The following is a 112,942-nucleotide window of genomic DNA, read 5'->3' on the forward strand; positions in this document are numbered from 1 at the left end:
GTGGGCGTACGTGCGGATGATGGGCCTCGACGGGCTCCGCGAGGCGACAGCCGCGGCGGTGCTGTCGGCGAACTACATCGCGTTCCGCCTCAAGGACCACTACCCGGTGCTGTACGCCGGTGAGGGCGGGCTCGTCGCGCACGAGTGCATCCTCGACCTGCGACCGCTGCGCGAGGCCACGGGTGTGACGGTCGACGACGTGGCCAAGCGGCTCATCGACTACGGCTTCCACGCTCCGACGATGTCGTTCCCGGTGGCGGGCACGCTCATGGTCGAGCCGACCGAGTCGGAGGACCTCGGCGAGATCGAGCGGTTCATCGAGGCCATGATCGCGATCAAGGTCGAAGCCGACGCGGTGGCCGCGGGGGAGTGGGCCGCCGACGACAATCCGCTCGTGAATGCGCCGCACACCGCGGCGTCGGTGATCGAGGGCGAGTGGGAGCACCCGTACCCGCGGTCGACGGCGGTCTACCCGGTGCACTCCCTGGTGCGCACGAAGTACTGGCCGCCGGTGCGCCGGATCGACCAGGCGTACGGCGACCGCAACCTCGTGTGCTCCTGCCCCCCGCCCGAGGCCTTCGCCTGACCGGCCGTCACGCCGACCCCCACGTCACGGCGTGGGGGTCGGCGTCGGCGTGGGCGTCGGGGCGGGGGCGAACACGCCGGGCCAGAGCGCGGCGGCCAGCGGGTAGCCGATGAACGCGACGATGTCGATCAGTGCGTGCGCGATCACGAGGGGCATCACCCGGCCCCAGCGGCGATAGCACCAGCCGAACACCACCCCCATCGCGAAGTTGCCGATGATCGGACCGAAGCCCTGGTAGGCGTGGTAGGCCGCGCGCAGTCCCGCGGTCGACAGGATGATCGTCCACCAGCCCCACCCGAGCCGGCGGAGGCGGTCGAACAGGTACCCGATGAAGATGACCTCCTCCGTGAGTCCGGCCCGGAGCGCCGCGAGGAGCAGAAGGGGAACCGTGAACCAGGAGGGGTCGAGCGGCGAGGCGTCGACCTGCACCGTGATGCCGAGCGCCCGACCTCCGGCATACAGGGCGAGGCCGGGCACGCCGATCACGACGAGCAGCAGCGCCGCCTTGCCGAGGTCGCCGAGCGGATGACGGAAGTCGAGCCCGATCCGGCGGAACGCAGACGAGCCCGGCTCCCACAGCAGCCAGAGTGCCAGGGCCACGGCGACGAGTCCGAAGCCCACCGCGAGGAACTGGTAGAGCACATCCCAGAAGGCCTGCGCGTCCGCTGACGGGTTGAGCGCGGTCGACTGATCCCCGAGCGACTGCTCCCGGGTGAGCGCCTGAACGAGGGCGAGTACGGAGTACAGGGCGGAGCGTCCGACCGACAGGGCGAGGAGGATGCCGATCTCCCACCACAGGCGCGTGCGAGCCGCGCGATCGAGCACGGGGCGATCTGGCACATTCAGATCCGGCGAAGCATCCACGTTGTCAGATTGTCACACGCACGTCGCTTCGAGTTAAGGATATGTAACGGTTTGTCGATCCGGTTTGGAATGGACGCTACCCGTGCTTAGTGTGTCCGTGTCCGTGTCCAGAGCTCCCACAGGCTGGACACTTAACCCTTGCACAGGAGGAAATGTGAAGATCGCACGTCTTACGGCGGGCGTGGGGATCGTGGCAGTGGGCGCAATCGTGCTCGCCGGCTGCGGGAACCCCTACGAATCCGAAGTCGTGGAAGGCACGGAGATCACGGTTGCGTACAACTCCGGGTTCTTCCACTTCAACGACGACAGCGGCGCCGGCAACAACACTGCCAACGGCAACGTCAAGTACATGACCGACACCGGTTTCTCGTACTACAACAACACGCCCGAGCTCGTGCACAACGAGGACTTCGGCTCGTTCGAGAAGGTTTCGGACGACCCGCTGACCGTCGAGTACACCATCACGGCTGACGCCGTGTGGTCCGACGGAGTGCCGATCGACGAGGCCGACATGCTCCTGCAGTGGGCTGCCATCTCGGGCAATGTCACCGACGCGTTCGCGCCGGCCGCCACCACCGGCTACGCGCTGGTCACCGAGACCCCCGAGATCGACGACAAGAAGATCACGCTCGTCTACTCGGAGCCGTACGTGGACTGGGAGCTCGTCGGCCCGCTCGGCGTCTCGGCTCACGGCACCTACGCGCTCGCCTTCCCGGACGAGTACGCCGATGTGCAGGCCGCCTACGACACCTACGTCGGCTCGGACGAAGAGGATGACCTCACCGCCTACCAGGACGCCGCCAAGGAGTTCGCCGAGACCGCCAAGGAGAAGGTCGTCACCGCCATCCAGGACGGCGACGAAGAGGTCCTCTCCGCTCTCGGTGAGGCGTGGAACACCGCTTACGGTTACACCACCCTGCCCGACAGCCCGGCTGCCGCGCTGACCAGCGGTGCGTACGTCATCGACGACATCGTCGAGGACCAGTACATCACCCTGGCCGCCAACCCGCTGTTCACCTGGGGCCCGTCGCCCAAGTTCGAGAAGATCACGGTTCGCACGATCACCGACTCGACCACGGCGCTGCAGGCTCTCGAGGCCGGTGAGCTCGACATCTGGACCGGTCAGCCGACCGCCGACATCCTCGCTCTCGCGAACGAGATCGACACCGCAACCGTGCAGACCGCCGTCCAGGCTTCGCACGAGCACGTCGACCTCACGGTCAACAACGGCGGCCCGTTCGACCCGGCCACCTACGGTGGCGACGAGGCCAAGGCTCTCGCCGTCCGCCAGGCGTTCCTGAAGACGGTCCCGCGCCAGGAGATCGTCGACAAGATCATCAAGCCGCTGCAGGCTGACGCCGAGGTGCGCAACACCCACCTCGTCAGCCCCGCCGACACCGAGCGCTACCCGGTGCTGTCGGAGGCCAACGGCTCGGCCGACTACGCCGAGGTCGACATCGACGGCGCCAAGGCGCTGCTCGCCGAGGCCGGCGTGTCCGGTCCGGTCGAGGTCGGCTTCTGGTACCCCGAGGGCAACGTCCGTCGTGGTCAGGAGTTCGAGCTGATCGCCGCTTCGGCTGCACTCGCCGGCTTCACGCTGGTCGACGAGAGCGAGCCCGACTGGCTGTTCACGGACCCCGCCGCGGTTCCGATCAACAACCACGACGCCACGCTGTTCGCCTGGTCGCAGACCAGCCTCGCAGTCGGTGGATCCGACCAGATCTACGCCTGCTACAGCGACCCGCTCCAGAAGGGCGGCAACTACAACGGCTACTGCGACGAGGACGTCACCGCGACGCTTCTCGAGCTGAACAAGACGTCGGACTTCGACGCTCAGACCGACCTGCTCGAGCAGGCCGAGACGGGCATCTGGGCTGACGCCGTGTCGCTGCCGATCTTCCAGTTCCCGGGTCTGCTCGTCTCGAGCGACCAGGTCAGCGAGGTCAAGTCGATGCCGCTGAGCCCGGACTACTTCTGGAACTACTGGGAGTGGACCCCGGTGGAGGCCGCTGCCGAGTAATCCTTACTCGGTCGACCTCTCCTGAGGGAGCGGCCCAGCCGCTCCCTCAGGACGACACCGAACCGACTGTGGGCGCCGTGGTGACCCCCGGCGCCCACAGTCACGTCGTCACGCGGACAGCCATACCTGTCCGTACATCGGCGTAGTAGCTTGAGCACACCGCTCCCGATCGGAACGAACTCCATGAGCAATCTGAACTCCCCGCGTGGAGGCCGGCGATGCTGACCTTCATCCTGAGGCGTCTGGGCGCGACCCTTCTGGTCCTGCTCGTCGCCTCATTCGTCGTGTACACGCTGACAGCGATCACGTCCGACCCGCTGAACGACCTGAGGGGGTCGAGCGCCCCCAACCGTGAGGAGCTCATCGCCTTCCGAACGGCTCAGCTCGGCCTCGACCAGCCGATCGTCGTCCGCTACTTCTCATGGCTCGCGGGGGCGTCGAAGTGCCTCGTGCCCTTCGTCCTGGAGTGCGATCTCGGAACCGCGTTCACGCGCAGCTATCAGCCGGTGACGGATGCCGTCGGCGCAGCAGCGTCGTCGACGATCCAGCTCGTCACCGCCGCGACCATCGTCGCCATCATCTTCGGCATCACGATCGGCATCCTGACCGCTCTGCGTCAGTACAGCGGCTTCGACTACACCGTCACGTTCCTCACGTTCATCGTGTACTCGCTCCCGATCTTCTGGGTCGCGGTGCTCCTCAAGGAGTACGGTGCGATCCGCTTCAACGAATTCCTGAGCGACCCCGTCGTCACGGTGCCTGCCGTGCTCATCACCGGCCTCGTCTGGGGAATCATCGTGATGAGCATCCTCGGCGGCAGTTGGAAGAAGCGCCTCATCGCCTTCGCCTCGGCGTTCGTCGCCACCGGCGGACTGCTCTTCCTCCTCGGCGCCACCGGCTGGTTCTCGGACCCGCGCATCGGCATCATCGGCGTCGCGATCACCGGCATCGGCGCCGCGATCGGCGTCACGGCGCTGTCGACCGGCCTCGCCAACCGCCGGGCGCTATACGCATCGCTCATCACCGTCGGCATCTGGCTGGCGCTGTACCAGCCGCTGCAGTACCTCTTCTTCTACGTCCCCACTGCATGGATGCTCCTCGGCGTCGGTGTCGTCGGCATCGCGTTCGCGATCGGGGTCGGCATCCTCGTCGGCGGCGACGGCAAGAAGGAGACGGCGCGCACCGCCGCGATCGTCAGCTTCATCACGTTCTTCGTGATCGTCGTCGACCGTGTCATGCTCGTGTACACGGACTACGTCGACCGCATCCCGCAGTCGGGCGTCATCGCGACCATCGGATCGCGCACGCCGGGTCTGCAGGGCGACATGTGGTTCGAGATCCTCGACGGCTTCGCGCACCTCGTCCTCCCGACGATCGCGCTGGCGCTGGTGTCGATCGCGGCCTACACGCGCTACTCGCGGGCGAGCCTGCTCGAGGTGATGAACCAGGACTACGTGCGCACCGCGCGGGCGAAGGGCCTCACCGAGCGCACCGTCGTGATGCGCCACTCGATGCGCAACGCGCTCATCCCGATCGCGACGATCATCGCGTTCGACATCGGTGCGCTCATCGGCGGCGCGGTCATCACCGAGACGATCTTCGCCTGGAAGGGCATGGGTGCACTCTTCGTCGACGGCCTCGAACTCGGTGACGTCAACCTCGTCATGGGCTTCTTCGTCGTCACGGGCATCCTCGCCGTCATCTTCAACCTCGTCGCGGACCTGCTGTACTCCGCACTCGACCCCAGGATCCGGGTGAGCTGACATGGCGACCACAATCCCCACAGACGCGCCGCAGGAAGACCGCGGCAGCGAGCAGAGCATCGAGCAGAAGGCGATCGCCGGCCTCAGCCAGGGCGCCCTCGTGCGCCGCCGGTTCCTGCGCCACCGCGGAGCGATGATCTCGCTCGTCGTGCTCGTCATCGTGATCGTGCTGGCCTTCACCTCGGTCGGCACCGTCGTCGGCGGCACGGGCAAGCTCACGGCGCTGTCCGACGGCACGCTGAGCATCGACGGCTACCGCATCCCGGGCTGGTGGCCCCTCAACTGGTGGACCAGCTACCCGATCGTCAACGGCGGTCAGCCCACGCTGACGCTGTGGCCGTTCAGCCTCGGCGAGCACCCGTTCGGTCAGGACACCCTGGGCAAGGACATCTTCGCCCAGGTCATGCGCGGCACCCAGCAGTCGCTGACGGTCATGTTCCTCGTCGGCGTCCTGTCGCTGGTGATGGGCACCCTCGTCGGTGCGCTCTCGGGCTTCTTCCGCGGCTGGACCGACTCGCTCCTCATGCGCTTCACCGACGTGATCATCATTATCCCGATCATCGTCATCGGCTCGATCTTCGGAAAGCTGTTCGGCGGCAACGCCATCGTGTTCGGCGTCTTCCTGGGTCTCCTCAGCTGGACGGGCCTCGCGCGTCTGGTCCGCGGTGACTTCCTGGCGCTGCGCGAACGCGAGTTCGTGGATGCCGCGCGCGTGGCCGGCGCCAGCAGCGGGCGGATCATCTTCCGGCACATCCTGCCGAACGCGGTCGGCGTCATCATCGTCAACACCACGCTCCTCATGAGCGCCGCGGTTCTGACCGAGGCGGCGCTGAGCTTCATCGGGTTCGGCATCACGCCCCCCGACGTGTCGCTCGGCCAGATCATCAGCGAGTACCGCGAGGCGTTCCGCACGCGGCCGTGGCTGTTCTGGTGGCCGGGTCTGTTCATCGTCATCCTGGCGCTGTGCATCAACTTCATCGGCGACGGTCTGCGCGATGCGTTCGACCCGCGCCAGCAGCGCACGGTGGGCCGCAAGGCGCAGCGCGCGGTGGCGGCGATCCCGTCGGTGCAGGCCGTGCAGATGGCCGACGTCCCGACGTCGTTCGACGACCCGGAGCTGCCGGACGCGTACCTCGAGGAGTCGGAGTCGCGCGCTGCGCGCGACGAGGACCCCGCCACGCGCCCCGACAGCGGCTTCGACGACGACGACACGCCCCAGGGCGGCCGGGCGTGAGGTCAGGCCAGGCTGAACAGGGCCGCCGCGACCAGCGCGACGGTCACCACGAGCGCCGGGATGTTCCACGTCGTGGCGGTGCCGCCCTCCAGGTCGGCACCGCCCTGGCGGCGGTACGTCTCGAGGGTGCGGCGCACGAGCGCCGCGGCTCCGCCCGACAGGCTCGACTCCGAGTCGGACGGGCGGCGGCTGTCACCCTCGCCGGGCACGCCGGCGACCTCCTCGCGCCTCGTCGACAGTGCCTGACGGGCGCCCGGGGCGGGAGCCGCCCAGGCGCGGATGCGGGCACCGGAGCGCGTCGTGATGGTGAGCGCGTAGCGCGAGTCCACCTCGTCGACGTCGCCCCAGGGCACGCGGTGGGTGCGCACGAGGTTGCGCACCTCGACGAAGCCGTCGGTGACGGTGACCCGCGGATGCACGTAGAGCAGGTACGCGAGCCACGCCACGAGGACGATCGGCCAGCCCCAGCGGGCCAGCGATCCGAGGCCGTCCGAGACGGCCATGAAGACGAGGGCTGTGACGCACACCGCGATCGCACAGATCGCGAGGATCACCCCGCCGCGCGGACGGAAGACGACCGGCTGGGACATTCGACCATCCTGACACGAGGGACCACACGATGAGTACGAGCAAAGAGGCGCGCGGCGCCTCCCACGCACCGCAGGAGGGCGGCCCCGTGCTGTCCGTGAAGAACCTCGGGGTCGAGTTCTGGGTGGGTGACCGCTGGGCGGCCGCAGCCAAGCACGTCTCCTACGACCTGATGCCGGGCAAGGTGCTGGCGATCGTCGGCGAGTCGGGTTCGGGCAAGAGCACGAGCTCCATGGCGATCATGGGCCTCCTGCCCAAGAACGCCCGCGTGACCGGCAGCGCGCGCCTCGCGGGCCGCGAACTGGTCGGCGCACCCATCGAGCAGCTCCGCAAAGTGCGCGGCGAGGGGATCTCCGCGATCTTCCAGGAGCCGATGACGGCTCTCAACCCGGTTTACACGATCGGGTTCCAGATCTCCGAGACCCTCCTCACGCATCGCTCGAAGATGACGCGCAAGCTCGCCAAGGAGCGTGCGATCGAGCTGCTCCGCCTGGTCGAGATGCCCGACCCGACCAAGGCGTACAACTCGTACCCGCACCAGCTGTCGGGCGGTCAGCGCCAGCGCGCGATGATCGCGCAGTCGATCGCGCTCGACCCGCGGGTGCTCGTCGCCGACGAGCCGACGACGGCCCTCGACGTGACGGTGCAGGCCGAGATCCTCGATCTGCTGCGCAACCTCCACCAGAAGCTGGACTCGGCGATCATCCTGATCACCCACGACATGGGCGTCGTCGCCGACATGGCCGACGACGTCATGGTCATGAAGGACGGCGCCGTCGTCGAGCACGCCACCGCGGCGAAGATCTTCACCGAGCCGGAGCACCCGTACACGAAGGCGCTCATGGGGGCGGTCCCGCACCTCGGCCTCGGTGAGGCGAGCCACGAGATCGCCGTCGACCGCAACGAGGAGACCGCCGCGCTCTACCTGAAGGACGTCTCGATCGACTACCCCAAGCGCGGCCGGGTGCCCGCGTTCCGGGCCGTCGAGTGCGCTTCGCTGGCGATCATGCCGGGCGAGGTCACCGGGCTCGTCGGCGAGTCGGGATCGGGCAAGACCACGATCGCGCGCGCCGTCGTCGGTCTCGTCCCGACCGCGGAGGGGATGCTCCGCGTCGCCGGCCAGGACATGGTGGGCGTCGACGCCAAGGAGCTGCGCGCGGTGCGCCGCAAGATCGGCATCGTGTTCCAGGACCCGGGTTCGTCGCTCAACCCGCGCTGGCCCGTCGGCGAGTCGATCGGCGAGCCCCTCGAGCTCGCCGGACGCGGACGCAAGGACATCTCGAAGCGCGTCGAGGACCTCCTCGACCTGGTGGAGCTGCCGCGCGACTTCCGCAACCGCTACCCCCACGAGCTATCGGGCGGTCAGCGTCAGCGCATCGGCATCGCCCGCGCACTCGCGCTCGACCCGACGGTGCTCGTGGCCGACGAGCCGACCAGCGCGCTCGACGTGTCGGTGCAGGCTCGCGTGCTGGAGCTGCTCCAGCAGATCCAGAAGGAGAAGCAGTTCGCGACGCTCTTCGTGACGCACGACCTCGCCGTCGTCGATCTGCTCGCCGACCGCATCGCGGTGATGCAGCACGGCAAGATCGTCGAGCAGGGCTCGAAGGAGCAGATCCTCCGCAACCCGCAGAACGACTACACCAAGCGGCTGATCTCGGCCGTGCCGGTGCCCGACCCGGTGGAGCAGAAGCAGCGCCGCGCGGCCCGCGCGGCCCTGCTCGGACGCACCGCGAGCTGACACCCGGCGGCATCCGTCATCCGCCTGAGGGCCCGCGCACCGCACGGTGCGCGGGCCCTCAGGCTTCGCCCCGCGGCCTGCGGTAGGCTTGACCGTCGCTCGTGTGCCGATCGCACCGACGGCATCCGAAACTTTCCCACTCTCGCAAGGATTCCCTCATGGCGCGCGCCCTCCGCCCGGACCTCCGTAACGTCGCGATCGTCGCGCACGTCGACCACGGCAAGACCACGCTCGTCGACGCCATGCTCCGCCAGACCGGCTCGTTCGGCGAGCACGCGCACGTCGAAGAGCGCGCGATGGACTCGAACGACCTCGAGCGCGAGAAGGGCATCACGATCCTCGCCAAGAACACGGCGATCACCTACAACGGCGTCCACACCGACGTGCCGGTGACGATCAACGTCATCGACACCCCCGGCCACGCCGACTTCGGCGGCGAGGTCGAGCGCGGCCTGTCGATGGTCGACGGCGTCGTGCTGCTCGTCGACGCGAGCGAGGGTCCGCTCCCGCAGACCCGCTTCGTGCTGCGCAAGGCCCTCGAGGCGAAGCTCCCCGTCATCCTCCTCGTGAACAAGACGGACCGCCCCGACGCCCGCATCGCGGAGGTCGAGGAGGAGGCGCACGACCTGCTCCTGGGCCTCGCCTCCGACCTCCACGAGGACGTGCCCGACCTCGACGTCGACGCCCTGCTCGACGTGCCCGTCGTCTACGCCTCCGGCCGCGCCGGCGCCGCCTCGCGCACCCGCCCCGCCAACGGCGACCTGCCCGACAACGACGACCTCGAGCCGCTGTTCGAGGCGATCCTCGAGCATGTCCCGGCTCCCGAGTACGACGATGAGGCGCCGCTGCAGGCCTGGGTCACCAACCTCGACTCGAGCCCGTTCCTGGGGCGCCTCGCGCTCCTGCGCGTGTTCAACGGCACGCTGAAGAAGGGCCAGACGGTCGCCTGGGTGCGCCACGACGGCTCGTACTCGAACGCCCGCATCACCGAGCTGCTCAAGACCCGCGCCCTCGAGCGCTACCCGGCCGAGTCGGCCGGCCCGGGCGACATCGTCGCCATCGCCGGCATCGAGGAGATCACGATCGGCGAGACGATCGCCGACCCCGAGGATGTCCGGCCGCTGCCGGCCATCACGGTCGACGACCCCGCCATCTCGATGACGATCGGCACCAACACGTCGCCCCTCATGGGCAAGGTGAAGGGGCACAAGCTCACCGCCCGCATGGTGAAGGACCGCCTCGACCGCGAGCTCATCGGCAACGTCTCGCTCAAGGTCGTCGACATCGGTCGCCCCGACGCGTGGGAGGTGCAGGGCCGCGGTGAGCTCGCCCTCGCCATCCTCGTCGAGAACATGCGCCGCGAGGGCTTCGAGCTCACCGTCGGCAAGCCCCAGGTCGTGACCCGCAAGGGCGAGGACGGCAAGGTCAAGGAGCCGTTCGAGCACCTCACGATCGACGCGCCCGAAGAGCACCTCGGTGCGATCACGCAGCTCATGGCGGCGCGCAAGGGGCGCATGGACACGATGACCAACCACGGCACCGGCTGGGTGCGCATGGAGTTCATCGTCCCCTCGCGCGGCCTCATCGGCTTCCGCAGCGAATTCCTCACGATCACGCGCGGCACCGGCATCGCCAACGCCATCTCGCACGGCTACGACGACTGGGCCGGCGCCATCACGACGCGTCAGAACGGTTCCATCGTCGCCGACCGCACCGGTGTCGTCACCCCGTTCGCGATGATCGCCCTGCAGGAGCGCATGAGCTTCTTCGTGCAGCCGACCGAAGAGGTCTACGAGGGCATGGTCATCGGCGAGAACTCGCGCGCCGACGACATGGACGTGAACATCACCAAGGAGAAGAAGCTCACGAACATGCGTTCGTCGACCTCGGACTCCTTCGAGTCGATGACCCCGCCGCGTCTGCTCACGCTCGAGGAGAGCCTCGAGTTCGCCCGCGACGACGAATGCGTCGAGGTCACGCCCGAGAAGGTGCGCATCCGCAAGGTCGTGCTCGACGCGACCGAGCGCGGCCGCGCCGCGTCGCGCCTGAAGCGCCAGGACGCGAACGCCTGACCTGAATCGCACGACCGGCACCGGGCCACCCGCATCGCGGCGGCCCGGTGTCGTCGTCTCCGGCCGTCGATAGCATCGGACGGTGACCGACGCGCACTTCGACGACGCCGCGGCGCCGGGCGAGGCCCGTCGCGCCGCCCGCGAGGCGGCGGGGGTGGCGATCGCCACGAGCGCCTACGGCATCTCGTTCGGCGCGCTGGCGGTCGCTGCCGGACTCGACGTCTGGCAGACCTGCGTGCTGAGCCTCCTGATGTTCACCGGCGGGTCGCAGTTCGCGTTCGTCGGGGTGATCGCCTCGGGCGGCCTCGCCGCTGCGCCGGCGGCGATCGCGTCGGCGGCCCTGCTGGGCGTGCGCAACGCGGCGTACGGGATGCGGATGTCGCCGATCATCGGCGCCGGGTTCTGGCGCCGCGCCGCGGCATCCGTCTTCACCATCGACGAGTCGACCGCCGTCGCGCTCGCGCAGTCCTCGGCCCGTGCGCGCACCGTCGGGTTCTGGGTGACCGGCATCGGCATCTACGTCGGCTGGAACATCTCCACCCTCGCCGGAGCGCTCCTCGGCGACGTGCTGGGCGACGTGCGCGCCTACGGCCTCGACGCCGCCGCTGCGGCGGCCTTCCTCGCGCTGCTGTGGCCGCGTCTGCGTGCACGCCAGCCGATCGTGGTGGGCGTCGCTGCGGCCGTCGTCGCGACGATGCTGACACCGGTTCTCATGCCGGGACTGCCCGTGATCATCGCTGCCCTGGTGGCGGTGGTCGTCGGCTGGGCGAACTGGTTCTCGTCGCCGGTGCGCCGCGCGAGCGGGCAGGACTGGGACGAGCCCGACGATGTGCCCGAGCGCGGAGGACTCCCGTGACGCTCTGGAACGCGATCCTCATCGCGTCGATCATCTGCGTGGCGCTCAAGACCGCCGGGTACCTCGTGCCGGCGCGCGTGCTCGAAGCCCCGCGCGTCTCGCGGATCGCCGACCTGCTCACGGTGGCGCTCCTCGCCGCCCTCGTGGCGGTGCAGACGCTCGGCGTCGGGCAGGAGCTGGTGGTGGATGCGCGCGTCCCTGCGCTGCTCGTCGCCGCCGGGCTCCTGCTGATCCGCGCCCCGTTCCTGGTTGTCGTGGTCGCCGCGGCCCTCACCGCGGCGCTGCTGCGCCTGTGGGGCTGGGCAGGCTGACCGCCGGCGCCTGCAGAGCCGGTGGAGCGGCAGCGGCGCGGGTAGCATCGGAGGATGCGCTCGCTCTCGCTCGCCCGCGTGGGCACCTGGCTCGTCGGTGGAATCGTCGGTCTCGTCTACGGTGCAGCGGGCACGGTGGCGCACGCCTACAGCGTCGGCTGGTTCCCCCTCGGGCTCGTGCTGGGGATCATCGGATGCGGCGCGCTCCTGGTCGCCGTGCGGCTGCTCACCGAGGATCGCTGGGCGGCGCTCGCGGCGGGGCTGGGCATGATGGTCGCGACGTTGATGTTCTCGGGCAGCGGCCCCGGCGGATCGGTCGTCGTCCCGCAGACGGGGCTCGCGATGGTCTGGACCATCGCGCTCCCGCTGATCGTCGCCGGAGTGGTCGCGTGGCCGCAGCGCATGGCCCCTGCGGACTGAGCGCACCCGCGGCTGGGTAGACTGGCTGCGTGACGTATGTGATCGCTCTTCCGTGTGTGGACGTCAAGGACCGCGCGTGCATCGACGAGTGCCCCGTGGACTGCATCTACGAGGGTGAGCGGTCGCTGTACATCCACCCCGACGAGTGCGTCGACTGCGGCGCCTGCGAACCGGTGTGCCCCGTCGAGGCGATCTACTACGAAGACGACCTCCCCGACGAGTGGCAGGACTACTACAAGGCCAACGTCGAGTTCTTCGACGACATCGGCTCCCCGGGCGGCGCCGCCAAGACCGGCGTCATCGCGAAGGACCACCCGATCATCTCGGCGCTCCCTCCGCAGGATCACTGATCGTGGGGGTCGCCGACCTCGCCGACTACCCGTGGGATGCCGTCGCGCCGTATGCGAAGCGCGCACGGGAGCATGCGGGCGGCATCGTCGACTTGTCGATCGGATCCCCGGTCGATGAGACCCCCGCGCTGGTGCGCGACGCCCTCGCGGCAGCGACCGATGCCCACGCCTACCCGCAGACGATGGGAACTCCAGCGCTGCGCGAGGCGATCGTCGCCTGGTACGCCCGCCGTCGCGGCGTGACGGGTCTCGGCACCGAGAACGTGCTGCCCACGGTCGGCTCGAAGGAGCTCGTCGCACTTCTGCCGCTGCTCCTCGGCCTCGGTCCGGGCGACGTCGTCGTGCATCCGCGGGCGGCGTACCCGACGTACGAGGTGGGAGCTCGCCTGGTGGGCGCGACGCCGTTCGCGTCGGACGACCCCGCCGAGTGGCCCGCCGCGACCCGGCTGGTGTGGGTCAACTCGCCCGGCAACCCCGACGGCCGGGTGCTCGACGTCCCGGCACTGCGATCCGCGCGCGTGCACGCGCGGGAGCTCGGAGCGGTGCTCGCATCCGACGAGTGCTACGCCGAACTCGGCTGGGACGCCCCGTGGGATGAGCAGCCCATACCGTCGGCGCTCGATCCTGCAGTGACCGACGGCGACCTCACCGGTGTGCTGTCGGTGTACTCGCTGAGCAAGCAGTCGAACCTCGCCGGGTACCGCGCCGCCTTCCTCGCCGGCGACGCGGACGTGGTCGGCGGCCTCCTCACCGCCCGCAAGCACCTCGGGCTCATGCTCCCGTGGCCCGTGCAGCAGGCCATGGAGGCGGCCCTCGCCGACGACGAGCACGTCGCGCGGCAGAAGGAGCTGTACCGCGCTCGGCGCGCACTGCTCAAGCCCGCTGTCGAAGCCGCGGGATTCCGCGTCGACGCGAGCGAGGCCGGGCTCTACCTCTGGGCGACGGAGGGTCGTGACGCGTGGGAGAGCGTGGGCCGGCTCGCCGATCTCGGAATCCTCGCCGGCCCCGGCCACTTCTACGGGGCGCACCACCCGAATCACGTGCGCCTGTCGCTCACGGCGACCGACGAGCGCATCGCCGCGGCGGCGGCTCGGCTCCACGGGGCCGGGTGACCGGAGGAATCCTCCACGTCGGGCCGTGAGCCTTTGGCCGTGTCAACAGTAGGCGTGCGCGCCCACTAGGCTGTAGAGGCGCACAGGTGCGGCTATCTCGCCCATCGTGCGCACCGGCCGCCCGGCCGCGCATCCCACATCGCGTCCCGGCCGAATGACCCCCGGAACGACCAGAAATCGCGAGGAGGCGCCGTGAACGACGCGGGCACCCAGCAGGAGAAGGCCACACTCACGGTCGACGGCAAGGCCGTCGAATTCCCGATCCTGCACGCCACAGACGGCTCGTCGAGCATCGACTTCGCGAGCCTGACGCGCCAGACCGGCCACACGGCGCTCGACTACGGATTCGTCAACACCGCGGCGACGAAGTCGGCGATCACGTACATCGACGGCGACAAGGGCATCCTGCGCTACCGCGGCTACCCGATCGAGCAGTTGGCGAAGAACAGCACGTATCTCGAGGTCGCCTGGCTGCTCATCTACGGTGAGCTCCCGACGGCCGACGAACTGGCCGAGTTCGACAACAAGATCCGCCGGCACACACTGCTGCACGAGGACCTCAAGCGCTTCTTCCCCGCGCTCCCGCACACCGCGCACCCGATGTCGGTCCTCTCGGCCGCCACCGCGGCGCTCTCGACGTACTACGAGAACGAGTCCGACCCGAACAACCCCGAGCACGTCGAGCTCAACACGATCCGCATGATCGCCAAGCTCCCCGTGATCGCGGCGTACGCGCACAAGAAGAGCGTCGGCCAGGCCTTCCTCTACCCCGACAACTCGCTCGGCTTCGTCGACAACTTCCTGAAGCTCAACTTCGGCGTGCTGTCCGAGGTCTACGAGGTCAACCCGGTCATGTCGCGCGCCCTCGAGCGCCTGCTCATCCTCCACGAAGACCACGAGCAGAACGCCTCGACGTCGACGGTGCGCCTGGTGGGCTCGACCGGGGCGAACCAGTTCTCCTCCATCTCGGCCGGCATCAACGCCCTCTACGGTCCGCTGCACGGTGGAGCCAACGAGGCGGTCCTCGACATGCTCGGCCGCATCCGCGACTCGGGCGAGAGCGTGCAGCGCTTCGTCGAGCGGGTCAAGAACAAGGAAGACGGCGTGAAGCTCATGGGCTTCGGGCACCGCGTCTACAAGAACTACGACCCGCGTGCGAAGCTCGTGAAGGAGTCGGCCGACGAGGTGCTCGAGGCGCTCGGCGTCAGCGACCCGCTTCTCGACCTCGCGAAGGAGCTCGAGGAGATCGCCCTCAACGACGACTACTTCCGGGAGCGTCGCCTCTACCCGAACGTGGACTTCTACACGGGCGTCATCTACAAGGCGATGGGCTTCCCGACCCGCATGTTCACCGTGCTGTTCGCGATCGGCCGCCTTCCCGGCTGGCTCGCCCAGTGGCGCGAGGCCACCCGCGACCCGCAGACCAAGATCGGCCGCCCGCAGCAGCTGTACATCGGCGCGGGCGAGCGCAATTACCCCGGTCAGGGCTGACACGCCGCACGTCCGCACATGACAAGAGGCCCGGGAGCACCCGGGCCTCTCGTCATGCTTGCACGTCAGGCGTGCAGTGCCTCGTTGAGGGTCACGCCGACCCCGGCGCGCCCCACGGCTTCGACGGCGCCCGATACGGAGTTGCGCCGGAAGAGGATGCCGTCACGGCCTGAGAGCTCGGCACCCTTGACGATCGGGCGGCTGCCGTCGGCGGTGGGAGCCGCGTCGGCGAGGACGATCTTCGTGCCGGCGGTGACATACAGGCCCGCCTCCACGACGCAGTCGTCGCCGAGCGAGATGCCGATGCCCGAGTTCGCGCCGAGCAGGGTGCGGGCTCCGATGGAGACCTTGTGGGTGCCGCCGCCCGACAGGGTGCCCATGATCGAGGCGCCGCCGCCGATGTCGCTGCCGTCGCCGACCACCACGCCCTGCGAGATGCGGCCTTCGACCATCGACTGGCCGACGGTGCCGGCGTTGAAGTTGACGAACCCCTCGTGCATCACGGTGGTGCCGGGGGAGAGGTGGGCACCGAGACGGACGCGGGATGCATCGGCGATGCGCACGCCCGCGGGGGTGACGTAGTCGAGGAGCCGCGGGAACTTGTCGAGGCCCTGCACCTGGATGCCGGCGCGGAGGAGCGCCGGGCGCAGCCGCGTGAGGTCGTCGGGGTGAACGGGTCCGGCGTTCGTCCAGGCGACGTTCGGGAGGTGCCCGAAGATGCCGTCGAGGTTGACCTCGTTCGGCTTCGCGAGCAGGTGCGAGAGCGCGTGAAGTCGCAGGTAGGCGTCGGACGTCGATGCGGGGGCGGCATCGAGGTCGATCTCGACGAGCACCGCTGCCACGGTCACGCCGCGCCGCTCGTCGGCACCGATCAGGTGGCCGAAGCGACCCGCAGCCGCGTCGAGGTCGAAACCGGCCGGCGCGGCGCCCGCCTGCGGCTCGGGGTACCACGTGTCGAGAACCGTGCCGTCGCCTGCCGTCGTCGCGAGGCCGACGCCCCACACCCATCGTTCACTCATGCTGTCAACGCTAGCGCGCCGCTGCGCGCCGTCGTGTCCGATGACGGCTGGCTAGACTCGGGGGATGCCGGTGCTCGATCTGTCAGCCTCCTCTCTCGACATCACGCGCACGATCTGCGACATCCCGAGTGTGTCAGGCGATGAGGTCACCCTCGCCGACGCCATCCACGAGGCGATCGCCGACCTGCCGCATCTGCAGATCCACCGCGACGGCGACACGATCGTCGCGCGCACCGACCTCGGGCGGGCGCAGCGCGTGGCGATCGCGGGGCACATCGACACCGTGCCGATCAACGCGAACCTCCCCACACGCGACATCGAGATCGACGGCGTGCCGCATCTCTGGGGGCGTGGGACCGTCGACATGAAGGCGGGCGTCGCGGTTCAGCTCAAGCTGGCCGCGGAGCTCGCCGACCCCCGCGTCGACATCACGTGGATGTGGTACGACCACGAAGAGGTCGACGCCGACCTCAACGGACTGACCCGCCTCGCGCGCACGCGCCCCGACCTGTTCGCAGCCGACTTCGCGATCCTGGGTGAGCCGTCGAACGGCGCCGTCGAGGGCGGCTGCAACGGCAACCTGCGCGCAATCGCCCGCACCCACGGCGTCCGGGCGCACAGCGCCCGCGCATGGATCGGCGAGAACGCCATCCACCGTGCGGCGCCCATCCTCACCCGCCTCGCCGAATACCGCCCGCGCGAGATCGAGGTCGAGGGTCTGGCATACCGCGAGGGACTCAACGCCGTGCGCATCGGCGGGGGCGTGGCAGGCAACGTCATCCCCGACCTGTGCGAGGTCGAGGTGAACTACCGCTTCGCTCCGAGTCGCAGCGCCGCCGAGGCGGAGCAGCACGTCCGCGACGTCCTGGAGGGCTTCGACGTCGAGATCGTCGATCTCGCCGCGGGTGCACGCCCCGGGCTCGACGCGCCGCTCGCGCAGGAGTTCCTCGCGGCGGTCGGCGCCGAGCCGCGCCCGAAGTACGGCTGGACCGATGTCGCGCGGTTCAGTGCGATGGGCGTCCCCGCCGTGAACTACGGCCCCGGCGACCCCCACCTCGCCCACCACGACGAGGAGCGGGTGCCGGTGGAGCAGATCGCCTCGGTCGAGGCCGGTCTGCGGACGTGGCTGGCGAAGCGCTGACGTCGGCGGCGGCGACGCGGTCGGGAGGGTGGAAGCACCTTCCCGCGGCGCTGCGCATCGGCATCCTCTATCTCTCGGCGCGCGTCGTCACGACGATATTCCTGGTGACGGCCGCCGAGCAGTCGGGCTTCGACTCGCGTTTCGGGCCCGACGCGACCCTCACCGACCTCATCCTCGGATGGGACGCCCGCTGGTACTGGATCGTCGCGGAGACCGGCTACCCGGCCGATCTGCCGCTCACCGACGGCGGGAGCGTCGCCGAGAATCAGTGGGCGTTCATGCCGCTGTTCGCATACCTCGCGAAGGCCGTCGCGCTCCCGTTCGGAGGCACGTGGGCGGTCGGCGCGTTCATCGTCGCGATCGTCGCAGGCTACGGCGCGTCGTACGTGCTGTACCGGATGCTGCGCGAACGCCTCGACGAGACCGCAGCCACCTGGGCGACGGTGTTCTTCGCCGCGGGGCCGTTGGCGGCGCTCTTCCAGGTCGGATACGCCGAGGGGCTGTTCCTCTTCTGGCTCTTCCTGGCGCTGTGGGGCGTGCAACGGCGTCGGTACGGCTGGCTGTACCTGCTCGTCCCGCTCATGGGATACACCCGCCCGGGCGTGCTCGCATTCGCCCTCTTCCTCGGGCTCTACGGCATCTGGCGCTGGGTCCGCCGTCGGCAGGAGCCGCTGCCGGTGCGCGAGATCGTGCACATCATCGCGCTCGGCGCGCTTGCCGTCGCGGTGGGCTTCTCGTGGCAGCTCATCGTGGGGTGGGTGACCGGTGACCCCGGTGCGTATCTCGCAACCGAGCTTTCGTGGCGGCGCAACTGGATCCCCGGGGAGGCGGTCTTCGTCCCGTTCGAGGGCGTGATCTCGGCAGCGGGCTTCTGGTTCGGATCGGTGTGGGGATCGACGGCGACCGTCGGCTACGTGGTCCTCGCACTCGGAGTCGCGGCGATCGCGGCGGTGCTGATCTTCGAGCCGCACGTGAAGCGCCTCGGAGTGGAGGTGCGCCTCTGGTCGGCCAGCTACCTCGTGTACCTCCTGCTCGTGTTCTTCCCGCAGTCGAGCATCTTCCGCCTCCTCCTGCCGCTGTCGCCGCTGTGGGGTGCGGTCGCCGCACCCCGGTCGACCCTGTGGCGGGTGACGATGCTCGTCGCCTGCGTCGCCGGCCAGTGGTGGTGGATCCACGAGATGTACGCACTCGGGAATGAGTTCTGGCGCGTGCCCTGAACCGGACGCTGTCCACCGGTCCGACGTCGTGCGAAACCAGGGTGCCGGGCGCGGGATAGACTGGACGTCGCAGACCATCGATGAAAGGGAGCCGCAATGGCAGCCATGAAGCCGCGAACCGGAGACGGGCCGATGGAGGCGGTGAAGGAGGGTCGCCTCATCATCGTGCGCGTGCCGCTTGAGGGCGGTGGGCGCCTCGTCGTGTCGGTGAACGACGCTGAGGCCAAGGAGCTCTACGACGTCCTGGGCGGCGTCGTCAACGCAGCCTAGACGCAAAGAAGCGGAGAACGGCCGGTCCTTCGGGACCGGCCGTTCCGCGTACCCGGATGCCGGGCCCGCCGCACCGGGCGGCCGGCGGTCAGTCGCGCTCGGGGACCGTGGTGAGCTGGAGCAGGCCCTCGCCGACGATGGACAGCGCGCCGATGACGGCGGGGGAGCCCTGCGTCTCCTGGATGAGGGAGCGGTATGCGGTCGTGACGGCGTCGCGCTTGACGGGGTCGGCGACCGCGCCACCGGCCATGACGCGCGGGACGAGGACCGTGCCGCCCGAGCGCACCAGACGCAGGCCGTGCTCGACGTACTCGATGACGCCCTCCGGGTCTGCGTCGACGAGGACGATGTCGTATGACGCCTCGTTCATGCGCGGGAGCACGTCGGCCGCGCGGCCGGTGATGAACCGGGCACGTGCGGGCGGGATCTTCGCCTCGGCGAACGCCTGACGCGCTGCGCCCAAGTGCTCCGGCTCCTTGTCGATCGTGGTGAGGGTCGCGCGGGGCGCGCCGTGGAGCAGCCACAGGCCCGATACGCCGGCGCCCGTGCCGATCTCGACGATGTTGAGCGCCTGCGAGGCCGCCGCCAGCACCGCGCACTGCGCGCCGATCGTCGCGCTGATGGGTGCCGCGCCGAGCTCCAGCGCATGCGCGCGGGCGCGCGAGATGTGCTCGGGTTCGACCGTGGCCTCGTCGGCGAACCGCTGGTTCGCGCTCTGCTCTGCCATCGTCATTCCTCCGCGTCACAGCCTACGCGGCGACGTGGCGCGGACCGACCAGGCGCGACGGGTAACCTGATCCCATGTTCTTCGGCCTCACGATCGAGAAGCTGCTGCTGATCGGCGTCATCGCAGCCTTCGTCATCGGCCCGGAGCGTCTTCCCCGCTACGCGGAGTCGCTGGCGAACTTCACCCGACGTGCCCGTGACTGGGTCAGCTCCGCGAGGACGCGGGTGCGCGACGAGATGGGCGAGGACTTCGACGACGTCGACTGGAAGACCCTCGACCCCCGTCAGTATGACCCGCGGCGCATCATCCGCGAGGCGCTGCTCGATGATGCGCCGGGGGTGGCATCCGTCCCTGCGGTCGCCGCGCCGGCGCCGATCACCCCGCCCGTCGCCTCCGCGCCCGCGCGGGAGCCGTTCCGGGCCGGCGAGCGTCCGCCGTTCGACGCCGAAGCGACCTGACCCGAGCTCGCGTCACTGCAGACGCAGGGGGAGCGATCGCCCGGCGAGTCCGCGGCGAGACGTGGCGAGGGATGCCGCGATGCGGCGGATCTCCTCCGCCGCGGCATCCGTCGGCGCACCCACGACCACGGGGGCACCCGCGTCGCCACCGGCTCGCAGCGCCGGGCTCAGCGGGACGGAGCCGAGAAGGGGCACCGATTCGCCACCGGCCGACAGCGACTCGGCCACCTCCGCGCCGCCGCCGGCGCCGAACAGGTCGAGCGTCGATCCGTCGGGGAGCGTCATCGCGGCCATGTTCTCGATGACGCCGATGACACGCTGACCGGTCTGCCGCGCCACCACGGCGCTGCGCACAGCGACGTCGGACGCCGCGGACTGCGGCGTGGTCACGACGAGGACCTCGGCGTGGGGGAGCAGCTGACCGACCGAGATCGCGACGTCGCCGGTGCCCGGCGGCATGTCGAGCAGCAGCACGTCGAGGTCGCCGAAGTGCACGTCGGTGAGGAACTGCTGCACGGTGCGGTGCAGCATCGGCCCACGCCAGGCGACGGCGCCGAGGGGCCCGTCGCTCTCGGAGCGCCGGAGGAACATGCCGATCGAGATCACTTTCACGCCGTGCGCGACCGGCGGCAGCATGAGGTCGTCGATGCGTGTCGGCTGCGGCACCGACCCGTCGGGGGAGACCAGTCCGAGGAGCCCCGGGATCGAGAACCCGTGCACGTCGGCGTCGATGAGCCCGACGGCGAGGCCGCGCTCGGCCAGCGCGACGGCGAGATTGGCGGTGAGGGTCGACTTGCCGACGCCGCCCTTGCCGCTGGTCACGGCGATGATGCGCGTGAGGGAGTCGGGACCGAACGGCATCTCGCGGGGCGCGCGACCGTCGCGCAGCTTCTCCGTGAGGGCACGCCGCTCCTCGGGTGTCATGACGCCGACCTCGAGCTCGACGTCGTCGACGCCGGGGACGGATGCCGCGGCCGCGCGGACGTCGCTGCTGATGCGCTCCGCCGCCGGGCATCCCGCGATCGTGAGCACGATCCCGACGCGGGCCACCGCGCCGTCGAGGTCGATCCTGCGCACCATGTCGAGATCGCCGATCGGGCGGCGCAGCTCCGGGTCGGTCACCGCGGCGACGGCACGCCGGACGTCGTCGACGGACGGCGTGCTCATCGCGAGCCCTCGCCCGCCTCGGCCGAATCGAGGCGATCGAGGGTGGCGCGCAGCTCGGTGCGCAGCACGTCGCGGGTGAGGACCTCTCCGGTCAGGTCGGTGAGCGCCATCCGCAGGGCCACGATCTCGCGCGCCAGGTATTCGGTGTCGGCCAGGTTGCGCTCCGCGCGCTGGCGGTCCTGCTCGATCTGCACGCGGTCGCGGTCGTCCTGGCGGTTCTGCGCGAGGAGGATGAGGGGCGCGGCATACGAGGCCTGCAGCGACAGCATGAGCGTGAGCGCGGTGAAGCCGTTCGCGGCGGAGTCGAACCGGTACTGCTCGGGCATGAGCGTGTTCCACGCGATCCACGCGACGCAGAAGAGGGTGAGGCCGAGGAGGAACGCCGGCGTGCCCATGGCGCGCGCAACCCACTCGGTGAATCGGCCGAACCGATCGCGCGAGGGTGCCGGCGGGCGCGACAGCATGCCACCGCGCCCGCGGGGGGCGTCGAGGGCGGGCCGGCGCGACGCCTTCGCCATCATCGGGTGGCTCCGATCGGCGTGTTCGGCTGGTCCTCGTCGTGCGAGCGCCAGTCGTCGGGCAGCAGGTAGTCGAGCACGTCGTCGACGCTGACCGCGCCGACGAGGCGGTGCGCCTGGTCGATCACCGGCACCGAGACGAGGTTGTAGCTCGCGAGCATGCGCGCCACCTCTGCGGCGGTCGCCTGTGCGGGCACCGCGTCGATGGCGTCGTCGATGATCGCGCCGAGGCGCTCGTGCGGCGGGTAGCGCAGCATCCGCTGGAAGTGGACGGTCCCGAGGAGGCGCCCCGTGGGCGTCTCGTACGGCGGCAGGGTGATGAACACTGCCGCGGCGAGGGCGGGGTGCAGCTCATGGCGGCGGATGAGAGCCAGGGCCTCTGCGACGGTGGCGTCGGCGGAGAGGACGATCGGCTCGCTCGTCATGAGTCCGCCGGCGGTGTCGGGTCCGTACTTGAGGAGCGCGCGCACGTCTTCGGCCTCTTCGGGCTCCATGAGGTCGAGGAGCTCCTCCGACCGCGCCTCGGGCAGCTGACCCAGGAGGTCGGCGGCGTCGTCGGGCTCCATCGCATCGAGGATGTCGGCGGCGCGCTCGTCGCCGAGGGCCTCGAGGATGTGCACCTGCTCGTCTTCGGGCATCTCTTCGAGGGCATCGGCGAGTCGCTCGTCGGGGAGCTCCTCGACCACCTCGATGAGCCGCTCCTCGGGGAGATCGAGGAGCGTGTTCGCCAGGTCGGCGGCCTTGAGGTCGGAGTAGGTGGCCACGAGCTGCTCGGCGGACTGCGCTTCTCCCGGGCTCTGCGATTCGCGGACGTCGCGCCAGGCGGCGAACGTGGTCGGCCCCTTCGCGAACGGCGCGGCGCTGGTGCGGGGACGGCGCAGGAACAGCTGGCCGACATCCCACTCGCCGAGCCGGCTGCGCTCGATGGCGACGTCCTCGATGACGCCCTCGCCCGAGCCGTCGGCGAGGAACACGCGGCGGCCGAGCATCTCGGCCATGACCCGCACCTCGCCGCCGCGCTGCTGGAATCGGCGCACGTTGATGAGTCCGGTCGTGATGACCTGGCCCGTCGCGATCGAGGTCACGCGGCCGATCGAGAGGAACACGTGCCGACGGCCCGGGATCTCGACCACGAGTCCCACGACGCGCGGCGGATCGTCTTTTCGATAGACGACGACGACGTCGCGGACCTTGCCGAGACGGTCGCCGGAAGGGTCGAAGACCGAGCACCCTGACAGGCGCGCGACGAATACCCTCTGCGTGCTCACGCGTTCCAGCGTAGTGCGGCGACCGTGGGAGGATGGGCAGATGAGCATGATCGGAGGGCGCCCGGCATCGGGCTCGACCGAGGTCGGCGAGACCGTGGCGCAGTTCCCCACGTACGAGGGTGCGCAGAAGGCCGTCTCATCGCTGATCGCCGGTGAGGTGCCCGCCCGCGACATCGCGATCGTCGGCTCGGGACTGCGCTCCATCGAGAGGATCACCGGCCGGCTCGGCTATGCCTCCGCTGCGCGCTCGGGTGCGGTCAACGGACTCCTGCTCGGCCTGCTCTTCTCGGCGATCATCGTGATCGGGTCGCCCGATGTGCCCATCCAGGCCTTCGTCGGGGTGCTGTTCGTGGGGATCGCGATCGGGATGCTGCTGAGCATCGTCACCTACTCGTTCGTCCGGCGCCGCCGCGATTTCGCGTCGGTGGTGCAGGTCGTGGCGGATCATTACGAGGTGACCGTCGCGGCCGGCAGCATCCACAAGGCCCGCGGCGTGCTCGGCGGCGGCACGGCGCCGGCCCCTGCCTCGGCCCCGCTGGCCGCACCCGCCGCGACGCCCGCCCCCGGCCCGGCCGCGCCGGCGGACGAGGAGCCGCCGCGCTATGGGGAGCGCGTGGCGCCCGACAGCGCTGCGACGGGCTCGGAGAGCACGGGGTCGGCGAACACCGGCTCGGCGCCCACGGACTCAACGCCCTCCGCCACCGATGACGGCGCTGACGATGCGCACGACGCCCCGTCGCCCGACCGGGCGGCTGCGGAGGACTCCGGTGACCGACCGGCCTGACGCCGGCCTCGCGCTGCGCATCCCGGTCGAGCTGCCGTCGGGGGCGACCACCGTCTCGGGGGTGCTCGAGGCAGCCGATGAGCCGTGGGCGGCGCTCGCCGTGACCCACGGCGCCGGCACCCGCTTCGACCACCCGGGCGTGACCGGCTTCGCCGGTGCGCTGGCGCGGCTCGGGGTGACGACCCTGCGGTTCAACCTGCCGTACGCCGAGGCGGGGCGACGGATGCCGGGGCCGGCGTCGCACGCCATCGCCGGCTGGACCGGCGCTCTCGCCGCGCTCGCCGAGGCGGCGCCCGGGCTCGCGCTCTGGGCCTCCGGTCGCTCGTACGGCGGTCGCATGGCCTCGATGGCCGCTGCCGAGGGAGCGATCGCTCCCGCCGGGCTCGTGTACCTCGGCTATCCGCTCCACCCGCCGGGACGACCCGACAAGCCGCGCGTCGAGCACCTTCCGCAGGTGAACGCGCCGCAGCTGTTCGTGTCGGGCACGAAGGATCCGTTCGTCGATCCGCACGAGCAGCTCGAAGCGGCGGTCGCCTCGTGCCGCGACGCGGAACTCCTCTGGATCGAGGGCGCCGGCCACTCCTTCGACGTGGCCGGGCGTCGCCGGCCCGCCGCAGAGACCGCCGCCGACCTCGCCGTGCCGGTCGTGGAGTTCCTGCGCCGCCAGGGCTGACGCCCCCAGCGAGCGACGATGTCGCCGGGCCGCACGCGGCCCCGGGGACGGGCTACGACACCAGCTGCACGACGAACAGCACGATTCCGGCCGCACCCGCGGCTGCGAGCACTCCGAGGTAGAGCAGCACGAGCCGCGTGTCGCGCAGCCAGCACCGCGAACGCTTCAGCCCGCCGCGCCAGGCGCGCCAGTACCCGGCGAATCCGATCACCGCGAAGACGGTCAGGGCGAGCGGGCCGAGCAGCCAGCCGAGCGCTGCGATGGTGGCATAGATGCACAGCCGGAGCGGATCGTAGGGCGGAGCATCCGTCGCCGAATCGGCACCGGCGGCCGCCCCCGCGGGGCCCCCGCCCCCGACGACCGCGTCGCGACGGGCGATGATGTCGGCCGGCCGCGGGCCGCGCGAGATTCGCGCGGCGGCGGCTGCCGCATCCTCGCCGTCCCGGATGGTCACGGCGTTCTCCGCACCGATGCGAGCAGCTGGTCGGCGCTGGCGACGACCGTCGGCGCACCCGACGAGGCCCGGGCGTGCGACGCCGTGCTCACCCGCTGGCGTGCGAGCGGCCCCCAGGCCTGCACGGCGCAGAACGGGGCGCACTGCTGCCCGCCGTCGTCGCCGATCGTGCCCACGTGCACGCAGCACTGCACCAGGCGCTCCTCGAGCATGTTCGAGATGTCCTGGAACGGCTTGATCGTGATCCGCTTGACCCGCTCGCCCATGAGGCGACGCATCCGGTCGCGCTGCCCGGGGAGCCGGCTGGCCGCCAGGGTCGCGAGGGTGCTGATGCCGAGGTCGCACTGCTGGCAGACGTTCTGCCAGAGCGCCGCCGTGCGCGAGTCCGCCGGCGACGCCTGCTCGCTCAGCAGGTCGAGGAACGACGTCTTGACCAGCTCGCGCAGCTGCAGCGGGATCGACCGGTCGGCGACCCGGTTCGCGAGGCCGTCGGGGTCGATCTCGAGCCACTGCAGCAGCTCGTCGTGCCCGACGAGGGCGACGAGCGATCGCCAGACGCCCGAGTCGTCCTTGAGCAGGTAGCCGACCGAGGCGCAGTGCGGGTGCGAGCAGGGCAGCGCGGTGAGATCGTGCCAGTTCACCACGCCGCCGGTCTGCGGACCGAGCCGGGCGAGCACGCCGGTGTGGGTGAGCCTGTCCATCGGGTCGATGGGGTTGCCGCGCCCCGAGCCGAACACCGGCTGCAGGGCGATCCCACTGACGAACGGCGTTTCGAGGGCGCGCATCACCACGTCGCCGATCTCGTGGTCGTTGACCCCGAGGGCCGCGGTCATCGTGAGGGTCGTGAAGATCTCCGCCTTCGACAGACGCTCGATCGCCGCGTCCTTGAACCGGGTGAGATCGCCGCCGCGGTGGTGGACGGATGCCTCGGCAGACGGCCCGTCGTACTGCAGGTAGACCTCGAGCCGGTCGCGGTGGCGGGCGAGGAGTTCGACCATGCGGTCGTCGCTCGCGATCAGCATCCCGTTCGTGTTGAGCATGATGCGCACGACCGGGCGCTCGACCAGCTCGGCGAGGAGCTCCTCGAGCTGCGGGTACAGCGTCGGTTCGCCGCCGGAGAGCATGAGCACGTCGAGGCGGCCGTTCTCGCGCGCCAGCCGCGCGTCGACATTCGCGAGCACGGTCTCGAGCGGCGCGACGCCGGTGAGCTGCGGCCCCGACGCCGTGAAGCACGTCGGGCAGCGCAGGTTGCAGTGCTCCGTGACGTCTTCGAGGAGGATGCAGGTGTGCTGCGTCTGCATCGCCGGCAGTCCGTACGCGTAAGCCTCGGGGATCTGCCGGTAGTTGTCGGGGCGGTCGGGCACGTGCTGCTTCGTCGGCGCCTGCCACTGCTCGAGGTAGCGGAGGATCTCGGGGTCCTCGTCGTAGAGCGTTCGCACGAGGCCGTGGTCGGGGCATCCGCGCTCGAGCCACACCCGCCCGTCACGCACCATGAGCATGCCCGACAGCCGCCGGACCGACGCGAGGTCGGCATCGGGATCATGACACTTCGGGCAGTACGCGGTCACGTACCGGTGGATGCGGTCGCCGCGCAGCGGCTGACCGTCGCCGAGCGTACGGCCGCGGAACGGGGTCGTCATCGTCACAGGGTCTCCCAACGGATGTGGCGGAGGTGCGTCTTGAGGGTGGTCGTCTCCGCGGTCAGTACGTCGTGAGCAGTGCCACGCACACGCCGCCCACGATGAGCACCCCGGCGCCGACCGCGATGAGGATGCCTGCACCGGTGCGCCGGGTGCGCGGGATGACCGCGAGGATGATCCCCGCGATGAGCAGCAGCGGCGGCATCCCCAGCCAGGCCATGATCGGGATCCAGTACATGTCGGTCCCGCCGACGAGGAGCGAGAGCGCCCACACGAGGAGGAACGCGGCGACGCCGATCCCGATGCCGAGCCACAGCGACCCGTGCCCGCCCGGTGACGGCTGCGGTGCTCCCGGCGGCTCTTCGCCGGGAGGTGGGGGAGGTCCGGGGGGCTGTCCACCGGCCGGCGGCGGTGCGCCGGGAGGCGGCGTGAAGCCGGGAGGCGGGCCGTATCCGGCGGGAGGGCCGTACCCGGGCGGTGGGGCGTCAGTCATCGCGACCTCCGAGGGGGGATGGGACGGGGGATGCCGCCGGCAGCGGCCGGGCGATGCGCACCACGCGCCAGGCGAGCAGCGGCAGCATGACGAGGAGGAACCACTGCGGACGCGTGAGCCCGAGCCAGACCTGCTCGTTCGCGCGCGCGAACTCGACGAGGAACCGGAACAGGGCGTAGGCGGCGACGTAGGCGACGAACAGCTCGCCGGGCCGGCGCATCCGGTCGCGCATGCGCCAGAGCACGGCGAACGCGGCGATCTGGAACAGCGCCTCGTAGAGGTATGTGGGATGAAGACCCACGCCGGCTGGTCCGCCGAGCGCGGCGGCGTGCTCGGGTGTGAGGATGATGCCCCAGTCGCCGCCCGTCGGGTGTCCGGGCAGCTCGGTGAGGAGGCACCCGATGCGGCCGATGCCGATCGCGAGGGCGACGGCGGGCGCGAACAGGTCTCCGGTCGAGGGGGAGTAGCGGGTGATGAGCTTGCCGACGTGCACGCCGATCCATGCGCCGACCAGTCCGGCCAGCACACTGCGGTTGCCGTCCATCCACCACTGGGCGAGGGTATCGTTCGCGCTCGGGTCGACCTGCTGCCACCAGGTGCCCACGCGCGATCCGATCGCGCCGAAGGCGAGGCAGGTGCCCGCGATGATCCACAGCCGATCGTCGTGGAGGCCCCGGCGGCGCACCTCCCACGCGAAGACGGCGATCCCGGCCGCGATCCCGAGCGCGACGAAGACCGCGTGCACGACGCCGTCGCCGGCGGCCGGAAGGCCGATCATGCGCGAACTCTATCGCCGCGCACGCGGTCAGGGTGGGAATGACGGCGACGACGTTCGCGTCAGCGTCCGGCGGCGTACCCCTGCATCCCCCGCGCGTTGGCCGCGCCCCACAGGAGCCCCGACTCGCGATCGATTCCGACGGCCGAGAGACGCCCCAGGCGCCAGTCGCCGGCGCGAACGACGTCGTGTCCCCGGCGCCGCAGCCCGTCGATCACATCGTCTCCGAGGCGGTCCTCGACCACGACTCCCGCCGGCTCCCACGTGCGCGGCCAGAACGAGTCGACGAGCGCCGTCGTGTGGAGGGTCGGTGCGTCGAACGCCTCCTGCGCGGTCCATCCGCCCACGAGCATCCGCAGCAGCGCGGGCAGCTGCCACTGGTCCTGCTGGTCACCGCCGGGCGTGCCCAGTGCCGCGATGGCGGCGCCGTCGCGCAGCACGAGGGTGGGCGTCAGCGTGGTGCGCGGGCGTGCCCCGGGGCGCAGCGCGGAGGGCGCCGACTCGTCGAGCCACATCATCTGCAGCCGCGTGCCGAGGCAGAACCCGAGCTCGGGAATGGCGGGCGAGGACTGCAGCCAGCCGCCCGACGGCGTCACGGCGACGATGTTGCCCCAGCGGTCGACGACGTCGATGTGGCAGGTGTCGCCGCGCGTCTCGCCGGTGCGCGCGACCGTCGGCTCGCCCGTTCCGGCGAAGGCCACCTGCTCGTCGGCGGTGCGACGCAGCGGCGGGCGGAACCCGGGGTCGCCGTCGACGATGCCCGGCCGCCACTCCCGCGACGCCTCGGCGCCGATCGATTCCCGGCGAGCCGCGACGAAGTCGTCGCCGAGCAGCGTGGTGAGCGCGGCGCCGTCGCCGAAGTGCGCGTCGCGGTCGGCGAGTACCAGCTTCAGCGTCTCGATCACGGTGTGCGCGCCGTCCGGCGTCGAGACGTCGAGCAGATCGTCGGGGAGGGGCTCGAGGATGCGGAGCGCCTCGAGGAGCGCCGGTCCCTGGCACCACGCGCCGGCCTTGGCGACGACATGGCCGCGGAACGGTGCGGTGACTGCCGCCTCGTACCCGGCGCGGAACCCGGCGAAGTCGTCGGCGGTGATCACCGCCGCGTGCTCGCCTCCCGACGCGTGGCGGTGCGGCGCGCGGAGGAAGGCCGACGCCGTCTGTGCGACGAACCCGGTGGCCCACTCGTCGCGGGCGGCGTCGATGCGCGCCTCGCGCGTCGGAGCCTCGGCGCCTGCGGTGATGAGTCGTTCGAGCACACCCGCGTACGCGGGGTTGCGGTGCAGACTCCCCGCCGCCGGCACGCCTCCGTCCGGCAGCCACAGCTCGGCGGAAGAGGGCCAGTCGACGCGGAACAGATCCTGCACCCGCTCGATCGTCGCCACCGTCGTGGGCAGCAGCGGCACGCCCGCCCGGGCGTACCCGATGGTCGGTGCGAGCACGTCGTCGAGCTCCAGCGTGCCGTGGTCGCGCAGCAGCAGGAGCCAGGCGTCCACGGCGCCCGGCACGGCGGCCGCGAGGCCACCGGCGCCGGGCACGAGATCGAGACCTTCGGAGCGGAAGTGCGTGATCGTCGCGCCCGCCGGCGCCGGGCCCTGGCCCATCAGCACGCGTGCGGTGCCCGGCTCCCCGGCGGTCGCGAAGATGCCGACGAGGTCGCCGCCCGGACCGTTCAGGTGCGGCTCGACCACGTGCAGCGCGAAGCCTCCGGCGACCGCGGCATCGAACGCGTTCCCGCCGCGCTCGAGCATCGACTGGGCGACGGCCGTCGCGATCCAGTGCGTCGACGCGGCCATGCCGAACGTGCCCGACAGGGTCGGGCGCGTGGTGAACGCGGGAGGTGCCGAGAAGCTCACGCCGCCGGGTTCAGGCGCGCGATCCAGGTCTCGACCTCGTCGGCCGTGCGCGGGATGCCGGCCGACAGGTTCACCGCGCCCTCCGCCGTCATGAGCACGTCGTCCTCGATGCGCACGCCGATGCCGCGGTACTCCTCGGGGACGGTCAGATCGTCGATCTGGAAGTACAGTCCCGGCTCGATCGTGAACACCATGCCCGGCTCGAGGATGCCGTCGTAGTACATCTCGCGACGCGCCTGGGCGCAGTCGTGCACGTCGATCCCCAGGTGGTGGCTCGTGCCGTGCACCATGTACCGACGGTGCTGGCCGCCGCTGTCGGCATCCAGCGCCTCCTGCGCGGTCACGGGCAGCAGTCCCCACTCGGCGGTGCGGGCCGCGATCACGCGCATGGCGGCCTCGTGCACCGAGCGGAACGTGACGCCCGGCACCGCCGCGGCGAACGCCGCGTCGGCCGCCTCGCGGACGGTCTCGTAGACGCGGCGCTGGATGTCGGTGAACCGACCGCTCACCGGCAGCGTGCGGGTGATGTCGGCGGTGTACAGGCTGTCGACCTCGACGCCCGCGTCGACGAGGATCAGGTCGCCGGGAACCACGGCGCCGTCGTTGCGCGTCCAGTGCAGGTAGCAGGCGTGGGGGCCGGATGCCGCGATCGTGTCGTAGCCGACCGCGTTGCCGTCGGTGCGGGCGCGTCGGTGGAAGACTCCCTCCACCACCCGCTCGCCCCGCGCATGCGCGACAGCGTCGGAGAGGTGCGCGACGATGTCGTCGAAGCCCTGCGCGGTCACGTCGACGGCGAGGCGCATCTGGGCGATCTCGTACTCATCCTTGACGAGGCGCAGCTCCGACACGGCCCGGGCGAGGTCGGCGTCGTCGTCGAGCACCACGTCGTCGTCGCCCGCGGCGAACTCGTCGATGTGCGCGGTCGCGATGCCCAGGTCGGCGGCGACGCCGGGGAGCGCAGGTCGCGGTCCGATCCAGAACTCGCCCACCGAAGCGTCGGAGTAGAACTCCGCGGTGGTGCGGTCTGCGCGCTCGCGGAAGTAGAGGGTCACGTCGTGACCGTCGGCAGCAGGTTCGAACACGAGCACGGCGCCGGGCTCCGAGTCCGCTCCCCACCCGGTGAGGTGCGAGAAAGCCGAGTGCGCGCGGAAGGCGTAGTCGGTGTCGTTGCTGCGCTGCTTGAGGTCGCCGGCGGGGATCACGAGCCGCTTGCCGGGGAACAGGGCCGACAGCGCATCACGGCGCGCTGCGGCGTACGGCGCCTGCGCGCGCTCGACCGGCAGCGAGTCCGGCCGCTCGGACCAGCCCGTGGAGATGGTGTCGAGGAAGCCCTGTCCGTACGGCTGTCGACGGTTCGTGCTCGTCGTCGTGGCCTGCGTCGGTTCCTGCGCGATCGTGTCGCCTTCGCCCGTGGTGCTCATCGTCCCAGTCTCGCACGCGGGAGCCGTCGTCGCCGCCGGAATGATGCGGTCAGCCGAGGGGCTCCAGCTGCACCACGAGGGGGCGGTGATCGCTGGTGGAGCCGCTCGAGGCGTCGAGCACGAGCGAGCCGGTCGCCCGCCAGTGGCCCGAGGCCAGAACGTGGTCGATCGGAGCGCCCGCGAGCGCCGGCATGGCCGTCGTCCAGGTTCCGACCGCGCCGTTGCCGGTCTCGACTGCGGCGTCGTGGCAGCGGCCGAGGGTGCCGTCTTCGACGCCGAGCTGCCCCATGTGGTCGACCGTCGCGTTGAAGTCGCCCGCCATGATCACATCGTCCTGGCCGCACTGGTCGGCGAGCCATTGCAGGTCGGCGCGCCAGTGCTCCATGTCGTCGGGCCGCGGCGCCACCGCGTGCGCGGCGACGATGGTCGGGCCGGTGCCGTCGACGGGCATCGCCACGACGCTCGGAACGGTGGATGTGTTGCTCGTGCCGTCGGCGGAGGACGCGATGACCGAGTAGTCGCCGAGGGCGGGGGAGATGAGGAGCGTGGTCGACCGTGCGTCCCAGCCGTCTTCGCCGTATTCGGCGTGGTGCACCCACATCGGATGCCCGAGCTCGCGCATCGCGATCGCCACCTGCTCGCCGGATTCGACCGTCGTCTCGGGGAGGGTGACGATGTCGGCGCTCATCGCCACGGCGATCTTCGCGACGCGCTGCGGGTCGGTGGCCTCGCCGCCCGACGTGTTCCACGTCAACACGCGGATGCTCTCGTCCGTCTCGGCGGGAAGCCCGGTGGTGCCGATACCCCGGCTCACCATGATGACCGAGCCTGCGACCGCGGCGACGCCGAACACGATCGCCAGCGACAGCGCGAAGGCCCGCATCGGACGGATGAGCGACATCAGCATCGCGAGCACCAGCAGGGCGACGAAGACGCCGACGAGGATGCCGCGGAACGACACGATCTGCGCGATCGGGAACAGGTGCTCGACGCGGAAGAAGACCGGCCAGGTGAGGACCGCCGCCGTGATCGCGCAGAGCACGGTCACGAGGATCCCCAGCAGCCGAAACACGACCGCGAGCCTATGTCAAGAGGCTGGGAGATCGGTCAGCGACGGGCCGGGAACGACGATGCCCGCCCCCGGAACCCACCGGCGATCGCGCTACGCTCGGACGGTGCATGCGACGCGGCGATTCGACGGGCCCAGCGACCTGCATCTGCATTCCGTGCACTCCGACGGGACCGAGCCTCCTGCCGCGGTGATGTCGGCCGCACACCGCCACGGGCTCCGCACCGCAGCACTCACCGACCACGACACGACGTCGGGGTGGGCGGAGGCTGCGGAGGCGGCATCCTCGCTCGGGATGACGTTCATCCCCGGAATGGAGCTGTCCGCACGCCACGAGTGGCGGAGCGTCCACGTGCTCGCGTACCTCGTCGATCCCGACGACGCGCAGCTGCGGGCCATGACCGACCGCATCCGGTCGTCGCGCCTGGATCGCGCGCGCCTCATGGCCGACCGGATCGCGCGCGACTACGACCTCGTCTGGGACGACATCCTCGCCCAGACGACCGACGGGGCGACCGTGGGGCGCCCGCACATCGCCGACGCGCTCATCGCGCGCGGCCTCGTTCGCGACCGCGCCGAGGCGTTCTCGGGAATCCTCAGCCCGCGCGGCGACTACTACGTCGCCCTGTATGCCCCCGATCCCGTCACGGCGGTCGCCCTGGTGAGCGGCGCCGGGGGAGTGCCGATCATCGCGCACCCCGCCGGTCGCGCCGGCGTGCTCCCCGACCGCCTGCTCGAGCGCATGCTCGATGCCGGCCTCGCCGGGTTCGAGCTCGGGCATCGGGAGAACACCGGATCGGGCCTGCGGATGCTGCAGCAGCTGTGCCGCGACCGCGATCTCATCGTCACGGGGTCGAGCGACTACCACGGACTCGGCAAGCCCAACCAGCCGGGGGAGCACACCACCGCGGACGACATGGTCGCCCGCATCATCGAGCGCGCAGACGGAAGCGCCCCCGTCTACCCGTAGGCGGACAGGGGCGCTTGCGCGTCAGGCTGCGATCAGCCGAGGGCCTTGGCCTTCAGCGCGTCGAACTCGGCCTGCGAGATGGCGCCGGCGTCGAGCAGGCCCTTCGCCTTGGCGATCTCGTCTGCCGCGCTCGCAGAGCCCGGGCCGCCGGCGACCGACTTGATGTACGCGTCCTGTGCGGCCTTCATGTCGGCGGCTTCGCGCGCGCCGCGCTCGGCCATGCCCTTGCCGCGGGCGATCAAGTACACCAGCGCGGTGAGGAACGGCACGAAGATCAGGAAGATGATCCACACCGCCTTCCACCAGCCGTTGAGCTTGTGGTCGCGGAACAGGTCTCCGATGATCGAGAACAGCACCATCAGGTAGGCCACGAAGACGAAGATCCACAGGAACCACCAGATGATGTCCCAGAAGTTCGACCAGAGGTCCATTTCGTGCTCCTTGCTTAGAAGATCTCCCGCCCGAGGGGTGCGGGTCCGGGGATCACACTAGCGCCTGCGGGGGCGGTCGTGTGGACTCCCACGCCGCGGAATTCCGCGGTTCTCTGAGGGGCGGGCGTCAGGCTCCGGCGGCCGCAGCAGCCGGGGCGCCTCCGCCGCCACCACGGCGACGCCGACGCCGGCGCGTGGCAGGCTTGCCGTCGTGGTGCTCGCTGCCGCCGCCGTCGTGCGTGCCGCCGCCCTCGCCGCGATCGCTGGTTTCGGGCTGCGTCGCCGGTGCCTTCGGCTCGGCCACCGCATCCGTCTCGAAGGTGGATCCGACACGGTCGGACGCACCGGAGCGCCGGCGGCGCCGCCGCGGGCGCTGTCCGTCACCGTCGGCCGCGGCGGCCGCGGCCGACTCGGGCGCACGACCCGCGGGCTGCGTCTTGACCGCCTGCGTGCGCGGTGCAGTGACGATTCGGCCCTTGGTGCCGGCGGGGATGTCGAGGTCGGAGTAGAGGTGCGGGCTCGACGAGTAGGTCTCGACGGGGTCGGGCTGCCCGAACTCGAGGGCGCGGTTGATGAGCGCCCACTTGTGCAGGTCGTCCCAGTCGACGAACGTCACCGCGATGCCGGTCTTGCCCGCGCGGCCGGTGCGGCCGGCGCGGTGCAGGTAGGTCTTCTCGTCGTCGGGGATCGTGTGGTTGATCACGTGGGTGACGTCGTCGACGTCGATGCCGCGCGCGGCGACATCCGTCGCGATGAGCACGTCCTTCTTGCCGGCCTTGAACCCGGCCATCGAGCGCTCGCGCGACTCCTGGCTCATGTCGCCGTGCACGGCGCCCGCGTTGAAGCCGCGGTCGTTGAGCTCGTCGACGAGCTTCTGCGCGGCGCGCTTGGTGCGCGTGAAGACGACGGTCTTGCCGCGGCCCTCGGCCTGCAGGATGCGGGCGATGACCTCGTCCTTGTCGAGCGAGTGCGCGCGGTAGACGAGGTGCTTGATGTTCGCCTGCGTCAGCCCCTCGTCGGGGTCGGTCGCCCGGATGTGGATCGGGTTCGACATGAATCGGCGGGCGAGCGCGACGATCGGCCCCGGCATCGTGGCCGAGAACAGCTGGGTGTGGCGCACCGGGGGCACCTTGGAGAAGATCTTCTCGATGTCGGCGAGGAAGCCCAGGTCGAGCATCTTGTCGGCCTCGTCGAGCACGACCTGGGTCGCGTTCGAGAGATCCAGCAGTCGCTGGTTCGCGAGGTCGATCAGGCGGCCCGGGGTGCCGACGACGATCTGCGCGCCGGCCTTGAGCTGGTCGATCTGGCCCTCGTACGCCTTGCCGCCGTAGATGGCGACGACGCTGGTCGATCGGTTCGAGGTCAGCATGTCCATGTCTTCGTAGACCTGGACCGCGAGCTCGCGGGTCGGAACGACGATGAGCGCCTTCACACCGGGCGCGGGGTCGATGCCCAGGCGCTGCACGACGGGGATGCCGAAGCCGAAGGTCTTGCCGGTGCCGGTCTTGGCCTGGCCGATGATGTCCTGCCCGGGGAGTCCGAGCGGAATGGTCTGTTCCTGGATCGGGAAGGCGTCGACGATCCCCTTGGCGGAGAGTGCGTCGACGATGTCCTGGTCCACGCCGAGTTCGGCGAAGGTCGTCACGATATGTACCTGTTCGGTTGAGGGCGGCGGAGGCCGCGGGCGGATCCACGCCATCACTCAGCCGCAGGCGCGGGGCGTCCCAGTCCGTCGCCGGGACGCGTTCCAGGATACCCGGCCCTAGGCTGGGGTCCGTGGTCAAGTGGTTTTGGCAGCGCCGTGAGCAAGGGCGCAAGCTCCAGCTGCGCTCGCGCGGCGAGCTCGGCGACGCGACGCGCGTCGACTTCGACGAGCTCGCGCCCGACATCGACACGTTCCTCGGGCAGGCCGCCTATCTGCAGCTGGGCTACTTCGAGACGCTGAGCGAGCTGATCGCGCAGACGCCGGGGCTCGGCGACAAGGAGGCGCTCTCGCGCGCTGCAGGAGCCGCCCTCACCAAGCACGAGGATCTCGTCGCCCTCATCCGCGAGCGCGGCGACGACCCGACGACGCTCATGCTGCCGTTCCGCGAGCCGTTGGACGCGTTCCGCCGGGCGACGCACGGCACGCGGCCGCAGGAGACGATGCTGTCGGTGCACATCACCGCCGGCATGCTCGACGACTTCTACATCGCCCTCTCGGCGAGCTACGAAGACACCGGGCGACGCGTCGCGCGCATCCTGCAGGCGGACGACGACCGCGACGCGATCATCGACATCGTGGTGCGGACGATCGAGGCCGACGCCGAGTGGCGATCGCTCCTGGCGATGTGGGGGCGGCGACTGGTGGGCGACACGCTTCTGGTCGCGCGTGCCGCGCTGCGCCCGGTCCGCCTCGACGTCGCCGAGGAGGAGAAGGTCGAGCCGGTGTTCACCGAGCTCATGGCCGCGCACTCGCGCCGGATGGACGCGATGGGCCTGGCGGCCTGAGCCGGCCTCCTGCGTCGCCGGCCTCAGCCGATGCGCAGGCGCGTCTTCTCGCGTGCGTCGTGCGCCACGCGCGAGCGCGAGAGCACGAGCAGCACGGGGTAGGTCACCACGGCGGCGACGACGGGCGACGAGAGCCACAGCCAAACGCTGTCGATGCCGACGCCTGCCCAGGTGAGGGCGGTCCACACCACGCCTGCGGCGACAGCGCCGACCATCGGACCCACGACGACCCCGCGCGTGTCGCGCAGCGGGACGAGGAAGTGGATGCCGACGCCGACGGCGGCGCCGACGATGACCCCGATGAGGATCTGCACGGGGGCTTACGCGACGAAGCCGACGCGGCGGGACTCCTCGGTCCCGAGCTCGACGTAGGCGAGTGCAGCGGTCGGCACGACGTAGGAGCTGCCCTTGATGTCGGTGAAGGTCACGTGGGTAGCTCCGGAGTCGAGGGCGCCGCCGAGCGACTTCTTCACGTCTGCGGCCGATTCGCTGGTCTCGAAGCTCAGCTCCCGGCCGGTGTTGGCGATTCCGATGCGGATCTCCACGTGTGTGCCTCTTTCTGCTCCGGCGTGCGTCCCGGTGCGGGCGCATGGCCACTCTACGACACGCTCGACGGCGCCCGACCCGTGAACGCTGAGGGCGAACGGGCGGCGGTGTCGGCGCGGCGCGCTACGGTCGAATCCATGGTGTCGAGCGCAGGATCCGAGGCGGCGTCCGCACTGGACGCGGACCAGCGAGCGGTCGTCGACCTGCCGCACGACGCCCGCGGCATCGTGGTCGGCGCACCCGGCGCAGGCAAGACGACGACGCTCGTGGCGCGGGCCGCCGCGCTCGTCGCACAGGGCGTCGATCCCGACTCCGTGCTGGTGCTCACGCCGTCGAGGCAGACCGCGACCGATCTGCGCGACCGGCTCTCGCTGGCATTCGGGAAGGCGACCGCAGGTGCCCCCGCGCGTTCCCTCGCATCGTTCGCCTTCCAGGTCGTGCGGGCCTGGACGGTGACCGCGGGGGCGGAGCCGCCCCTGCTGCTCACCGGTGGCGATGAGGACCAGATCCTGCAGGACATGCTCGACGGCGACGCCGAGGATGCGGCCGCCGGCGTCGACCGCTGGCCGGCCTGGCTCGGCGCCGAGATCCGGGCGACGCGGGGGTTCCGCACCGAGGTGCGCACCTTCCTCGCGGAGTGCACCACGCTCGGCATCGAGCCGTCGGCGCTGCGGGCGCTGGGGGAGCGTCACGCGCTGCCGGTGTGGGAGTCGCTGGCGTCGTTCGCCGCCGAGTACCGCCAGGTGCGTGCGGGCATGCGGGCCGCGCACCGCGACGCGGCGGGCCTCGTGCGCGAGGCCGTCGGCATCGTCCGTGCCGCCGGTCCCGGCTCCGCGGTCATCGAGCGCATCTCCGCGGTGCTCGTCGACGACGCGCAGGAGCTCACACTCGGCGGCGTCGAGCTGATCGAAGCGCTCCTGGCGCGCGGCATCCCGGTGCTCGCCTTCGGCGACCCCGACGTCGGGTCGGGGGCGTTCCGCGGCGTGAGCGCCGCGAACTTCGCGCGGCTCGCCGGTGCGCTCGGCGATCGGCGCATCCTGCGGTCGGCGCACCGCGGCGGTGCCTCGCAGGTCGATCTCACGGCGCGCATCACGCAGCGCATCGGCGCCGGCGGCGTGGTCGAGCATCGCCGTATTCCGGGCGAGGCCGATGACGACGGCTCGGTGCGTGCTCTCGTGACGCGCTCGTCGGCGGAGGAGTACGACGTCATCGCGCGACTTCTGCGCGAGACGCACATCCACGACGGCGTGCCCTGGGGCCGCTGCGCCGTGATCGCCCACGACAGCCGCCAGGTCGCGGCGCTGGTCGCAGAGCTGGCGGCCCGCGAGGTGCCGACCCGCTCCAGCGGCCCCGGGCACGTGCTCGGCACGCTCGCGCCGGTGCGCGATCTGCTCCGCCTGCTCGAGTTCGCCGCACGCGACGACGAGCTGGACTACGACGACGTGGTCGACGCGCTGCTGAGCACGTCGGGGCGGCTGGATCCCATCGAGCTGCGGCGACTGCGGTCGACGCTGCGGCACGTCGAGCTGAGCGCGGGAGGCGAGCGGTCGGGCAAGGAACTCCTCGTCTCGGCGATGCGGACCCCGCTCGAGTTCGACCTGGTCGACATGCGCGAGGCCCGGCGCGCTGCGACCCTCGCCCGCACCGTGGCCGAGCTTCGAGAGCAGCTCGCACGGGGCGCGACGGCGCACGAGCTGCTCTGGACGGCGTGGGAGCGCAGCGGTCTCGAGCGGGCGTGGGCCGAGCTCGCCCGTGGCACGGGCCCGCGTGCGCAGCAGGCGGGGCGCGACCTCGATGCCGTCGTGTCGCTGTTCCAGGCCGCCAAGCGGTTCGTCGAACGCTCGCTCGACGCCGATCCGCGCGTGTTCGTGCGCAGCATCCTCGACAGCGACGTCGCCGAAGACCGCCTGGATGCGCCACTGCGCGGCGAGACCGTGTCGGTGCTCACGCCCGCCGGGTCGCTCGGCCTCGAGTTCGACACCGTCGTCGTCGCCGGCGTGCAGGACGGGGTGTGGCCGAACACACGGCTGCGGGGCGGACTCCTCGAGACGTGGCGTCTCGCCGACGCCGCGACGCGTCCCGACGGCGAGTCGGCCGGTGTGCTCGACCGCCGCCGCACGGCGATGCACGACGAGCTGCGGCTGCTCGCACGCGCCGTGACCCGCGCCTCGCGGCGCGTCGTGGTGACCGCGGTCGATGACGACGACACCGGCCCGAGCCCTTTCTTCGAGCTGCTCCCCGAGGCCGAGCGCGCGACGGTGGCCCACCCGCTGTCTCTGCGCGGGCTCGTCGCGCAGCACCGACGCTCCCTCACCGACCCCGCGGTCCCCGCGCCGCGGCGCGCACACGCGGCCGGCCAGCTCGCCGTGCTCGCCGACGCTGCCGTCGCCGGAGCGGCGCCGGCGGACTGGTTCGGGGTGGCCGGGCCCAGCTCGACAGGGCCGCTGCGCGACCTCGCCCGCGAAGACGTGCGGGTCTCGCCGTCGCGCCTGCACAGCCTCGAAGAGTGCGAGCTCAACTGGGTGATCGGCGACCTCGGCGGTGACCCCGGCGGCACCACGGCGGGTCTCGGCACGATCGTCCATGCCGCGCTCGAGCACGCGAAGAGCAGCGACGAGGCGAGCCTGTGGGCCGAGGTGGAGTCGCGCTGGGACGAGCTGACGTTCGAGGCCGACTGGCGCGGTCGGGCCGAGCTCGTCCGTGCCCGCGACCTCGTGCGGCGACTGCACCTGTACCTGCGGCGCTTCGAGGACTCGGGCGGGCGCCTCATCGGCGCCGAGCCGCACTTCGAGGTCGCGATCCCGCTCGAGGGCGCCGAGGCGTTCGAGCACGGCGTGCTGCTGTCGGGCTACATCGACCGCGTCGAGCTGACGCCGGAGGGCGCGGTGGTGATCATCGACCTCAAGACCGGCAAGCGCGAGCCGCAGACCGACGCGAAGGTTGCCGACAATCCGCAGCTGGCCGCCTACCAGCTGGCCTTCGAGTCCGGGGCGATCCCGACCGCGGAGGGCCACACGGCGGGCGGCGCGAAGCTGCTGGTGCTGCGGCCGACCGCAGCGAAGTCCGACTACGTCACCCCGTGGCAGCCCCCGTTCGACGACGAGCGGCGGGAGGCGTTCCTCGCCCGGGTGCGCTCGGCGGTCTCGGTCATGCGCGGCACCGCGTTCCTCGCGCCGTACGAAGAGCACTGCCGCGACGAGTTCTCGTACGGGCTGTGCCGCATCCACACGATCGGGTCGGTGAGCGCATCGTGACCATGTCCGTGACCGGGGCCTCCGGGGCAGCTGCCCCCGCCCCCGGCCCGACGCTCCGCGCCGAGGTCATCGCCGCCGCGCTCGGGCAGTTCCCGCCCACCGCGGAGCAGGCAGCGGTCATCGAGTCGCCGCTCTCGCCGGCCCTCGTGGTCGCCGGCGCCGGCAGCGGCAAGACCGAGACCATGGCCGGTCGCGTGGTGTGGCTCGTCGCGAACGCCGTCGTGCGCCGCGACGAGGTGCTCGGCCTCACGTTCACGCGCAAGGCGGCCGGTGAGCTCGCCGAGCGTATCCAGCGCCGCCTGCTGCGGCTCGGCGAGTTCGAATCGCGGGGGCTGCTCCCGCACCTGCCGGCGCTCCACGCCGACGGCCTGCTCGATGTGTTCGGCGAGATCGAGCGGTCCGGGCTCGCCGGACCCGCGGCCGCCCGTGCGCGTGCCGAGGCGATCGACGCGCTCGCGACGCGCACTGGCGCCGTGGCGACCGAGTCCGACGACGATCCGCTGCTGCACCGGCCGACGGTGGCCACGTACAACAGCTTCGCCGACCAGATCGTGCGTGAGCACGCCGTGCGGATCGGCCGCGACGCCGAGGCGGCGGTGCTCTCCGAATCGGCGGCCTGGCTCATGATGCGGCGGGTCGTCTTCGCCTCAGACGACCAGCGCCTCGAGACCCGCGGCGAAGCAGTGCGCAGCATCGTCGACGCGGCGCTGCGGATCGCGCGCGACGGTGTCGACAACATGGTCTCGTTCGACGATCTCGCTGCCTTCCCCGAACGATTCGCCGACGTGCTCGCCAGACCCTCGACCAACGCGCGCACCGTCGTGTACGCCGACGTCGCCGAGGCGGAGACGCGGGTGTCGGCCCTGGCACTACTCGCCGACCTCGCCGTCGAGTACGGCGCGGCCAAGCGCCGCGCCGGGGTGATCGACTTCAGCGACCAGGTCGCCGGCGCCGTCGAGATCATGCGCGGCCACCCGCAGGTCTCCGCCGAGCTGCGCGACCGCTATCGGGTGGTGCTCCTCGACGAATACCAGGACACGTCGGTCGTGCAGACCGACCTGCTCTCCGGGCTGTTCGCCGGCACCGCGGTGATGGCCGTCGGCGACCCGCATCAGGCGATCTACGGCTGGCGCGGCGCCAGCGCCGGTAACCTGGGCGGATTCGCTGCAGCGTTCGCCCCGGGCGGCGAGTGCGCCCGGTTCTCGCTCATGACCAGCTGGCGCAACAGTGCGAGCGTGCTCGCCGCAGCCAACGCCGTGCTCGCGCCGCTCGCCGCGTCGTCACCGGTAGACGTCGGCGAACTGCGTCCGCGCCCGGGTGCGCCGGACGGCGCGGTCGACGTCGCGTTCGACGCCGACATCGACGCCGAGGCCGACCGGGTCGCCGGCTGGTTCGCGGGCGTCCGCGCGCACCGCACTGCGCAGGGGAGCGCCACGACGGGTGCGATCCTGTTCCGCAGCAAGAAGCACATGGTGCGCTTCGGCGACGCGCTCGGCCGCCGAGGCATCCCGCACCGCATCCTCGGTCTCGGCGGGCTCCTGTCGACGCCCGAGGTCGTCGACGTCGTCAGCGCGCTGCGCGTGGTGAGCGACCCGACGGCCGGATCCGCGGTGATCCGGCTGCTCGCGGGGCCGCGGTGGGCCGTGGGGCTCCCCGACCTGCGCGAGCTCGCGGCGCTCTCGCGTCGCCTCGTGCGCCACGACGCGGCGCTGCAGCCGCTCGCGCCCGACGTGCTCGACGCCATCCGCGCCAGTGCCGGCGGAGACGAGGGCTCGCTCGTCGACGCCCTCGACTTCATCGCCCGCGCCCGCCCCGACCACGGGTGGCTCGCCGGCTTCACCGACGCCGCACGTGAGCGGCTGCGCGAAGCGGGCGCCGTGTTCGCCGGCCTCCGGCAGGCTGCGGGCATGCCGATCCCGGAGCTCGTGCGCCTCATCGAACTCGAGCTCCGCCTCGACATCGAGCTCGCCGCGAACGAGAGCCGGGGGCCGTCGCGCATCGCGTCGGCCCAGCTGCGGGCGTTCGTCGACGAGCTGCACGCGTTCCTGGCGGCCGACGAGACCGGATCGATCTCGAGCCTCCTCGCCTGGCTCGACCACGCCGAGCAGCTCGACGAGTTCGCTCCGCGAACCGAGCCGCCCGAAGACGACGTGGTCCAGCTGCTGACCATCCACGGATCCAAGGGCTTGGAGTGGGATGCGGTTGCGGTGGTGCGCCTGGTGAAGGACGAGCTGCCGAGCATGGCCCGTGACACGAAGGCGTGGCTCGGGTTCGGCATCCTGCCGTACGAATTCCGCGGCGATGCGGCATGGCTCCCCGCGCTGCGCTGGCGCCGCGACGCCTCGCCGACGCAGCAGGACCTGAAGGGCGCGATCGAGGAGTTCGTCGCCGCGAACCGCGCGCGGCAGCTCGATGAGGATCGACGGCTCGCGTACGTGGCGGTCACCCGGGCGCGCGATCATCTGCTGCTCACGGGAGCGAGCTGGTCGGGCACCCGTCGGCCGCGCGAGCGCAGCGTGTTCTACACCGAGATGGCCGACGCCCTCGGCATCGACGTGCCGGTCGACGACCCGGGCGAGGATCCCTACCTCGGTGAGCGACGGATGCTGTCGTGGCCGATCGACCCTCTCGGCGAACGGCGCTCCGCTGTCGAAGCGGCCGCGGCGGCGGTCGACGCCGCCCGGTCGGCGGCGCTCCCGGAGCCGGATCGCGATGTCGCTCTCCTCCTCGCCGAGCGCCGACAGGAGCTCGCGCCGCCGGTCGCCCCCACCCGCATCGCCGCGTCGCGGTACAAGGACTTCGTCGCGGACTACGCGGGCACCGTGAACGCGCTCGCGCGTCCGCTGCCCGAGCGGCCGTTCCGGCAGACCCGGCTGGGCACGCTGTTCCACGCGTGGGTCGAGGAACGGTCGGGCGGGGCGGGGATCGGCGGATCGCTCGACGACGCGCTGTGGGAGATCGACGACGAGGGCGCGACCGAGGCGTCGGCCGCCGACGAGTCCGCCCTCGCCGCGCTGCGAGAGACCTTCCTGCGGTCGGAGTGGGCGCAGCTGCGCCCCCTCGAGGTCGAGACCGAGATCGACTTCACGATCACGGGTCTCGACGACCGCCCGCACGTGGTGATCTGCAAGCTCGACGCCGTGTATCGACGAGACGACCGCGGCGGACGGATCGAGATCGTCGACTGGAAGACCGGCGCGGCGCCCCGCACGGCGGCGGAGCGCACGGAGCGGATGCTGCAGCTCGAGCTGTACCGGCAGGCCTACCACGCACGGCACGGTGTGCCGCTCGACGAGATCGACGTCGCGCTGTACTACGTCGCCCACGACCTGGTGCTGCGCGGCTGACGTTCCCGCGCGCCGGGCGCGAACCTGCTCGGTCCGCGTCGGTGGAGCCGGGTCTCAGCCCTCGGCGAGCCAGCGCCGCAGCGCTGCCTCGGACGCACGCTCCGGGTCGTCGTCGCCGCTCAGGTCGTCGCCGTGCACCGCGGTCTGCGGGTCCCTTCCGGCTCGACGGGCGTCCGCGAGATCGATGGGCGCTGCCGGGCGGTCGAGATCGAGGGGCGCCGTCGCGTTCGGGTCGGCGAAGTCCACAGCCCCGGCGGCGTCGGATGCGGTCGCCGCGGCGCGCGCGTCGCCTTCATCGTCGACCCACAGCGACAGCTCGTCGGGGTCGTACGCGTCGGTGTGCATCGAGGTGTCGGCGGCCGTCGCGGTGGGGCCCGGTGTGCGGTCGAGCAGGGCCAGCGCGTCGTCGACGCCCAGCGGGGCCGCCGAGGCGATGGCGGCGTCCGACACGCCGTGAGCGAGAGATTCGAGCAGCTCGACGGCGTCGCCGACGATGTCGTCGCGTCCGCTCTCGTGCCCGTGCAGCAGCCACTTCGCGAACTCGAGCTCGGCGTACAGCCGTGCACGGTCGCGGGCATAGGCGTCGGGAGCGCGGTCGCTGTGTGCGACGTACGCCGCATACACGTCGTCGGCGGCCTCGGGGGCGGACGCCAGCCACTGCAGATCGACAGCCGGGTCGCCGACCGACAGGCCGTGCCATTCGAGCAGGCCGGTGACGCCGGGCACGCCGTCTGCGTCTTCGAACAGGAAGGATGCGGCGCCGACGCCGCCGAGCACGACCGCCGACTCGAACCGCCACAGCGCATCGTCGTCGACTGCCTGCTGCCAACGGGCTGCGAGGGCGACGGGGAGGCGGTGCGTCGCTCCCGCACGGTCGATCACGCGCGCGGCATCCGAGCGCACCTGCTCAGGCGTGCGCACCGGGAGGCCTTCGCCGCGGACGATCGAGACCGGAAGGCTGTGCAGCGCGGCGAGGGCCGCGCCCAGCGAGGTCGCCGCGCCGCGGCCGGCGGGGAGGTGCTGCGCGTCGACGCGATAGCCAGGGAGGAAGTCGACCACGACCGCGGGGGCCGCTCCGACGCTCGCCTCGCCCAGCACCTCGGGGGCGCGGAAGGGCAGCAGGCCGCGTACGCCCGGGGTCAGGGCGCGGAGGGCGCGCACCTCTGCGGCGATCTCGGTCGCGGCCGAGGCGTCGACGGGCACACGCACCACGACCCGGCCGCCGTCGTCGAGATCGGCCAGCGCGGTGTCGAATCGGCCCGACAGCCCTTCGGACAGGGCGCGGGCGCCCACGACCCCCACCCGAGGCAGAGCCGATGTGACGGACGCGGCTAGAGTGAGGGGTGAGCGTGCCATGTGCCCAGGGTAGGTCGGGCGCGCGTGTGTGGCGCCACGCCACGCCCGGCTCCGTGAGGGCCGCGGCGCGGGTGGGCGCCCACCCAGGCAGGCGCTCGAGGAAGGTGGATCGTGACGTCATCCGACCGGCTCCCGGTTCCTCCGCTGAGCGTCGCCGGTTTCGATCGCGCCGGCGACGAGCGTGCCGTCGCCGGCCTCGTCGACGATCTCCGGGCCGATCCCCGCACGCGGGTGCTCGTGATCTGGGGCGATCGCGCCCCCCTGAGCGCCCCCGGCGCGCTGGAGTGGTCGTCGGCAGCCGACGCTCCCGCCGCCGCGGAGTGGGCGCTGCTCGGACGCTCCGCCGACGGTGCCGCGCTGCTCATCGCGGTGGTCGCCGCCGACGCGCCGGAGCCCGCTCCCGCTCCCGCCGGCTGGGCGGCGCTGCGCACGGTCGGCGGCGACCTCGCCGCCGACGAAGCCTCGGCGCTGGTCACCGCGGTCGCGCTCGGTCGCTGGCTGATCGACGCTCCGTTCTGCCCGGAGTGCGGAACGCGGACCGATCTCGGCGACGCCGGCTGGTCGCGCCGCTGCCCCCACTGCGCACGGCAGCATTTCCCGCGCACCGATCCTGCGGTGATCGTCGCGGTGACGAGCGCAGCCGACCCCGACCTTCTGCTGCTCGGATCGAACGCGCTGTGGGGAGCGGACCGGTACTCGTGCTTCGCCGGCTTCGTCGAGGCGGGGGAGTCGCTCGAAGCCGCGGTCGTGCGCGAGGTGGGCGAGGAGTCCGGCGTCGCCGTCGGCGATGTGCGCTACCGCGGATCGCAGGCATGGCCGTATCCGCGCTCCCTGATGCTCGGATTCCACGCGACCGCGATCGATGACGGTGCGGCCCAGGCGGACGGCGAGGAGATCGTGGCGGTACGGTGGTTCACCCGGGACGAGATCGGCGCCGCGCTCGACGGCAGGAGCGACATCACCCTTCCGGGGGCGGCATCGATCGCGCGTCGCCTCATCGCCGACTGGTGGGGAGGCGTCGCGTGAGCGCGCTCGACGGTCTCGACGAGCACCAGCTCGAGGCTGCGCGGGTGCTGCGTGGTCCGGTCGCCGTGCTCGCAGGCGCGGGGACCGGCAAGACCCGCGTGATCACGCACCGCATCGCGCACGGCATCGACACCGGCGCGTACTCTCCCGGGCGTGTGATGGCGGTGACCTTCACCGCGAAGGCCGCCGGGGAGATGCGCGGACGACTGCGGGCCATGGGTGTCGGAGGCGTGGCGGCGCGCACGTTCCACGCAGCGGCCCTCGCCCAGCTGAACTTCTTCTGGCCCACCGTCGCGGGGGACTCGGCTCCCACGGTGATCGACAACAAGGTGCGCCTCCTGGCCCACGCCGCCGACGGCATCGGCCTCGACCCCGATGTGGCGACGCTCCGCGACATCGCGTCGGGCATCGAGTGGCGGAAGGTCACTATGCGCAGCGTCGACGAGTACGCCGCCGCGCGCCCCGACGGGGTGGGGCGATTCGGCGTCAGCCGCGTCGCCGACCTCCACCGCGCCTACGAGCGGCTGAAGGACGAGCGGAGGCAGCTCGACTTCGAAGACGTGCTCCTCGCCTGCGCCGGGATGCTCGAGGCGGAGCCGCGGGTCATGAAGGCCGTGCACGAGCAGTACCGGCACTTCACCGTCGACGAGTTCCAGGACGTGTCCCCCCTCCAGCATCGGCTCCTCGAACTCTGGCTCGGCGACCGCCGCGACCTGTGCGTCGTCGGCGACGCGAGCCAGACGATCTATTCGTGGGCCGGCGCCGACGCCCGGTACCTGCTGGAGTTCCCAGTGCGCCACGACGACGCCACCGTGGTGCGACTCGAGACGAACTACCGGTCGGCGGCCCCGATCCTCGACGTCGCGAACGAGCTCATGCGCGGACGCCCGGGCGCCCTGCGCCTGCAGGCCGCGCAGTCCGACGCCCAGTCGCCCGCGCCCACCGTCGCGGACTTCGACGACGACCGTGACGAGGCGCGGGCTGTCGCCGCGCGCATCGTCGCGCAGATCTCGTCGGGCATCGATCCGCGCGAGATCGCGGTGCTCTACCGCGCTCACGCGCAGTCGGCCGAGATCGTCGCGGCACTCGCCGACGCGGGGATCGCCGCGACCGTGCTCGGCGGGCGCCGCTTCTTCGATCTTCCCGAGGTGCGGCAGGCGGTGATGTCGCTGCGCGGGGCATCGGTCGCGCCGCTGCAGGGCGGCTTCCTCGACACTGTGCGCGACGTGCTGCGCTCGCTGGGGCTGACCGAGGAGCCGCCGCAGGCGGGCGGAGCCCTCCGCGACGCCTGGGAGGCGCGGCGCGCGATCCTGCGCCTCGCCGAGGAGTCGCCCGAGCACACGTCGCTGCGCGCCTTCACCGACGAGCTCGCCGCCCGCGCGCAGGCGCACGACGAGCCGGCCCTGCGCACAGTGACGCTCGCGACGCTCCATGCGGCGAAGGGTCTGGAGTGGCATCACGTCCACCTGATCGGCATGGCCGAGGGCCTGCTCCCGATCGGCTACGCGACCACGTTCGAGGCGGTCGACGAGGAGCGGCGTCTGGCGTACGTCGGCATCACGCGGGCCGGGCGCACGCTCTCGGTGACGTGGGCTCGCGGGCATCGCGGACGTCAGCCGTCGCGGTTCCTTCAGGAGATCGGCACCCGCACGCTGGGTGCTGCTCGACCGACACCGAGATCCGCTCGGCTGAATGCGCCCGCAGCGTCAGCATCCGGTGGTGCGCGGACGCAGAGCGCACCCCCTCGCCGATGAGTCCGAGGACGGCCGCGGCGGCGTCGAGCACGAGCGCCGCATCCGTCGACATCGTGCCGGGTCGCCCGAGCAGCTGAGACGCGAGCACCGGCCAGGCCGGATCCGCGTCGCGGCGGCGAGCGGTTCGGCACGACAGGCAGGGCGTGGTCCCGGGGCGCACGAACGGCCCGACCTCGGCGCCCGACCCGGTGAACACCACCGGAACGTGATCCCGATCGGCACGCATCAGCGCGGTCGCGTGACGCGGCTCCACGAGGTGATGCGCGACCAGGACCGTGACCTCGTGCCCGCCTTCCCCGCCGGGGACGCACTGCGCTCCGCCGGCCTCGAGGGCGCGAGCCAGCGCCCTCGCCGCGTCCTCCGCGCCGTCGGCCGCCACGACGCGCAGGTGCGGCGGTGCAGGCGGGGGAGACGCCACCGCCGGCGCGAGACGTGCGAGGAAGCCGGTCGCGGCGCCGGGCTCGGCGCCGACGGCGATCGCGATGGCATCGATCGCATCGTCGGGGATGCCGCGCTCGAGGCTGCGCACCAGGCGCAGCTGCCACGGACGGGGCTCGTCGATCACCACGACCGGATCGAGTCCGAACTGCAGCGTGGAGACGTCTCGCCAGACCGGTGGATACGCGGGATCGAGTCGCAGCATGCTCCGAGCATGCCGGTGCCGCGTCGACGGCTCCGGTGCTGTCCACAGGCGCGACGGCCCATCGCGCTCCGCAGCCGCCTGGGGAGGAGCCGATGGCGCGATTCAGACCGGGCGGTGGTCGTCCGGGGGGCCGTCCGCATCCGGCTCGCCCCCGTCGGTCTCGCCGCCGGCCGGAGCCTGACCGCTCTCGGGAGACTCGCCGGCGAGGATGCGGGCGAGGGCGTCGTCGAGCTCGTCGCGCTCGGGCTCCTCGCCGCGGGCACGCGCCTCGAGGCGCGCGACCAGGGATGCCGGATCGTCGATGTCCTCGGCGGTCGGCATCAGATCGGGGTAGTCCCAGAGGGCATCGCGGCCCGCCGTGCCGACGGCATCCGTCACCGCCCGCCACATCGCGGCGGCCTCGCGCATGCGCCGTGGGCGCAGCTCCAGCCCGACGAGCGAGCCGAGAGCCCGCTCGGCCGGTCCGCCCACCGCGCGGCGGCGGCGCACCGCCTCGGCGACACGGCCCGCGGACGGCAGGCGCGACGTCGCGTCCTCGGTCACCACGTCGACCCAGCCTTCGATGGTGGCGAGCAGGTTCTCGAGGCGGGTGAGCGCGGCGGTCTGCGCCTCGCTCCGCGCGGGGAGCAGGACGCCGCTCTCGAGGGCCTTGCGCAGCTCCTCGGGCTCGGACGGGTCGAAGCGCGAGGCCATCTCTTCGAGGGCATCGGTGTCGATCTGCACGCCCCGCGCGTAGTCGGTGACCTGCGAGATGACGTGCAGTCGCAGCCAGCGTGCGTGGCGGAACAGACGTGCATGCGCGAGTTCGCGCGTGGCGATGTAGAGGGCGAGCTGGTCTTCGGGGATCTCGAGGTCGCGGCCGAAGTCGGCGAAGTTCTGCGGGAGGATCGCCGCGGTGCCGTCGGGCATGAGCGGGATGCCGACGTCGCCGCCGCTCACGACCTCTTTGGCGAGGTTTCCGACGACCTGGCCGAGCTGGGTGGCGAAGAGGGAGCCGCCGACGGTTCGCATGAGGCGACCGGCGCCCTGCACGAGTCCCTGCATGTCTTCGGGCGCCTGCTCGCTGAGCGTCGCGGTCAGCGCATCGGCGATGCTGGTCGCCACCGGCTCGGCGAGCTCCTGCCACACGGGCAGGGTGGCCTCGACCCACGCGCCGCGGGTGATCGCCGACGGGGGAGCAGACAGCTGCGAGATCGTGGTCGCCTCGCTCAGCCACAGCGCCGACAGGGCGAACGCCTGGTCGAGCTCGGTGCGCTGACCTGCCGTGACGCCGAGGCCGTCCTGGTTGGCGATGTGCAGCGCCTGGCGCTTCGCCGCCTCCCAGTCGATGCCGTCGCCGCCCGCGGCGAACGCGCCCTGGAGGTTGCGCATCACCGTCTGCATCATCGCCGGATCGATGCCCATCGCCGACAGTCGCGACAGCTGCTCCGGGTCGAGCTGAGCGCCGCTGCCGAACAGCTGCTGGATGAGCTCCTGGAACTCTTCCTCGGGGGTACGGTCGTCGTCTGCCACCTCTGCCGCCTTTCAGCCGGTTCAGGACCAACGCCATCTACGCTAGTCGCAGCACACCTCGCACCACCCGGCACGCAGCGCAACGCCTTACGCCGGCCGCGAACGACCCGGCCATCAGAAAGGTCCTCCGTGACGCTGTTCGACAACGACGTGCCCGTCGAGCCCCGCACCCGGCGACGGATGCCGCGCGGCATGACCGCGGGGATCGTCGCTCTCGCGATCGCGCTGGTCGTGCTGCTCGTGATCACGTTCCTGCCGACGTCGTACGTGATCCAGCGGCCCGGCCCGGTCTACAACACCCTCGGCTCTGCCACGGCCGCCGACGGCACCGAGGTGCCGCTCATCTCGGTGGAGGGCGCTGACACGTACGAGACGGCCGGTGCGCTCGACCTCCTCACGGTGCAGGTCGTCGGCAACCGGGAACGCACGCCGTCGTGGTTCGAGCTCGTGCTCGCGTGGTTCAACCCGAGCCTGGCCGTCGTGCCGATCGACCAGGTCTTCCCCGAGGGGCAGACCACCGAGGAGCGCAACGAGGAGAGCTCGGCCCTCATGGTCGACTCGCAGCACGAGGCCACCGCAGCCGCACTGACTGAGCTCGGATACGACGTGGGCGCCCAGCTCGTCGTCTACTCGCTCGTCGACGACTCCGCCGCCACCGGTGTGCTCGAGGAGGGCGACGTCATCCTCGCCGCGAACGGCGAGGACGTCACCGACGTGGCAGCGCTCCGCGAGATCGTCAACGCCGCGGACGGAGCTCCGGTCGAGCTCGCGATCTCGCGCGACGGCGAGGAGCAGACGGTGTCGGTGTCGCCGAAGGAGACAACGGTCGACGGCGAGACCACCTGGCTGCTCGGGGTGACGCTCACCACCGCGTACGACTTCCCGATCGACGTCACCATCCAGCTCAACAACGTCGGCGGTCCGAGCGCCGGCATGATGTTCGCGCTCGGGATCATCGACACGCTCACCCCCGGCGAGCTCAATGACGGCGAGACCGTCGCGGGCACGGGCACGATCACCGCCGACGGCACGGTCGGCCCGATCGGCGGCATCCGTCAGAAGATGTGGGGCGCACTGGATGCCGGTGCCGACTGGTTCCTCGCGCCGGAGGCCAACTGCGACGAGGTCGTCGGCCACGTCCCGGGTGATCTGCAGGTGTTCTCGGTCGGAACGCTGGACGACGCGCTCGACGTGCTCGAGGCGGTCCGCGAGGACGGCGACCTCGAGGCGCTTCCCACCTGCACGCCGTGACCTGCGGGTCCGGCCGCCGCCGGATCTCGCAGGTTACGCCCAGCGCGGACGGGAATCGGGGTGTCGGGCGCGCGCCTAGGATGGGGGAGTGACCTCGACCTCAGCGCAGACCCCGGCCACGCCATCCCGAAGCCGACGTGTCGTCGCGATCTCGCTCGCCGTGATCGCCGCCCTCGTGGTGGCCTTCTTCACGTTCGCGAACCTGTACGCGGACTTCCTCTGGTTCGACCAGCTCGGCTTCGACTCCGTGCTCGTCACCCAGTGGGTGGCCCGGGTGGTGATGTTCGTCGTCGGCTTCCTCGGCATGGCCGTGCCGGTGTGGCTCGCGATCCAGCTCGCCTACCGCCTCCGGCCGGTCTACGCGCGACTGAGCTCGCAGCTCGACCGCTACCAGGAGGTCGTCGAGCCGCTGCGGCGCCTCGCGATGTGGGGCATCCCGATCTTCTTCGGCTTCTTCGCCGGCTTCGCCGCCTCCGCCCAGTGGGAGACCACCTGGCTCTGGTTCAACGGCGTCGCGACCTCGACGACCGACCCCGAGTTCGGTCTCGACACCGGCTTCTACCTGTTCGCGATGCCGTTCTACAGCGCGCTCCTCGGCTTCGTCTCGGCGGTGCTGCTCATCTGCCTGCTCGTCACCGCCGTCGTGTCGTACCTGTACGGCTCGGTGCGCGTGGGCCAGCGGGAGCTCCGCATCTCGAAGTCGGCCCGCATCCAGCTCGCCGTCATCGCCGGCCTCTACCTGCTGGTGCAGGCGGCGAGCCTCTGGCTCGACCGGTACAAGACGCTCGTGGAGCCGGGCGATCGCATCACCGGCCCCGGCTACACCGGCGTGAACGCGATCATCCCCGGGCAGACGATCCTCGCGATCGTCGCGGTCATCGTCGCGATCCTCTTCTTCGTCACGGCCGTCATCGGCCGCTGGCGCTACCCCCTCATCGCCACCGCGCTGCTCGTCGTCTCGGCGATCGTCGTGGGCGTCGGCTACCCGTGGGTGGTGAACACGTTCCAGGTGCAGCCGAACCGCTTCGCGCTCGAAGAGGAGTTCTACCAGCGCAACGTCGACATGACGCATGCCGCCTACGGCGTCGACGGGCTCGACAAGCAGGACTTCACCGCGGTGACCGATGCCGAGGCCGGCCAGCTGCGCGAAGACGCCGACACGACCGCCCAGGTGCGCATCATGGACCCGGCGATCATCTCGCCGAACGTGCGCCAGCTCGAGCAGTACCGCGGGTACTACCAGTTCGCCGACCCGCTCGACGTCGATCGGTACGACATCGACGGCGTCTCGCAGGACACGGTGGTCTCCGTCCGAGAGCTCGACCTCGACGAGCTCGGCGCAGCCGCCGACTGGCAGAACTCGGCCACCGTCTACACGCACGGCTACGGCATCGTCGCGGCGAAGGGCAACGACCGCACCGGCGAGGGCGACCCGGTCTTCCTCGAGCGCGGCATCCCGGCGGCGGGCTTCCTCTCCGAGCAGGAGAACTTCCAGCCGCGCGTCTACTTCGGCGAGTACTCGCCGGCGTACTCGATCGTCGGCGCCCCGGAGGGCTCCGCTCCGGCGGAGCTCGACTACCCGCAGGGTGAGGACGGCGCATCCGAGACGAAGACGACCTTCGAGGGCGACGGCGGACCGAGCCTCGGCAACGTCTTCAACCGCCTCATCTATGCGCTGAAGTTCCAGGCCGAGCAGATCCTGTTCTCGGACTACGTGAACGAGGAGTCGCAGATCCTCTACGACCGCGACCCCCGCGAGCGCGTGCAGAAGGTCGCTCCGTACCTGACGCTCGACAACGACCCGTACCCGAGCGTCGTCGACGGACGGATCGTGTGGATCGTCGACGGCTACACGCTGAGCGCGAACTACCCGTACTCGTCCACGGTGAGCCTCACCTCGGCGATCTCGGACTCGTCGAACCCGGCGCCGCGCTTCGCACTCGACGACATCAACTACATCCGCAACTCCGTGAAGGCCACCGTCGATGCGTACGACGGCTCGGTCACACTCTACGCGTGGGATGAGGAGGACCCGCTCCTCCAGGCCTGGCAGAAGGTGTACCCGACGACGGTCGAGCCGATCAGCGAGATGTCGGCCGAGCTCATCAGCCACGTGCGCTACCCGACCGACCTCTTCAAGGTGCAGCGCACGGTGCTCGGCGTCTACCACGTCGACGACGCCCGTTCCTTCTACCAGAGCGACAACCGCTGGCAGACGCCGAACGACCCCCAGGTCGAGACCGCGCTGCAGCCGCCGTACTACCTGACCATGCAGATGCCCGGTCAGGATGCGCCCTCGTACTCGATGTTCACGTCGTTCATCCCGTCATCGTCCGGCGGCAACGCGCGCAACGTGCTGATGGGCTACCTCGCGGTGGACTCGAACGCCGGCTCCGAGGCGGGCGTGAAGAGCGACGACTACGGCAAGCTCAGGATGCTCGTGATCGACTCCGATACGACGGTCCCCGGTCCCGGTCAGGTGCAGAACACCTTCGACTCGGAGCCGAGCGTGTCGTCGTTCGTGAACATCCTGCAGCAGGGCCAGTCCGAGGTGCTCAACGGCAACCTGCTGACCCTTCCGGTCGGCGGCGGCCTGCTGTACGTGCAGCCGGTCTACGTGCAGTCCTCGGGCGGCACCAAGCTTCCGAAGCTCCAGAAGGTGCTGGTCGCGTTCGGCGACCAGGTCGCGTTCGAAGACACCCTCAACGAGGCGCTCGACGTCATCTTCGGCGGCGACTCGGGAGCGGATGCCGGTGACACCGACGTGACGCCGACGCCGGGAGCCACCCCGAGTCCGACGCCCACGCCCGGTGCGACGCCGACTCCCGAGCCCACCGACCCGGGGGTCCCTGCTGCCGACTACGAGGAAGCCCTCGCCGACGCGCAGGAGGCCATGCTCGACCGCGACGAGGCGCTGAAGTCGGGTGACCTCACCGCGTTCGCCGAAGCCGACGAGCGGCTCACGCAGGCGGTCGAGCGGCTGATCGAGCTCGGCGCCGGCGAGTAGTCGTCCCACATGACCGAAGGCCGGTTCCCCTCGGGGAGCCGGCCTTCGGCAGGACGCGGGTCATGCCGACAGCATCCAGAACCAGATCAGCAGCAGGGTCACCAGGAAGCCGGCGAGCTGGTTGAGCCACAGGAAGCGGTTCCAGCCGGCGGTCGCCGCGGCCGCGGTGTCGTCGGTGATGTTCCGGTACGGCCAGACCGTCAGGAGGTACGGCACCACGACGACGGCCGCGAGCGGGCCGGGCCAGGCCGTGGCGAGCATGACGACGCCCGCGGCGGTGTAGCAGGCGAGCGCGAAGCGCACCGTCCAGCGGGCGCCTCGGGCGGTGGCGATCGAGGCGATGCCCGCCTCGCGGTCGGCGGAGACGTCCTGCACCGCGCCGAACGCGTGGGAAGCCACACCCCAGAGCCCGAACGCGACGATCACGAGGACGAGCTGCCACGTCCACACGGCGCCGGCGAGCACGAGCCCGTAGACGGCGGGAGAGAAGAAGTGGATGCTGCTGGTCACCGAGTCGGCGAACGGGCGCTCTTTCAGGCGCAGCGGCGGAGCGCTGTAGAAGACGACGAAGAAGAGGCTGAGCGCGAGCACGAGCCAGGAGGCCGGAGAGCCGAGGGCGACGAGCACGACGAGGAACGGCAGGCAGGACAATCCCGCCGCCCACAGCGTGATCGGGTGCATCCGGCGGTCGAGCACGGCGCCGTGCGCGCCGCCCTTGCGGGGGTTGCGGAGGTCGGACTCGTAGTCGAACACGTCGTTGATGCCGTACATCGCGAGGTTGTAGGGGATCAGGAAGAACAGCGTGCCGATGATCCACGCCGCGTCGATGCGGTGCGCGGTCAGCAGATAGGCCGCGGCGAACGGGTAGGCCGTGTTGATCCAGCTCACCGGCCGCGACGACACCAGCAGGCGACGCGCGACTCCGCCGATGCGAAGCGGTTCCGTGGCGCTCACGCGGTGGCCTCCCGGCGCTGCAGGAGCGTGAAGACCGCCGGCACGAGGAATGCGGCGCAGACGGCGTACGAGAAGTCCTCGATCGGCGCGAGGCCGATGCGGATGCCGCTCAGATGCTCGGGAGGGTAGGTGAACAGCCCCGCGGCGATCATCAGGTTGTCGAAGATCGCGGTGAGGACGACGAGCACGGCCGCTGCGATACCGGATGCCGCCATGCGCCGGCCGAACCCCGGACGGCGGAGTGTCGCCAGGGCGATGAGCGCGGTGGCGAGCACGAAGGGCACGACGATGAGCGCATAGGTCATGTTCCTGCCCCCTCCCGTCGTGCGGCGGCGCGACGCTCGCGTGACCGATCGGCGATCCGTGCGGCGCCGCCGTACGCGACGAGGGCCAGGTAGCACAGGAACGCGAGGAACACCGGCTCCTCGAGCGGGAGGTGCGGGGCGAGGTCGATCCCGAGAAGGAGCGGGCTGTCGCCCTTGACGAACACCCCGGTGGCGATGCCCACGGCGTCCCACACCAGGAAGAACGCGGTGCCGATCGCGACGGCGGCGGCCGTCCGCCCCGGCGCGCGCCAGGCGGCGAGGCGCCAGCGGGCATCGAGGGCGGCGATCCCGGCGGCGGAGGCGAGGATCGCGACGAGGTAGAGACCGGGCACCTGTCACACTCTCGCAGGCTCGGCGAGCGGACCGGGGGAGCGGTCGCCGCGCAGGCGCTTGACGACGAGCTCCGCCGAGATCAGGCACATCGGCAGTCCGATGCCCGGCAGGGCGGACGTCCCGGCGTACGCGAGACCGCTGACCTTGCGCGACGCGTTGCGCGGACGGAACATCGCGCTCTGGCCGAGCGTGTGGGCGAGGCCGAGGGAGTTGCCCCGCCACGACCGCAGGTCGGCGGCGAAGTCGCCGGGGGCCACTGTCCGCCGCACCACGATGCGCTCGGCCAGGTCGGGGATGCCGCACCAGCGTGCGATCTGATCGATCACGGCGTCGGCCGCGGCCTCGACCGTCGGGTCGCCGCCGCCGGCGACGCCCCCGCGTCCGAGACCGGGGCCCGACTCGGGCTCGGCGGGGACCGGCACCAGCACGAAGAGGTTCTCGTGGCCGGGCGGTGCCACCGATGCGTCGGTCGCACTCGGTCGGCAGACGTAGAGTGACGCGGGCGCCGGGATGCGGGGTCGCGCGCCGAAGATCGCGTCGAAGTTCTCGCGCCAGTCGTCGGCGAAGAGCAGGGTGTGGTGCGCGAGCTGCGGCAGCTCGCCGTCCACCCCGAGCATGAGGAGGAGCGCGCCGGGACTCGGCGTGCGGCGATGCCACCAGCTCTCGGGGTAGCTGCGCAGGTGCGCAGGGAGCAGCGCCGTCTCGGTGTGGTGCAGGTCGGCAGTCGAGACGACGAGGTCGGCGCGGATGCTGCGCCCGTCGGCGAGGGTCACCCCGGTCGCGCGCGCCGCGTCGGTGTCGATGCCGACCACGTCGGCATCCGTCTCGATCTCGACCCCGGCGCGGCGCGCCAGGCGCTCGATCGCGGCGATCACCTCGACGAACCCGCCCCGCGGATACAGCACGCCGTCGTCGAGGTCGAGGTGGCTCATGAGGTGGTAGAGGCTGGGCACCGCATACGGCGAACCGCCGAGGAAGACCGCCGGGTAGCCGAGCACCTGCCGCAGCCGCGGGTCGGCGAAGCGCTTGTCGATGTGCGACGACAGGGAGCGGGTCAGCAGGGGAGCGAGCTGCGGGAGCCGGCGCAGGAGGGCGGGGTCGCGCAGTCCCGCCGTGGTCTCGTACGTGTCGTAGAGGAAGCGCGACACCGCCAGGTCGTACGCATCGCCCGCCGAGTCGAGGTAGGCGCCCAGCGCCGCCCCCGCCCCCGGCTCGACGCTCTCGAACAGCGCGGTGGCGGCCTCGCGCCCCGAGCGCACATCCAGAGCCGCGCGGCCGGTGGCCGGGTCGGAGTACACCCGGTAGGCGGGGTCGAGCGGCACGAGGTCGAGCTCGTCGGCCGCCGTGGTGCCGAGGAGACGGAAGAAGTGCTCGAACACCTCCGGCATCAGATACCAGCTCGGACCGGTGTCGAAACGGAATCCGTCGGCATCCCAGCTCCCCGCGCGGCCGCCGAGCTGCTCGCGTGCCTCGAGCAGCCGGACCGCGCAGCCCTCGTTCGCGAGGAGGGCGGCCGTGGCGAGGCCGGCGATGCCGCCGCCGATCACGACGGCGGTGCGGGGCGGGGTCATGCCTGAGCCGCCCGCGGGGCGAGTCCGAGCAGCGCGCGCGCGGCGATGACGGCCTTGACGCCGTCGGGGACGCGCACCCGGTCGTCGCCGCCAGCCGTGCGCAGCCGCGCCGAGAGCGCAGCGAACAGGTCGTGCGCCGCCGTCACCGCCCGGCGGCAGTCCGCCGGGAGCTGCGGCACGGTGGCAGCCGCGGCGGCGAGGTCGGCGTCGATGCCGTCGAGTACTTCCCCGCGCGTACGGGTGTCGCGGTCGAGAGCGAGGTAGTCGCGGCCGAGGCTGCGGGAGTCGTGGTCGACGTCGCGCAGGAAGTTGACGTCCTGGAACGCGCGGCCGAGGCGCCGGGCGCCGTCGACGAGGCCGGGTTCGGCCGCGTGCGGCTGCGCGTGCCCGGCGTTGACGAACACCTGCAGGCACATGAGCCCGACCACCTCGGCCGAGCCGTAGACGTAGGCGTCGTGGGATGCTGCGTCGTGCTGGGCGAGCGTGAGGTCGGTGCGCATGGCGGTGAAGAACGGTGTGATGAGGTCGGCTCCGATGCCACACTCGCGGGCCGTCCGGGCGAAGGCGTGCACGACCAGGTTCGCGCTGAATCCGCGGTCGATGGCTTCGAGGGTCTCCCGCTCCAGCCCGTCGAGCAGGGCGCCCGCCGCAGCCGGCGACAGTCCCGCGGCCGCCGCGGGCCCGTCGACGATCTCGTCGGCGACACGCACCAGCGCGTAGACGGTGCGGACGTGGGGGCGCACGCGGGGTCCGAGGAGGCGGCAGGCGAGGCCGAAAGAGGTCGAGTAGCGGGCGATGACGACGGATGCCGCATCCGTCGCCGTGCGGTCGTACAGGGCGAGCCCGGTCGCGGCTGTCGCGACGGCGCGGTCGGTCACGGCATCCTCTTCTCGACGGCATCGGCGATCTCGCGGAGGAGGTCTCCGGCGGCGGTGGGGAGCAGGGTGGAGCGCGAGGCCGTGCGTGCGTCGTCGAGCGTGCCGGCGATGAGTTCCGCTACTGCCGTTCGCGCCCCGCTGTGCTCGAGCGCTCGCTGGGCCTCCCGCACCGCGACGGGTCCGGTGTGGGCGATGTCGACGGCGGAGCGCACGCTGTTCCATGTCTCGTCGGTGCGGGCGTACGCCAGGAGCGGGGTGCGCTTGCGCTCGCGCAGGTCGGCCCCGCGGTCGCGACCCGCCTCGGCCTCGCTGCCGAAGGCGCCGATCAGGTCGTCGACGAGCTGGAAGGCGAGGCCGAGCCGTCCGCCGGCGTGCGCGACGAGGTCGCGGGCGCCCGCCGATGCGCCGGCGAGGACGGCTCCGGTGCGCAGCGGTGCGCTGAAGGAGTACACGGCGGTCTTGTCGTGCGTGGTCGACAGGAGCGCGTCGGGCTCCGCGATGTCGCTCGCGACGCTGTGCGCCACGTCGGCGAGCTCGCCGGCTGCGGATGCGAAAACCGCGTCGTCGAGGATGGCGAGGAGCTCGGTGCGGACGGCGGGGGAGGCGTCGACGGTCGCAACGAGGCGCACCGACTCCACCAGCAGCAGGTCGCCGGCGAGGATCGCGGCGGCGTCGCCGAGGAGCGCGGCTCCCGTCGCGTCCGCCCCCGTCGCCGTGCCGCGCCTGCGGAACTCGCCCGCCACGTTGGGGACGCCGCGGCGCATCGTGTCGTGGTCGATGACGTCGTCGTGCACGACGAACGCGGTGTGGAGCAGTTCGTACGCCGCCGCCATGGTGATGGCCGCGGCCCGGTGATCGCCCGGACCCCCGAAGGCGTCGTACGCCCTGACCACGAGTGCGGGACGCAGCCGCTTGCCCCCGCGCGTGGCACGCGACAGCGCGTCGGAGAGCGCCGCGAAGTCGGTGCCGCGCGTGCGCGCCTGGGCGCGGATCCGGGCGAGCGAGGCCTCGATCGCCTCGTCGATCGCATGTTGGTCGGAGGTCGCGATCATGACGCCTGCAGCTGGGCGACAGTGGAGTCGAAGAGGTGCATCTGCTCCGCCTGCAGCACGAGCCAGGGGCTGAAGGCCCACGGCGTCGTGCGGATCGACGCGGCGAGGTCGTCGGCTTCGACCCAGCGTGCTTCGGCGACCTCGAGCGGATTGGGTTCGGGTTCGTCGTCGGTCACCGCGACGAAGACGGGGCAGATCTCGTACTCGACCATGCCGCTCGCATCGACGGCACGGTAGCGGAACAGGGGCAGCGCGAGTCGCACGTCCCGCAGCGTGATGCCGAGCTCGTGACCGGCGTGGCGGTGCACGGCGGCGGGAACAGGCTCGGCGGGGCGCGGGTGACCGCAGAACGAGTTGCTCCACACCCCGGGCCACGTCTTCTTTCCGAGAGCGCGCCGGGTGACGAGGACCTGACCCGCGGAGTTCACGACATGGCACGAGAAGGCGAGGTGCAATGCCGTTTCGGTGCCGTGGACACTACTCTTCGGAGCGGTGCCTATCGCGCGGCCTTCCTCGTCGAGCAGCACCACGTGATCGATCTCAGTCATGAATCGCCTCCTAGTTCGCTAGTTTAGCTAGCGATTTCATGCTGCTGATGCTACAAGGGTAGGGGAGGGGGTGTCCACATGTCCCAGCGATGGATCCCGCAGACTCCGCACGAGCATGCCGTCATGGCGGTGCTGCGCGACGTCCGGGCGTTCAGCGACGCGATGGATCGGATGCACGGCGGCATGAAGGGCGACATGGCGATGAACGCCACCGACCTGCAGGCGCTGCGGATGATGATCATGCGCGAGCAGCGCGAGGAGGCGGTGTCGCCCCACGACGTCGCCCGGCACCTGCGCATCACCACGGCGTCCACGACCAAGCTGCTGGACCGACTCACGGAGTCGGGGCACATCGAGCGACAGCCGCACCCGACCGATCGCCGCGCCCGCATCGTCGTCCTCACCGAGGAGTCGCGTCAGGCGTTCTACCGTCACTTCGGTGAGAAGCTCTTCGCGATGCGTGTGGTCGCGGAGCGATTCGACGAATCCGACCTCGCCGTGGTGTCGAGATTCCTCAGCGAGATCAGCGACGCGATCGATCCGGACTGAGGCTGCGCGATCTGATCCGAGCGAAGAAATCACTGGTCAGAAGCGTTTTTCAGCACTCGCGGGAAATGCGAAGAAGGCGCCCCCCGGAGGGGACGCCTTCTTCTACTTGTTGCGGGGACAGGATTTGAACCTGCGACCTCTGGGTTATGAGCCCAGCGAGCTACCGAGCTGCTCCACCCCGCGGCACAAGAAGTAAACCTAGCACGGATATCGGGAGTGCGCGAATCGAGGCCGCGTTCGCCGCCGCGTCCGCTTGCCGCCCGGGCGGGCCGCCGCAAAGATGGGGGCATGGCATCGCCCCGCGACACCGACCCGCTCGACGATCGCGTGGACGGTCGGGACGAGACTCCCACGGAGCGAGCGGACCGCAACTGGTCGGAGGTGCTGCAGGAGTTGCGTGTCCTTCAGACGGGCACGCAGATCCTCACCGGCTTCCTGCTCGCCCTCGCCTTCCAGCCGGCCTTCGCCGATCTGTCCGACCCCCAGCGGGCGGCATACCTGACCCTCGTCGTGCTCTCTGCGCTGAGCTCGATCATCGCGCTCGCCCCCGTCGCCCTCCATCGGGCGCTGTTCCAGCGGCGCGCGAAGCCGGAGGTCGTCGCCTACGGTCATGCTGCGCTCATCACGGCGCTGCTGACCGTCTCGGTGCTGCTCGTGGGCGTCGTGATGTTCGTGTTCGACGTCGTCATCGCCTCCACAGCCGCCTGGATCGCCGGCGGCGCCCTGGCGCTGGTGATCGCCGCGCTGTGGGTCATCGCACCACTTCGCATCCGTGCACGGACGGGAGCGCCGGAATGAGCGCGCCCGCACGCTCCGTCGGCGTCGCCGTCGCGCAGTTCGCGCCCGTGGCCGACACCGCCGCGAACGTCGACGCCATCGCTCGGCTGACCGCAGAGGCTGTGCGACGTGGCGCGCGCCTCGTGGTCTTCCCCGAGTACGCGAGCTACTTCGTCGATCCCTTCGACCCCACGCTCGCCGAGCATGCCCAAGCCCTCGACGGCCCGTTCGTCCGCGCTCTGACCGATCTCGCGGCACAGCATGACGTGCATCTGGTCGCCGGTCTCGTCGAGCGTGCGGGCGACGAGCGTCATGTGCACAACACCGCGGTCGCCGTCGGCGCGTCGGGGCTGCTGGCGCGCTATCGCAAGCTCCACCTGTACGACGCGTTCGGCCAGCGCGAGTCGGACTGGGTCGCGCCCGGCGCCGTCGAAGAGCCTCAGACGTTCGAGGTCGACGGCCTCACCGTCGGACTGATGACCTGCTACGACCTCCGGTTCCCCGAGGTCGCCCGGCTGCTCGCCGATGCGGGCGCCGACCTCGTCGCGGTGCCGGCGGAGTGGGTGCGCGGCCCTCTCAAGGAGCACCACTGGCGCACCCTCCTCCACGCGCGGGCGATCGAGAACACCCTCTTCGTCGCAGCTGCCGACCACCCGCCGCCGCTCGGCGTCGGGTCGTCGCTCATCGTCGACCCGCAGGGGGTCGAGGTCGCGGCGATCGGAACCGGCACCGACGTGGCGGTGGCGCACCTCGATGCCGATGCCGTCGAACGTGTGCGCCGGGTGAATCCGGCCCTGCGGCTGCGTCGGTTCACCGTCGTCGAGCGCCCGAGCTGAGACGCCTCCGGGAGCGGCGGCCGGGTGGGATCAGAACGCGGCTGCGAGCCGGGTCGCGGCATCCTCGAGCACGTCGACGCGCTTGCACGCGGCGAACCGCACCAGCGTGCGGTAGTCGCCGCGGTGCTCCGGAGACACGAACGCGGTGAGGGGGATCGCGACGACCCCCGCACGGCGGGGGAGTTCGCGGCAGAAGTCGCCCGCATCGTCGGCTCCGAGGGGCGCGGCATCGGCGACGGTGAAGTACGAGCCCGCAGGGGGCGACACGTCGAACCCCGCGGCCACCAGGCCGGCGCCGAGGAGGTCGCGCTTCGCACGCAGCGCGGTGGCGATCTCGGCGAAGAAGGTGTCGGGGAGGCGCAGACCCGTCGCGATCGCGGGCTGGAACGGCGACCCGTTCACGTACGTCAGGAACTGCTTCACGGCGAGCACCGCCTCGATGAGGCGCGCCGGCCCGCTCACCCACCCGATCTTCCATCCGGTCGTCGAGAACGTCTTGCCGGCCGACGAGATCGTCAGCGTCCGCTCGCGCGCACCGGGGAGCCCGGCGATCGGCACATGCGCCGCATCGAAGACGAGATGCTCGTAGACCTCGTCGGTGACGATCACCGCGTCGTGGTGCTCGGCCAGGCGCACGACCTCGTCGCGCACCTCGGCGGTGAACACCGCACCGGTCGGGTTGTGCGGGTCGTTGACGAGGATCACGCGCGTGCGGTCGCTCACGGCGCGACGGAGGTCGTCGAGGTCGGGCTGGAACGCCGGCCAGCGCAGCGGCACCGGCACGAGGCGCGCGCCGGTCAGTGCGACGACGGCGGCATACGCGTCGTAGAACGGCTCGAACACGACGACCTCGTCGTCGGGGCCGTCGAGGAGGGCGAGGAGCGTCGCCGCCAGCGCCTCGGTGGCGCCGGCCGTGATCAGCACCTCGCGTGCAGGGTCGACGGCGAGGCCGTAGAAGCGCTCCTGATGCTCGGCGACGGCCGCGAGGAGGTCGGCGGTGCCGCGCCCGGGCGGGTACTGGTTCTCGCCCCGTGCGATCGCCTCCCGCGCGGCCTCGAGCACCTCGCGGGGCCCGTCCTCGTCGGGGAAGCCCTGACCGAGATTGATCGCGCCGGTGGTCGCCGCGAGCGCGGACATCTCGGCGAACACGGTGGGACGCATGGTTCCGTCGGCATCGACGAGGCCTGCGCCGTGGGCGGTGCGGCGCCAGCCGCCGGTGAGTGCGAGCATCGGTCACACGGTACTCGACCGACACATGCGTGTTGCATAGCCGGGTCCCATCTTCGTCATAAGAAACACACAGCCTGCGCGGGCAAGGTGATGAGTGCTTGGAAGAAGGAGCATCATGAGCGACAACCAGGGCGAGCGCCCCGCAGAGACCACCCCTCAGAACACGGATGCTGCGCACACGGGTGACTCCGTGGCAGCCGCGCCCGTCGCTCCGGCGACGGAGCCCGCAGCGCCGGCGGTCGCGCCCGACGCGGCATCCGCGCAGCCGGCACCCTCGGCCGCGCCCGAGACCCCCGCCGCGGCAGCGCCCTCGGTTCCGCCGGTTCCGCCGCTCCCGCAGGCAGCAGCCGCGCAGACGCCTGCCCCGCAGGCGCCGGCCGCACCGGCCGCGCACACGCCGGCCCCGCAGACCCCGGCCGCGCAGCCTCCGGCCGCGCAGGCCCCGCACGCGGGCACCTGGAACGCGCCGCAGCAGCCGACCCCGCCCGCGGGCTACCCGACGCCGCAGCCGGGCCAGACCTACGCGCGTCCCCACGGGTACGCGGGCCAGCAGCCGCAGCCGCAGCAGTATGCGTCGACCCAGCCCGGTGCATCCTTCGGAAGCGCCGCCGTCGGCGATGCGTACGCGACGGCGCCGATCACCGGTGCCGTCATCACCGCGCCGGCCGAGCCCAAGAAGAAGCCGGGCGCCGGCAAGGTCGTCGGCCTGCTCGTGGCCGCCGCCATCGTCGGGGGCGCGGCCGGTCTCGGCGGCGCGTACGCCGGGGTGAACCTGTTCGCCCCCGCCACCACCTCGTCGGCATCGGCGCCCACGACCGTCACGGTCAACGACACCGACGACGTCAACCAGACGACCGGCATCGCGGCGACGGCTCTGCCGAGCGTCGTCACCATCGCGGCGACGAGCTCAAGCGCGAGCGGCACCGGCTCGGGCGTCATCCTGAGCAAGGACGGGTACATCGTCACCAATACGCACGTCGTGACCCTCGACGGTGCGAGCGGCGACGCGACGGTGCAGGTGACCACTTCCGACGGCCACGTGTACGCGGCCGAGGTCGTCGGCACCGATCCGACCTACGACCTCGCGGTCATCAAGATCGACGCCGACGAGGCGCTCACCCCGATCGAGTTCGCCTCGTCGAGCGACCTCAACGTCGGAGACACGGCGGTCGCCGTCGGCGCACCGCTGGGACTCTCGAACACCGTCACCACCGGCATCGTGAGCGCGCTCAACCGCTCGATCGAGATCGCCTCGTCTGCAGCGCCCGACTCCGGAGACAGCGACTCGAGCGAGGGCGACGGGCAGGACGACGGGCAGGAGGGCGGACCCTTCCAGTTCGACTTCGGCCAGGGTCAGACCCAGTCGACCCCGACGCAGACGATCTCGATCGCGGTCATCCAGACCGACGCAGCGATCAACCCCGGCAACTCGGGCGGCGCGCTGGTCGATGACGAGGGCCGGCTCATCGGCATCAACGTCGCCATCGCCTCGGCCGGCAGCTCGTCCGACGGCTCGGGCTCGATCGGCGTCGGCTTCGCGATCCCGTCCGACATCGTCGAGCGCGTCACCGACGAGATCATCACCGACGGCGCCGCGACCCACGGCCTCCTGGGAGCCATGGTGAGCCCGGCCGCCTCCGAGGACGGTGCGACCATCACCGGCGCCTACCTCCATGAAGTGACCCCCGACGGCGCCGCGCAGGCCGCCGGCCTCCAGGCGGGCGACATCGTCATCGAGTTCAACGGCGTGCCGATCACCGACTCGGTCGACCTGACCGCTCAGGTGCGCGCCGCCGCCGCCGGCAGCGATGCGACGGTCACGTACGTCCGCGACGGCGAGACCGAGAAGGTCGATGTGACCCTCGGCACGCTCGCCCAGTAAGCGCCTCCCGGCTCCGGACGCCACCCCGCGATAGGCTCGCGGGGTGGCGTCCTTCTCGTTCGGCGCGGGAAATGCGCGAAAGCTCGCATCGATCCCGCTCTACGCGATGGGGCGCCTCGTGACCGCTGTCGTCCCCCGCGCCGATGGTGAATGGGTGTTCGGCTGCGGCGCCGGCATCGGCGACGGAGCGCTGGCGCTGTGGCAGCGTGCCGCGCTCGACGGCACACCCGCGGTCTGGCTCGTGGGGTCGGAACGGGAGCGGGCGGATGCCGCGGCGCGCGGCATCCCGGTCGTCGCGAAGAACTCGTTCGCGGGATTCTGGCGCACGGCGCGGGCACGGGTGATCGTCGTCACGCACGGATTCGGCGACGTCAACCGCTACGCGGTGTCGGGAGGATTCGTCGCACAGCTGTGGCACGGGATCCCGCTCAAGCGCATCGGCCTCGATTCGCCGGCGACGCTGCGCCCGCCGCGGGTGTTCGGGCCCGGGCGCATCCCCGGTGCCGCGTTAGTCTCGCGCCTGCTGGCACGGATGTACCGGGCCGCCACCCGCGACATCGACCTGATCCCCGCCGCGTCGCATCTGGTGCGCGGCAGACTCGAATCGGCGTTCGGTCTCGCCGACGCGCGCATCCGGGTGGTCGGCGAGCCGCGCGTCGACGTCCTCACAGGCGGCGACCCGGCGAGCCGCCGGTCGACAGCTCGCGAGACGATCGCCGCGATCACCGGCGCGATCGGCGACGACGAGCGCCTCGTGCTCTACGCCCCGACATGGCGCGACGGCGCGGTCGACCCCGCAGTCCCGTCGGCGGCGGACTGGCAGGCGATCGTCGACGTGCTCGAGGCCCATGACGCGGTGCTCCTGGTGCGCTCGCATCCGCTCGGCGCCGGCAGGTACGCGCCCCCGGTGTCCACCGATCGGGTCCGGGCCCTCGGCAGCGATCTGGTCGCCGATGTGACGCCGGTGCTCCCCGGCCTCGACGTGCTGGTGACGGACTACTCCTCGCTCGCCTACGACAGCCGCACTCGTGCCGCTGCCGGTCGTCTTCCTCGCGCCCGACCTCGAGGAGTACGCCCACGATCGCGGCTTCTACGGCACCTACGACGACGTCGCGGGGCCGGATCCCGCCCGCGACTGGGTCGCTGCTGCTGCGCAGCTCGACGCCGTCCTGGGCGACCGTGGCGAACGGGACCGCCGCACCGCCCGCGCACGGGCGCTCAGTGAGCGCGTGCACGCCTTCCACGACGGCCAGGCGACCGAGCGCGTCTACCGCGCCATCCGGTCCGCAGCCTCGCCGACGGACCACCCGACGAGAGGACACCGATGACCGACGCCCGCTTCACCGTCGAAGGCGGCCCGGCGCTGGTGATCTCGGGCCGGGGGCCGCGGCCGCGTGCCGTCGAGCTCGTGGGGTCGCGGGCGCGGGCGAGCGCCGTGATGACCGGCAGAGGCACCACGTGGCGGGCGACGATCGCATTGCGCGCCGCGCGCTGGGGCGGGCCTCAGCTGCCGCTGCCCACCGGCGACTACGAGCTCCGCATCGACGCGGGTGACGCGGTCGACGTCTCGGAGTCGGCGCCGGTCGCCCTCGTGCAGCTCGGCACCCTCCGGGCGTCGCTCGCCGGCTGGACGGTGACCATCGGACCGCCGATCGACCCCGCGTACGACTCGGGAGAGGGGCAGGATGCCCTCGAGCGGCGCTATGCGGGCCGTGTCGGCACGCTCGAGAACGCGGTCTTCTTCGAGAGCTTCTACGGGCGCAACGCCGGATGCAACCCGCTCGCCATCGATCGCGAGCTCGCCCGCGTGGCTCCGGCGGTGACGCGGTACTGGAGCGTCGTCGACCTCTCGGTGGCTGTGCCCGACGGCGCAGTCGCCGTCGTCGAAGGCAGCCCCGAATGGTGGCGTGCGCGCGGAGCGGCGCGCCTCCTCGTCGTCAACGACTGGCTGCGGCGACGCTTCGTACGCCGGCCGGGACAGGTCGTGGTGCAGACCTGGCACGGGACGCCGCTCAAGCGCCTGGCCCTGCACCGCCCGGGGTTCGATCCGCGGCGCTGGGCTGCGGTGGTGCGCGAGTCGCGGCGCTGGAACGTGCTCCTCGCGCAGAATCCCTACGGGGCGCGCATCCTCTCCAAGGCGTATGCGTTCCTCACCCGGCCGGTGTGGATCGAGGGCTACCCGCGCAACGACGTGCTCACCACGGGCGACGCCGAGGCGACGCGCGCGGCGCTGGGCGTCTCGGCATCCGACCGCGTCGTGCTGTACGCGCCGACATGGCGCGACGACCGCCGCGAGATGGTCGACTTCGTCGACCCGGTTCAGCTGGCCCACGACCTCGATGCCGTCGTGCTGGTGCGCGGGCACTCGCGCACCCTGCTGCCCGGCAAGGACGCCGAGGGCCCGCGCGTGGTCGACGTGACGGGCTTCCCCGACACGTCGGCGCTGCTGCTCGCCGCGGATGCGCTCGTCACGGACTACTCGTCGGTCATGTTCGACTTCTCGGTGACAGGCAAGCCGATGTTCTTCCTCGTACCCGACCTCGAGCACTTCCGCGGCGAGCTGCGCGGGTTCTACTTCGACCTCGCCGAGCACGCCCCGGGCCCGGTCGTGCGCTCGCAGGACGAGCTGGTCGCGGCGTTCGCCGCGCACGATCCCGCCGTCCACGAGGAGCGGTACCGTCTGTGGCGCGCGCGCTTCAACGCCCGCGACGATGGGCATGCGGCCGAGCGCGTGGTCGCGCGGATCCTCGATCAGGGGTTCGTCGAGCGCTGACGCGCGAACCACGTCGAGCGCTGAGCGCTCACCGAGCGCTACGGCAGCGGCGTGTTGCGATCGCCCAGCCGCGAGGTGTCGACGGTGTCGTGCGCGCCCGCGGCGAGGCCCAGGAGGAAGCCCGAGCCCCACGACAGGTGCATGGTCGGGATCACCGCTGCGGTCCACAGCTTGTCGCGCGCGCCATGCCCGCCGCCGGAGCCGATCGCCACTGCGGCGATCACGAGCACATAGGCGATGATCGGCAGGTAAACGATGGATGCCGCGCCCGACACCCAGCCGGACAGCACGCCGGTGAGCTGCAGCACGCCGACGACGACCGCCACCGCGATGTCGACCACGAGCAGGGGCGGCGCGAAGAACCGCAGCGAGTTGCCCCGGCCGTAGCGGCGCACGAGTTCGCCTCGCCAGCGCCCCGTCGCGGCGAACTGGCGTGCCAGTCGCGTCCAGCTCTCGCGGGGCCAGTACGTCACCGCGAGCGCCGGGTCGAACCAGACGCGGTAGCCGGCGCGGCGGATGCGCAGGTTCAGCTCCCAGTCCTCGCCGCGGCGTATCGACTCGTCGAACAGGCCCACCTCGTCGAGCACGGCCCGGCGCATCACGCCGAGGTAGGCCGACTCGGCCTCGCCCTCGTGCGTGCCGCCGTGATAGGTGGCGCCGCCCAGGCCGATGGGGGAGTTGTAGGCGCGCGCCACAGCGCGCTGGAACGGGGTGCGGCCGTCGGCCCGCATCACGCCGCCGACGTTCGCCGCGCGGGCGCGATCCAGCGTGGCGAGCGCCTCGCGGGTGTACCCCGGCTCGAGCTCGGAGTGCGCGTCGACCCGGACGACGGTCGGGTAGCGCCCGGCGCGGATGGCGAGGTTCAGTCCGATCGGGATGTCGGCGTCGGGGTTGTCGACGAGCACGATGCGCGGATGCCGCTCGGCGAGCCGGCGGGCGAGTTCGGTGGTGCCGTCGGTGGAGGGCCCGAGGGCGAGGATCACCTCGGACGGACCGTCGACCTCCTGCGCGAGCACCGTGTCGACGGCGCGCTCCAGGTAGTCGCTCTCGTTGAGCACCGGCATGACGAATGTGACACCCGCGCCGTGGGGGACCGGTGGAGCGTCCCTGCGTCCGCGATGTTCGTCCTGCACGCGTCGATCATGACACGGGCCACCCGGTTAGGCTGAAATGCGTGGGTGTGATCTCGGATGCCAAGAAGGCCGTCGCTCTGGTCCGCAAGGCCGTGCAGAGCCGATCGGCGGTCATCGAGGTCCGTCGCACCCTGAAGGCGCTGCCGAAGCACCCGCGCATGCACTACCGGGTCGCGGTGTACTTCGCGGACGGCGCCGTGAACATGTACCAGATGCGCCAGTGGTACAAGCCGCTGGCCGAGCTCGCGAAGATCTGGCCGGTCGTGGTGCTCAGCCGCAACGCCACCGGCGCGCGGGCGATGCTCGCCGAAGACGCGCCGCCGGTCGCGTTCGTGCCGACCGTGCGGGATCTCGAGCGATTCATCGCGAAGCAGGACATCCGCGTCGTGCTCTACGTCAACCAGAACACCCGGAACTTCCAGATGTTCCGCTATGGGCGTCGCTGGCACGTGTTCATCAACCACGGCGAGTCCGACAAGATGTACATGACCACGAACCAGTTCAAGGCGTACGACTACGCCCTGGTCGCCGGCGACGCCGCCCGCGAGCGGCTCTCCCGCGTGCTGTGGGACTACGACCTGGACCGCCGGACCATCGAGATCGGTCGACCCCAGGCCGACCACTACTCCGGCGTCCTGCCGTACACGCCCGACGGGCGCACGGTGGTGCTCTACGCGCCCACCTGGGAGGGTGACCGTCCCTCTGCCCACTACGGGTCGATCCGCACGCACGGCGAGGCGCTCGTGACCGCGCTGCTCGCCACGGGGCGGCACCGGGTCGTCTACCGCCCGCACCCGCGCTCGGGCGTCGTCGACGCCGAGTACGGCGCAGCGAACAAGCGGATCGTGGCGGCGATCGCTGCGGCGAACTCCGCCGACCCCACAGCGCAGCACGTCTTCGACGACGGTCCGGATCTCGGCTGGCAGCTCTCGGCCGCCGACGTCGCGATCGTCGACATCTCGGCCATGGTGTACGACCGGCTGGCCGCCGACAAGCCGCTGCTCATCACGCGCCCGACCGACCCCCGCGCCCTCATCGACACGCACGGCTACCTGTCGGCGTGCGAGTGGCTCGACGTCGCGGCAGCACCCGCGGTGGTCGCCGAGACCGAGCGCGTGCTCGGCGACCCCGAGTCCGTCGCCCGCCTCGACAAGTGGGTGCACCACTACTTCGGCGACGCGACGCCGGGCGCGGCGACGGAGCGCTTCCACGGCGCGATCAGATCGCTCATGGAGTCGTGGGACACCTGGTATGCGCGGTCGTCGGCCGACCCCGCCGACGAGCAGCCCGAGGCCGACGAGGCCGACCTCGACGACATCGTCGAAGCCTGAGCGGCGTCAGCCTCCGCGCGACTCGAGCGCCGGGTCCGGCTCGCCCACCGCATCGGGCTTCTCCTTCACGGAGCGCCTGCCGGGAGTGAACCTGCCGACGGTGGCGGCGCCGCGGCTGACGCCCGAGACGACGGCTTCGCCCGCGCGACGGATGCCGCGGCCGGCGGTGTGCTCGAGGCGAGAGGCGCCCGGTCGCGGTTCGAGCTCCGCGGGCAGCGCGACCGGCGGTGCGCCGAACGCGCGACGAGCGCCCACGAGCACCCGCCGCCCCAGGATGTTGTTGCCCGCGCCGCCGATGACGGCGCCGATGCCGAACGGTAGTGCCTTGCCGATCCACGACGCGCCGCCGCGCGCGGCGAACTGATGGATGAACGCGGTCTTGAGCCGGTCGACCATCGGGCCGACCGCCGCGCGGGGGAGCGTCTTGGTGATCATCTCGCCCCAGTAGCGCTCGCGCGCCGGGCCACGGCCGGATGCCTGCGCGGCGAGCTGGGCGACGAGGTCGACGCCCTCCTTGCCCATCATCAGCGTCAGCACGAGTGCGCGCGCGCGGTCGGGGTCGGAGACGGGGATGCCGTGCACCTCGGCGACGGATTGGGCGAACAGGGCGGTGGTCTCGAGGAACCCCACCGTCTCGACGCCGCTGATCGCGAGGGTGACGCCGGTCCCGATCCCGGGGATCACGGCTGTCGCGCCGACAGCGGCGCCGCCCGTGGTCACGGCGGCGAGGTACCGCCGCTCGAGGATCGCGACGATGGTCTCGGGTGAGGCATCCGGATGCCGCAGGCGAATGCTGCGCAGGTGCGCGAGCACGGCCGGTCGCTGGATCGCGAGGACGCGGTCGAGCGCCCGGACCGTGCGCGGATGCTCCTCCGAGCCGACGGGCGGCAGCGTTCCCTGCCACGGCGCGTCGTCGGGCAGGGAGTGGATGCGGTGAACCTTGTCGGCCATCGGGCCGATCCTAGGCGCAGATGCGCGGGGGAGGCTGGGAGGCCGCCCGATGCGGATCAGACGTAGAGGTTCGCCCGCTCGAGGTCTTCGGCGAAGTCGACCTCGACCGCGTACAGGTCGGAGATGTCGAGCGGTTCGAGCATCAGGCCGTCTTCGGCGATCGCGAGCTCGAGGCCCCGCTCGAAGTAGTCCTGGTCGTCGACGCGGGTGAGGTGGCGGATGAACGCCTTCTTGTCGCGGGACGAGATGAAGTTGATGCCGACCGCCTCGCCGATGCCGCCGACGACGGTCTTGGACAGCTCGGCGATGAAGCCCTCGGACGTGGTCGTGTACTTGACCTCTTCGTCGGAGACCTTCGAGGTGTTGACCGTGACGAACGACTGGTCGCGCTCGATCAGCTCGATGGCGCGGCCGAGCACGCGCGGGTCGAAGACAACGTCGCCGTTCATCCACAGCACGCCGCCCTTGCCGGTCTTCGACAGGGCGCGCAGCAGGCTCTTCGACGTGTTGGTCTGGTCGTAGCGCTCGTTGTAGACGTAATCGACCTGCGGGAACGCCTCGACGATCGTCTCGGCGCGGTAGCCGACCACGGTGGTGATGCGCGCATCGGTGCCGAAGGCGGCACGGATGTTGTCGTGCTGCTGCTGCATGATGCTGCGGCCGTCGCCGAGCTCGGTCAGGGGCTTGGGCAGGCTGCGCCCGAGGCGAGAGCCCATTCCGGCTGCGAGAATGACGGTCTGAAGAGTCACGACTGCTCCTCCTGAAGTGCTGTGTTCACGGTGGATTCACCGACGAGACACCCCTTCGTGCCGGGTCCATGTTAGCGATGACCGCTGAGAAGGTGCAGAATGAGCGGTCGCCGTTGTCAATCTGTGACAAAACTGCGTTCCTGGGAATCGTCGTATCGATCCGACGCCGTGACGAGGGGGCTTGGTACGTTTGATCGGTGACAGCTTCTCTGCCGATGCCCCACGACGGTCCGTCTGACGAGCGGACCGACGGCGTGAGCGCGAAGATCGTGCGTCTTCCTGCGCAGAAGAAGTCGCGCCCGTCGAAGAAGGGCGGAGGGCGCGGGCGGACTCCTGCCGTGCACCCGGGGCCGCCGCCGCCGCTTCCCGCCGATCTTCTCGGCGACGACCTGGTGATCCCGCCGAAGCCCCCGCTTCCGCCGCTTCCCCCGACCGGTGACACGGCCGCGGAAGACGCGCCGGCTGCGGTCGAAGACGAGGCCGTCGAGGAGGCGGCCATTGACGATGCGGACATCGAGTCCCCGGCCGTCGACGACGAGGTCGTCGAGGACGAAGACGAAGTCGTCGAAGATGCGGCCGTCGATCCGGTCGCAGTCGAGGAGACCCCTGTCGACGAGGCGACTGTCGCAGACGACCTCATCGCCGAGGAGGCGATCGCGGACGAACCTCCTTCGGAGCAGGCCGTAGACGAAGCCTCAACTGCGGACGAGGTCGTCGTAGAAGACGAGCTCGTCGCAGAAGACGCGGCCGCCGCTGAGGACGAGGCTGCCGCTGAGGACGAGGTCGTCGCAGGCGACGCGCTCGCCTTCGCGGCCGCGGCACCGGCCGTCGCGACCGACGTGCTCGTGCTGCGCGGTGTCACGAAGAGCTTCGGAGCGACGCGCGCCGTCGACGCCGTCGATCTCACCGTGCCGGCCGGCACGTTCTACGGACTGGTCGGCCCGAACGGTGCCGGCAAGACGACCACCCTGTCGATGATCGCCGGTCTGCTCACTCCCGACCGCGGCAGCGTCACGGTCGGCGGGATCGATGCGGCATCCGACCCCCGCGCCGTCAAGCGCCTCATCGGCGTGCTGCCCGACCGCCTGCGCACCTTCGACCGGCTCACCGGACGCCAGCTTCTCCATTACTACGGGACCCTCCGGGGACTGCGCCCCGCGATCGTCGAGAGCCGCACGGCCGACCTCGCCCGCGCATTCGACCTCACCGATGCGCTCGGGCGGGTCGTGTCGGACTACTCGGCCGGCATGCTCAAGAAGGTCATGCTCGCGGGCGCCCTGATCCACTCGCCGCGCCTGCTCGTGCTCGATGAGCCGTTCGAGTCGGTCGATCCGGTCTCGAGCGCGATCATCCTCGACATCCTCAAGACCTACGTCGCCCACGGCGGCACCGTGATCCTCTCGAGCCACGGCATGGACCTCGTCGAGAGCGTGTGCACGCGCGTGGCGGTCGTCGTCGCCGGGCAGGTGCTCGCCGAGGGCCCCGTCGATGAGGTGCGCGGCGAGCTCACACTCGAGCAGCGCTTCGTCGAACTCGCGGGTGGCCTCAGCGACGTGGAGGGCCTCGAGTGGCTGCACACGTTCTCCGGCTGAGGCTCGCGCTCCTCGTCGGTGCGCTGCGCGGCGATGCCCGGCACGTCGCACGCACGATCGCCGGGCTGGTGCTGCTGACCGCAGCCACCGTGCTCGGGTTCTGGGCCCTGCTGACGCTCCGAGACGTTCCGACCGAGACCGCGGAAGCCGTCATCGTCTTCGGCGGCGCAGCGGTCACGGGCGGCTTCGCGCTCGCGCCGCTCATCGCCTCGGCCGACGACCCGCTCGACCCCCGCCGCTTCGCGACGTTCGGGCTGCCCCGCGGACCCCTGGCCGCGGTCACCGCCGTCGTCGGGCTCGTGAGCGTCCCCCTCGCCGTGGTCGCCGCGCTGGCGGTCGCCGGTGTCGTCGTGTGGGATGCCCACGGCGTGGCCCTGCCTGTCTCCGTCATCGGTGCGCTGCTGGGCGTCGCCACGTGCGCGATGCTCGCACGGGTGAGCATGGGTCTCGCCGCGATGTTCCTGCGCGAGCGTCGCTCGCGTGAGCTGAGCGGCCTCTTCGTGATCGCCGTGCTGGTCGTCGTGGTCCCCGTCGGAGTCTTCCTCACGTCGCTGGAGTGGCGACGGGCGGTGCCGACGCAGTTGAGCGAGGCCGTCGACATCCTCGCCGTGACGCCGCTCGGCGCCCCGTGGGCCCTTCCCGCCCGCGTCGCCGCCGGCGACCCCGCGGCGTGGCAGTCGCTGCTCGTGGCCCTCGGCACGATCGCCGGACTCGGACTCGTGTGGTGGTGGATCGTCGAGCGGATGCTGACGACCACCGAGCGGCCGATGTCGGGTCGAGCACGTGGCGGCCTCGGGTGGTTCGGTGTCGCGCCGGGCACTCCGGGCGGCGCGATCGCCGCACGGAGCATGCTCTACTGGTTCCGCGATCGCCGGCACCTCGTGAATCTCCTCGTGGTTCCGGTCGCCGCGGCGGTGACCGTCGTACCCCTCCTCATCGCCGGGGTTCCGCCCGAGATCGTCGCCCTGGTGCCGGTTCCATTCGCGGCGCTGTTCCTCGGCTGGCTGCCGCACAACGACCTCGCGTACGACTCGACTGCGCTGTGGATGCACATCGCCAGCGCGACCCGGGGTATCGCCGACCGTCTCGGCAGACTGGTGCCGGTGCTGCTGGTCGGCGTGCCGCTGCTCGCGGTCGCCGTGCCCGTCGCGATCTCGTTCCACGGCCGCTGGGCGATGCTCCCCGCCCTCGCCGGCGTGAGCGTATGCCTCTTCCTCTCGGGGTTGGGACTGTCGAGCATCTCGTCGGTCGCCGCCCCCTATGCCGTGTCGCGCCCCGGCGAGAGCCCCTTCCAGCATCCGCAGCGCACAGGCGCCGGCGGAGCGATCTCGCAGGGTGTCGTGATGATCGGCGCGATCATCCTCAGCGCACCCACCCTGTGGTGGGCCTGGATCGCTCTCACCGACGACATCGCCGCCGCTGAGACGGCGCTGTGGGGAGGGCTCGCCATCGGCGGCGGCGTGCTCGTGGTCGGGCTGATCGTCGGCTCGGCGGTGTTCGAGCGCAGCGGCGGACGGCTCATGGAGTTCGCCGAGTCGACCTGACCGGCATCCGCACCTCGACCGCCCGTTACCGCGAGCGGCCGACTACACTGGCACACCATGAGCACCCCCCTCGACAGCCCCGACCAGGGCGGCTTGGCCACCCTCGATCGCGAGCTCGAAGAGCTCCTCAAAGAGGAGAACGTCGAACCGGGCGATCATGAGCGGTTCTCGCACTACGTCAAGAAGGACAAGATCCTCGAGTCGGCGATCACCGGCAAGCCCGTGCGGGCGCTCTGCGGCAAGAAGTGGACGCCGGGGCGCGACCCCGAGAAGTTCCCGGTATGCCCCACGTGCAAAGAGATCTACGAGTCGCTGCAGGCCTGAGGTCCGGGCGCGTCAGGCGCCGCCGGCCTCGACGAACCGCGTCGGGATGGCCGGATCCGACCGGCTGAGGGCGAGCGCCCGCACCGGGAGCTCCTCGCGGACCATCGCGTGGTGTTCGCGCGCGGCTTCGACGCCCCGTGGGCCCTCGTGTGCGGCATCCGGGTCTCCGGCCTGCATCAGCACGGACTGCAGCGCCCGCGCGTCGGGGTGCGACGCGGCGGCGTCGAGCTCCTCGAATCCGTCCGACACGGCGATCAGCTCGCTGGTCGCGGTGCCGCGTTCGAGGGTGCGAAACGCCGCCTTGCGCCCGCCGCGGGACCCCTTGTCGGTCGACGCCTTCGCCACCGCGACCCAGCCGCCGGCCGAGTCCTGGCGCGCGACCAGCTTGTAGACCATGCCGGCCGTGGGGGTGCCCGACCCGGTGACCACCGATGTGCCGACGCCGTAGGCGTCGACGGGGGAGGCGGCGAGGGCCGCGATCGCGTACTCGTCGAGGTCGCTCGTCACCGTGATGCGCGTGCCGGTCGCCCCGAGGCCGTCGAGCTGCTCGCGCACCGTTGCGGCCACCGTCGGCAGGTCGCCCGAGTCGATGCGCACGCCGCCGAGGCCGGTCCCGGCGACCCGGATCGCCGTGTCGACACCCGTGCGGATGTCGTAGGTGTCGACGAGGAGGGTGGTGCCGACGCCGAGCGAGGCGACCTGCGCGCGGAAGGCATCTTCCTCGGTGTCGTGCAGGAGGGTCCAGGAATGGGCGGCGGTGCCCATGGTCGGCACGCCCCAGGTGCGGCCGGCCTCGAGGTTCGAGGTCGCGCCGAAGCCGGCGATGTACGCCGCACGGGCGGCGGCGACGGCCGACGACTCGCCCGCCCTCCGAGAGCCCATCTCGGCGAGCGGGCGGTCTCCCGCGGCGATGCTCATGCGCGCCGCGGCGGTGGCGACTGCCGAATCATGGTTCAGCACGCTGAGGGCGAGCGTCTCGAGCAGCACGGCCTCGGCGAAGGTGCCCTCGACGGTCAGGATGGGAGAGCCGGGGAAGTACAGCTCGCCCTCGCGGTAGCCGGTGATCGACCCGGTGAACCGGTAGCCCTCGAGGAAGGCGACGGTGGCGGCATCCACCACCTTCTCGTCTCGCAGATACCGCAGCTCGTCGTCTCCGAAGCGGAAATCGCGGATGAGGCTCAAGAGTCGCCCGGTGCCGGCCACGACGCCGAAGCGCCGGCCGCCCGGGAGTCGCCGACCGAACAGCTCGAACACGCACCGGCGCTGCGCGGTCCCGTCGCGCAGTGCCGCGTCGAGCATCGTGAGCTCGTAGCGATCGGTGAGCAGTGCTGTGCTCCGAGGGAAGTCCGCGCTCATGGGGTCAGCCTAGTGAGCAGGGCGCGTAGGCTTGACGATCGTGAATGATGCGCCGATCGGAATCTTCGACTCCGGCGTCGGCGGCCTCACCGTCGCCCGTGCCGTCTCGGCCCAGCTTCCCCGGGAATCGATCCTCTACATCGGCGACACCGCACGTTCCCCGTACGGACCCAAGCCGATCGCCGATGTGCGCCGCTACTCGCTCGAGATCCTCGACACGCTCGTGGATCAGGGTGTGAAGATGCTCGTGATCGCGTGCAACACCGCATCTGCGGCGATGCTCCGCGATGCGCGCGAGCGCTACGACGTGCCGGTGGTCGAGGTCATCGGCCCGGCGGTGCGCACCGCGATGTCGACAACCCGCAACGGCCGTGTGGGCGTCATCGGCACCGCCGGCACGATCGGCTCGGGCGCGTACCAGGACATGCTCGGCGTCAACGCGCAGCTGACCGTCTTCGCGCAGGCGTGTCCGCGCTTCGTCGAGTTCGTCGAGGCCGGGGTCACCGACTCGGCCGAGGTCCTCGCCGTCGCCGAGGAGTACCTCGCCCCCCTCCGCCACGCCGGGGTCGACACGCTCGTGCTCGGCTGTACGCACTATCCGTTCCTCGAGGGCGCTATCAGCTACGTGATGGGTCCTGATGTGTCGCTCGTGTCGAGCGACACCGAGACGGCCAAGGACGTCTACCGCCAGCTGATCTCCCGCGACCTGCTCGCGGGAGCGGATGCCGCGCCCCGGCACGTCTACGAGGCGACCGGCGCGTCGGCCGACGAGTTCCTCGACCTCGCCCATCGCCTGATGGGCCGCGAGGTGCAGCAGGTGCGCCTCGTGCAGACCGGCGCGATCGAGCTGCCCCGCACTGCAGAGCTTCCCCCGCGTCTCGGCTGAGCCGCGCACCCGTTCCATCAGAGGAGAGACATGACCGACATCGTCCGCGCCGACGGCCGCGCCGTCGACCAGCTGCGCCCCGTCACCATCGAGCGCGGGTGGAGCGCCCACGCCGAGGGCTCGGCGCTCATCTCGTTCGGCGGCACCAAGGTGCTGTGCACGGCCTCGTTCACCAACGGGGTTCCCCGCTGGCTCACCGGCAAGGGCAAGGGCTGGGTCACCGCGGAGTACGCGATGCTCCCGCGTGCGACCAACTCGCGCAACGACCGCGAGTCGATCAAGGGCCGCGTCGGCGGCCGCACCCACGAGATCTCCCGCCTCATCGGCCGTGCGCTCCGTGCCGTCGTCGACACGAAGGCGCTCGGCGAGAACACGATCGTGATCGACTGCGACGTGCTGCAGGCAGACGGCGGCACGCGCACCGCGGCGATCACGGGCGCCTACGTCGCGCTCGCGGACGCGATCGAGTGGGGTCGCGAGAAGAAGTTCATCGGGCAGAAGTCGCAGGTGCTGTTCGATTCGGTCTCGGCCGTCTCGGTCGGGATCATCGACGGCGAGCCCATGCTCGATCTCGCCTACGTCGAGGACGTCCGCGCCGAGACCGACATGAACCTCGTCGTCACCGGTCGCGGCCTCTTCGTCGAGGTGCAGGGCACGGCCGAGGGCGCGCCGTTCGACAAGCGCGAGCTCGACGCCCTCCTCGAGCTCGGCGTCGGCGGATGCGCGACCCTGCGCGGCGAGCAGCTCGCGGCGCTCGGCCTCGAGGCGAGCGCGTGACCGGCGCCGATCGCCGGATCGTGCTCGCCACGCACAACCCGCACAAGGTCGAGGAGTTCCAGGCGATCGTCGCGGCGACCCGCCCCGACATCGAGGTCATCGGCTACGACGGTCCCGAGCCGGTCGAGGACGGTGTGACGTTCGCCGAGAACGCGCTCATCAAGGCGCGCGCGGCGGCGCTCCACACCGGGCTGCCCGCGCTCGCCGACGACTCGGGCATCTGCGTCGACGTGCTGGGCGGCGCGCCCGGGGTGTTCTCGGCGTACTGGGCAGGGCACGCGAAGGATGCCGTGGCCAATCGCGACCTGCTGCTCGATCAGCTCTCCGATGTCGCCGATCCGCACCGCGCCGCGCAGTTCGTCTCGACCATCGCGCTCGTGGTGCCGGGCGGTGACGAACAAGTGGTCGAGGGCCGGTGGCCGGGCCGCCTCGCCACCGCCGCAGCGGGGTCGGGCGGGTTCGGCTACGACCCCGTCTTCATCCCGACGGAGCAGCCGACGGCGGTCGAGCGCACGGTCGGCGAGTGGACCTCCGACGAGAAGAACGCCGCGTCGCACCGCGCGCGTGCCTTCGTCGCGCTGGTGCCGCTCCTCGCGGCGCTCTGACGCTTCCCCGCGGCCCTCGCGACTCGCGCGGCGCGACTGAGAATCACACTCATTCCCGACTGGGCGGGGGAGGGCCGTCCGCAGCCCGCCGCGACGTAGCCTGAGGTCATGCACGATCACGCGCCCGCACCGGGCGGCATCCGCGGCGCGAGCAGCCGGCGACTTCTGGCGCTGTCGCTCGCGATCACGACGGTCGTGATGATCGTGCAGGTCGTCGGCGCCGCGCTGTCGGGCTCGCTCGCGCTCCTCGCCGACGCGGCCCATATGTTCACCGATGCGGCGGCTCTCGTGATCGCGCTCATCGCGAGCGTCGTCGCCGCGCGGCCCGCGAACGACCGCCGCACCTTCGGGTATCGCCGAGCCGAGGTGTTCGGCGCCCTCATCAACGCCGTCATCCTCATCGTGCTGTCGGTGTGGGTCGCCGTGGAGGGCATCAGGCGACTGCTCGACCCGGGCGAGGCCGAGGTCGCGGGACCGCTCATGCTGGGGGTCGCCCTGGTGGGTCTGGTGGCGAACGCCATGGCCATGTGGCTGTTGAGCGCGGCGCAGCGGACCAGCATCAACGTGCGGGGCGCGTATCTCGAGGTGCTCGGCGATCTGATCGGCTCGGCCGCGGTGATCGTGGCGGCGATCGTGATCGTGATGACCGGATGGGTCCAGGCCGATGCGATCGCGTCGCTCCTCATCGCGGCGATGATCATCCCGCGAGCCGTGGGCCTTCTTCGCGAGGTGGTCTCGGTGCTCGCGGAGTCGGCTCCGCAGGGCACGCAGGTCGCCGACATCCGCGCCCACATCCTCTCGACCCCGGGGGTCGTCGACGTGCACGATGTGCACGTCTGGCAGCTCACCCGCGGTGCTCCGGTGTTCAGTGCTCACGTCGTGGTCGACGATCAGGCTCTCCGCGACGGCCGGGCGGCCGGCATCCTGAACGACCTGCAGGGCTGTCTCTCGGCGCATTTCGACGTGGAGCATTCGACGTTCCAGATCGAGCCGGCCGGGCACGTCGATCACGACGCGCACGCCTGAACCTCCTGCTCGGTCAGTCTTCCCGTTGCACCTCCGCGGGGCTCTTGTCGGGGCGCAGGCCTCGCCATCGCGCTTGGCGGAGGATGCCGCCGGGCGTGAACTCGGCGAACTCGACCTCGCCGACGATCTCGGGGCGCACCCAGAGCGCGTCGGACGCGTCGAGGGCCGGCACTCCGACGAACGGATCGGTGTCGGTGCGCAGGGGCTCGAGCAGCTCACGCAGCTTCGCGAGCGCGGCATCCGAGAAGCCCGATCCCACGCGACCGGCGTAGCGGATCGCATCGCCGTCGGGGATGCCGACCAGGAGTGAGCCGATCTCGTGGGCTCGGCCGCGGTGCCCGGGACGGATGCCGCCGACGACCACCTCCTGGGTGCGGGAGTGCTTGACCTTCAGCCAGTCCTCACTTCGGACCCCTCGTCGGTACGGCGCAGCGGGGTTCTTCACCATGACCCCTTCGAGTCCGAACCGGTGCGATGCCTCGAGGGCGTCGTCGACGTCGTCGAACACGGGCGGCACGACGATCGGGTCGATGGCGTCCATTGCGACGGCTTCGAGGATGTGCCGACGCTCGTCCAAGGCCAGGCGTGCGGTGTCGTCGCCGGAGTGGGAGAGCACGTCGAACAAGAACCAGTGCACCGGCGTACGCGGCATCTCGCGCTCGATCTCGCGCGGCTTCGACAGGTTCATGCGCGACTGCAGGCGAGGGAAGCTCGGACGGCCGCGGGCGTCGAGCGCGACGATCTCGCCGTCGAGCACGCACGGCTGCGGACCGAGTCGCGCGTCGACGCGGGTGAGCTCGGGGTACTTCGCGGTGATGTCGTTGCCGCTGCGCGCACGCAGGTGCAGGCGGCGGCCGTCCCAGATTCCGATGGCCCGCACGCCGTCCCATTTGACCTCGGCCCACGCGTCGTCGCCCCAGCGCCGGGAGCGCTCGCGGGCGATGCCGGCGCTGGCGTGGGTGGCGAGCATCGGCCGCAGCTGCGCGGGCGTCGGCGGGGCGTAGCCGGCGTGTGGGGCGGCGGCGTGTGGGTCGCCGGAGTGTGGGTCGCCGGGCGGCCCCGACGTCTCCGTCGAGTCTCTCTCTATTTCGGTGATGAACTTCCGGTTCACACGCTCATTGACCTCGGAGGCGGAGGCGGAGACGGAGGCGGGCCCAGGGTCAGCGAACTCCGTGGTCGCGGCCGCACCCGCCGCTGGGGAGGGGGTGTGTGAACCAGAAGTTGAATTCCGATTCCGAGATGGTTCGACCTCCGCCGCTCCGACGGGGGTGTGTGAACCGGAAGTTGAAGTCCGTTTCCGAGATGGTTCGACCTCCGCCGCTCCGACGGGGGTGTGTGAACCGGAAGTTGAATTCCGATTCCGAGAGGGTTCGACCTCCGCCGGCTCGCCGTCGGCAGCGCTCGAGGCGTCGGCCTGCTCCGACGCCTCGACGGGCGTCCCGTCGGGCTGCGGCCGGCCCGCGGCATCCGTCTTCATCCGGTGCAGCAGCCAGGTCGACTTCTCGCCCTCGCCATCGGTGCGGATGAGCACGAGCCGAACGCGACCGAGCGGGCCGCCGGGGCTGCCGTCGAGGGTGAAGATGATCTCGTCGTCACGCCATTTCTCGAGCTCGTACCGGCCGTCGTCCCAGATCGTCATCGTGCCGGCGCCGTACTCGCCGCGCGGGATCGTGCCGGCGAAGGCGGCGTACTCCAGGGGATGATCCTCGGTCATGACAGCGAGGTTGTTACGCGTCGTCGAATGCGGGATGCCGCGCGGCACCGCCCAGCTGACGAGCACGCCGCCGCGTTCGAGACGCAGGTCCCAGTGGAGCCTGCTCGCGTGGTGCTCCTGGATGACGAAGCGCGGCAGCTCCCCGGGAGCGGCGGTCGCGCCGAGCGGATTGGCCGGCACCGGCTCCGGCGTGCGCGCTGCGCTCCGCTTCGCGATGTACGCGGTGAGCGGGCCGTCGTCGCTCGCCCGGGCTCCCGCGTGATAGCCCAGCGCGTCGAGCGGGTCGCCGATCCGCTCGACACGCTCGAGCACCTCGCCGAGGAGCAGGTGCTGAAGCTCGGGGTCGTCGAGCTCGTCCCAGGTTCGCGGCGCCGCCGCCGTGGGCCGCGCCCGTCCGCGCAGCGAGTAGGGCGCGATGGTGGTCTTCGCCGCGTTGTTCTGGCTCCAGTCGATGAAGACGCGCCCGGCGCGCTCCACCTTCGCCATCTGACTCACGACGAGGTCGGGGTGGTCGGCCTCGATCGCGCGCGCGAGTTCACGGGCGACCAGCGAGATGTCGTCGCTCGTCTGCTCTCCGGGCAGGGCCGCGTACAGGTGTATGCCCTTGCTGCCGCTCGTGACCGGGAGCGGATCGAGCCCCATGTCCTGCAGGATCTCGCGCGCCCACCGCGCCACCTGGGCGCACTCGGCGAGCCCGACGCCGGGGCCCGGGTCGAGGTCGAGCACCATCCGGTCGGGGCGGCCGGGATCGCCCTCGGCGTCGAACCGCCACTGCGGCACGTGCAGCTCGAGGCTCGCGACCTGCGCGAGGTAGGCGAGGGTCGCGACGTCGGAGACGAGCGGGTAGTCCTTGCTCCCCGACGAATGCGGGATCGGATGCCGCTTCACCCACGACGGGGCACCTCGCTCGAGATCCTTCGCGAAGAACGGCTCATGGTCGACGCCCTCGGGCCACCGCAGCCGGGTCACCGGGCGGCCGACGACATGCGGGATGAGCATCGGGGCGACGCGGAGGTAGTAGTCGATCACCTCGCCCTTGGTGGTTCCCGTCTCGGGGTACAGCACCTTGTCGAGGTTGGTGATGCGCAGGCGTCTGCCGTCGATGCGCACCAGCTGTTCATCCCCGGGCATGGGCCCAGGGTAGCCGTGAGCGGTGTGACGGGTGTGTACTGGTGTGATGAGGGCGATCTGGAAGGGTGCGCTGACCTTCGGGCTGGTGAACGTGCCCGTCAAGGTGTATTCGGCGACCGAGGACCACGATGTGTCGCTCCACCAGGTGCACAGCGCCGACGGCGGCCGCATCCGGTACCAGCGCATCTGCGAGATCGACGGCGAGATCGTGCCGTTCGCCGACATCGACCGCGCGTACGACGACGGCGAGAAGACCGTCGTGCTCACCAAGGACGATTTCGCGGCCCTGCCCGCGGAGCGCTCGCGCGAGATCGATGTGGTGGAGTTCGTGCCGACTGAGCAGGTCGATTTGCTGACCCTCGACAAGGCGTACTACCTCGAGCCGGACTCGACCTCGCCGAAGGCGTACGTGCTGCTGCGCAAGACGCTCGAGCAGACCGATCGCACCGCGATCGTGCGGTTCTCGCTGCGGCAGAAGACGCGCCTCGCCGCGCTCCGCGTGCGCGGCGACGTTCTCGTGCTGCAGACGCTCCTCTGGGCCGACGAGGTGCGCGAGGCGGCGTTCCCGTCGCTCGACGAGCCGGTGAAGATCTCGGCGAAGGAGCTCGAGCTGTCGGCATCCCTCGTCGAGAGCTTCGCAAGCGACTTCGACCCGTCGGCGTACTCCGACGACTATCAGGATGAGCTGCGCACCCTCATCGAAGCGAAGCTCGAGAAGGGCGACGCCCTCGACACGTCGGAGACGTTCGCCGAGCGTGACGAGACGGATGCCGGCGGCGAGGTCATCGACCTCATGGCGGCCCTGCGGGCGAGCGTCGAGAAGTCCCGCGCCGCCCGTGCGGAGAAGACTCCCGAGAAAGCCAAGAAGAAGGCGTAGCAGCCTCCGACTCCGCGGCGCCTACTCCTTCGAGTCGGCGGCGTCCGGTCCGCGGTGCTCGCCGTGCTCCGGTCCGCGCTCGAACACGTCGGCCTCGAGCACGAGCGCCTCCGCCTCGGCGGCATCCGTCACCACGTCTTCGCCGGCAGCTGCCGCCTTCTTCGCGGCGCTGCGCTCGCGGAGGTAGTGCCACACCGTGACCACGGCGGTGCCCCCCACCGCCGCGAGGAGGATCAGGTCGATGTAGCTCTCGACGAAGTGGGCGAGCGGAGGGATGAAGCCGATGAGGTAGCCGAACATCGTCAGGCCGAAGCCCCAGAGCACGGCGCCGATGAAGTTGTAGAGGGTGTACTTGCCCTTGTGCATGTGCCCGACGCCGGCGGCGACCGGGGCGAACGTGCGCACGATCGGCACGAAGCGGGCGAGGATCACGGTGAGGCCGCCGTACCGCACGAAGAACGCGTTGGTGCGTTCGACGTTCTTCACGCTGAACAGGCCCGATTCCTTCCGTTCGAAGACGGCAGGGCCCCCCTTGTGGCCGATGAAGTAGCCGACTTCGCCGCCGATGAACGCCGCCAGTCCGATGAGGAGCGACACCCACCACACGTTGACGCCGAACACGCCGTTGGGCGGATAGATCTCGCCGTGCGACAGGAGGCCCGAGATGACGAGCAGCGTGTCGCCCGGGAGGAGGAAGCCGACGAGCAGTCCGGTCTCGGCGAAGACGATGAAGCACACCACCACCAGAGCCCACGGCCCTGCCCATTCGATGATGGCCGCAGGGTCGAGCCACGGAATGAGGGCTGCGGGGACTGCGTGCACGTGGGAATCCCGTCGGTCGGCTGTAGCGGCTCAAGGCGAGGCGAAGCGTGCGGAAGGTGGGACTTGAACCCACACGCCCGGAGGCACAGGAACCTAAATCCTGCGTGTCTGCCAGTTTCACCACTCCCGCGAGTGGGTTCAGTCTACTGTCGCGGCTGTGTGCCGGCTGTGGGGCTGACCCCCGTATCGGGAGGGGTGGCGGAGGTCACCGACGGATGCCGAAGAGAAAGTACGAAGCGGGGCCGATCCACTGCACGAGGATCACCGGGATCCACACCGGCTTCGGGCCGACGACGTCGTCCTTCTGACGCAGCGCGAGGTCCCAGAACGCGAGGAACGCGAAGGCGGCGCTCGCGATCGCGAGCAGTGCGATGAGCGGATTCGGCGCCGAGGGGGTGGGTTTGTTCGCGGCGCTCTTCAGCGTCTTCTTGACGGTGTCTGACATGGAGGCTCCTTCCCGCTCTCATCCTGGCGCGGATGCCCGCCCGGCGCACCCTGTGGATAACTCCGGAGCCGTGGCGCGGGACCTTGCGAGGATGCTTCGGTGTCGATCGCACCGCCCGTCGCCCCCGCCTCGCTCGTCGCCGAGCGTGTGCGGGAGCGGCTGCGAGCCGAGCGTGCCGACCCGTCCCGCGACCCCGAGCTTGCCACGCGCATCGCGCACACCGAGGTGCGTCGACACAACGACTTCGCCCTCGCCCGCGGGCTGACTCCGATCGATGACGAGTCCGCGTGCGTGCGCGAAGTGCTCGCAACCGTCGCGGGGTACGGTCCCCTGCAGCCGTATCTCGACGATCCCGAGGTCGAGGAGCTGTGGATCAACGCGCCCGACCGCATCTTCGTCGCCCGGAGCGGGGTGTCCGAGCGCGTTCCGCTGGTGCTCACCGACAGCGTCGTGCGCGATCTCGTCGAGCGGATGCTGCACTCCACGGGCCGCCGCGTCGATCTGAGCCAGCCGTTCGTCGATGCGTCACTTCCCGACGGCTCCCGGCTCCACGTGGTGATCCCCGACATCACCCGGCGCCACTGGGCCGTGAACGTGCGGAAGTTCCTTCCGGCGTTCGGCGACCTCGATCGGCTCGTCGCGGCGGGCTCGATGCCCGTCGCCGTCGGCGACCTGCTGCGCGCAGCGATGCGCGACGGGCGGAGCATCCTCGTGTCGGGTGCGACGCACGCCGGGAAGACGACGCTCCTCGGAGCGCTCATCGCCGCGTGTCCGCCCGAGCATCGCATCGTGACCGTGGAGGAGACGTTCGAGCTCGCCGCGATCGCACCCGACCTGGTGTCGCTGCAGGGCCGCCAGCCGAGTCTCGAAGGAACCGGCGAGGTGACGCTGCGGCGCCTGGTGAAAGAGGCGCTGCGCATGCGCCCCGATCGGATCGTCGTCGGCGAGGTCCGCGATGCGGAGGCGCTCGACCTGCTGCTCGCCCTGAACACCGGCGTGCCGGGGGCGGCGACCGTGCATGCGAACTCGGCGCGCGAGGCGCTGGTGAAGCTGGCCGCGCTGCCGCTCCTGGCCGGACGCAACATCGATGCCGGGTTCGTCGTGCCCGCCGTCGCGTCGTCGGTGCACATGGTCGTGCACTGCGAGCGCGATCGCACCGGCCGTCGCCGCATCGCCGAGATCGTCGAGCCGATCGGCGTCGACGGGGGAGCGGTCGTGGCGCGCACGGTCTATCGGGCGGACGACGACGCATGACGCTCGTGCTGGGGGCGACGCTCGCCGCGGGGGTGCTTCTCGTGCTGTCGCCCTGGCTCTGGCCGCTGCGGGCCGCACGCCCCGTCGCGTCGGACGGTCGGCTGTCGTCGCTGCTGGCGGAGGCGGGTGTCGCACGGCTCTCCCCGGCGGCCGTGCTCGTGCTCTCGGGAGCCGCCGCCGCCGTGAGCGCCGCGCTCGCGTGGCTCGTCACCGCGGTGCCGGCACTCGCCCTCGTCGCACTCGTGGCCGGGGGATCGGTGCCCGTGGTGTGGCTGCGCAGTCGACGCACCCGGCTCCTGCACACCCGGCGGGCCCTGTGGCCCGACCTCTGCGACCTGCTGATCGCCTCCGTCCGCGCCGGGATGTCGCTCACCGACGCGGTGGCGAGCCTCGCCCACTCCGCTCCGGCGGAGCTCCGCCCCGCATTCGCCGCCTTCGCGCGCGATGTCGCGGCATCCGGTCACTTCGATTCGAGCATGGTGCGACTGAAGGACACGCTCGCGGACCCCGTCGCGGATCGCATCGCCGAGACGCTGCGGATGGCCCGACAGGTCGGCGGCACCGATCTCACCGCGGTGCTGCGCGCCCTGTCGGCGTCGGTGCGAGCGGACGCGTCGCTGCGGGCGGAGGTCGAGTCGCGCCAGTCGTGGATCCGCGGAGCGGCCGTACTCGGAGTGGCAGCGCCGTGGGCCATCCTCGCGATGCTCGCGCTGCGGCCCGAGGGCGCTGAGGCGTACACGAGCCCCGAGGGAGTCGTCCTGATCCTCGTCGGAGCCGCGGTCTCGTTCGTCGCGTTCCGGGTGATGCTGCGCCTCGGGCGTCTGCCCGAGCCACGGCGGTGGTTCCGGTGACGCCACTGGTCGTCGACGACCTCGCCGTGGCGATCGTGCTCGGCACGGCGTTCGGCGCGGGCGTGCTGCTCATGCTCACACGCGTTCCGCGCTGGGCGGCGCCGAGCCTCACGCGCCGCATCGCTCCGTACCTCCGCGACGTCACCGACCCCGCCGGCCTCACGCCGGTCGGCGCGCTGTCTGCTCCGGCGACCATGCCGGTGGTCTCGTCGCTGGGTCGCCGGCTCGCGGCGCTCGCCGGATCGAACGTCGCCGTCGAGCGACGCCTGCGCCAGGCGGCGTGGACGACGGATGCCGTGACCTTCCGCGCCCGCCAGCTCGCGTGGGGACTGGCCGGGCTCGCGGCGGGCGCCGCTGCAGCGGTGGGGATCTCGCTCGCCGGCCGAGGCTCGGCGGCGCTCGTGCTGCTCCCTCCGCTCGCCGCGGTGGGTGCGATGGCCGCGGTCGACGCCGTGCTCTCCCGGGCGGCGGCCGCCCGACTCGCCCGGATCGGCGACGAGCTTCCCACGGTGCTCGAGTTCCTCGCACTGTGCCTGTCGGCGGGTGAGGGCATCCTCGACTCGCTGCGGCGGGTCAGCGACGTCGGCGCGGGCGAGCTCACCGGCGAGCTCCGCGCCCTCGTGGTGGCCGTGGGCACCGGATCGTCGTTGCCCGACGAGCTCGGCGCGCTCTCCGCCCGCCTCGAGGTCGCGGCAGTCACGCGTGCCGTCGACCAGCTCGTCGCGGCCATCGACCGGGGCGCCCCGCTCGCCCAGGTGCTCCACGCCCAGGCGCTCGACGCCCGCGAGGACGCCAAGCGCACGCTCATCGAGCGCGCGGGCCGCAAGGAGATCTACATGCTCGTGCCGCTGGTGTTCCTCATCCTGCCGCTGAGCGTGCTGTTCGCGGTGTTCCCCGGGATCTTCATCCTGCGGCTGGGCCTCGGATGACGCCTGCCCAGGTTGCGTCGCACTCCCTCGTCCGCCGTCCGCACCACATCGTCCTCACCCCCACTGAAGGAGACCGTCCATGATCCGCACCCTCTTCGACCGCGCCGCGCTCGCCGTCCGCCGCCGACTCGTCGACCTCGCCGACGATGAGCGCGGAGATGTGCCGGGGTGGGTCCTCATCACGCTGATGACGGCAGGATTGGTCGTGCTGATCTGGGCCCTCGCCGGACCCGCCCTCGCGGGCCTGTTCGAGCAGGCGATCTCGAGCGTCTCCAGCATCTGACGTGGCGACGGTGCGGGCACTGACGGCGCGGGTTCGCGCTGTCGTCGACGACACCGGCGCAGACGAGACCGGGTCGAGCCCGGTCGAGTTCGTGCTGGTCGGCGCGATGCTCACGGTGCTCACGCTCGCCGTCGTGCAGTTCGGTCTCGCGGTGTACGTGCGCAACGTCGTGCACGACGCGGCCGTCGACGGCGCGTACCACGCGGCGCTCGCCGACACATCGCTCGCCGACGGGGAGGAGCGCACGCGGTCGATCGTCTCCCGGACGATCGGCGAGCAGTACGCGACCGACATCGCCGCGCGGACCAGCGGCGCCCTCGGCCACGAGACCGTCGAGATGCGCGTCGTGACGACCCTCCCGCTCGCCGGCCTCCTCGGCATGCCTCGCGCCTGGGAGGTGACCGCGCATGCGCCCATCGAGTCCTTCGACTGACCGAGCCCGCGACGGCGCGGCTCTCGGAACCGCCGAGCCGCCCGCTGACGATTCCGAACGCGGTTCGGCTGCCCTCGAGTTCATCCTCGTCGGTCTCGTCCTCCTCGTGCCGATCGTGTACCTCGTCGTCACGCTCGGGCTGCTGCAGGCGGGCGCGATGGGTGCGGAGGCGGGCGCGCGGCACGTCGCGCGCGCCGTGGCCGGGTCGGACGGCGATGCGGACGCTCGCAGCAGCGCCGAACTCGTGGTCGCGTCGGTCGCCCGGGAGTACGGACTGGATCCCGGGACCGTGACACTCGACACCACGTGCGTCCCGGAGGGGAGCGCGTGCCCCGCGGCGGGGGCGACCGTGCGGGTGACCTTCCGCGCACGTGTCGCCCTGCCACTGGTGCCGCCCATCCTCGGCCTCGACCGGATCGCGAGCATCCCGATCGAAGCGACTGCCGTGCAGAAGATCTCGCGGACGTGGGGGAGCGGATGACCCGGTGGCCGCGCACGGCGCGTCGGATGAGTCGGGCGTCGCGGGCCGATGACGAAGGCAGTGTGATGCTCCTCACGATCGGCTACGCCGTGCTCGCGCTCGCGGTGGTGCTCGTGTGCGTCGACGCGACGAGCCTGTACCTCGCGCAGAAGCATCTGGACGGTGTCGCGGATGCCGCGGCCCTCGCCGCAGCCGACGGCTTCACCCTCGACGTCGTGGGCGGCGAGCCTGTCGCGAAGCTCTCCGATGCCGGCATCACCGCCCAGGCCGAGGAGATCGTCGCCGCGTCGCAGGATGCCGCAGGCGTGGGTGTCGAGCTCGTCTCGGCGTCGACCGACGACGGGGTGTCTGCGCGGGTGACGGTCGCGGCCGAGTGGCATCCGCCGGTGCTGAGCATCTTCGTGCCCGAGGGAGTCGCGCTCGAGTCGACGGCGACGAGTCGCACCGCGCTGCGCTGAGGCGGGCGGGGACAGGTAGCGGCGGGCTGCGGGGTCGTCCGTCGTGATCAGCGCCGCGGGGGAGAGAAGCGCGGCACCCAGCGTACGAAGGCGAGCGCGCCGAGCAGCCCGATCGCGCCCATGGCGCCGGTCGCCAGTGCCAGCGAGCCGGCGGCCGCGATGCCCGACACGAGGAGCGGGGCGACCGCGCCGCCGGCGTCGGTGAGGGTTCGCCACGAGCCGAGATACGGCGCAGGGTCGCTCTTCGGCGCCGTATCGGCGCCGAGGGTGAGCAGGATGCCGCTCGAGAGTCCGTTGCCGACGCCGAGCACACCCGCGAACAGCGCGAACCACATGGCCGCCTGGTCGAGGTCGTGCGTGAGCGAGAGGGCGATGAACCCGAGACCCATCAGCAGCATCGCGGGGAGGGCGGCCCACAGTCGGCCGAACCGGTCCATCACCTGGCCGCTCGCGTAGAACAGCGCGAAGTCGATCGCGCCGGTCACGCCGACGACGAGGGCGATGGTCTGTGCATCGAGTCCGATCGACAGCCCCCACAGCGGCAGGATCACCTGCCGCGCCGAACGCACGGCGGAGAGCGATGCCGCTGCCAGGCCGAGCCGCGCCAGCACGGTGCGGTGGCGCCACATGGTGCGGAACACCCCGACGCGTTCGGCGGTTGGGATCGAGCCCGTGACCGGCTCGCCGGTGTCTTCGGCGATCTCCACCGCGGCGGTCGTCTCGACCGTCGCGGGCGGGAGCAGCTGCGTCTCGGGGTCGGGTCCGAGCAGCACGAGCAGCACCGTGGTGACGAGGCATCCCGCGAAAAACCACACCGCCGCGCGCTCGTCGCCGAAGACGGCGAGCAGTCCCGCCGCGACGAACGGGCCGACGAACATGCCGAGGCGGAACGTGCCGCCGAGCAGTGACAGGGCGCGGGCGCGGAACGACGCCGGCACGCGTGTGGTCATGAACGAATGGCGGGCGAGCCCGAACGCGGCAGCGCAGAATCCGATGAGCAGCACCGCCAGGGCGAAGAGTCCGAGCGACGGCGCGATCGCCAGCACACCCGCGGCCCCCAGCGCGATGCCTCCCGCGACGGCCATCGTGATGCGCTCGCCGAAGCGGGCGACCGCCCACCCGGCGGGGATGTTGCCGCACAGCTGGCCCACGACGAGGGCCGAGACGACGAGCGCCGCCGTGGGCACGTCGGCGCCGAGCTCGGCGGCGATCACGGGGATGAGAGGCACCACAGCGCCCTCGCCGAGGGCGAAGAGCAGGGTCGGCCCGTAGATCATCGGGCCGAAGCGCCCGACCACATCGCGGGCCGAAGGGGAATCGGGGCGATGGGTCACGAGCATCCACGTTAGTCTGGACTGTCATGCTCGAATTCGATCTGTCCGCCGACATCCAGGCCCTGCGCTCCACGTTCGCCGATATCACGGCGGTCGTGGACGTCGAGGCGCTCACCGCCGACATCGCCCGCCTCAGCGAGGAGGCCGGCGCGCCCAACCTCTGGGATGACGTCGAGAAGGCGCAGAAGGTCACGAGCGCCCTCAGCCACAGCCAGGCCGCGCTCAAGCGCGTCACCGACATCGAGCGCCGACTCGACGATCTCGAGGTGCTCGTCGAGCTCGCGAACGAGATGGACGACGAGGACTCCGCCGAGGAGGCCCGTCGCGAACTCGCCGAGCTCGAGGACATCATCGGCCAGCTTGAGGTGCAGACGCTTCTCGACGGCGAGTACGACGACCGCGGCGCGGTCGTCACGATCCGCTCGGGCGCCGGTGGCGACGATGCGACCGACTTCGCCGAGATGCTCCTGCGCATGTACCTGCGCTGGGCCGAGCGTCACAAGTACCCGGTGAAGGTCATGGACACCTCGTACGCGGAAGGCGCGGGCATCAAGTCGGCGACCTTCGAGGTCGACGCTCCCTACGCCTACGGCACCCTGTCGGTCGAGGCCGGCACCCACCGCCTCGCGCGCATCAGCCCGTTCGGCTCGGCCGACAAGCGCCAGACGAGTTTCGCCGCCGTCGAGGTCATCCCGGTGATGGAGGAGGCGGTCGAGGTCGAGATCCCCGAGGGCGACCTGCGCGTCGACGTCTTCCGCTCGTCCGGTCCCGGCGGACAGTCGGTCAACACGACCGACTCCGCGGTGCGCCTCACGCACCTTCCGACCGGCATCGTCGTGTCGATGCAGAACGAGAAGTCGCAGATCCAGAACCGCGCCGCGGCGATGCGCGTGCTGCAGACCCGCCTCATGCTGCTGCAGCGCGAGGAGGAGGCCGCGAAGAAGAAGGAGCTCGCCGGTGTGATCACCGCGAGCTGGGGCGACCAGATGCGGTCGTACTTCCTCTATGGGCAGCAGCTCGTCAAGGATCTGCGCACCGGGCACGAGGTCGGAAACCCGGCTGTCGTCTTCGACGGCGACCTCGACGGCTTCATCTCGGCGGGCATCCGCTGGCGCAAGCGCAAAGACGAGGACTGATCCCGGTCCGCCGCCGATGCCCGATCGCTGAGCTTGTCGACGCACGGGTGTCGCAGGCGCGGTGTCACCGCACCGCATTTAGGCTCGGTAGGCCATGATCCGGTTCGAGAACGTCACGAAGCGCTATCGCGGCGCCGCGAAGCCTGCCCTGCATGATGTCGACTTCGAGGTGCAGCGCGGGGAGTTCGTCTTCCTCGTCGGCGCCTCCGGCTCGGGGAAGTCGTCGTGTCTGCGGCTGATCCTGCGGGAAGACACCCCCAGCGACGGCCGGGTCGTCGTGCTCGGCCGCGACCTGCGCACCCTCGCGAACCGCAAGGTGCCCTATTTCCGTCGGCACATCGGATCGGTGTTCCAGGACTTCCGGCTGCTGCCGACGAAGACGGTGTTCCAGAACGTCGCGTTCACCCTGCAGGTGATCGGATCGTCGCGCGGCTTCATCCAGCAGGCCGTCCCCGAGGCGCTCGCGCTCGTCGGACTCGCAGGCAAGGAGAAGCGGATGCCGCACGAGCTGTCGGGCGGCGAGCAGCAGCGCGTCGCCATCGCCCGCGCGATCGTGAACCGGCCGCAGATCCTGCTGGCCGATGAGCCGACGGGCAACCTCGATCCGGCGACGTCGATCGACATCATGCAGCTCCTCGCCCGCATCAACGCCGGCGGCACCACGGTCGTCATGGCCACCCACGAGGCTGGATTCGTCGACCAGATGCAGCGGCGCGTGATCGAGCTGCGACACGGCGAGATGGTGCGAGACGAGACCCACGGCGGCTACGGCGACCGGTCGGGGCTGCCGAGCCTCGCCCCCGAGCCAGAGCGCGGCGCGGCGGCCGTCGCCGCTCTCACCGCCGTGCTGGAGCTCCACCGCGAGATCGTCGAGACCGGGGTGGTCGACCCGGTCGCGGTGGATGCCGCCGTGGTGGCATCGAGCGAAGCAGTGGAGGCCGCCGAGTCGGCCGAAGAAGCCGAGGCGCTCGATGCACAGCGCGTCGCGCGCGAGGAGTCGGCAGCGGCCCTCGCCGCGGCGACCGTCGAGCAGGAGGCCGCCGAGCAGGATGCCGCGGTGCCGGCGCCGCCCCCGCCTCCGGAGCCGCCGCGCACGAACCCGATCCCGATCGCTGACGCGGTCGAGATCGACCTGGAAGACCTGGGGGTCGCCGACCGCCTGGGGCTGGGCGACCAGGCTGACGACGAAGTGGGGCCGACATCGTGAGGGTGGGTCTGATCCTCTCGGAGGCGTTCACCGGACTCCGGCGCAACGCGTCTATGGTCATCTCGGTCGTGCTCGTCACGTTCGTGTCGCTCTCGTTCGTCGGTGCGGCCATGCTCATGCAGATGCAGATCGGCACGATGCGCGACTTCTGGGTCGACCGTGCGCAGGTCGCGATCTACATGTGCACGTCGATCTCGCAGGCGGCGACCTGCGCCGACGGTGTGGCGACGCAGGAGCAGCTCGATCAGGTGAGCGCCGACCTCGAGGGTGACGCGCTCGCGCCGCTCATCCGCGACGTGCGCTTCGAGACCCGCGAAGAGGCGTACGACAACGTCATCGAGCTTCTCGGTGAGGACTACGCGAGCGTCGTCACCGCCGACCAGCTCAACGAGACGTTCTACATCAACCTCGTCGACCCGACCCTCGCGGACGTCATCTATGAGGCCTTCAACGGCATGGCGGGTGTCGAGGAGGTCAAGGACGAGCTGCAGTATCTGGAGCCCCTGTTCTCCGCACTCACGATCGCGACGTATCTCGCGGTCGGCATCGCCGTGCTGATGCTGATCGCCGCAGTGCTCCTCATCGCCACCACGATCCGGCTCTCGGCGTATGCGCGACGGAAAGAACTCGGCATCATGCGCCTCGTCGGCGCCTCCAACCGGTTCATCCAGACCCCGTTCGTGCTCGAAGGCGTGTTCGCCGCGCTGATCGGGTCGCTCCTCGCCGGTGGCGCGGTGATCGCGGGCATCCATTTCGGCGTGAACGGGTACCTGCGTCAGCGCGTCGAGTTCGTCACGACGTGGGTCGGGCTGGACGAGGCGTGGGTGGTGATCCCGGTGCTCATCGTGATCGGTGTCGTGCTGGCGGCGCTCTCGGCCGGGTTCGCGATCCGGCGCTGGCTGCGCACATAGCACTGCGTGCCGCCGGGCGCGGGGTAGACTGACAGGCTGTCGTGCGCCCGGGACCGGGCATCCGTCATCGCGGCACGCAATCGAGGAGTCACCATGCCCAGGGAACGCGGGGAGTCGGTCATCGCGACGAACCGTCGCGCGCGCCACGACTACATCATCGAGAAGACGTACGAGGCGGGCCTCGTGCTCACCGGCACCGAGGTGAAGTCGCTGCGTCAAGGACGTGCGAACCTCAGCGACGGCTACGCGTACATCGACGGCGGGCAGGCGTACCTCGACGCGGTGCACATTCCGGAGTACTCGCAGGGGCACTGGACCAATCACGCGGCCAAGCGCACCCGCAAGCTCCTCCTCCACAAGGAGGAGATCGTCAAGCTCTCGCACGCGATCTCGGCCGGCGGGTACACGCTCGTGCCGCTGAAGCTCTACTTCTCCGACGGCCGCGCCAAGGTCGAGATCGCCGTCGCGAAGGGCAAGCGCGAGTTCGAGAAGCGCCAGACGATCCGCGAGCGCGAAGACAAGCGCGAAGCGGAGCGCGCCATGCGCGGACGCAACCGCCTGGGCGACTGAGCCCGGCGCCTCGCCGCCGGGCCTGCACCCGCGCCGCGGTGATCTCAGCGAGCGGCGAAACGCGCCTCCACGGCAGCGCTGACCACGATCTCCTCCGGCTGCAGCTGCACGCCGCCGCCTGCTGACCCCACTGCATCGGAGGCGAAGGCCTTCGCAAGCCGCATCGGCGCTGCCGGTGCGGACTCAGGCGCGTCGGCGCGGGTCAGCAGGCCGAGGTCGGCGATCTCGAGCGGAATGACGGATGCCAGGCCGATGGCCTCGGCGTATGCCGTCGCACGTGCGACAGCCACCCCGACCGCGGCCGATGCGACGTCGCGCTCGGTCGCCGCGCGCGTCTCGGGTGTCAGCCGCCAGTCGATGTGCGACAGCTGCACCTCTTCGCGCTCGGCGACGTCACCCACCCACCACGACAGCGCTGCGAAGTCGGTGAACGTGGCGCTGAACTCGACGGTGGCGTAATGCACCGGGGCGAGACGCTTGCCCTCGTTGTTCCAGGGACGCTCCGACCAGATCGACACGCGTCGGCTCGTCCATTCGGCGACGTTGCCGGCGCTCTTCCGGCTGATGAGATCGTCGCGGACGGGTTCGCTGAGAGCCGAGATCCGTTCGACGACAGCACCGCGCTCCGGTCCTTCGGCGCGGAGCGTGAGGTGCACGGTGGCCTGCTCGGGGGCGATGCGGGCTTCGTGCTCGCCGCGGACGGTGATGACGACGTCGCTCATACTGGTGACTCTACGCGCTGACCGGGGTCGGTGGTCTGCGGCGCGGAATGGCGAGGATGCCGGATCCGTTGTATCCTGATGTGCTCGGGTGTTCGCATCCGGGGTTGGAAATTCCACAGTGTGACAGCGGCCTCTTCGCACGAAGAGCTCATGGGGATGATCGGTTTCGACATCGCCTGTGACTCTGCGTGAAGCGGGCCGAGGATGCAGGGTTATCTCGTGAACGCTCCCTGCAAAACCATAACTGCCGAAAAGAAGCAGTCCGCGTTCGCCCTCGCTGCCTGAGCAGCGAGCCCGACGCCGTCAATCCGTGACTGATCCCGTCACGGGTATTGGCGTCATCTAGGGATCTAGCTGCGTGACGTCGCCTGAGCGTCACGCGGGACTTTCTTCAGGCTGGGCCCGTCGACTTAGGTGTCTGTGACAAAGGTCGGGGCCGAGCAGAACGCTTCTACAGACTGCGCCCGGAGAAACCGCAGTATTGCAGCGTTGGACGGGGGTTCGATTCCCCCCATCTCCACCAGTGCCGCTGTCACGAAGTATCTGCCCCGCGATCCCGTGGAAACATCGGGATCGCGGGGCTTTTCTGTGCTCGCGGAGCGGCGGCCCGAAACCGAATCGCCCCCGTGCTCCGTGGTTCACCCGGTCGTGCGCTGCGCGTCCATGTGCTGTTCGTGCCACCAGGTGCCGCCGTCATCGTTGGAACACCACCCGTCCCAGGCGAACGTGTCGGGCGCGATGCCGCTGAATACCCACCTCACACGGCGACCGTCGGCCTGCACGCCCATGAGCTCGACACGATCCTCGACCTCTTCCGCGGTGAGGACGACGTGCTCCGCGGCTCGCGGACAGAACCAGACGACCCGCCAGCCGACCCGCGAGTCCCACGTGCGCACGGTCGTACCGACCGCAGAACCCGTGGCATCGACGAGAACGTCCTGCACCCCGCTTCCGCCGAGTATCCAATCGAACGTCCACACCAGGTCGCTTTCGGACCATGCGCCGGCATCTTCGCTGTACAGCGCGTTGCGAACGGTCCATTCGCCCACGAAGCGCCCGAAACCGGCGAGTTCGGACGCGATCTCCAGGGCTGGCCCGTCGGCGAGGAGACTCCGGTGCATACTCACGCGCACAATCTATCCACCGGCACGGACAGTCCGAACGCAGACGCACTGCGATCACCCGGGCGCCCCGATCGCCTGAGGCGTGGGGAGCCTGATGCTCCGAGGACCTCGAGACCGAGCAGCCGGCCGTGGAGATCGACGTCCCCGGCCGTGCCGACATGCCGCCGGGGTCAGGGTGACGCGTCGCCGGAGATCCCCTGGCAGATCCCGTTGGCGCGTGCCAGCTCCTCATCGACGATGAGGCCGTCCCGCGTGACTGTCGGCGTCGCATCGTTGCCCACGATGGCGTACGCGTCGGCGCGGATCGCGTAGTCCTTCGAAGTGACCGGGTCATTCGTCTCGAAATAGGCGTGCCAGGCGGCGTCGATGAGGATGCACCGGTAGATGCCGCTCGCGTTGTCGGCTTCGCTGAAGTCTCCGACGCCGAATGGCTCGGTGTGGGGGAGGTCGTCCCAGTCGGGCCACGAGTAACCCGGCGGCAGCGGTTCGGGCCACTCCGCGATCGCCGCCGCGTACTCGATGGCCTCGCGGTCGGATCCATGCCAGTCCAGCGCCGCTCGGGCGACGATGGTGGTGACGCAGTCGCCGGGCTCGCCGTCGGGCGCGGTGACGGCGAGGTCGATCTCGCGCAGCGATGTCCAGACGGCGGGCATCGGGTTGCCCTCGATGCGCCACGTGTACGTCTGTTCAGACGTTGGGAACGGCCCGAGCTCCACGTCTGTTCCGTCGTCGAGGCATTCGCCGTCCTCTCGTGGATGGAGCGAGCCGCTCGCGGTGAGTTCATCGTGCGGCGTCACCAGGTACACGACCTGAGCCGTCATCGAGTCGCCGTCGACGCGAACGACGACCCGACCCTTCGTGGAGCCATCCGGCGATTCGAAGGTGCCGAACGCCTCCGCATCCGCGGTGGGCACCGGCGCCTCGAGGGCGGTGGGGCCGGCATCCGGCGTCGGCACGCCCGTGGTGACGGGCGGCGCCGTCCTGCCGAAGCCCGCGATGGTCGGAACTGCGGCGACGACCACCGCGACCGCGGCGACCGCGATCGCCGATGCCGCCCAGGCACGGACGTGTGTGGCGCGCCGCGGTCGCCGCGCGGTCGCGTTCGCGCTGCTGTCCTGGAGCCGGTGCAGATCGGTCTCGGCGCGCACGCTGAGGCGTTCGCGCGGCTCGCGGGAGTACGGGCTGGATGCTTCCAGCAGTCGTTCCAGCTCGCTGTCAGTGATCATCCGTCTGCCCCACCGTCATCATCTGATCCCACGCGTCGCGGTCTTCCGGCGCCGGCCAGGCCGCTCGAAGCGCCGCCTTCGCCCGGCTGATCCGCTTCCACACCGCACGCTCCGAGCAGCCGAGCACCACGCCGACGTCGGCGGCGCTCAGCCGATCCCAGTACGTGAGCTGCAGAACCTCCTGCTGTGCGGGCGGAAGGGTCGCGAGCAGCCCGAGCAGCACATCGACGTCGTCGTCGTCATCACGGGCTGCGAAGACCACAGCATCCCGCACCGCGCGATGCTCGCGGGCCTGCCGACGCACGTCGGCCTTGCACAGGTTGTCTGCGGTGCGGAAGAGCCAGCCGACCGGATGCGGGTGGTGCGAGGGGAGCTTGCCGAGCGCGAGCTCGAATGTTGACGCGACGATGTCGTCAGCCGCTGCCGATCCCGCGCGTCTCACCACGAATCTCCTGAGATCGGAGTGGTGGGAGCGGAACAGCTCCTCGAACCCGTCGCGCATGGGACCCTTCCGCGTGCACCGGTGGGTCGATCGACCCTGTCACCTGTATATGCGCAGCGCGGCTACATCCTGACATCGCCGACGCGCCGGACGAAGTCCCGCATCAGCAGATTGACCTTCACCGGATCACGGGCCTGCGGCAGGTGTCCTGCACCCTCGATCACGACGAGCTCGCCGCCGGTGAGGTCGGCGACGATGGCGCTGCGCGCCGGGTTCTGACACCGGTCGAGTGAGCCGTTGATGACGAGTACCGGGCATCGCACGGCGGCGAGCACCTCACGCGCCGTGTCGGGAGCGTTCAGCAGGTACGGCGGCGAATCGTGCTCGAGCAGCATCATCTCGGCACCGGCGCCGAGCGACCACTCGAAGCAGTCCTCGCGCTGCTTGGTCGAGTGCGGCTCGGGGAACATCTGGCCCCAGAAGAAGCGCGAGAAGTCGGGCCAGTCGGCCGACCAGTGATGGCGGTTCTGCTTCTGCCATCCCTCGTACTCGTCGCGGACCTCGTCGAAGTCGAAAGCGATGCGGTGGGGGAGCGGGTCGGTGAGGAGCATCCCCGGATTGATCGCGCACACGCCGAGCACACGGTCCGGGCGCTCCGCGGCCATCAGCAGGGCGTGTCCGGCGCCGGTGCAGACCCCGGCGATGACGGCACGGTCAGCCTCGACGGCATCCAGCACCGCCCACTCGTCGTCGAGCAGGTCGCGATCGGCCATCTGCTCGGGCACGCTCGGCTTCGCACTGAGGCCGTTGCCGCGCGGGTCGCTCACGACGACGCGGAAGTGTCGAGCGAGGAACGGGATCTGCGCCTTCCAGGCGCGACTGTGGATGATGACGTCGGGCATGAGCAGGTAGATCGTCGGCTCGCCGTCGCCGTACACCTCGTAGTGCACGTCGAGCCCGTCACGGCTGACGAACCCGCTCACGGTCGGTTCGAGTGCGCGCATCAGATCAGCTCCGCGAGCATCGCGGCGGCGCGGGCCGCGCCGTCGGTCTCCACCGGCCGGTAGTCGATCTCGCGCGCGACCTCGGCCACGAGTGCGGCTGCGAGCGCCTCGGGATCGCGCAGCTCCTCGTAGCGGATGCGGCGGCCGGCGCCGTAGCGCTCGAGGCGATGCCTCACGTGGAAGTTCTGCTCGAAGTGATTCTCGAGAGGCACGTAGAGGAACGGGCGGCGTGCGGCGGTGAGCTCCATGCACGTGGTGAGCCCACCCTGCGCGATCGCCACGTCGCACGCGGCGAGGGTGCGGTAGAGGTCGGGCACGAAGCCGCGCACCTTCGTGCCGGCGCGGCGGGGGAGGGTCGACGGATCGATCCGCGGACCGGTGACGACGAGGAATCGCAGCTCGGGGAGACGTCGTCGTGCGGCCGGGATCGCGCCCATCACCCGGCGGAGCAGTGCGGCGCCGACGCCGGAACCGCCGACGGTGACGACGCAGAGGATGTCGTCGGGTCGATAGCCGAGGCGCTCCCGCGCGGCGAGCCGCTCTTCGTCGGTCGGCGGGGTGAAGCCGGTGACGTATCCCGCGAATTCGTAGTTGGCGACGGTCCACTCGCGGATGTCGGGGAGCCCGACGCCGAACGACGCATCGACGACGTCGTCGGGGCTTCCCACGAAGATCGACGCATCCCGCAGGCGCCGGTACCGCGCGCGCTGATCGAGCATCTCGGCGTTGTAGTCGGCGGTGAGCTCGGCCTCCGCCTCCCCGCCGGCGGGCATGGGCAACCAGCCGACGAAGTCGGTGAGCCAGGCGAATGCGAATCGCTTGAGCTCGGGGTTCTCATGGAGGAAGTAGTCGACGTCCCACGCTTCGTCGCCGATGACGAGGTCGTAGTACGTGTCGTCCACCACGTCGTTGAACACGAGGAAGTTGTGCACGAGGATCTCGTCCATGCGCCTGATCGCCTGGAAGGCGTGCAGGTCGTGATCGGCCGCTTCGTCTTCGATGTGGGCCGATTCGTTCGCCAGAGACGAGGATGCCGGATGCACGGCCTCACCGGCATCCGTCAGCACCCGCGTGACCGGATGCTGCGCCAGCCAGTCGATCTGCAGGTCGGGATGCAGGGCCCGCAGCTCCTGCGCGATGGCGACGTCTCGACGGGCGTGGCCCAGGCCGATCGGGGAGGAGAGGAACAGTGCGCGCCTCGGCCGGCTCTGCGCCCTGACCCAGGTGCGACTCCGTGACATCGCTGCCATGGCCCCAGTGTCCTCTCCTCCGCGCGTGCTGTCAGGTGCAGGTGCCGGTGGCGCTGCCTTCAGGGCCGCGCTTCGAGGACGCGGTTGAACGGCGTCTCGGCGACGCTGCGGAACCGGGTGAACCCGCCGGCGGCGGTGACGTCGCGGATCCGCGCGGGCCCGGCCTGGGTTCCGAGCGCGAGCCCCACGTCCTGCGACAGCGAGGCGGGCGTGCACAGGAGCGTCGAGAAGCCGTAGTAGGCGCGCCCGACCGGGTTGAGGTTGTCTTCGACGTGGTCGCCGGCCATCGGCTCGACGATCATCCAGGTGCCGTCATCGGCGATGGCTTCGCGCACGCGCCGGGCCGCGCCGACCGGATCCCCCATGTCGTGGAGCGAGTCGAACATCGCGACGAGGTCGTAGCCGTGTCCGGCGAACTCCTGCGCCGATGCGTTCTCGAACGTGACCCGGTCGGCGACTCCCGCCTCCGCGGCGCGGGCGCGCGCCGTCTCGATCGAGGCGGCGTGGTAGTCGGAGCCGACGAAGCGGGAGTTCGGGAAGGCCTGCGCGAGGAGGATGGTGGATGCCCCGTGGCCGCAGCCGACGTCGGCGACGAGTGCGCCGCGTTCGAGCTTCTCCTGCACGCCGTCGAGCGCCGGAATCCATGAGGCGACGAGGTTCGCGTTGTAGCTCGGCCGGAAGAACCGCTCGCACCCGATGTGCACGTCGGTGTCGTGCTGGTGCCAGCCGAAGCCCGCTCCACTGCGCGCCGCTTCGACGATGTGGTCGGTGTCGTGCACGGTGCCGAGAGCGATCTGGAAGAATCCGGGCAGGAACGCCGGGCTGTCGGCATCCGTCATCGCCAGCGCGTACTCCGCGGGGAGCGTGTAGCGCCGCGTCGTCGTGTCGTAGGTGACGTAGCCGCCCGCGGCCTGGGCGTTCAGCCATTCGCGCGCGTACGGCTCGGCCGTCTGCGTGCGTTCGGCCAGCTGAGCGGGTGTCGTCGGTCCGTGCGCCGCGAGGTCGCGGTAATAGCCGAGCTTGTCGCCGAGCACGACCAGCGCGGCGTTGAGCGTCGCCCCGACCTCGTCGACGGCGCGGAAGACGAAGCTCATCAGCTTGTCCGTGTCGATCGCGAGAGGTGCAGGATCGGTGGCGGGGGTGGGATCGGTTGCGAGAGACATCGTGTGCTCCTTCGTCGGTGATGCTTCGACGTTAGGAAGGGGACGGATGCCGTCGCGTCCGGGGACCCCCCTGGTCTCGGCGCCGGTTCTAGACTCGGGGCATGCTGGTGGGGCGCCAGGCCGAGCAGCAGGCGATCGGACGGCTCGCGGCGGCCGCTCGCCTGGGGGCGAGCGGCGTGCTCGCGGTCACCGGTGAGGCGGGGGTCGGCAAGAGCGCCCTGCTCGAGCAGGCTGTCTCGTCGTTCGTCGACATGCGCATCCTCCGCGCGCGGGGTGCGGAGGCCGAGAGCGAGATCCCGTTCGCGATGCTGTCGCAGCTGCTGCGCCCCGCGCTCGCCGAGATCGACGCGATCCCACCCGCGCAGGCGGCTGCGCTGGCGACCGCGCTGGCGCTGCGCGGTCGTGGCGAGTCGGCTGCGCCGACGGTGCCGAACGAGGTGACCGCGCCCGCCGTCCACACTGCGCAGACCGACAGGTTCGCGATCGGTGCCGGTGTGCTCAGCCTGATCTGCCGATACGCCGAGGGCGGGGCAGTGGCGGTCGTGGTCGACGATCTGCAGTTCGCGGATGCGCCGTCGGTGAGCGCCCTGGTGTTCGCGGCGCGGCGACTCTCTGCCGACGCGGTGATCGTGCTGCTCGGGGTGCGCAGCCCCGAAGGCGACCGGAGCGTCGAGGGGCTGCCCGGGCTCGCGCTCGGCGGGCTCGACCTGGAGTCTGCCCGCGAGCTGCTCGCGGGCAGTGGCGTGATCGGCGACGGCGTCGCGGCCCTCCACCGGGCGACGGGCGGCAATCCTCTCGCGATGATCGAGCTCTCTGGAACGGGTGCGGTGCCGGGGGCGGTCGATGACGGACTGCCCCTGCACCTGCCGCGGACGCTCGCGGATGCGTTCGGCCGGCGCATCGCGCTGCTCGACGATCCGGCGCGCGATGTGCTGCTCGTGGCAGCGGTCTGCGGGCGCGACCTCGGCATCGTGGCACGGGCGTGCCACGAGCTCGGACTCGACCCGGGCCGTCTCGCTGCCGCGGAGACGGTCGGGCTGGTGACGGTTCACGGTGGCACCGTCGAGTTCGGGCATCCGCTCATGCGGGCCGCGGCGTACTCCGCGGCTCCCATGCCGAGGCGTCGGGCCGCCCACCGCGCGGCTGCCGCAGTGCTTCCTGCGGGCGACGTCGATCGCCGCGCGTGGCACCTGTCGGAGGCGGAGTGGGGCCCGGACGCGTCCGTTGCGGACCTTCTCGTCGAGGCGGGGGAGCGGGCCGTCGCGCGCGCTGCGTACGCGACGGCGTCCGCGGCGTTCGAGCGAGCCGCGCGGAGGAGCCCCGACGACGCGCAGCGGCAGGAGCGGCTGATCCGGTCGGCCGACTGCGCCTGGCTCGCCGGGCGCGGCGAGGAGGCGACCGCCCTGCTCGATGAGGCCGACCCTGCCGGCGGCGACGGCGCGGTGGACCTGCGCGGAGTCGAACTTCGCGCATCCATCGCCGCGCGATCGGGCTCGGTGCTCGCCGCGCGCGACGAGCTCCTCATCGCCGCCGACGCCCTGTCTGCTGCCGGCCGCGTCGACGACGCCGCGATCGCGCTGGCCGACGCGGTGCATGCCGGGTTCTACCTCGGCGACGCGCGCACGGCGCTGGGCCTCGCCGATCGCCTCGCGACGATTCAGCCCCTCCTCGTCGACCCGCGTGCCCGTGCACTCGGCCTGATGGCGACCGGCATGGCTGGTGTGCTCGCCGGCCGCGGGGGAACGGACGAGATCCGCGCGGCCGCGCCGCTGCTGGAGGATGCACGATTCCACCGTGATCCGCGACGGCTGTCCTGGCTCCTGCTCGTGCCGCTGTTCCTCCGCGAGACGGGTGGCGGCGCGAGGCTGCGGGAGCTCGTCGCCGAAGTCCGCGACGAGGCCGGGATCGGCGCCCTCCCCGCCGTGCTCTTCCACGTCGCCCGCGACGAGTCGACGACGGGCGACTCCTGGGCTCGAGCCGAGGCCGATTACGGCGAGTCGATCCGGCTCGCCGCCGAGACGGGGCAGACCACCGAACTCGCGATGTCGCTCGCCGGACTCGCGTGGCTGGAGTCTCGGGCCGGTCGAGAGGAGTCGTGTCGCTCGCACGCGGCTCGAGCGCTCGAGCTGTGTCGTGGCCGCGACATCCGTATCGGCGAGATCTGGGTCGGGCACGCGCTGGGCGACCTGGATCTGGCGCTCGGGCGCACCGAGAGCGCGCTCGCGCGCTTCGTCGACCTCCTGGCGCTCCTGGAGCGGCTCGGACTCGACGACGTCGACCTCGATCCCACGCCTGAGGTCGCCGACGCCCTCATGAGGACTGGGCGGCATGATGAAGCAGCCGCAGCCGCGGCATCCTTCGTCCCGCGCGCCGACGCGAAGGGGCAGCCGTGGGCGCGTGCGCGCGCCGCGCGCGCGGCCGGCATCGCGGCGGCGGACGACGCTTTCGACGGCTGGTTCGACGCGGCGCTCGAGCTGCATCGCGACACCCCCGATCGCTTCGAGACCGCCCGCACACGCCTCTCCTACGGAGAGCGGCTGCGCCGCGTCGGGCGGAGGGTGGATGCACGCGAACAGCTGCGTGCGGCGATGGACGTGTTCTCTGTTCTCGGCGCGACGGTGTGGGCGGATCACGCGGCGGTCGAGCTGACCGCGACGGGAGAGCACGTGAGGTCGAGGACGGCGGATCCGCTGTCGATGCTCACTCCGCAGGAGCTGCAGGTCAGCATCCTCCTCGCCGACGGGCGGACCACACGCGAAGCCGCTGCCGCTCTGTTCCTCAGTCCGAAGACGGTGGAGTACCACCTGCGAAAGGTCTACACGAAGCTCGGGATCGGGTCGCGGGCGGAGCTCACCGCGCTGATCCCGCACTGATCCTGCGCCCCGTCCACGTTCCGGGGTCGTCGCACGCACCGGGTGGCGGCGGCCGTGTGCTCGGCGCTCTCGCGTGCGTGTGTCGGATGGCGGGCCTACGCTCGGGGATCGTGGAAGTTCCTCGCGCGCTTGCGGAGCTGTCCGAGCGGCTCGCCGCCCGGATCGCCGGTCTCGATGACGCGCTCGCGCAGCTGCGGGCGGAGCGGGCGGCGGATTCGGCAGACGACGAGCACGACCCCGAGGGCGTGACCCTCTCGAGCGAGTGGTCGCGGGTGGCGGGTCTGCGCAGCGACGCCGAGGGGGAGCAGGCATCGGTCGACGCCGCGCTCGCGCGGGTCGCGGCTGGCACTTACGGCACGTGCGTGGACTGCGGCGAGAGGATTCCGCCGGCGCGACTGGCGGCGCGACCGACGGCGTCGAGGTGCGTGGCCTGCGCGGAGCAGCGCGGCTTCTGACGGATGCTGTCGCGCACGTTGCGGAGCGCGGGTTCCAGGTGCGGGTGGGTGAACAGGTAGCCGGCATCGGCCAGAGCACCGGGAAGCACCCAGCGACTCTTGAGCACCAGCTCGGGCTCGGTGCGCAGCGCCCACATCGCCGGCTCGAGCATCCAGCGGGCCACCGGCAGTCCGAACGGCATCCCGACCGCCTGTCGCAGGGTGCGCATGAGCGTGCGGTTGTCGGTCGGATGAGGCGCGGCGATGTTGACGGCACCGCTCAGACGTTCATCGTCGCGGATGAAGCGGATCGCACCGACCACGTCGTCGATGTGCACCCAGCTGAACCTCTGCCGACCGTGCGTCCGATGGCCGGTCGCGCGGAGTGCGCCGGTCGGGTGCGTGCCGATCCCGCGGTAGCGACGGTGCGGCGGGCACCAGCCGTCGAACTGCGTGCCGCCGAGGCCAACGCGGGCGAGGGCGAACAGCATCCTGGTCGCCGGGCCGTCTCCGAGCACGATCGCCATCCGCAGCGCGACCCGCCGGGTATGCGGGAGTGCGCCCGCGAAGAGCTCGCGCTCCCACGACGTGGCGACGTCGACCGAGAACCCGTCGCCGACGACTCCGGTCGCCTCGGTGTTGGGCCGGTCGGTCGTGTGGCGGTAGATCGTCGCGGTCGAGGCGTTCATCCACACGCGCGGGGGTCGCGCGGCAGCGGCGACGGCGTCGTGCAGGGCCCGAGTGGTGTCGATGCGAGAGGAGAGGATCTCGTCGCGGTTGCGGTCGGTGTAGCGGCGATTCACCGAGACTCCGGCGAAGTTGAGCAGTACGTCGGCGCCGTCGACCGCCTGACGGAGGGCTTCGGGGTCGTCCCACCCGATCGGGGCGTTGCGACCGATACGGCGGATCTCGTACCCGTCGGACTCGAACGCCGCCGAGACCGCCTGCCCGACGAATCCGCTCGCGCCCGCGATGACGGCCACTGGAGGGGCTGGGGTGTTCATGGGCTTGAGTCTACGCTTGTTCTGAACATGTTCAGAAATTCGGCCCTCGAGCCGGAGACGCGGGTCGGATCTGCGCGCTGACCCGTGCGCTCCGACATCGCAGTCTGTGGTGACGCGGGTGATGGATGCGGTGCGTGACAAGACGATGTTCGCGAGCCGATCCTCTCTCGGTCGGCGCGAAGCGCCGAGTGTCGGAGGTATGTTCTAGTCTTTCCGTATGTTCCTCGATCCGTCAGACCTCCCCGACGACGTGACGTCGTCGAGCGAGTCGCGGCATTCGGGTAACGACGACTGGGGCACCGGTGAAGCCTTCGAACCACTCGATGACCTGAGTCTTGTGACGGAAGTCGCCGACATGATGGCCGTGTTCGCAGCCGAGCGGTTCGTGCGCATCGACGCGATGCGCCGCTCTGCGGTCGCGGATGCCGCGCGCTACGGCGGAGCATGTGTGGAGATCGTCGAGCGCTCGGTGCGGCTCGAACTGGCTGCGGCGCTGCGGCTGACGGAATCCACCGCCGCCCGCCTGCTGCACCTCGCGGAGGCACTGGTCGGTCGCTACCGCATCGCGCTCGAGTCTCTCTGGGGTGCCCGAATGACGGACCGCCACGCGGAAGCGATCGTCGATGCATTCGAACAGCGGGAGGAGAGATTACGCGACGAGCTGCTGCCCGTCGCTGTGTGCTTGGCCGAGAAGCTCCCGCTCGGCTCGTTCCGTCGCGCTCTTCGCAAGCTGATCGAGGCGGAGTCCGAGGCAACGCTTGCCGAGCGATTCGCGTCGGCCATCACGAGGAGGCGTGTCGTCGTCGACCAGCCTGAGGAGGGAATGGCATGGCTCCACGCGCTCGTGCCCGCGGTCGAGGCGCAGGCGAGCAGTGCGCGGCTGACGGCGATGGCGAAGGTGTTCGCAGCTGATCCCGCCGAGACGCGCACACTCGACCAGATTCGTGCCGACATCCTGTGCGATCTGCTCGTTGAAGGCGACACCGCGATCCATCCCGACGGCGCGCGCGGAATCCGCGCGACAGTCTCGGTCACGGTGCCTGTGCTCGCGCTGCTCGACGCAGAAGCGGGCGAACGCACACGCGCGGACGGCGGCGCAGAATCTGCTGCTGGCGTCGCGCGTGCCGATGGCGTCGTCGCGCGTACTGTCGGCGCAGACCGTGCGGGCGCCGCGGAAGCAGGTGATCGCATCGAGAGCGATCGGCGCATCGGCGACTCGACGTCCGGAGGTGCCCGGCGAGCCCTGTCGTCCGCGTGGGTGGAAGGGCTCGGTCCCATCCCGATCGATGTGGCTCGTGACCTGTGTGCGGGCGCGGATGGGTGGATGCGTGTGCTCACCCATCCGGAGACGGGCGTGGTGCTCTCCGTGGGTCGCACGCAGTACGCACCGCCGCCGGCCATGAGGCGACTCGCAAAGTGGCGGGCAGATCGATGTATGGCACCCGGGTGCGGCATTCCGGCGGCGCGCTGCGAACTCGACCACACGATCGCGTGGGAGCACGGCGGTGAGACCTCGCTCGATAACCTCGCACCCCTGTGCAAGGGGCATCACACCGTCAAACATCATGGCGGGTGGACGGTGAAGCAGGTCGATGGCGCTGGTGCGATCGAGTGGACCTCGCCCCATGGGCGACGTTACGTCGTCGAGCCGGAGCGGCGGGTGCCGATGTTCCGGCCGTCACGGGAGCCAGCGCCCTTCTGATCGAGGCGCTCGAGCCGACCGGGATGCCGCGGCAGCGGGCCCTCGAAAGCGAGCAGTGAGCGTCGCGCTCCCTGGTTCGCTGGTGCGCTACCGCGTGCCGAGCGTGGCTTCACCCAGCGCGGCCTCAAGCGTCACCGGTTCGGCGCCGCGGTGGGCGACCCCCTCGGCGATCGGCGCATCCGTCCCGAGAGATCGGAGGTAGCCACGGAGACGAAGTCGGCGCTGGTGCGCAAAGGAGATCCGACCGGCTCGCCAACGCTCGAAATGCTCCGATTCAAGCTCGAACCACGTCGTCACGCGCTCGGGTGTCGCTTCGAAGCCCAAGCTCTTCGTGAAGTCGCGCACGGCGGCCGTCGCGGCACCGGTGTGATCGAACAGCGTGTCGTCGAGATCGAATCCGACCGCTCGCCACGAACTCACGTCAGAGCCCCGCCCACGCACCCTCGATCGGCAGATCGCGTCCCACGATGCGGCACGCGGCGCGATGGCCGGAGCACATCGCGGCGGTGACGGTCGCCGGATCGTCGGTCCAGGTGGCCTCTCCGGCGAGATGGAGCACGCCGCCGATCGGGGTCGCGAGGGTGTCGTGGTCGGCGGTCGATGAACCGGGCACCATGTAGGCGTACGAACCGTGCGAGAGCGGGTCGTCCTGCCAGTCGGTCACGTGCACCCGGGTCGGGCGCTGCACCCTGTCGCCGTAGAGGCGGCGCAGCTGCACGAGGATCGAGTCGACGATCTCGTCCTCGCTCCAGTCTCGCGTCGCCTCGGCAGCCGGGCCCGCCGCGAACGTCAGCAGCGTCGGCGCCTCGTGCAGGGTGGTGAGGTCGTACCAGGAGTGCCACCACCGCCCCTCCTCGCCCTGCTGGCGGATCGCGTAGACGCCGTCGTCCCAGAACTTCGTGCCGAACCGCAGGAACACCTTCTCGAAAGCGTTCATCGTGAGCCTGCTCAGCGCACCGGCCACAGGTTCGGGGACTGGGGGATCGATGACGAAGTCGTCGGACTGCAACACGCCGACGGGAACCGTGACGACGGCGTCGGCCGCGGTGAAGGTGCCGTGGTCGGTCACGACCGTGACGCCGTCGTGCGACCAGCGCACCTGCGAGACGATGTGGATGAGACGGACGTCGAGTCCGCCCGCGAGACGCCGAGGAAGCCGGTCGTACCCGTCGGGGAAGACCACCTCGTCGCCGTCGATCACGTCGTCGTCGAGCCCGTGCGCCGCGAGATCGTCGATCCAGGCGCCGTACTGCTCCTCCGACCGGTGCTCGAGATACTCGCGCACGCGTTCGGCGCGCTCGTCGTCCCACCCTTGGGCGGCGAGGGCGGCCTCGGTCACGTCGCGGTACGAGTCGGATGCTGCGGACTCCGCGATGATTGGGAGCAGCGCCGCATCGACAGTGTGGATGTCGTCGATGAAGCCCTGAGCCTCAACGTCGCTGAGACGCACGCCGTCGGGTCCGTAGTAGGCGATCGGCCTGCTGTCGGGCTGATACCCGCCGACGGTGAACTCGACGGTCGGCATGCCGAGCGCCTCGGCCGCTGCAGCGACGGGGTTGTCGGTGATCCCGTGGATCCACGATGCGCCGAGGTCGGTGGTCAGACCGAACCGGCGGTCGGTCGACACGCGGCCGCCGACGCGATCGCGGGCCTCGAGCACCACGACGCGCCTTCCGGCGCCCGCGAGCAGGCGCGCGGCGGTGAGCCCCGAGACTCCGGCGCCCACCACGATCGTGTCGAAGGTCTCCATGGGATCAGACCGCCGCACGCTCGTGAAGCGCGGATTCGAGGGAGGTGCCGTTGATGTCGAGGTAGAGCCGCTGCTCGGTGACGGACAGCGTCATATCGTTGCGGCGCTCGATCGAGGCGGCGCCGCGGTCGACGAAGCCGGCGTCGAAGCTGCGCACCGGGATGTTCTCGGCCCGATGAATGCGCTTGCCCTGCCAGGGGGCGACGACCTTCGCCGGGTCGCGGTGTGTGTAGACGGCGGTGCGTGCCGCCTGCATGCTCCCGGAGTGCAGGCGCGCGGCATCCGGCGCCCCCACCTCGATCCAGGCCTGGAGGGACCCCGTGAGATCGCGCACCAGCACGGCCGGCTCATCCGTCGCCGAGATGCCCTCGCTGAACGCGATGCCTTCTTCGTACTCGAGGCAGTAGGCCAGCACTCGCGTCAGCATGAACGCGTCGGTCTCGGACGGATGACGCGCCACGCGGAGCGTCAGCTCCTCGTAGACTCCGCGGTCGACGTCGGCCAGATTCACCGTGAAGGTGTGGATAGTCGCTCCTGCTGCCACAGCGATCGAGCCTACGCGGTCCGGCCCCACTCCAGAACGCGGGTGCCGATGAGCGTGAGCCAGCGAGACGGCTCGCCCTCGGCCACGTCGACGTCGAACCAGGTGCGGCCGGCGAGCGGAGCGGTCTGCAGCCAGGTGCCGTCCGGCTGCCGCGCGGCGCGCACAGCATCGAACGCGTCGGCGAGACGCGGGTCGGGCTGCGAGCCCTCGTGGAGGGCGACGTCGCGGAAGTGGTCGAGCGCCGTGAGCGCACTGTATCGATGCCGGTTCGGGTAGACGAACCGCGTGACGAAGTCGCCGACCTGCTCACCGTTCGACGCCCGGAACATCAGACGCCGCGACAGCAGATACTCCTCGCCGCCGTGACGGGCATCGCGCAGCGACGTGTCACCGGTGAGCTTCTCGTAGGCGAGCATGCCGCGTACGGCATTGAGCGTGGAATGGAACGACGAACGCACCGAATCTCCCTCCTCGGCCTCGCAGTTCCAACCGCCGTCGGCAAGGCGATGGGCCGGGAACCACGAGGCGAGCTCCGAGACGTCGGCACCGAGCCAGGCACCGGCCGCGAGGGTGTACGAGTTGATGCACACGTCGACTTCGCCGCCCCAGTACGGAAGATCGTCGTAGTCCCATCGGCTGTTCGCGGCGAGCTTCTCGGCGGTGCCGGAGAGGACGGATACGTCGAGACCCCACTCGCGCAGATCCTTCAGCGCCCAGGTCGTGGCCACCCACGGCTGGCCGGGTTGCTCGGCCTCCGGGCTGCCGAAGAAGCCGGCGGGGAAGAACGAGCCACCGGCCCATTGGCCGTCGGCATCCTGTGCTGCCAGCAGCTTCGCCCCGAATCCCTCGACGGCGACGCGGGCGCGCGTCGCCTGCCAGACCTCCGCAGGGTCTCCGAGCAGATCGCGCTCGACCTGCCACCGGATCGCCGGGTCGGAATCGATGAGCCACGCGCGCACGGATGCGTCCATGGCAGGCAGGGTAGCCCGGCGGTCAGGCCTTGGGCCACTCGATGAGCAGCAGGCTCTGCTTCGTGTCGGCGAACTTCACCCAGCCGTCGCCGAAGAGATACGTCCAGCCGTACCCGTCCTCGTCGGGAGCGATCGCGGTGTCGGTGCTCTCGGTGACGATGAGCCCCTCGGGGCTCTCCTCGGCGCGCCAGCCGTTCGCGGCGAGTTCGTCCTGCGCGGCTGCCGCGGCGGTCTCGTCGATGGGAGCCCAGCCGAACTGCTGCACGTGGTCGCTCGCGACCTCGAGGTCGCCCCACTTGCACATGACGCCGCCGTCGACCTCGGTGGCGCCGATGCGGAACACGTCGGCCTGCGCGGTCCAGCCGATGTCGTCGAAGTTGGCGACGGCCGCGTCGCTGATGATCGTCTCGCACGTCGGATCGGCGTTCGCCGCCGGTTCGCCGGTCGGCTCCGCCGTCGGCTCCGCGGCGGGTGTGTCGACGGTGGGAGCGGTCGTCGGGGTCGACTCGGTCTCGGGGGCGGGCGAGGAGCACGCGCTCACGAGTGCGACGGTGCCGGCGAGGAGGAGTGCTGCGCCGATGCGGGTGAGGGGACGGTTCATAGCGGTCTTCCGGGTGGGGGGAGGGAAGTGCAGGGCGGGGGATCAGTCGGTGCGCAGGAGCGCGAGGTAGTCGTCGTGGAGGATGCCGTTGGTCGCGAGCGACGAGCGCGTCGAGATCGTGTCGACCCCGTCGATGTCGGTGAACCGACCGCCCGCCTCGCGCACGATCGGGACGAGGGCGGCGATGTCGTACTCCTTGACGCCGAACTCCGCCACGAACTCGAGACGACCTTCGGCGAGGAGCATGTACGGCCAGGCGTCGCCGTAGCCGCGGTCGCGCCAGACCGCGCGCGAGACGCGCAGCAGGTCGTCGACGCGGCCGACCATGTCCCACTGCTCGATGCTCTGGAAGCTGATGCTCGACGCGTCGAGGGTGTCGACGGCCGACACGGCGAGCCGGCGGCTGCCGCCCGACGGCGTGTTGGTCCAGGCGCCGAGTCCCTCGGCGGCCCACCAGCGGCGGCCGATGGCCGGCTGGCTTGCGACGCCGACGCGCGGCACGCCGTCGATCGACAGGGCGATCAGGGTCGTCCACATGGGGATGCCCTTGAGGTAGTTCGCGGTCCCGTCGATCGGGTCGATGATCCACTGCCGATTCGACTCGCCCGAAACTCCGAACTCCTCGCCGAAGACGCTGTCGTGCGGCCGCTCGGCTTCGAGGAGTGAGCGCAGAGCACGCTCGGTCGCGAGATCGGCCTCGGTCACGTGCGTCGCATCCGCCTTGGTGCTCACCTCGAGGTCGGCGGCGTCGAAGCGCGCCATCGCGGCCGCATCAGCGGCATCGGCGAGACGCAGGGCGAGTGCGAGATCGGCGGAGAGATCCTCCCCGAACGGCGCGTCGGACGGCGCGGGCGCGGTGGGGGAGGTCACGACACCAGGATATCCGGCGCACAGTGGCCTCGATTTCTCATTACCCAATCGTGATGGTAACGTTGATCCTCGTTCGCCACGGCGAATCGAAACGCACCTCTAGCTCAATCGGCAGAGCAACTGACTCTTAATCAGTGGGTTCAGGGTTCAAGTCCCTGGGGGTGCACTGCACCAGGAGAAGCGGTCCCGAGAGGGGCCGCTTCTCCTGTTTTCGCGGTGGTTCGGGCGGGGACGGTTGCCGTCAGGCGGCGTCTCCGACGAGGATCGCTGCGGCTTCGTCTGCGGCATCCGCGTCACGTGCATCGATCCGTGCGAGACGGCTGCGACCGATGACGAGCGTCGCGGCGGCGAGGATCACGGCGACGGCGGCGAACAGGTACGGGACCGTCGGGCCGAACGCGTGCCAGAGGAGCGCCGCGAGCGGGGGAGCGGCGGCTCCGCCGAGGAAGCGCACCGCCGAGTACGCCGAGGATGCCACCGCGCGCGGTTCGTCGGTAGCCTCCA

Annotated in this window: 106 protein-coding genes, 3 tRNA genes, 1 other RNA gene and 1 pseudogene (2 of these 111 running past the window's edge); 58 read left to right on the plus strand and 53 right to left on the minus strand. The window is 71.0% G+C overall.

All coding sequences use genetic code 11. From position 1 onward, the window contains the following. Positions 1-586: the 3' end of an aminomethyl-transferring glycine dehydrogenase gene (gcvP, locus tag JOD63_RS04660; RefSeq protein ID WP_245244256.1), read on the plus strand. It extends 2,243 nt beyond the left edge of the window; the window shows 586 of its 2,829 coding nt (coding positions 2,244-2,829); its start codon lies beyond the left edge, outside the window; the stop codon is at positions 584-586. A gap of 24 nt (positions 587-610) precedes the next feature. On the opposite strand, the gene JOD63_RS04665 is transcribed toward gcvP, so the two are convergent. Then, on the minus strand, positions 611-1,426 hold the full coding sequence (locus tag JOD63_RS04665; protein ID WP_245617991.1) for a CPBP family intramembrane glutamic endopeptidase: 816 nt from the start codon (positions 1,424-1,426) through the stop codon (positions 611-613). 178 nt (positions 1,427-1,604) lie between these two features. Here JOD63_RS04665 and JOD63_RS04670 point away from each other — a divergent pair, with 178 nt between their 5' ends. The 3 genes from JOD63_RS04670 (at position 1,605) to JOD63_RS04680 (ending at position 6,467) form a co-directional block, all read left to right on the plus strand. Then, positions 1,605-3,470, plus strand: a complete 1,866-nt coding sequence (locus tag JOD63_RS04670) for an ABC transporter family substrate-binding protein (RefSeq protein WP_045275763.1) — start codon at positions 1,605-1,607, stop codon at positions 3,468-3,470. A 218-nt stretch (positions 3,471-3,688) separates the two neighbouring features. Then, positions 3,689-5,233, plus strand: coding sequence for an ABC transporter permease (locus tag JOD63_RS04675; RefSeq protein ID WP_045275764.1), 1,545 nt, complete (start codon positions 3,689-3,691; stop codon positions 5,231-5,233). 1 nt (position 5,234) lies between these two features. Further along, on the plus strand, positions 5,235-6,467 hold the full coding sequence (locus JOD63_RS04680) for an ABC transporter permease (protein WP_084613528.1): 1,233 nt from the start codon (positions 5,235-5,237) through the stop codon (positions 6,465-6,467). 2 nt (positions 6,468-6,469) lie between these two features. Here JOD63_RS04680 and JOD63_RS04685 read toward each other — a convergent pair whose 3' ends face one another. Then, the gene (locus JOD63_RS04685; protein ID WP_052682514.1) at positions 6,470-7,057 is read right to left on the minus strand and encodes a PH domain-containing protein; all 588 of its coding nucleotides are present in this window, start codon (positions 7,055-7,057) and stop codon (positions 6,470-6,472) included. Positions 7,058-7,086: 29 nt separating this feature from the next. Between JOD63_RS04685 and JOD63_RS04690 the strand changes: the two genes are divergently transcribed. From JOD63_RS04690 to JOD63_RS04725, 8 genes are all read left to right on the plus strand, one after another. Then, on the plus strand, positions 7,087-8,793 hold the full coding sequence (locus tag JOD63_RS04690; RefSeq protein ID WP_211088048.1) for a dipeptide ABC transporter ATP-binding protein: 1,707 nt from the start codon (positions 7,087-7,089) through the stop codon (positions 8,791-8,793). 158 nt (positions 8,794-8,951) lie between these two features. Further along, on the plus strand, positions 8,952-10,865 hold the full coding sequence (typA, locus tag JOD63_RS04695; protein ID WP_045275766.1) for a translational GTPase TypA: 1,914 nt from the start codon (positions 8,952-8,954) through the stop codon (positions 10,863-10,865). An 82-nt stretch (positions 10,866-10,947) separates the two neighbouring features. Next, a complete protein-coding gene (locus tag JOD63_RS04700) occupies positions 10,948-11,721 on the plus strand; it encodes an AzlC family ABC transporter permease (RefSeq protein ID WP_045275767.1) in 774 nt (257 codons plus the stop codon). Beyond that, positions 11,718-12,032 (plus strand): AzlD domain-containing protein, encoded by a 315-nt coding sequence (locus JOD63_RS04705; protein WP_045275768.1) that lies wholly within the window; start codon positions 11,718-11,720, stop codon positions 12,030-12,032. The genes JOD63_RS04700 and JOD63_RS04705 overlap by 4 nt, the downstream gene beginning before the upstream one ends. A 54-nt stretch (positions 12,033-12,086) precedes the next feature. Beyond that, complete coding sequence (locus tag JOD63_RS04710) at positions 12,087-12,452, plus strand: hypothetical protein (RefSeq protein WP_045275769.1); 366 nt, start codon at positions 12,087-12,089, stop codon at positions 12,450-12,452. Positions 12,453-12,481: 29 nt separating this feature from the next. Beyond that, a complete protein-coding gene (gene fdxA, locus JOD63_RS04715) occupies positions 12,482-12,802 on the plus strand; it encodes a ferredoxin (protein WP_045275770.1) in 321 nt (106 codons plus the stop codon). Between the two features lie 2 nt (positions 12,803-12,804). After that, on the plus strand, positions 12,805-13,914 hold the full coding sequence (dapC, locus tag JOD63_RS04720) for a succinyldiaminopimelate transaminase (RefSeq protein WP_045275771.1): 1,110 nt from the start codon (positions 12,805-12,807) through the stop codon (positions 13,912-13,914). Positions 13,915-14,106: 192 nt separating this feature from the next. Further along, positions 14,107-15,405: a citrate synthase gene (locus JOD63_RS04725; RefSeq protein WP_084613529.1), complete on the plus strand. Its 1,299-nt coding sequence runs from the start codon at positions 14,107-14,109 to the stop codon at positions 15,403-15,405. Positions 15,406-15,470: 65 nt separating this feature from the next. Here JOD63_RS04725 and dapD read toward each other — a convergent pair whose 3' ends face one another. After that, on the minus strand, positions 15,471-16,424 hold the full coding sequence (gene dapD, locus JOD63_RS04730; protein ID WP_045275772.1) for a 2,3,4,5-tetrahydropyridine-2,6-dicarboxylate N-succinyltransferase: 954 nt from the start codon (positions 16,422-16,424) through the stop codon (positions 15,471-15,473). Positions 16,425-16,488: 64 nt separating this feature from the next. Here dapD and dapE point away from each other — a divergent pair, with 64 nt between their 5' ends. The 3 genes from dapE (at position 16,489) to JOD63_RS04745 (ending at position 19,052) form a co-directional block, all read left to right on the plus strand. After that, entirely contained in the window at positions 16,489-17,565 is a 1,077-nt protein-coding gene (gene dapE, locus JOD63_RS04735; RefSeq protein ID WP_045275773.1) for a succinyl-diaminopimelate desuccinylase, read from the plus strand. Continuing rightward, positions 17,547-18,782 (plus strand): hypothetical protein, encoded by a 1,236-nt coding sequence (locus JOD63_RS04740; protein ID WP_245617993.1) that lies wholly within the window; start codon positions 17,547-17,549, stop codon positions 18,780-18,782. Before dapE ends, JOD63_RS04740 begins: the two co-directional genes overlap by 19 nt. A 96-nt stretch (positions 18,783-18,878) precedes the next feature. After that, positions 18,879-19,052 (plus strand): DUF3117 domain-containing protein, encoded by a 174-nt coding sequence (locus JOD63_RS04745; protein WP_019179788.1) that lies wholly within the window; start codon positions 18,879-18,881, stop codon positions 19,050-19,052. An 88-nt stretch (positions 19,053-19,140) separates the two neighbouring features. Here the strand turns inward: JOD63_RS04745 and JOD63_RS04750 are convergent, their stop codons facing one another. Continuing rightward, a complete protein-coding gene (locus JOD63_RS04750; RefSeq protein WP_045275774.1) occupies positions 19,141-19,779 on the minus strand; it encodes an O-methyltransferase in 639 nt (212 codons plus the stop codon). Between the two features lie 74 nt (positions 19,780-19,853). Between JOD63_RS04750 and JOD63_RS04755 the strand changes: the two genes are divergently transcribed. After that, positions 19,854-20,237: a Sec-independent protein translocase family protein gene (locus tag JOD63_RS04755; RefSeq protein ID WP_045275775.1), complete on the plus strand. Its 384-nt coding sequence runs from the start codon at positions 19,854-19,856 to the stop codon at positions 20,235-20,237. 12 nt (positions 20,238-20,249) lie between these two features. Here the strand turns inward: JOD63_RS04755 and JOD63_RS04760 are convergent, their stop codons facing one another. The 3 genes from JOD63_RS04760 to JOD63_RS04770 are packed head-to-tail and all read right to left on the minus strand — an operon-like array spanning position 20,250 to position 23,190. Further along, a complete protein-coding gene (locus JOD63_RS04760) occupies positions 20,250-21,404 on the minus strand; it encodes an Mrp/NBP35 family ATP-binding protein (protein WP_045275776.1) in 1,155 nt (384 codons plus the stop codon). Next, positions 21,401-21,922 (minus strand): DUF1003 domain-containing protein, encoded by a 522-nt coding sequence (locus tag JOD63_RS04765; RefSeq protein WP_045275800.1) that lies wholly within the window; start codon positions 21,920-21,922, stop codon positions 21,401-21,403. Before JOD63_RS04765 ends, JOD63_RS04760 begins: the two co-directional genes overlap by 4 nt. After that, positions 21,922-23,190: a magnesium transporter MgtE N-terminal domain-containing protein gene (locus tag JOD63_RS04770; protein WP_045275777.1), complete on the minus strand. Its 1,269-nt coding sequence runs from the start codon at positions 23,188-23,190 to the stop codon at positions 21,922-21,924. Before JOD63_RS04770 ends, JOD63_RS04765 begins: the two co-directional genes overlap by 1 nt. A gap of 40 nt (positions 23,191-23,230) precedes the next feature. Here JOD63_RS04770 and JOD63_RS17705 point away from each other — a divergent pair, with 40 nt between their 5' ends. Beyond that, positions 23,231-23,974 carry a general stress protein gene (locus JOD63_RS17705; protein WP_245243873.1) on the plus strand — a complete coding sequence of 248 codons (744 nt, stop codon included), beginning with the start codon at positions 23,231-23,233 and terminating at the stop codon, positions 23,972-23,974. Then, positions 23,958-24,647, plus strand: coding sequence for an alpha/beta hydrolase family protein (locus JOD63_RS04780; RefSeq protein ID WP_307803159.1), 690 nt, complete (start codon positions 23,958-23,960; stop codon positions 24,645-24,647). Before JOD63_RS17705 ends, JOD63_RS04780 begins: the two co-directional genes overlap by 17 nt. Before the next feature lie 52 nt (positions 24,648-24,699). On the opposite strand, the gene JOD63_RS04785 is transcribed toward JOD63_RS04780, so the two are convergent. The 7 genes from JOD63_RS04785 to JOD63_RS04815 form a co-directional block, all read right to left on the minus strand. Beyond that, positions 24,700-25,101, minus strand: coding sequence for a hypothetical protein (locus JOD63_RS04785; protein WP_245243874.1), 402 nt, complete (start codon positions 25,099-25,101; stop codon positions 24,700-24,702). Then, on the minus strand, positions 25,098-26,741 hold the full coding sequence (locus JOD63_RS04790; protein ID WP_084613291.1) for a radical SAM protein: 1,644 nt from the start codon (positions 26,739-26,741) through the stop codon (positions 25,098-25,100). The genes JOD63_RS04785 and JOD63_RS04790 overlap by 4 nt, the downstream gene beginning before the upstream one ends. 61 nt (positions 26,742-26,802) lie before the next feature. Beyond that, positions 26,803-27,234: a hypothetical protein gene (locus JOD63_RS04795; RefSeq protein ID WP_211088049.1), complete on the minus strand. Its 432-nt coding sequence runs from the start codon at positions 27,232-27,234 to the stop codon at positions 26,803-26,805. After that, positions 27,227-28,012 carry a prolipoprotein diacylglyceryl transferase gene (locus JOD63_RS04800; RefSeq protein WP_211088050.1) on the minus strand — a complete coding sequence of 262 codons (786 nt, stop codon included), beginning with the start codon at positions 28,010-28,012 and terminating at the stop codon, positions 27,227-27,229. The genes JOD63_RS04795 and JOD63_RS04800 overlap by 8 nt, the downstream gene beginning before the upstream one ends. Positions 28,013-28,071: 59 nt before the next feature. Continuing rightward, on the minus strand, positions 28,072-29,862 hold the full coding sequence (locus tag JOD63_RS04805; protein ID WP_045274776.1) for a gamma-glutamyltransferase family protein: 1,791 nt from the start codon (positions 29,860-29,862) through the stop codon (positions 28,072-28,074). Further along, positions 29,859-31,283: an aminopeptidase P family protein gene (locus JOD63_RS04810; RefSeq protein ID WP_045274775.1), complete on the minus strand. Its 1,425-nt coding sequence runs from the start codon at positions 31,281-31,283 to the stop codon at positions 29,859-29,861. Before JOD63_RS04810 ends, JOD63_RS04805 begins: the two co-directional genes overlap by 4 nt. 49 nt (positions 31,284-31,332) lie before the next feature. Beyond that, entirely contained in the window at positions 31,333-32,355 is a 1,023-nt protein-coding gene (locus JOD63_RS04815; protein WP_045274774.1) for an endonuclease/exonuclease/phosphatase family protein, read from the minus strand. Positions 32,356-32,458: 103 nt separating this feature from the next. On the opposite strand from JOD63_RS04815, the gene JOD63_RS04820 reads away from it, so the two are divergent. Next, positions 32,459-33,322: a PHP domain-containing protein gene (locus tag JOD63_RS04820; RefSeq protein ID WP_245617945.1), complete on the plus strand. Its 864-nt coding sequence runs from the start codon at positions 32,459-32,461 to the stop codon at positions 33,320-33,322. A gap of 32 nt (positions 33,323-33,354) precedes the next feature. Here JOD63_RS04820 and JOD63_RS04825 read toward each other — a convergent pair whose 3' ends face one another. Together JOD63_RS04825 and JOD63_RS04830 are read right to left on the minus strand one after the other, a co-directional pair. Continuing rightward, entirely contained in the window at positions 33,355-33,753 is a 399-nt protein-coding gene (locus JOD63_RS04825; RefSeq protein ID WP_045274772.1) for an SHOCT domain-containing protein, read from the minus strand. Positions 33,754-33,880: 127 nt separating this feature from the next. Continuing rightward, on the minus strand, positions 33,881-35,398 hold the full coding sequence (locus tag JOD63_RS04830; protein ID WP_045274771.1) for a DEAD/DEAH box helicase: 1,518 nt from the start codon (positions 35,396-35,398) through the stop codon (positions 33,881-33,883). A gap of 131 nt (positions 35,399-35,529) precedes the next feature. Between JOD63_RS04830 and JOD63_RS04835 the strand changes: the two genes are divergently transcribed. Next, complete coding sequence (locus JOD63_RS04835; protein WP_045274770.1) at positions 35,530-36,243, plus strand: ferritin-like fold-containing protein; 714 nt, start codon at positions 35,530-35,532, stop codon at positions 36,241-36,243. A 23-nt stretch (positions 36,244-36,266) separates the two neighbouring features. Here the strand turns inward: JOD63_RS04835 and JOD63_RS04840 are convergent, their stop codons facing one another. Beyond that, positions 36,267-36,557 carry a hypothetical protein gene (locus JOD63_RS04840; protein ID WP_045274769.1) on the minus strand — a complete coding sequence of 97 codons (291 nt, stop codon included), beginning with the start codon at positions 36,555-36,557 and terminating at the stop codon, positions 36,267-36,269. Positions 36,558-36,563: 6 nt separating this feature from the next. Then, the gene (locus JOD63_RS04845) at positions 36,564-36,788 is read right to left on the minus strand and encodes a DUF3107 domain-containing protein (protein ID WP_045274768.1); all 225 of its coding nucleotides are present in this window, start codon (positions 36,786-36,788) and stop codon (positions 36,564-36,566) included. Positions 36,789-36,926: 138 nt separating this feature from the next. On the opposite strand from JOD63_RS04845, the gene JOD63_RS04850 reads away from it, so the two are divergent. Beyond that, complete coding sequence (locus tag JOD63_RS04850; protein ID WP_045274778.1) at positions 36,927-40,043, plus strand: UrvD/REP family ATP-dependent DNA helicase; 3,117 nt, start codon at positions 36,927-36,929, stop codon at positions 40,041-40,043. A gap of 2 nt (positions 40,044-40,045) precedes the next feature. Beyond that, on the plus strand, positions 40,046-43,390 hold the full coding sequence (locus tag JOD63_RS04855; protein ID WP_045274767.1) for an ATP-dependent DNA helicase: 3,345 nt from the start codon (positions 40,046-40,048) through the stop codon (positions 43,388-43,390). A gap of 54 nt (positions 43,391-43,444) precedes the next feature. Here the strand turns inward: JOD63_RS04855 and JOD63_RS04860 are convergent, their stop codons facing one another. Next, positions 43,445-44,746 (minus strand): phosphotransferase, encoded by a 1,302-nt coding sequence (locus tag JOD63_RS04860; RefSeq protein ID WP_045274766.1) that lies wholly within the window; start codon positions 44,744-44,746, stop codon positions 43,445-43,447. A gap of 111 nt (positions 44,747-44,857) precedes the next feature. Between JOD63_RS04860 and nudC the strand changes: the two genes are divergently transcribed. Together nudC and JOD63_RS04870 are read left to right on the plus strand one after the other, a co-directional pair. Beyond that, the gene (gene nudC / locus JOD63_RS04865) at positions 44,858-45,772 is read left to right on the plus strand and encodes an NAD(+) diphosphatase (RefSeq protein ID WP_045274765.1); all 915 of its coding nucleotides are present in this window, start codon (positions 44,858-44,860) and stop codon (positions 45,770-45,772) included. Further along, the gene (locus JOD63_RS04870) at positions 45,769-47,526 is read left to right on the plus strand and encodes an ATP-dependent helicase (RefSeq protein ID WP_045274764.1); all 1,758 of its coding nucleotides are present in this window, start codon (positions 45,769-45,771) and stop codon (positions 47,524-47,526) included. The genes nudC and JOD63_RS04870 overlap by 4 nt, the downstream gene beginning before the upstream one ends. 745 nt (positions 47,527-48,271) lie before the next feature. Here JOD63_RS04870 and JOD63_RS04875 read toward each other — a convergent pair. Beyond that, positions 48,272-49,681, minus strand: coding sequence for a zinc-dependent metalloprotease (locus tag JOD63_RS04875; RefSeq protein ID WP_045274763.1), 1,410 nt, complete (start codon positions 49,679-49,681; stop codon positions 48,272-48,274). A 129-nt stretch (positions 49,682-49,810) separates the two neighbouring features. Here JOD63_RS04875 and JOD63_RS04880 point away from each other — a divergent pair, with 129 nt between their 5' ends. Together JOD63_RS04880 and JOD63_RS04885 are read left to right on the plus strand one after the other, a co-directional pair. Next, positions 49,811-50,932, plus strand: a complete 1,122-nt coding sequence (locus tag JOD63_RS04880) for a YlbL family protein (protein WP_045274762.1) — start codon at positions 49,811-49,813, stop codon at positions 50,930-50,932. Positions 50,933-51,020: 88 nt separating this feature from the next. Then, positions 51,021-53,939 (plus strand): UPF0182 family membrane protein, encoded by a 2,919-nt coding sequence (locus JOD63_RS04885; protein ID WP_045274761.1) that lies wholly within the window; start codon positions 51,021-51,023, stop codon positions 53,937-53,939. 60 nt (positions 53,940-53,999) lie between these two features. Here the strand turns inward: JOD63_RS04885 and JOD63_RS04890 are convergent, their stop codons facing one another. The 7 genes from JOD63_RS04890 to idi are packed head-to-tail and all read right to left on the minus strand — an operon-like array spanning position 54,000 to position 59,601. Beyond that, the gene (locus JOD63_RS04890) at positions 54,000-54,893 is read right to left on the minus strand and encodes a prenyltransferase (protein ID WP_045274760.1); all 894 of its coding nucleotides are present in this window, start codon (positions 54,891-54,893) and stop codon (positions 54,000-54,002) included. Next, entirely contained in the window at positions 54,890-55,198 is a 309-nt protein-coding gene (locus JOD63_RS04895) for a lycopene cyclase domain-containing protein (protein ID WP_045274759.1), read from the minus strand. The genes JOD63_RS04890 and JOD63_RS04895 overlap by 4 nt, the downstream gene beginning before the upstream one ends. Beyond that, entirely contained in the window at positions 55,195-55,551 is a 357-nt protein-coding gene (locus tag JOD63_RS04900) for a lycopene cyclase domain-containing protein (protein WP_045274758.1), read from the minus strand. The genes JOD63_RS04895 and JOD63_RS04900 overlap by 4 nt, the downstream gene beginning before the upstream one ends. A gap of 3 nt (positions 55,552-55,554) precedes the next feature. After that, entirely contained in the window at positions 55,555-57,123 is a 1,569-nt protein-coding gene (crtI, locus tag JOD63_RS04905) for a phytoene desaturase family protein (RefSeq protein WP_045274757.1), read from the minus strand. Then, the gene (locus JOD63_RS04910) at positions 57,120-58,001 is read right to left on the minus strand and encodes a phytoene/squalene synthase family protein (RefSeq protein WP_052682403.1); all 882 of its coding nucleotides are present in this window, start codon (positions 57,999-58,001) and stop codon (positions 57,120-57,122) included. The genes crtI and JOD63_RS04910 overlap by 4 nt, the downstream gene beginning before the upstream one ends. After that, on the minus strand, positions 57,998-59,053 hold the full coding sequence (locus JOD63_RS04915) for a polyprenyl synthetase family protein (protein WP_045274756.1): 1,056 nt from the start codon (positions 59,051-59,053) through the stop codon (positions 57,998-58,000). Before JOD63_RS04915 ends, JOD63_RS04910 begins: the two co-directional genes overlap by 4 nt. Then, positions 59,050-59,601 carry an isopentenyl-diphosphate Delta-isomerase gene (gene idi, locus JOD63_RS04920; RefSeq protein ID WP_045274755.1) on the minus strand — a complete coding sequence of 184 codons (552 nt, stop codon included), beginning with the start codon at positions 59,599-59,601 and terminating at the stop codon, positions 59,050-59,052. The genes JOD63_RS04915 and idi overlap by 4 nt, the downstream gene beginning before the upstream one ends. Before the next feature lie 78 nt (positions 59,602-59,679). Here idi and JOD63_RS04925 point away from each other — a divergent pair, with 78 nt between their 5' ends. Continuing rightward, positions 59,680-60,150 carry a MarR family winged helix-turn-helix transcriptional regulator gene (locus tag JOD63_RS04925; RefSeq protein ID WP_045274754.1) on the plus strand — a complete coding sequence of 157 codons (471 nt, stop codon included), beginning with the start codon at positions 59,680-59,682 and terminating at the stop codon, positions 60,148-60,150. 109 nt (positions 60,151-60,259) lie between these two features. Here JOD63_RS04925 and JOD63_RS04930 read toward each other — a convergent pair. Beyond that, positions 60,260-60,333 (minus strand) — tRNA-Met (locus JOD63_RS04930). A 105-nt stretch (positions 60,334-60,438) separates the two neighbouring features. Here JOD63_RS04930 and JOD63_RS04935 point away from each other — a divergent pair. Next, complete coding sequence (locus tag JOD63_RS04935) at positions 60,439-60,948, plus strand: DUF6328 family protein (protein ID WP_045274753.1); 510 nt, start codon at positions 60,439-60,441, stop codon at positions 60,946-60,948. Then, positions 60,945-61,763, plus strand: coding sequence for a carbon-nitrogen hydrolase family protein (locus JOD63_RS04940; protein WP_045274752.1), 819 nt, complete (start codon positions 60,945-60,947; stop codon positions 61,761-61,763). Before JOD63_RS04935 ends, JOD63_RS04940 begins: the two co-directional genes overlap by 4 nt. A 30-nt stretch (positions 61,764-61,793) precedes the next feature. On the opposite strand, the gene JOD63_RS04945 is transcribed toward JOD63_RS04940, so the two are convergent. Continuing rightward, on the minus strand, positions 61,794-62,993 hold the full coding sequence (locus tag JOD63_RS04945; RefSeq protein ID WP_045274751.1) for an aminotransferase class I/II-fold pyridoxal phosphate-dependent enzyme: 1,200 nt from the start codon (positions 62,991-62,993) through the stop codon (positions 61,794-61,796). Positions 62,994-63,108: 115 nt separating this feature from the next. On the opposite strand from JOD63_RS04945, the gene JOD63_RS04950 reads away from it, so the two are divergent. From JOD63_RS04950 to JOD63_RS04960, 4 genes and pseudogenes are all read left to right on the plus strand, one after another. Continuing rightward, positions 63,109-64,875, plus strand: a complete 1,767-nt coding sequence (locus JOD63_RS04950) for a S1C family serine protease (RefSeq protein WP_211088051.1) — start codon at positions 63,109-63,111, stop codon at positions 64,873-64,875. A 106-nt stretch (positions 64,876-64,981) separates the two neighbouring features. Next, positions 64,982-65,833: pseudogene (locus JOD63_RS04955) on the plus strand (CDP-glycerol glycerophosphotransferase family protein); the annotation flags it as partial. A gap of 70 nt (positions 65,834-65,903) precedes the next feature. Next, positions 65,904-66,203: a CDP-glycerol glycerophosphotransferase family protein gene (locus JOD63_RS18020; RefSeq protein WP_307803160.1), complete on the plus strand. Its 300-nt coding sequence runs from the start codon at positions 65,904-65,906 to the stop codon at positions 66,201-66,203. Beyond that, positions 66,200-67,648, plus strand: coding sequence for a CDP-glycerol glycerophosphotransferase family protein (locus JOD63_RS04960; protein WP_045274423.1), 1,449 nt, complete (start codon positions 66,200-66,202; stop codon positions 67,646-67,648). Before JOD63_RS18020 ends, JOD63_RS04960 begins: the two co-directional genes overlap by 4 nt. Positions 67,649-67,686: 38 nt before the next feature. Here JOD63_RS04960 and JOD63_RS04965 read toward each other — a convergent pair whose 3' ends face one another. Further along, the gene (locus JOD63_RS04965) at positions 67,687-68,712 is read right to left on the minus strand and encodes a glycosyltransferase family 2 protein (RefSeq protein WP_045274424.1); all 1,026 of its coding nucleotides are present in this window, start codon (positions 68,710-68,712) and stop codon (positions 67,687-67,689) included. Between the two features lie 110 nt (positions 68,713-68,822). Here JOD63_RS04965 and JOD63_RS04970 point away from each other — a divergent pair, with 110 nt between their 5' ends. Continuing rightward, positions 68,823-70,112 carry a CDP-glycerol glycerophosphotransferase family protein gene (locus JOD63_RS04970; protein WP_211088052.1) on the plus strand — a complete coding sequence of 430 codons (1,290 nt, stop codon included), beginning with the start codon at positions 68,823-68,825 and terminating at the stop codon, positions 70,110-70,112. A 6-nt stretch (positions 70,113-70,118) separates the two neighbouring features. On the opposite strand, the gene JOD63_RS04975 is transcribed toward JOD63_RS04970, so the two are convergent. Together JOD63_RS04975 and JOD63_RS04980 are read right to left on the minus strand one after the other, a co-directional pair. After that, positions 70,119-71,063 (minus strand): hypothetical protein, encoded by a 945-nt coding sequence (locus JOD63_RS04975; RefSeq protein ID WP_045274426.1) that lies wholly within the window; start codon positions 71,061-71,063, stop codon positions 70,119-70,121. A gap of 56 nt (positions 71,064-71,119) precedes the next feature. Continuing rightward, positions 71,120-71,812 carry a phosphocholine cytidylyltransferase family protein gene (locus JOD63_RS04980; protein WP_045274427.1) on the minus strand — a complete coding sequence of 231 codons (693 nt, stop codon included), beginning with the start codon at positions 71,810-71,812 and terminating at the stop codon, positions 71,120-71,122. 197 nt (positions 71,813-72,009) lie between these two features. Between JOD63_RS04980 and JOD63_RS04985 the strand changes: the two genes are divergently transcribed. Genes JOD63_RS04985 through JOD63_RS04995 form a run of 3 tightly spaced genes read left to right on the plus strand, consistent with a single transcriptional unit; the run spans position 72,010 to position 75,272 of the window. Beyond that, positions 72,010-73,404, plus strand: a complete 1,395-nt coding sequence (locus JOD63_RS04985; RefSeq protein ID WP_271180734.1) for an ABC transporter ATP-binding protein — start codon at positions 72,010-72,012, stop codon at positions 73,402-73,404. Further along, complete coding sequence (locus tag JOD63_RS04990; RefSeq protein ID WP_045274429.1) at positions 73,380-74,948, plus strand: hypothetical protein; 1,569 nt, start codon at positions 73,380-73,382, stop codon at positions 74,946-74,948. Before JOD63_RS04985 ends, JOD63_RS04990 begins: the two co-directional genes overlap by 25 nt. Before the next feature lie 57 nt (positions 74,949-75,005). Next, complete coding sequence (locus JOD63_RS04995) at positions 75,006-75,272, plus strand: DUF3039 domain-containing protein (protein ID WP_045274430.1); 267 nt, start codon at positions 75,006-75,008, stop codon at positions 75,270-75,272. A gap of 12 nt (positions 75,273-75,284) precedes the next feature. Here the strand turns inward: JOD63_RS04995 and JOD63_RS05000 are convergent, their stop codons facing one another. Further along, positions 75,285-76,628: a nicotinate phosphoribosyltransferase gene (locus tag JOD63_RS05000; protein WP_045274431.1), complete on the minus strand. Its 1,344-nt coding sequence runs from the start codon at positions 76,626-76,628 to the stop codon at positions 75,285-75,287. 40 nt (positions 76,629-76,668) lie between these two features. Here JOD63_RS05000 and murI point away from each other — a divergent pair, with 40 nt between their 5' ends. From murI to JOD63_RS05020, 4 genes are all read left to right on the plus strand, one after another. Next, positions 76,669-77,514 carry a glutamate racemase gene (murI, locus tag JOD63_RS05005; protein ID WP_045274432.1) on the plus strand — a complete coding sequence of 282 codons (846 nt, stop codon included), beginning with the start codon at positions 76,669-76,671 and terminating at the stop codon, positions 77,512-77,514. A gap of 30 nt (positions 77,515-77,544) precedes the next feature. Continuing rightward, complete coding sequence (gene rph / locus JOD63_RS05010; RefSeq protein ID WP_045274433.1) at positions 77,545-78,291, plus strand: ribonuclease PH; 747 nt, start codon at positions 77,545-77,547, stop codon at positions 78,289-78,291. Beyond that, complete coding sequence (gene rdgB, locus JOD63_RS05015; protein ID WP_084613337.1) at positions 78,234-78,896, plus strand: RdgB/HAM1 family non-canonical purine NTP pyrophosphatase; 663 nt, start codon at positions 78,234-78,236, stop codon at positions 78,894-78,896. The genes rph and rdgB overlap by 58 nt, the downstream gene beginning before the upstream one ends. Positions 78,897-79,004: 108 nt before the next feature. After that, the gene (locus tag JOD63_RS05020) at positions 79,005-79,922 is read left to right on the plus strand and encodes a cation diffusion facilitator family transporter (protein ID WP_211088053.1); all 918 of its coding nucleotides are present in this window, start codon (positions 79,005-79,007) and stop codon (positions 79,920-79,922) included. 13 nt (positions 79,923-79,935) lie between these two features. Here JOD63_RS05020 and ligD read toward each other — a convergent pair whose 3' ends face one another. Further along, positions 79,936-82,767, minus strand: coding sequence for a non-homologous end-joining DNA ligase (gene ligD, locus JOD63_RS17710; protein ID WP_245243876.1), 2,832 nt, complete (start codon positions 82,765-82,767; stop codon positions 79,936-79,938). A gap of 46 nt (positions 82,768-82,813) precedes the next feature. Between ligD and ku the strand changes: the two genes are divergently transcribed. Continuing rightward, positions 82,814-83,644, plus strand: a complete 831-nt coding sequence (ku, locus tag JOD63_RS05035) for a non-homologous end joining protein Ku (protein ID WP_045274436.1) — start codon at positions 82,814-82,816, stop codon at positions 83,642-83,644. 21 nt (positions 83,645-83,665) lie between these two features. Here the strand turns inward: ku and JOD63_RS05040 are convergent, their stop codons facing one another. The 3 genes from JOD63_RS05040 to JOD63_RS05050 all read right to left on the minus strand — a co-directional run bounded on the left by JOD63_RS05040 (position 83,666) and on the right by JOD63_RS05050 (position 84,911). Beyond that, complete coding sequence (locus JOD63_RS05040) at positions 83,666-84,466, minus strand: DedA family protein (RefSeq protein WP_045274437.1); 801 nt, start codon at positions 84,464-84,466, stop codon at positions 83,666-83,668. Between the two features lie 48 nt (positions 84,467-84,514). Further along, a tRNA-Leu gene (locus JOD63_RS05045) sits at positions 84,515-84,596 on the minus strand. 75 nt (positions 84,597-84,671) lie between these two features. Beyond that, positions 84,672-84,911, minus strand: coding sequence for a PLDc N-terminal domain-containing protein (locus JOD63_RS05050; RefSeq protein WP_045274438.1), 240 nt, complete (start codon positions 84,909-84,911; stop codon positions 84,672-84,674). 99 nt (positions 84,912-85,010) lie between these two features. On the opposite strand from JOD63_RS05050, the gene JOD63_RS05055 reads away from it, so the two are divergent. The 7 genes from JOD63_RS05055 to JOD63_RS05085 all read left to right on the plus strand — a co-directional run bounded on the left by JOD63_RS05055 (position 85,011) and on the right by JOD63_RS05085 (position 89,600). Continuing rightward, complete coding sequence (locus JOD63_RS05055) at positions 85,011-86,165, plus strand: CpaF family protein (RefSeq protein ID WP_052682321.1); 1,155 nt, start codon at positions 85,011-85,013, stop codon at positions 86,163-86,165. Next, complete coding sequence (locus JOD63_RS05060; RefSeq protein ID WP_045274439.1) at positions 86,162-87,016, plus strand: type II secretion system F family protein; 855 nt, start codon at positions 86,162-86,164, stop codon at positions 87,014-87,016. Before JOD63_RS05055 ends, JOD63_RS05060 begins: the two co-directional genes overlap by 4 nt. Beyond that, positions 87,013-87,945, plus strand: coding sequence for a type II secretion system F family protein (locus JOD63_RS05065; RefSeq protein ID WP_245617934.1), 933 nt, complete (start codon positions 87,013-87,015; stop codon positions 87,943-87,945). Before JOD63_RS05060 ends, JOD63_RS05065 begins: the two co-directional genes overlap by 4 nt. Before the next feature lie 79 nt (positions 87,946-88,024). Then, positions 88,025-88,228 carry a hypothetical protein gene (locus tag JOD63_RS05070; RefSeq protein WP_045274440.1) on the plus strand — a complete coding sequence of 68 codons (204 nt, stop codon included), beginning with the start codon at positions 88,025-88,027 and terminating at the stop codon, positions 88,226-88,228. A gap of 106 nt (positions 88,229-88,334) precedes the next feature. Next, entirely contained in the window at positions 88,335-88,661 is a 327-nt protein-coding gene (locus JOD63_RS05075; protein ID WP_157003925.1) for a TadE/TadG family type IV pilus assembly protein, read from the plus strand. Further along, positions 88,636-89,142, plus strand: a complete 507-nt coding sequence (locus tag JOD63_RS05080) for a hypothetical protein (RefSeq protein ID WP_052682322.1) — start codon at positions 88,636-88,638, stop codon at positions 89,140-89,142. Before JOD63_RS05075 ends, JOD63_RS05080 begins: the two co-directional genes overlap by 26 nt. Before the next feature lie 65 nt (positions 89,143-89,207). Continuing rightward, entirely contained in the window at positions 89,208-89,600 is a 393-nt protein-coding gene (locus JOD63_RS05085) for a pilus assembly protein TadG-related protein (protein ID WP_157003922.1), read from the plus strand. Between the two features lie 47 nt (positions 89,601-89,647). Here JOD63_RS05085 and JOD63_RS05090 read toward each other — a convergent pair whose 3' ends face one another. Then, positions 89,648-90,940, minus strand: coding sequence for an MFS transporter (locus JOD63_RS05090; protein ID WP_211088054.1), 1,293 nt, complete (start codon positions 90,938-90,940; stop codon positions 89,648-89,650). A 20-nt stretch (positions 90,941-90,960) separates the two neighbouring features. On the opposite strand from JOD63_RS05090, the gene prfB reads away from it, so the two are divergent. From prfB to smpB, 4 genes are all read left to right on the plus strand, one after another. Then, positions 90,961-92,070, plus strand: a complete 1,110-nt coding sequence (gene prfB, locus JOD63_RS05095) for a peptide chain release factor 2 (protein ID WP_045274442.1) — start codon at positions 90,961-90,963, stop codon at positions 92,068-92,070. 94 nt (positions 92,071-92,164) lie between these two features. Further along, on the plus strand, positions 92,165-93,277 hold the full coding sequence (gene ftsE, locus JOD63_RS05100; RefSeq protein ID WP_045274443.1) for a cell division ATP-binding protein FtsE: 1,113 nt from the start codon (positions 92,165-92,167) through the stop codon (positions 93,275-93,277). Then, positions 93,274-94,188, plus strand: a complete 915-nt coding sequence (gene ftsX / locus JOD63_RS05105; protein WP_045274444.1) for a permease-like cell division protein FtsX — start codon at positions 93,274-93,276, stop codon at positions 94,186-94,188. Before ftsE ends, ftsX begins: the two co-directional genes overlap by 4 nt. 93 nt (positions 94,189-94,281) lie before the next feature. After that, positions 94,282-94,758: an SsrA-binding protein SmpB gene (gene smpB / locus JOD63_RS05110; protein WP_045274445.1), complete on the plus strand. Its 477-nt coding sequence runs from the start codon at positions 94,282-94,284 to the stop codon at positions 94,756-94,758. 44 nt (positions 94,759-94,802) lie between these two features. Here smpB and JOD63_RS05115 read toward each other — a convergent pair whose 3' ends face one another. Next, positions 94,803-95,480 carry an SIMPL domain-containing protein gene (locus JOD63_RS05115; protein WP_045274446.1) on the minus strand — a complete coding sequence of 226 codons (678 nt, stop codon included), beginning with the start codon at positions 95,478-95,480 and terminating at the stop codon, positions 94,803-94,805. A 152-nt stretch (positions 95,481-95,632) separates the two neighbouring features. Here JOD63_RS05115 and ssrA point away from each other — a divergent pair. Next, positions 95,633-96,003, plus strand: a transfer-messenger RNA (tmRNA) gene (ssrA, locus tag JOD63_RS05120). A gap of 115 nt (positions 96,004-96,118) precedes the next feature. Here the strand turns inward: ssrA and JOD63_RS05125 are convergent. From JOD63_RS05125 to JOD63_RS05150, 6 genes are all read right to left on the minus strand, one after another. Then, a complete protein-coding gene (locus JOD63_RS05125) occupies positions 96,119-96,607 on the minus strand; it encodes a hypothetical protein (protein ID WP_157003923.1) in 489 nt (162 codons plus the stop codon). 167 nt (positions 96,608-96,774) lie between these two features. Then, positions 96,775-97,830, minus strand: a complete 1,056-nt coding sequence (locus JOD63_RS05130; RefSeq protein WP_045274448.1) for a hypothetical protein — start codon at positions 97,828-97,830, stop codon at positions 96,775-96,777. Beyond that, a complete protein-coding gene (locus tag JOD63_RS05135; RefSeq protein WP_052682325.1) occupies positions 97,820-98,332 on the minus strand; it encodes an RNA polymerase sigma factor in 513 nt (170 codons plus the stop codon). Before JOD63_RS05135 ends, JOD63_RS05130 begins: the two co-directional genes overlap by 11 nt. Positions 98,333-98,394: 62 nt before the next feature. Continuing rightward, positions 98,395-99,276 carry an alpha/beta fold hydrolase gene (locus tag JOD63_RS05140; protein ID WP_052682327.1) on the minus strand — a complete coding sequence of 294 codons (882 nt, stop codon included), beginning with the start codon at positions 99,274-99,276 and terminating at the stop codon, positions 98,395-98,397. After that, complete coding sequence (locus JOD63_RS05145) at positions 99,276-100,526, minus strand: glycosyltransferase (protein ID WP_045274449.1); 1,251 nt, start codon at positions 100,524-100,526, stop codon at positions 99,276-99,278. Before JOD63_RS05145 ends, JOD63_RS05140 begins: the two co-directional genes overlap by 1 nt. A gap of 59 nt (positions 100,527-100,585) precedes the next feature. Next, the gene (locus tag JOD63_RS05150; RefSeq protein ID WP_045274450.1) at positions 100,586-101,689 is read right to left on the minus strand and encodes a class I SAM-dependent methyltransferase; all 1,104 of its coding nucleotides are present in this window, start codon (positions 101,687-101,689) and stop codon (positions 100,586-100,588) included. A 101-nt stretch (positions 101,690-101,790) separates the two neighbouring features. On the opposite strand from JOD63_RS05150, the gene JOD63_RS05155 reads away from it, so the two are divergent. Together JOD63_RS05155 and JOD63_RS05160 are read left to right on the plus strand one after the other, a co-directional pair. Beyond that, the gene (locus JOD63_RS05155; protein ID WP_045274451.1) at positions 101,791-104,562 is read left to right on the plus strand and encodes a helix-turn-helix transcriptional regulator; all 2,772 of its coding nucleotides are present in this window, start codon (positions 101,791-101,793) and stop codon (positions 104,560-104,562) included. A gap of 86 nt (positions 104,563-104,648) precedes the next feature. Then, the gene (locus JOD63_RS05160; RefSeq protein ID WP_157003924.1) at positions 104,649-105,017 is read left to right on the plus strand and encodes a TraR/DksA family transcriptional regulator; all 369 of its coding nucleotides are present in this window, start codon (positions 104,649-104,651) and stop codon (positions 105,015-105,017) included. Here JOD63_RS05160 and JOD63_RS05165 read toward each other — a convergent pair. After that, positions 104,912-106,000: an epimerase gene (locus tag JOD63_RS05165; protein WP_084613338.1), complete on the minus strand. Its 1,089-nt coding sequence runs from the start codon at positions 105,998-106,000 to the stop codon at positions 104,912-104,914. The genes JOD63_RS05160 and JOD63_RS05165 overlap by 106 nt on opposite strands. Before the next feature lie 400 nt (positions 106,001-106,400). Here JOD63_RS05165 and JOD63_RS05170 point away from each other — a divergent pair, with 400 nt between their 5' ends. Beyond that, positions 106,401-107,702, plus strand: a complete 1,302-nt coding sequence (locus tag JOD63_RS05170; RefSeq protein WP_245244286.1) for an HNH endonuclease signature motif containing protein — start codon at positions 106,401-106,403, stop codon at positions 107,700-107,702. 87 nt (positions 107,703-107,789) lie between these two features. Here the strand turns inward: JOD63_RS05170 and JOD63_RS05175 are convergent, their stop codons facing one another. The 6 genes from JOD63_RS05175 to JOD63_RS05200 are packed head-to-tail and all read right to left on the minus strand — an operon-like array spanning position 107,790 to position 112,438. Next, positions 107,790-108,122, minus strand: coding sequence for an HAD family hydrolase (locus JOD63_RS05175; protein WP_052682330.1), 333 nt, complete (start codon positions 108,120-108,122; stop codon positions 107,790-107,792). A 1-nt stretch (position 108,123) separates the two neighbouring features. Further along, positions 108,124-109,452 carry a flavin monoamine oxidase family protein gene (locus JOD63_RS05180; protein ID WP_045274452.1) on the minus strand — a complete coding sequence of 443 codons (1,329 nt, stop codon included), beginning with the start codon at positions 109,450-109,452 and terminating at the stop codon, positions 108,124-108,126. Between the two features lie 4 nt (positions 109,453-109,456). Beyond that, positions 109,457-109,996: a YaeQ family protein gene (locus tag JOD63_RS05185; RefSeq protein WP_045274453.1), complete on the minus strand. Its 540-nt coding sequence runs from the start codon at positions 109,994-109,996 to the stop codon at positions 109,457-109,459. An 11-nt stretch (positions 109,997-110,007) separates the two neighbouring features. Continuing rightward, entirely contained in the window at positions 110,008-110,967 is a 960-nt protein-coding gene (locus JOD63_RS05190; RefSeq protein WP_045274454.1) for a hypothetical protein, read from the minus strand. A 22-nt stretch (positions 110,968-110,989) separates the two neighbouring features. Then, the gene (locus JOD63_RS05195) at positions 110,990-111,568 is read right to left on the minus strand and encodes a hypothetical protein (RefSeq protein WP_045274455.1); all 579 of its coding nucleotides are present in this window, start codon (positions 111,566-111,568) and stop codon (positions 110,990-110,992) included. 42 nt (positions 111,569-111,610) lie between these two features. Next, entirely contained in the window at positions 111,611-112,438 is an 828-nt protein-coding gene (locus JOD63_RS05200; RefSeq protein WP_211088055.1) for an inositol monophosphatase family protein, read from the minus strand. 93 nt (positions 112,439-112,531) lie between these two features. On the opposite strand from JOD63_RS05200, the gene JOD63_RS05205 reads away from it, so the two are divergent. Further along, positions 112,532-112,604: transfer RNA gene (locus JOD63_RS05205), tRNA-Lys, on the plus strand. Between the two features lie 75 nt (positions 112,605-112,679). On the opposite strand, the gene JOD63_RS05210 is transcribed toward JOD63_RS05205, so the two are convergent. After that, positions 112,680-112,942, minus strand: partial view of an MFS transporter gene (locus JOD63_RS05210; RefSeq protein ID WP_045276315.1) — the 3' end only. 964 nt of this gene lie beyond the right edge of the window; only the last 263 of its 1,227 coding nucleotides appear in the window; its start codon lies beyond the right edge, outside the window — the gene reads right to left on this strand; it ends in the stop codon at positions 112,680-112,682.

It is taken from the genome of Microbacterium terrae (genome assembly GCF_017831975.1).
GTDB classification, from domain to species: domain Bacteria; phylum Actinomycetota; class Actinomycetes; order Actinomycetales; family Microbacteriaceae; genus Microbacterium; species Microbacterium terrae.

Bases quoted from the DNA above. Each gene is read 5' to 3' on its own strand.
- JOD63_RS05155 (WP_045274451.1), top strand. From the start codon at position 101,791: ATGCTGGTGGGGCGCCAGGCCGAGCAGCAGGCGATCGGACGGCTCGCG.
- ligD (WP_245243876.1), bottom strand. From the start codon at position 82,767: ATGCCCGGGGATGAACAGCTGGTGCGCATCGACGGCAGACGCCTGCGC.
- JOD63_RS04945 (WP_045274751.1), bottom strand. From the start codon at position 62,993: ATGCTCGCACTCACCGGCGGCTGGCGCCGCACCGCCCACGGCGCAGGC.
- JOD63_RS04825 (WP_045274772.1), bottom strand. From the start codon at position 33,753: ATGGACCTCTGGTCGAACTTCTGGGACATCATCTGGTGGTTCCTGTGG.
- JOD63_RS04765 (WP_045275800.1), bottom strand. From the start codon at position 21,922: ATGGCGAAGGCGTCGCGCCGGCCCGCCCTCGACGCCCCCCGCGGGCGC.
- JOD63_RS04810 (WP_045274775.1), bottom strand. From the start codon at position 31,283: ATGAGCACCACGGGCGAAGGCGACACGATCGCGCAGGAACCGACGCAG.
- JOD63_RS04895 (WP_045274759.1), bottom strand. From the start codon at position 55,198: ATGACCTATGCGCTCATCGTCGTGCCCTTCGTGCTCGCCACCGCGCTC.
- JOD63_RS05140 (WP_052682327.1), bottom strand. From the start codon at position 99,276: ATGCGCGCACTCGAACCGACCGTGAGCGGGTTCGTCAGCCGTGACGGG.
- ftsE (WP_045274443.1), top strand. From the start codon at position 92,165: ATGATCCGGTTCGAGAACGTCACGAAGCGCTATCGCGGCGCCGCGAAG.
- JOD63_RS05135 (WP_052682325.1), bottom strand. From the start codon at position 98,332: ATGCGCGACGGGTTCGAGGAGCTGTTCCGCTCCCACCACTCCGATCTC.
- JOD63_RS04685 (WP_052682514.1), bottom strand. From the start codon at position 7,057: ATGTCCCAGCCGGTCGTCTTCCGTCCGCGCGGCGGGGTGATCCTCGCG.
- JOD63_RS04995 (WP_045274430.1), top strand. From the start codon at position 75,006: ATGAGCACCCCCCTCGACAGCCCCGACCAGGGCGGCTTGGCCACCCTC.
- JOD63_RS05080 (WP_052682322.1), top strand. From the start codon at position 88,636: ATGCGCCCATCGAGTCCTTCGACTGACCGAGCCCGCGACGGCGCGGCT.
- JOD63_RS05160 (WP_157003924.1), top strand. From the start codon at position 104,649: ATGGCGGGCCTACGCTCGGGGATCGTGGAAGTTCCTCGCGCGCTTGCG.
- JOD63_RS04935 (WP_045274753.1), top strand. From the start codon at position 60,439: ATGGCATCGCCCCGCGACACCGACCCGCTCGACGATCGCGTGGACGGT.
- JOD63_RS04915 (WP_045274756.1), bottom strand. From the start codon at position 59,053: ATGATCGCGACCTCCGACCAACATGCGATCGACGAGGCGATCGAGGCC.
- rdgB (WP_084613337.1), top strand. From the start codon at position 78,234: ATGCGCGACCCTGCGCGGCGAGCAGCTCGCGGCGCTCGGCCTCGAGGC.
- typA (WP_045275766.1), top strand. From the start codon at position 8,952: ATGGCGCGCGCCCTCCGCCCGGACCTCCGTAACGTCGCGATCGTCGCG.
- JOD63_RS05020 (WP_211088053.1), top strand. From the start codon at position 79,005: ATGCACGATCACGCGCCCGCACCGGGCGGCATCCGCGGCGCGAGCAGC.
- JOD63_RS05115 (WP_045274446.1), bottom strand. From the start codon at position 95,480: ATGAGCGACGTCGTCATCACCGTCCGCGGCGAGCACGAAGCCCGCATC.
- JOD63_RS04690 (WP_211088048.1), top strand. From the start codon at position 7,087: ATGAGTACGAGCAAAGAGGCGCGCGGCGCCTCCCACGCACCGCAGGAG.
- JOD63_RS04965 (WP_045274424.1), bottom strand. From the start codon at position 68,712: ATGCCGGTGCTCAACGAGAGCGACTACCTGGAGCGCGCCGTCGACACG.
- JOD63_RS04860 (WP_045274766.1), bottom strand. From the start codon at position 44,746: ATGGCACGCTCACCCCTCACTCTAGCCGCGTCCGTCACATCGGCTCTG.
- JOD63_RS04680 (WP_084613528.1), top strand. From the start codon at position 5,235: ATGGCGACCACAATCCCCACAGACGCGCCGCAGGAAGACCGCGGCAGC.
- ku (WP_045274436.1), top strand. From the start codon at position 82,814: ATGAGGGCGATCTGGAAGGGTGCGCTGACCTTCGGGCTGGTGAACGTG.
- JOD63_RS04795 (WP_211088049.1), bottom strand. From the start codon at position 27,234: ATGACTGACGCCCCACCGCCCGGGTACGGCCCTCCCGCCGGATACGGC.
- idi (WP_045274755.1), bottom strand. From the start codon at position 59,601: ATGACTGAGATCGATCACGTGGTGCTGCTCGACGAGGAAGGCCGCGCG.
- JOD63_RS04760 (WP_045275776.1), bottom strand. From the start codon at position 21,404: ATGAGCACGCCGTCCGTCGACGACGTCCGGCGTGCCGTCGCCGCGGTG.
- crtI (WP_045274757.1), bottom strand. From the start codon at position 57,123: ATGACCCCGCCCCGCACCGCCGTCGTGATCGGCGGCGGCATCGCCGGC.
- rph (WP_045274433.1), top strand. From the start codon at position 77,545: ATGACCGACATCGTCCGCGCCGACGGCCGCGCCGTCGACCAGCTGCGC.
- JOD63_RS05085 (WP_157003922.1), top strand. From the start codon at position 89,208: ATGCTCCTCACGATCGGCTACGCCGTGCTCGCGCTCGCGGTGGTGCTC.
- JOD63_RS05190 (WP_045274454.1), bottom strand. From the start codon at position 110,967: ATGGACGCATCCGTGCGCGCGTGGCTCATCGATTCCGACCCGGCGATC.
- JOD63_RS04675 (WP_045275764.1), top strand. From the start codon at position 3,689: ATGCTGACCTTCATCCTGAGGCGTCTGGGCGCGACCCTTCTGGTCCTG.
- JOD63_RS04745 (WP_019179788.1), top strand. From the start codon at position 18,879: ATGGCAGCCATGAAGCCGCGAACCGGAGACGGGCCGATGGAGGCGGTG.
- JOD63_RS05075 (WP_157003925.1), top strand. From the start codon at position 88,335: ATGCTCACGGTGCTCACGCTCGCCGTCGTGCAGTTCGGTCTCGCGGTG.
- JOD63_RS05180 (WP_045274452.1), bottom strand. From the start codon at position 109,452: ATGGAGACCTTCGACACGATCGTGGTGGGCGCCGGAGTCTCGGGGCTC.
- JOD63_RS04940 (WP_045274752.1), top strand. From the start codon at position 60,945: ATGAGCGCGCCCGCACGCTCCGTCGGCGTCGCCGTCGCGCAGTTCGCG.
- JOD63_RS04800 (WP_211088050.1), bottom strand. From the start codon at position 28,012: ATGATCGGCCTTCCGGCCGCCGGCGACGGCGTCGTGCACGCGGTCTTC.
- JOD63_RS04710 (WP_045275769.1), top strand. From the start codon at position 12,087: ATGCGCTCGCTCTCGCTCGCCCGCGTGGGCACCTGGCTCGTCGGTGGA.
- JOD63_RS04855 (WP_045274767.1), top strand. From the start codon at position 40,046: ATGTCCGTGACCGGGGCCTCCGGGGCAGCTGCCCCCGCCCCCGGCCCG.
- JOD63_RS05130 (WP_045274448.1), bottom strand. From the start codon at position 97,830: ATGATCACTGACAGCGAGCTGGAACGACTGCTGGAAGCATCCAGCCCG.
- JOD63_RS05165 (WP_084613338.1), bottom strand. From the start codon at position 106,000: ATGAACACCCCAGCCCCTCCAGTGGCCGTCATCGCGGGCGCGAGCGGA.
- JOD63_RS05090 (WP_211088054.1), bottom strand. From the start codon at position 90,940: ATGCTCGTGACCCATCGCCCCGATTCCCCTTCGGCCCGCGATGTGGTC.
- JOD63_RS04750 (WP_045275774.1), bottom strand. From the start codon at position 19,779: ATGGCAGAGCAGAGCGCGAACCAGCGGTTCGCCGACGAGGCCACGGTC.
- JOD63_RS05050 (WP_045274438.1), bottom strand. From the start codon at position 84,911: ATGTCAGACACCGTCAAGAAGACGCTGAAGAGCGCCGCGAACAAACCC.
- JOD63_RS04755 (WP_045275775.1), top strand. From the start codon at position 19,854: ATGTTCTTCGGCCTCACGATCGAGAAGCTGCTGCTGATCGGCGTCATC.
- JOD63_RS05000 (WP_045274431.1), bottom strand. From the start codon at position 76,628: ATGAGCGCGGACTTCCCTCGGAGCACAGCACTGCTCACCGATCGCTAC.
- JOD63_RS04975 (WP_045274426.1), bottom strand. From the start codon at position 71,063: ATGGCCGACAAGGTTCACCGCATCCACTCCCTGCCCGACGACGCGCCG.
- prfB (WP_045274442.1), top strand. From the start codon at position 90,961: ATGCTCGAATTCGATCTGTCCGCCGACATCCAGGCCCTGCGCTCCACG.
- JOD63_RS05060 (WP_045274439.1), top strand. From the start codon at position 86,162: ATGACGCTCGTGCTGGGGGCGACGCTCGCCGCGGGGGTGCTTCTCGTG.
- smpB (WP_045274445.1), top strand. From the start codon at position 94,282: ATGCCCAGGGAACGCGGGGAGTCGGTCATCGCGACGAACCGTCGCGCG.
- JOD63_RS04950 (WP_211088051.1), top strand. From the start codon at position 63,109: ATGAGCGACAACCAGGGCGAGCGCCCCGCAGAGACCACCCCTCAGAAC.
- dapE (WP_045275773.1), top strand. From the start codon at position 16,489: ATGCCGGTGCTCGATCTGTCAGCCTCCTCTCTCGACATCACGCGCACG.
- JOD63_RS05150 (WP_045274450.1), bottom strand. From the start codon at position 101,689: ATGTCTCTCGCAACCGATCCCACCCCCGCCACCGATCCTGCACCTCTC.
- JOD63_RS04790 (WP_084613291.1), bottom strand. From the start codon at position 26,741: ATGACGACCCCGTTCCGCGGCCGTACGCTCGGCGACGGTCAGCCGCTG.
- dapD (WP_045275772.1), bottom strand. From the start codon at position 16,424: ATGAGTGAACGATGGGTGTGGGGCGTCGGCCTCGCGACGACGGCAGGC.
- JOD63_RS05070 (WP_045274440.1), top strand. From the start codon at position 88,025: ATGATCCGCACCCTCTTCGACCGCGCCGCGCTCGCCGTCCGCCGCCGA.
- JOD63_RS05170 (WP_245244286.1), top strand. From the start codon at position 106,401: ATGCGCCGCTCTGCGGTCGCGGATGCCGCGCGCTACGGCGGAGCATGT.
- JOD63_RS04960 (WP_045274423.1), top strand. From the start codon at position 66,200: ATGACCGACGCCCGCTTCACCGTCGAAGGCGGCCCGGCGCTGGTGATC.
- JOD63_RS05195 (WP_045274455.1), bottom strand. From the start codon at position 111,568: ATGAACCGTCCCCTCACCCGCATCGGCGCAGCACTCCTCCTCGCCGGC.
- JOD63_RS04925 (WP_045274754.1), top strand. From the start codon at position 59,680: ATGTCCCAGCGATGGATCCCGCAGACTCCGCACGAGCATGCCGTCATG.
- JOD63_RS17705 (WP_245243873.1), top strand. From the start codon at position 23,231: ATGAGCATGATCGGAGGGCGCCCGGCATCGGGCTCGACCGAGGTCGGC.
- JOD63_RS05145 (WP_045274449.1), bottom strand. From the start codon at position 100,526: ATGGCAGCGATGTCACGGAGTCGCACCTGGGTCAGGGCGCAGAGCCGG.
- JOD63_RS04850 (WP_045274778.1), top strand. From the start codon at position 36,927: ATGGTGTCGAGCGCAGGATCCGAGGCGGCGTCCGCACTGGACGCGGAC.